Source organism: Psychrobacter sp. NZS113 (genome assembly GCF_015864825.1).
In the GTDB taxonomy this organism is placed as follows: domain Bacteria; phylum Pseudomonadota; class Gammaproteobacteria; order Pseudomonadales; family Moraxellaceae; genus Psychrobacter.
Genome location: NZ_JADYWL010000003.1, coordinates 57,672 through 173,014, shown reverse-complemented (window position 1 = coordinate 173,014; position 115,343 = coordinate 57,672). Strand labels below are relative to the sequence as shown.

The following is a 115,343-nucleotide window of genomic DNA, read 5'->3' as shown; positions in this document are numbered from 1 at the left end:
CCGTTAGCCGTCATGTCAATAAAGTTACGCGATTGGCGCAAGGTGTACCGATGGGCGGCGAACTTGAGTATCTTGATAGTATGACGCTTGGTCAAGCCATACAAAATCGCTCATTTTTATAATATCTCTCTAGCCGTCAAGTCTTGCTCATTTGATTTTATGGTACTGTTATAATTGATGGTACTGTTATAATTGTTTTATTATTTCATTTTATTAAAACGTGGTTTAGCGTTTTATTTTCTCTTATTTATGCAGGTATCTGCCCGTGTCTAACCATGTTTCGAACGCTTCTACCCATTCAAACACTCAAGAAGACGCTTGTGTTGCTAATGATATATCCAGTCAATCACTTGACACCAATGTCGATTCAGCAGTATTACCACCACAACCAGATATCGATGCATTACTAGACATCGCTGATGACGCTGCTGTCACGTGGGTACGTGAGCAAAGCGGTCTGGCTCAAGTCATCAATGCATTGGCTACTTGTGGCCGCGTTGCATTAGATACCGAATTTATCAAGCGTGATACCTACTATCCAAGATTGGCACTGGTTCAGCTGAATACGGGTGACCATATTTATTTGCTAGATGCGCCGCAGTTGCAACTGGCTGAACTGTGGCAGGCGCTAAGTAAAGTGGATGTAGCGATTTGGCATGCATGCGGTGAAGATTTAGGCATTTTTTATCTGCTGTCTGGCTGTCCGCCATTGACCAATATATTTGACACGCAAATTGCGTTGTCTTATTTAACGGGTCAGCTGCAGATGGGTTATCAGCAAGCGCTTGATGATCAGTTAGATATGCATATTGATAAGGAACAAAGCCAGTCTGATTGGCTGCAACGTCCGCTATCGGATGAGCAAGAGCAATATGCGATTGATGACGTGCGGTTTTTACCAGCGTTGTATTTGAACCTTGAATACGAGCTAAAAAAACAAGGTCTGTACGACTATGTATGGGCAGATTGCCAGCTTTATGCCAGTGATTTGTATAATACGCAGCACGTTGAAGATGATGCAATGTATTTAACGATGGCAGATTATCGCTATAACTCGCAGCAGATGGCAATACTCAAAGGAATTGCTACGTGGCGAGAAGAGCTGGCGCGTGCGACCAATCAACCCCGTACATTTGTGATAAAAAAACAAGCAGTGCGTGAAATTATCACTGAAAAGCCTAATAGTATGCGAGAGCTAGCGCATAAAACAACGATGCATCGCAGTATGTTGCGACTGTATGGTGAAGAGTTGCTGAAGGTCATCAAAGACGCAAAGAGTTTGCCACCTGCTGAGCATCCCGATTGTCTATTACCGCCTTATCGTTCAAAAAATAAAGTCCTATCAAAGGCGGTGCAACAAGCGATAGATAATGAAGCGCAGAAAATTGGTGTGCCTGCTAATGTGCTGATGCGCAAAAAATGGCTTGCTCAACTGTATGAAGTTGTGGCTTTCAACAAAGGCATCAGCGAGTTACCACAAGGGCTAAAAGGTTGGCGTAATCATTGGATAGTGCATACCTTGATTCCAGTTATCGAGAAGCATAAAACTGAATTACAGCAAGGCATGGGTGTTCATGCTTAATAAGCATGAATGTCTGTTGGAGTTTGAGCATTGTTAATTGTTAACTATCAAAATCTCATAACGATCAGCGTTTAAATTGTCCATTTTGTAAAAAATATATTGCTTGTTTCGCAACGGATTTGTCGACTAGCATACCCGTATGTGAGACAGGCATCACGATATGATCGGCAGCAGCTTCAATCTTAGTTTCTTGTATATATACTGTGCCGTCATGCATTAGATGTTCTGCTGATGGCGCATTATCTGTCTTACGCAATTTTCGATTATGATAGGCTAGGATAGGTTGCCCTAAACCTTGCGCTTTATTGCCAGCTATGACGCCAAGTTCAATAGCTTTTGGCAAAGGGGCAACCGTGCCATCCAAAGCTTGCTCGTATGATTTACCGACAATCGCAGGAGCGAGTCGCCAAATATAATCGCCACTAATGCTGCCATTATGTGGCGTGCCTAGAGTCACACAGCGTCCAATTTTCCACTGAGGGTAGTGCGCTATAAAATCACGAATAATTAGCCCGCCTAAGCTGTGACCAATGAGATCGATGGGCTTGGCAGGATTGTGATTGCTCTCAAGCCAAGCGTTTAAACGTTGACTGTTAGTCTTGATTCCATCACGCATACTACGGTAGCCGTATTGATGAGTCTCAAAACCTGCTGTTTGTAAGCGTTTGGCCAGTGGTCGCATAATCCATGCCGTTTGATGCAGGCCATGAATAAGAATGACGCGATTTTTCTGTTGCATGTCTGCTCCAACACTATAAAAGTTATTTTATTATATCGATAAATACTATCATCATTCTCTGATGTTATTTAATAGTGTACACACAAAATAAAACCTCCAAGCCAGCTACTGACTTGGAGGTTTTTTATAAAAATCTACTTATGGTTGATCAAAGACTACGATTACAAATAGTTTTCGATACTTGGGCAAGAACACATGAGGTTCTTATCGCCATAAGCGTCATCGACACGTGCTACGCTCGGCCAGAACTTATGAGCGCGGATATAAGGAAGCGGGAATGCAGCTGTGTCACGGCTGTATGGATGCGTCCATTCGCCGCTAGTCACCATCGCAGCAGTATGCGGTGCGTTGACCAATGGGTTGTCTTCTAGCGTCCAACCATTTTCGCCAGCTTTGGCTTGTAACGCTTCAGCTTTGATAGACTTGAGCGCGCTGATAAAGCGGTCTAGCTCTTCTTTTGACTCAGACTCTGTCGGCTCAATCATCAAAGTGCCAGCAACTGGGAAGCTCATCGTTGGTGAGTGGAAACCATAATCCATCAAGCGCTTAGCGATATCGCTTTCACTGATGCCAGTCTCTTCTTTTAACGGACGAATATCGATGATACATTCGTGAGCAACGTGGCCGTTTTTACCTGTATATAGCACAGGGTAGTGGTCTTTTAGTTCAGCGGCCACATAGTTAGCATTTAATAGTGCCATCTCAGTCGCTTTTAGCAAACCATCACGGCCCATCATGGCGATGTACATCCATGAAATTGGTAAGATACTCGCTGAACCATAAGGCGCTGCTGATACTGCTGAGCAGTCTTTTTGCGCGTTGTGTACAGGGCTTAGCGTATGGTTGGCCATAAATGGTGCTAAGTGCGCCTTCATACCGATAGGACCCATACCTGGACCACCGCCGCCATGTGGAATACAGAAAGTTTTATGCAAGTTCATGTGTAGCACATCTGCGCCGACATCTGCAGGCTGCATCATGCCTACCTGAGCATTCATGTTGGCACCATCCATATAGACCTGACCACCATGCTTATGAATCAAATCACAAATATGACGAATACCTTCTTCGAACACACCATGCGTTGATGGGTAAGTGATCATCAAAGCACCTAGACGCGCGCTATGTTCTTCACATTTAGCGGTTAGATCATCGATATCCACGTTACCATTGTCATCAGTTTTGACCACGACCACTTTCATGCCCATCATCATAGCAGTCGCTGGGTTGGTACCATGCGCTGACATTGGAATCAAGCAAACATCACGGTCAGTCTCACCCAATGATTCGTGATAGCGACGGATTGCAAGCAGACCCGCATACTCACCAGAAGCACCAGAGTTTGGCTGCATAGACACATCATCGAAACCAGTAATGGCTTTGAGTTGGTCTTGTAAGCTATCAATCATGGCGATATAGCCAGTGACTTGATCACGCGGTGCAAAAGGATGCACATTGGCAAATTCAGGCCAAGTGATCGGTAGCATTTCACTGGTCGCATTCAATTTCATGGTACAGCTACCAAGTGAAATCATGCTACGGTTCATCGCCAAATCTTTGTCTTCAAGCGACTTCAAATAACGCAGCATTTCATGCTCGGTATGATGCGAGTTGAATACTGGATGCGTCAAGATATCATCGGTACGTAAGTGTGCACTATCAAGCGATACACTGGCAGCTTCAGGTAAGTCATGTGCTTTACTAACAAACAATTGCGTTAAGACATTAAAGTCTGTTTGATCACTGATTTCACTGAATGAAACGGCTAGTTTGGTATCGCCCAGACGCCATAAGTTATAACCAACATTGTCCGCATTTTCAAAAATCTGAGTGGCCAGACTTTCTGAACCACAATCAACCACAACGGTATCGAAGAACTGATCATGTACTACGTTTAAGTTGCTGTCATTAGCACCTTTAATTACATCTGCAAAGGCAGTAGCAAATGCATGGATACGAGTGGCAATACGTTTAACACCCGTTGGACCGTGATAAACAGCATACATACCTGCCAAGTTGGCAAGTAATACTTGTGACGTACAGATGTTTGAGTTGGCTTTTTCGCGGCGGATATGCTGCTCACGAGTCTGTAAAGCCATACGTAGCGCAGTATTGCCTTGCGAATCTTTTGATACACCAATGATACGGCCAGGTGCTGAGCGTTTGGCTTTGTCAGAGAAAGCGAAGTAAGCCGCATGTGGACCACCGAAGCCCATTGGAATACCGAAGCGCTGTGTGCTACCCAAAGCCACGTCTGCGCCCATATCAGCTGGTGATTTTAGTAGCACCAAGCTCATGATGTCACTAACCACACTGACGTACGTTTTATTTTCTTTAACAGCTGCGATGACGTCTGTTAAGTCTTTTACATCACCTTCAACACCAACGTATTGGAATAGCGCACCGAAATAATCGCCTGATTTAGCCGTTTCAAAATCACCAACGACCACGTCCCAACCAAAGTATTTGGCGCGGGTGTTGATAACATCTAATGTTTGTGGATAGACACGGTCATCAACAAAAAACTGCATCGATTTGCTTTTGCTCACACGTTTTGACATCGCCATGGCTTCAGCAGCTGCGGTTGCTTCGTCAAGTAATGAGGCACCAGCAAGTTCAAGACCTGTTAGATCGATACAAACTTGTTGAAAGTTAAGCAAGGCTTCTAAACGACCTTGAGCAATTTCAGCTTGATAAGGGGTGTAAGCAGTGTACCAACCTGGATTTTCAAGAACGTTACGCTGAATGACAGCAGGCATACGCACAGGCGAGTAACCTTGACCGATATAGCTTTTTTTAACAGTGATGTCATCTGCCATCGTACGCAGTTTCGCTAATGCTGCATGCTCGCTCATCGCAACTGGCAAGTCTAACTCTTTGTGCAAACGTACTGGCTCAGGCACGGTGTCATTAATAAAGCTTGCCATATCTTGATAACCAACAGCACTCAGCAAGTCAGCTTGTTTGGTGTCATTTGAACCTAAATGACGGTAGACAAATTCAGCTTCGTTGAATAGTCCTTGAAAAGTATCAAACGTCGGGTTTTGAGAGATAGTCATGATAGTCCTTGATTAAGGGAGTAATAAAGTAGTAAAGAGATTAACTAAAAATAACGGCGTAGTGCATTAGACGTAGTGCACAAACTGATCTTGATCAAAGCGGTACTGGGTGTCGTAGACACCATTATCAGCACGCTCGCCAGCACCAATCATCATAATGATATGTTGATCGCTGTTTAAACCTAATAGTCGCTTCATGGCAGGCTCATCGAAGCCGCCCATCGCACAGCTGTCAAAACCGTGTGCTCTGAGTGCTAGCATCAGGTTCTCAGCAGCGAGCGAGGTGTTGTTGGTTGCCCAATTTTTGGTGTCTTCAAAGGTATAGTAAGGCGATTTAATCGGACCTTTTAAGCGTCTGACCACTTGAGTTGCGCCCCATTTAGCCGCTGATACCACATTAACTGGACCCCGTAAAAAGTCCAGTGCGACGACTTTGGTATAGTAGTCTTTGACCTTTTTTGGTACAGGCTTGTCAGGGTATTCACGTAGGATTTGCTGAGCATGACTTTGCCAGATATCAGTACGAGCCACGACCGCGATCAGGCGTGCTGATGTTTTTGCCGCGTTTTGATTCATGCAGTTCTTTACCGCACGTTTGCGATTATCAGCATCATCGATGACATAGAATTCCCACGGCTGTAGATTGCTAGAGTTCGGCGCTAACATGGCCAAACGCAAACAGTCTGCTAATACATCATTAGGTATGGGCGTGTCCGTAAAACGACGAACAGAACGGCGTGATTCAACCACGTCGCGAAACGCCTGTAGCTGCGGTGTATGAGTAGGCGTTGCCATATTGTCTTTAAGGTCAGTGTTGGTGCTCATATTAGGATCCATGCTGGGGATTGAGTGATCAACTTGAGTCATTATTGAGTGCACTTCTTCAATATCATCTGACAAGTGATTGATACGAATAAATCAAATAGCGGTTGGAAGTAATAAACGGTATGCAGGTTTTGAGAATAAAGCGTACAGATACCAGCTGCTGCCAGTATCTGCCATCATTCGAGTTTTCGACGTAATAAGATTTGATAAATAGTGACCTCTAACCCTAGCGCTGCTAGTAGATTAGAGTGTCAGGCTGATATTACAGCTCGTTTTCGTACTCATCAGCAGTCAGTAATGCTTCGTAGTCAGCGATGTTGTCAGGCTTCATTCTAAAGAACCAACCTTCACCATATGGGTCAGAGTTGATGATTTCAGGATCATCTTCTAGTGCTTCGTTGATTTCCACAACTTCACCTGAGATAGGGGCATAAACGTCAGAAGCAGCTTTTACTGATTCAACCACTGAGATTTCGTCATCAACAGCGATGATGTCGCCGACGTCTGGTAATTCAACAAATACCACGTCACCCAGTAGGTCTTGAGCGTGGTCAGTGATACCAACAGTGATAGTGCCGTCGTCTTCTAAGCGTAACCATTCGTGGCTGGCAATGTATTTTAGTTCTGCTGGGATGTTGCTCATGGTCTCTCTCCTACGTGATAGAGGTTAATTAACAAGAATAGTAAAGCTAAATCTAATAGAGGCTAATAATAGAATTTATAAAGCCTATGAGTCAAACTGCTGCTTGCCATTACGGACAAACGGTAGTTTAAGAACGCGTACATCAACGAATTTACCTTTGCCGCGCAGATCAACTTGGACGTTGTCATCGTCTGATATGCTGGCAGGAATACGGGCAATCGCGATTGAGTTTTTGAGGCTAGGGGAGAATGTACCACTGGTAATGATACCAGTCTGCTCATTGTCTGTGCCTTGATTGATGGTCACTGTCATGCCTTCACGCAATACGCCGCGAGTCGTTAGTAGTAGACCCACTTGCTTCATTGCAGTGTTGTCACCTTTTGACTGCTTGCGTTTGCTAACCATGGCAGTGCGGCCGACGAAGTCACGCTCGTCTTTTAATGCCAGTGTCCAGCCCATGTTGCATTCATAAGGGCTGATGGAGTCGTCCATATCATGGCCATATAGGTTCATGCCGGCTTCCATGCGTAAGGTATCACGCGCACCGAGGCCTGCAGGTCTGATGCCATTGGCTTTTAATTGCTCAAAGAATGCGGGTGCATCATCACCATGCATAATGACTTCGACACCATCTTCACCTGTGTAACCCGTACGCGCGACGAACCAATCTGTGCCTTCGATATCTGTTAAGTCTGCACCAACGAAAGGCTTGAGTCCTGCTAAGGTATCTGCCCAGCTAGGTTTGGCTTGTGCCAGTTTTTCTACTGCGTTTGGACCTTGAACAGCAATCATCGCAAGCTCAGGGCGCTCAGTGATAGTAATGTCAAAGCTTTCGGCGACTTTATGGAACTGTGCCATATCTTTATCGCGAGTGGCAGCATTAGAGACGATACGGTATTCAGTGGCTTCTTCATTCATCAAGTAGACGATCAAATCATCGATGACACCACCTTGCTCATTTAACATACCAGAGTAGAGGGCTTTACCAACGGTTTTTAGCTTCTCAACATCATTGGCCAGCAGTTTCTGTAGCCATGCTTTTGCATCGCTGCCTTTGATATCAGCCACGACCATATGTGAGACGTCAAACATACCTGCATCAGTACGAACGGCTTCATGCTCTTCTATTTGTGAGCCATAATGAATCGGTAATTCCCAACCAGAGAAATCCACCAGTTTGCCGTCGCTGTCGACGTGAGACTGATATAGAGGAGTGCGTTGAGGCGCTTGATTTTGAGCTTGGTTATCTTGAGTATCGGTCATAACAAATCCTTATGTGTACATCAGTCATACTCAAAAAGTATAGAAACGGATGCGCATTATCATAGTAGTGAGAAGCAACACTGCAAGGCGCAAGTATTACATCAAAGGGTGGCACAAAAAATAAATAGAAAACCGTAGACCAAACAGACGCTGAACGTCGGTTTAAGCAATAGCCCTATCTGTCCTGTGACCTGAGATTTTCAACACGAATCATCATTATGTGGTTTTCAATCTAAACCTGCTATTGATGATAGCGTATTTTCTCCCCTTCGGTGGGTAAAACGTCGTCCGCTTTACCGCTCTCCAGATTTGTTATGCCTAATGTTTGAGTTATACACGCTTGATGGCGTTTAACTAAACAATAATGACATGTGTTTTTCAGTCCTTTTACCTGAGCGATTGGCAGGGTAGATGCGCCTTCGGTGGTCGTATAGCAATTATATACATCGTATGACCAATGCGGTTTGATACGAGGTGGATGCTTACAGACTCTCTCCTGAAAAACGCTTTTATTATGAAAGGTTAATACTATTTTTACAAGACATGAACCGCATTAAAGTGGATAATTTTGGCAAAAATGGCTTTTTGAGAGGGCAATCAGTACAAGTATCAATAAATAGACGGTTTTTACGTCTGTGAAATTGCAGTGAATGTGGGGCGATTACCGAGACCAAAACATAAAGCGACTACTGATAATCGCCCAAAATATGCTAACCTATGGCGATAGTTTCTGATAGGTTGTTTTTATGCATTGCGATATTTATAAATTTCCAAAACATGACGATATGTACGTCTATATTGCTCGCCCTGATTATCCAGATGATACCGATGAGATTAGGGATTGGTTGGGCGTCTTGCCCAAAGATTTCCGTGCAGGCTTAGGCCGTAGTAAGTTTGTTATGCATTTAGATTTGGCAGCTACGCCAACGCTAGCCCGTGTTGATAAAGCAGAAGTATTGGCAAAACTAGAGTCACAAGGCTATTTTGTGCAGATGCCGCCGCAAGATGTCATGCGCCGCCAAGCTGAGCTACGTGCCCGTGAAGCGCAAGATAATATTTACGACTAGTGTCCTTATTTTAAGGAAATGGTTGCAAGGTAATTTTAGATGAATCCTTGAGACGAGTTCCTTAGAAAGCAATTAATAAAACGTTTAGTAAACATTTGGTCACATGCATTTTGGTAGAGAGTCGTGATAAACTAGCGACCTATCAAGTGTGCATGTCGATGATGTATTCGTTGTTACTGATTATAGTAAGGCAGTATCTACTGTCTGCCTGCAAAAACGAAAAGACGCACAATTTATAAACGCAAATAGTGAAACGCGTATGGACTGGTTAAAAAATATCGTACATCTCTTACCGTTAGAAGCCATCAGTGATATTCTCGGTGAGGTTGCTATTTGGTGGGGGCAGATGGTCAAAGACGTGCCGCCTGCCGATTTACCAATGTATGCTTACCTTGGCGGTGTCGTTATCGTATTGGTATTATGGTTGTTGGTCGCTCGTATGCTACCGAAACCGCTGGGCGGTATGAGTTGGATGGCACTGTTTGCTGTTTTATTAGCACCTGGTACTGCCCTAAACGATCCTAGTGTATTGGCACCAGCCAGCATCAATGTGGTTTATGCTTTTATGATGAAAGACTTTGCTGGTGCGATAGCTAATATGGTACCGATATTAGTGGTATTAGTGGCAGGCTTGTTCGTTGGTTTTATCTGGCAACTCATTCGTGGTGCTTTTGAGTCAAGTCTAGACAAAGCACGTAGAAGCAGTGCAGAAGATACGCAAGCGACGATGCAGCTGACAACAGGCAGTTATTTGGCAGGAAGTACTACGTTGACTGAACAGCATGATGACACGCTACAGTCTAGTAAAACGCCTTTAGCCGCTAAGGTCGAAACAGATGTCAGCCTAAAGAAAGACAGTAGCTTAACTAAAAGTTCCAAGACGGATAAATAGGATAAGTTATAAAGCGGTTGTTAATAGTAAGTGCTTTATAAATAATTCAAACCGCTGGAGTAGTAAAATAAGACTTTATAAAAAAGACACCTTGCGTGTCTTTTTTTTTGAGATTTTTATGTGAGATGCTCTACCTATAACGAGAAAGTTATACTATGTTTGTTAATCAAGAATTTTATTGATCAATAACTTTAATAATTACGAAGTTTAGCAATCGCGAACGCATGAGTATTTTGGCAATGAACAAGGCTGTGCTAATCTAAATGATTGCTTATTTTCCATCGATTAGTTTTAATAATTTGATGGCTCTTATTTGATAGCCCCTAACAGCCTTAATGTATAACAATAACTGAGACTCGATTATGACCACGACTGACAACACTAAGAAAAGCTTTACCGGTACCAGTAGTTATATTGCTACTGATGATTTACAGCTGGCGGTAAATGCAGCGATGACGCTACAAAAGCCGCTACTGATCAAAGGTGAGCCGGGTACAGGTAAGACGCTACTGGCCGAAGAGGTGGCAGAGAGTTTAGGTATGCCGCTTATTACTTGGCATGTCAAATCGACTACCAAAGCTGAGCAAGGGTTGTACGAGTATGATGCGGTATCGCGCCTGCGAGACTCACAACTGGGTGACGATAAGGTCTATGACATTGCCAACTATATCAAGCCAGGCAAACTGTGGGATGCATTCACCAGCACAGAGCGCAGTGTGCTGCTGATCGATGAGATTGACAAAGCCGATATCGAGTTCCCAAATGATTTGCTGCATGAGCTGGATAAGATGTCATTTTATGTTTATGAGACGGGCGAAACCATTACCGCAGCGCAGCGCCCAGTAGTGATTATTACATCGAACAATGAAAAAGAGTTGCCAGATGCATTTTTGCGTCGTTGCTTCTTCCATTATATTGATTTCCCTGAAGAAGAAACCATGCGCCAAATTATCGAAGTGCATTTTCCTGATATTCAAGAAAAACTGGTCAATGATGCGCTCGATATCTTCTATAAGCTGCGTAATATTCAGGGTCTTAAAAAGCCACCATCAACGTCTGAATTGGTCGATTGGCTAACGCTATTGCTTGCTGATGATATGGCACAAGCAGAGTTAGAAGAAAACTTGCGTGGTGAAAAGTCCATTCCGCCACTATATGGTGCACTGCTTAAAAACGAGGCCGATGTGAGTCTATTACAACGCTTTGCCAATATGATGCGCCGTTAAATATGAGCATGGGCGTTGTAGCTATGATAAAAAGTAGTCACGATAAACATGAGAGCCAATGCCAAATCATAACCATATCAGCCAATAAGTGATGCGTATCCTATGTTCATAAAACTATTTTACACCTTACGTACTTATGGCGTGCCAGTCAGTACGCGTGAGCTGCTAGACCTCAATGCTGCGCTTGAGCAGGGGCTGATGATGCAGCCGCATCCCGAAGATTCAACACTGACTACTTTTGCCAGTCGCGAAGACATGTATCGCTTGATTCGGCTTTGCATGGTCAAAGACGAGCGCCACTTTGATAAATTCGATCGGGCAATGGCGGATTATTTCGAAGGTGCTGACAGTTTAGATCTGGATGAGCTATTGGCCAAGCTGACGGACGTTCCTAAGGAGTGGTTGGATTTAAAACTAGACCCCAAAAACTTAACGGAAGAGCAACGTCGACTACTCAAAAAATATGGCTCGCTAGAGGAGCTGATGAAGGCCTTAGAAGAGCGTCTGAAAGAACAAAAAGAACGTCATCAAGGTGGCAGTAAATGGGTCGGCACAGGTGGCACATCGCCATTCGGTGCCTATGGCGATCATCCAGAAGGCGTGCGGGTTGGTGGCGAGTCACGTAAGCGCAGCGCGGCGAAAGTCTGGGAGCAGCGTAAATATCGCAATCTAGACGACGATAGTCAGCTTGGTACACGTCAAATCCAGATGGCGCTACGTAATCTGCGCCAGTTTGCCCGTACTGGCAGTGCTGATGAGCTTGATATCAAAGAGACCATCAGGCGAACCGCAAAAAAAGGCGTGCTTGATATTCATCTGCAGGCTGAACGCCGAAACCGTGTCAAAGTACTGATGTTGTTTGATGTAGGTGGTAGCATGGATGTCCATGTCGAAGCGCTTGAAAAATTATTTTCTGCGGCAAAAAACGAGTTTAAAACCTTAGAGTTTTTTTATTTTCACAACTGTCTTTACGACTATGTGTGGAAAGACAATAACCGTCGCCATAGCGCACCAATGCCAACCTATGAGCTGCTGAATAAGTATGGGCGCGAGTATCGAGTTATATTCGTTGGTGATGCGTCTATGTCACCCTATGAGTTGATGACGGTAGGCGGTAGCGTTGAGTATATGAATAACGAGGCGGGTATCGTATGGCTAAAAAGGGTACTGGATCATTTTGATAAAGTGGCTTGGCTCAATCCAGAAAATCCGACGTATTGGCAATATACTCAAACCATCGTTGAAATCAAAAAGCTCGTGGATAACAAGATGTATCCCATGACCTTGCATGGTGTGGAAGAGATGACCGGTTACTTAGCACGATAGTTTTGATATCTACCCTAATTTATAAAATCTATTAGTTCTGATTGAATTCTTATGATAGCAGCCGTTATGACAACATAATGGCTGCTTTTTTTTGTTTATAAATAAGCAATATGACAATTCGGCATTGGTATGCTGAGTAAAACATGATAAAATTCATTTAAAATGAATCTTATAAGTATTCTTATTTAAGATATTTACTTAAAGATTCTTATCTCCTGTTTTTTAATATATCCATTCGACCACACACTGAGAAACAACATGGCTTCACCAAAAACACTAGAAATCGTCACAGCAACCGTTCCTGTACTTGAAGAGCATGGCGTCGCGATTACCACCGTATTTTATAAAAATATGTTTAATGAGCATCCTGAGCTATTAGATATTTTTAATGAGACTAATCAAAAATTGGGACGTCAGCAGACCGCTCTGGCTACAACAGTATTAGCTGCTGCTAAGCATTTGGATAAATTGGCTACGCTATTGCCTCAGGTGACCCAGATTAGCCATAAACATAGAGCGTTACAGATATTGCCTGAGCATTATCCTATCGTCGGTAAGCATTTGATCGGTGCGATAAAAGAAGTGCTAGGAGAGGCAGCCACTGACGACATCATTACCGCTTGGACAGAAGCTTATGATGAGATCGCTTCGATATTTATTCAAATTGAACATGGCATGTATGAGCAAGCGATGTGGCAAGGCTTCGCGCCTTTTATAGTGACCGAAAAGGTAGCAACTGCTAAGGATATCGCAGCCTTTACGGTAGTGCTAGTGAACGATAATGAAGATAGTAATCAAGATATTGACCTGAGTAAATTGAAGTTAACTGCTGGTCAATATATTACGGTGAAAACAGATCCGGCAGACAGCGATCATATTGCGCTGCGTCATTACTCTTTATACTCTGCCAGTAGTGATGTAGGCATTCAGTTTGCTGTTAGACGTGATAACCGCAATGAGCATCATGGCTTAGTCTCTAACTATATGCATGACGAATTAGAAGTGGGTGACACGGTATTGCTGTCAGCACCAGCTGGTGATTTCGCGCTTAATCAAGATTTGGTACAGCAGAATGAGATTGCGTTGGTATTGATGAGTGCCGGTGTCGGGGTTACACCTGTACTGTCTATGTTAGAGGCACAAGTAATGGCCAATCCCAAGCGACCTATTATCTGGGTTTATGCGTGCCAAAATGCCACACATCATGCTTTTTCTACTCAGGTAGAGGCATTACTCGCGAAGGCTGAAAACGTAGAAAAGCATATTTTTTACTTTGAGTCTGGGCAGTTATTAGATGCTGCATGGCTTGAAACATTGCCTAAGCCTGCCGATATCTATGTATGTGGATCAATGCCGTTTATGGAAAGTATGATTGATGGGTTAGTGGAATTAGATCACGGTGTGGATAGCGTTCACTATGAACCGTTTGGCCCTAAAATGAGCTTGGGTGGTTAAGTTTTTAACATATAGTCGGTGAACTACTAAACCGCTATGGCGTTACCCTCCTTAGATATACTATTTGTACAATCTGCAGTCGGCTGCCTTGTACCCATTTTAGCGTTCTTTGATTATAATATTCAAAATAAACGTTTATAAAAAAGCACTTAGAGTGAAATAATCATGCTAAGTGCTTTTTTAATCTTAGTTGACAATAAAGAGTATCAGGGCACATTACTCTTTATTTTCAACCACACCAATCATGACGCCCATCTCTTTTTTATCATGCTTATCTATACTAGGCGCGTATAATGCCGATGCAATTCCACCATCTAAAAATAGTGCATTTGGGCAGATTAAGTTGTCTTTAAATAGGGATGCAAACTGATAAAACGTGACTGGTTCATCGCTATTGACGAACTGTATCGTGCCGTCATCACACACGCCTGCACCATTACGAATCTTGAGTGAGGTGCTATCAGGTTTGAACTGTGGATGTATCTCGTTATTGATAACCAGCATTGGGCCAGATTGAGTGGCATACCAAGGCTGCGCTTTATCCTCTGTAAGCAACTCATTTAACGCATTACTTTCTGTGATTTGCACTGTGCCAGCTTTGCCCCACCACATGACACCATTGGGCAGCAGATGGAAATTACCGCCACCTTCTTTTAAATTTAATGACTTGATCTCTTTGCCTTCAATAACCGTATAGCCAATCGGTGCATAGTCTTTATTATACATACCCGCATTCATGGCAAAGCTAAGCGATTGATTGCTTGGTAATGTCGACATCAAATTATCAAAAGTTAGCAAGGGTTGCGCACTCTCAGACTGTTGCCAAAATAACTTTAATGAGTAACGGCCATCAGTCAATGCTTCCGCTCTAATACGACAAGCACTATAAGAAAATGGGGCATCCTGAGACTGGCATGACCAGTTTTCTGTGTCGCTGCTACTGGCATCAATGCTTGTTGGTTGGCAAGCACTGATGCTAAGCGAGAGCAGGGTAATGGTCCATAAAGGTAAGGTATGAGCAAAAATTGGCATTGATTATAGATCTTTTATAATGAAAAAATATCAGTGGTCTTGGCCTATATAAAGTTAATCATTCATAGGGTTAATCACTAGCTTTTAGTCACTGCTAGGTGGGAAATCGCGAAAGGTATTATTAACATTGCCCATCATGATACCAGTAGTATTATTGTTTACTTTATCGTCCGTTGCTTGATCACCTGCTTTTAAAGTTGGCGCTTCGGTTTGTTTGCCTGTATCACGCGAGTCTTTATTGTAGGCAATCAGCGCATCATTATCGGCAAGGAAACTATCCGCTGTCGACATTACCCACATCTGATTGAACACGTCTGCACGGGCACTTTGATCAAGTAATGCGCCTCTATCGGTGAAATAAAAGAACTTCGACAGCAGTTTGATTTGCCCATCGTCTAAGCGGCGTGCAATGTGATAAGGCTGTAATTGACTTGGGTGTTGCAGGCCTACGGCACCAACAATGCTGGCTAGTGATTTTAGTGTGTTTTTATGGAAGCTTGCGACGCGCTCCGCTTTACTTGGGACATCAAGCGCCTTCTGACGATAAGGGTCTTGGGTAGCGACACCTGTCGGGCAAGTATTGGTATGACATGAGCGAGATTGGATGCAACCGACGGCAAACATGAAGCCACGTGCCGAGTTGCACCAGTCTGCACCTAAGGCAATCATACGAGCGATATCAAAACCAGAGACGATTTTTCCACTCACACCCAGTCTCACTTTGTCACGAATGCCTGCACCAACCAATGTGTTATGAACCAATAGAAATCCATCAACCATCGGCATGCCGACATTGTCCATGAATTCGACAGGTGCGGCACCAGTACCACCCTCAGCGCCATCAATGACGATAAAATCAGGATAGTTGTCCATCTCAATCATGGCTTTGACAATCGCCATAAACTGCCACGGCTGCCCAATACAAAGTTTGAAGCCAACAGGCTTGCCACCTGATAATTCACGTAACTGCTGCCAAAACGCCACGAGCTCGCGCGGGGTGCTAAACGCTGTATGTGAAGAAGGTGAGATGCAATCTTGACCAAGTGGTACTTGACGCGTGTCAGCAATCTCTTGGGTGATTTTCTCCGCTGGTAGCACGCCGCCTTTACCTGGCTTAGCGCCTTGAGACAGTTTGATTTCGATCATTTTTACTTGTGGATCAACGGCTTTTTCAGCAAAAGACTTTGCATCGAAATCACCATTGGCATCGCGGCAACCGAAGTAACCCGTACCCAATTCCCAAATCAAATCGCCACCGAACTTGCGATGATGAGGACTGATCGCACCTTCGCCTGTGTCGTGAGTGAAGCCACCTAATTTTGCGCCTTGATTCAGCGCCATAATAGCATTGGCAGACAAGCTACCAAAGCTCATCGCTGAGATATTGAATACCGACATCTCATGCGGCTGCTGACAACGTTCACCACCAACCATGATTTTAAAATCTTTATTCTCTAGAGGTTGGCTCACTGCTGATTGCAAAAACCACTCTTTACCATGCGCATATAGGTCATCTAGCGTACCAAAGGCGTTGGTATCACTGACGTTTTTAGCACGTTGATAGACCAAGGCACGCTGCTGGCGCGAAAAAGGTACTTGTTCTTTGTCATCCTCGAGCAAGTATTGACGAATCTCAGGGCGAAAGTCTTCTAGCACGTAGCGGACATGACCCGCGATAGGGTAGTTATTTAGGATGGCATGCTTGGATTGAATGACATCGTAAATGCCCAAAGCTACCCCAAAGCCACCAATAAGAATCAGCCACCAGTTCAGCAACAATAACCCTGCTAAAAACAGAAAAACGGCTGCACCAAAGGTGCTATAGCGCAACAGTACACCGGTCAAATAGGGCGAGTTACTTTTTGGTTCAGGGTTTAGATTGGTACGAGATTGGGGCATAGCGAGGCTCGGTAATAAAACATGGAAATTAAAAAACGCGGTAATTATATATAACAGATAAAAATAATATGTCTCAAGCATCAATACGTATGATGTTGACGACAGATAATATTTATCTTAACTTATAATTAACGCGCATATTGTACGGTTATGATATCACGGCTTAGCGGTAATTGAGTAAGGTATGCTTGTGCCATGACTTTCTCAACAAATCACTCGCACCAAAGTTTTCTGATCACCAATGGCCTCAAACTTAATGTCAACGGGCAAAAACTGCTTAATCAGCCACGCTTGGGTTTCGGTATGCTGGCTGATAATCCGTGCCGTAAATTCGCCACCACCGGATAATGCCAGTGGCAACAACAATTGATCGGTAAGATATTCATCGACCAGCGCATCGGTTTTGAATAGATAGCGCTTAACCAGCCCTGCTAAGCGATAGCCTATCTTTTCCGCTGACGTACGCTTTTCACCCAGTAGTGTAAATATTTCGTGATGTAGATGATCGCCACATTCATGAGTAACCTGTGCATAGCACGTATTGCCTTCACCGATACCGTCTAGTTTATTGGCTTGGGTAGTTATAAGTGTGTCATCCATTCCAGTTTCGAGCAGTACGGCTTTAGCGCTAGTAAGCTCACGTTTGCCAATGTCATATTCTAAATTTAGGACACTGGCTACTAATGCGATATTTGTAAGCGCTCCACGTTCGGTTAGGTGTAGTGGCTTGGAATCAGCACGGCGCATGAATGGTGTAATGGTCGTCTTAATCAGGCCGCCACCGATGGGCGCAAAGCCCGCTTGCACGCACTCAATATCAACTTGTATGCCTAATTTCGCCAATGCAGGGACGAATGCCTGCTGCAAAAAGTCCGTGGTTGGCGCTAATGGATTATGCGTACCGCCTTTTATCGTTACGGTTGAATGAGCGCTTTGATCTGTATTGGCGAAAAATAGGGCAGGAAGTAGCGTTTGTAAGACCAAGCTGGTACTACCAGCCGAACCAATACCGAAATGATAATCACCTGATTTGATGGTACTCGGCACAAAGTGAAATGATGAGCTGCCTAACACTGCGCCTGATACGCTAGCGTTCGATATCTGTTGTGACGCTTGCACACACATCAGGTGCTGCCGCATCAACCCAGGTTTGGCTCGCCCAGCGCGGATATTAAAAATTTCGATGGGTATGCCTGTCAGCATCGATAATGAGAGAGCGGTACGAATGATTTGTCCGCCACCTTCGCCAGTGCTGCCATCTATTTTTAGGGTCACGCTCTTGGTGCTCGCAGTATAGGCGTTGGCATTATTGGCGCTTTGTTTGGACATAAAGCTCATTGGTACACTCTCAAATTTTGATGTTTTGTAAAGCGGGATATGATTATTCTATCGTGCGTGCTTAGTTCACTATCAATTATTATCAAATAAAAGAGCCTAAAAAATACGTTATGACGCATATTTTTTAGGCCCTGTTGATCAATCTATCTATCTATCTATCTATCTATCAAAGTTTAGCTTTAGGTATCAACGATTAGCTGTTGAATTTTTTCGCTAATAACTCTTTGATAAATGTCACGACGGCTGCGCTGTGCTCAGAGTTTTTGATTTCATCTAATAGCTCAGCTTTTGACATGCTTTGATATCTCTGTATGTCTTCGCTGCTGATGTTTTTTGCGCTGTCGATCAAGCCTGATAGGCCATTCTCATCGTTATCACCGCCTGTTACAGCGCCTAAAATATCGTTCATATTTAACATCGGTATTTCCTCATATAAAAGTAATTATCAAATGCTTCAATGTGAAAGTGCTTATAAATCTGTGCTGTGGTCACATACCACGCACATCTTAGTCTACCGTATCTATATTCGTTTAGGGGTATTAAAGTCGCCCTTTTTAAATAACGATTATGCGTCGGGAATACGAGTTTTAACCAAAATTTTCACATGGCTTATGATCAATGGCTTTAAAAATAAGATTGAAACCGACTGTCAGTGTCTGGTGATAAGGTCTAAATAGTGCGGTGTAACAAGTGACGAATAGGGGCATGAATAGTAAAAAAGACGTTTGCCCGCAACGTCAAGTAGCCACTGCAGTATTTGTTCAACCCCCTGTTGCGGAGTGCGGGGTCTTAACACTCGCCCAGTCGGTTCCAAAAGGGTGTTCTATAGTCATTTCACTATAAAAGTAGTGATTTAAAAGTAGTGATTTAAAAGAAACTATTCTGCTAAATCTATTTGCCAGTTATTGGCCTGAATCACAATATTGATTTGACGCAGTTTCATCGCAATATCGTCCGCTTGCTTCTGTAAACCAGCCACTGACACCATGACATTATATTTAATCTCACGATGGCTATAACGGTCTGTTTCGGTATGCGTGGCAGCTATGGCATCGATCAATAGTTTATGGCGCATCTCTAAGGTATCGCGCTCTACCAACAGCGTTAGCATCGATTGACCGTTATCCGCTTGAGCAATTGCATTGGTACGGTGAATACGTTCAATCAGGTTTGACAATTCATTGATGATTTGGCTGGTATCAATCATCAATGCGTTTGGATCCTCAGATGGTGTATCGCCTTCTTGTACTTTGATATTGGCGTTGATACGGCCCTTTAGTTGAGCCAGCTTCTTTTGCATATCGCTACGGATAAGTAGAGCTTCTGCGAGTTTCATTTTGGTTCTCTCTTATTTTTTATAGTCGTAATAAATACATTCTATAAAGGCAAAGTTGTCGTTGTTATAGTTATTAACGTAAATGATTTTTTCCTCTTCTGGAGGCTCGTAAGACATATACCCTTGAGCAATATGCGTATCTACCTGATAACCCTCATTCACTAAATCCTTGATAATTTGTAAAATCCATTTAGTGTTGGAGACATTCATGTCATCGGGTTCTTCTTCATACCATTTTTGTAGTTGTGAAAAGCTTAAGTCTTTTGCTGTTTCGTATTCAAAGGTACGGAAGAAACAACTGCAACATTCTGGATCACCTGTGGCTAAACGATATTTGTATTCATACTTTACGTTGTCTTCATTTCGATTGTCAGTAATTGGTTCAAAAAATGCTGTTGAGGAATTATATGTTGCTAGGTCGTTTGGTGAGTCTGTACTAAAGCTCAGTTCGTAACACATGGTTTTGTCCTTACTTTCAATTGTAGCGAAGAAATAGTGGGTTAGTGGTGCTATCCCCATACCTTCGACAAATCCTGCCTCACTATAAAAGAAATAAATATCTATACCCTGTACGAACTTAAATTCAGCACATGCTTGTCCCCAATGTAATTCATAGTATTCTGCACATAAATACTCTTCCTTTTTACGGGGACGAAGAATTGGAGTAGTTCTTTTTTCGTATTTATTTTTCATAAAAACTCTCTGATTAAGCTGCACTAATCTGAGACGCCTAAATGTATGAATACAGAACCATTTTTGCCTTTAAAAGCAAAATCATGCCAATAAGCCTCATACCATTCGTCAGTTTCAATAGTTATTGAAATAACCTCTATAACTTCTAAAGCGTCTTCTAAATCATTGCAGAAACTATTTATAAAATCTTCTCTTGAAGTAGAATCGAATAAGGTGAAACTACTATTAATCTCTTGCAACTTATCATCAGAGTGTGAAGAGTTTTTATTAGTTAGAACATACTCAAACAGCCACTCTTGTAGTGTTTCAGAAAATCCATCACGCCAGTTTTCTATAGGTTTTGAATGAACAGTAGCTTTGGGATACCAATGTTTTAAATGACTTGTAGCTAAATTTTTGAGGTCACCGTTACCTGTTAAGATTTCAATAGTAAAATCATACCCATGATTCGTTTTACTATTAACCCATTCAAACGCCTTCAATATACCGTTTAATTTACCAATTTTATAATCATAGTTATTCATGTCTTTATCCTTAACCCTTAACACAAACTACCTGCCGCAAAGTATGTACCACTTCTACCAAATCACTTTGCGCTTGCATCACGTCATCAATATTTTTATAAGCCGCTGGGATCTCATCAATCACATCCGCATCCTTTCGGCATTCTACGCCCGCAGTCTGCGCGATTTGATCGGCGACCGTAAATACCTTTTTGGCCTCGGTACGTGACATGATACGACCTGCGCCATGCGAGCAAGAGCAAAACGATTCTTCGTTCCCTTTACCGCGCACGATGAATGATTTGGCACCCATTGATCCCGGAATGATTCCGTATTCACCAACGCGAGCACGGACAGCGCCTTTACGGGTCACAAATACTTCTTCGCCATAATGTTGCTCTTTTTCTACATAGTTGTGATGACAGTTCACTGCTTTTACGGCTGCATCAAACGGCTTAGGTATGATTTGGCGTAGCGCTTTGATAGCTTTTTCCATCATGATTTCGCGGTTTTTAAAGGCAAAGCGCTGCGCCCAACCAACCGCAAACCAATAGTCATCGAAATGTTCTGTACCCTCGGCAAAGTAGGCTAAATCTTTATCTGGCAAGTTGATAAACCACTTGCGCATGTCCTCACGTGCCAGCTCAATAAAGTAGCGTCCGATGGCATTACCCACACCGCGTGAGCCTGAGTGCAGCATGATCCAAACTTGGTTGGTCTCATCAAGGCATACCTCGACGAAATGGTTCCCCGTACCCAGCGTACCCAAATGGTTAAGGTTGTTGGTATTTTTAAGCTTAGGGTGCTTTTGGGTTATATAGTTAAAGTCATCAACCAGCGTACCCCAACCATTCATTACGGTGTCGTCAGGGTTCGCCCACGCGCCAACATCACGGCGTGATCCGCGACCACGCGTTTTACTACGACCATGTGGAATGGCTTTTTCCAATTCGGTACGCAGACCAAGCAAACTGTCTGGCAAGTCGTTCGCGGTTAGCGTGGTTTGCACTGCCATCATCCCGCAGCCGATATCGACGCCAACGGCAGCCGGAATAATCGCTTCTTTGGTTGGCAATACCGTACCGATAGTCGCGCCAATACCGACATGCACATCGGGCATCACCGCAAGCCATTTATATACAAACGGCATTTTTGATGCTTTGATCAATTGGTCATGTGCTTTTGGATCGACGGGCACGCCTTTAGTCCAAAGTCTAATCGGCGTTCCACCGTCTTGAATGATGTTATGAGTAGTTGGTTGCATGTCGTATTCCTTAGCATTGCAAAGTTTGTTTATTATTGAAGATGATGCTTACTTTATACAATGCTAAGGGCGTGCCAAGTTTTTAAAGTATTTGAAATTTATTTATAAGTATTTGATAAAAAACGTTTTAATTTAAAGATAAAAGTAACTATTAATATAAGCTATAATCAAACCAATTTCTAAAAATATGATATTTTATAAAAATATAGAAAGTTAACTATAAAAGGTCGTCGTATATGGATAAGAGATACCAAGTATTTGTGAGTTCTACATTTGCAGACTTACAAGATGAGCGAAGTAATGTCATTCAAACGCTTATGGAAATGGACTGTATACCCGCTGGGATGGAGCTATTCCCTGCTCTAGATGAAGAGCAGTTTGAATTCATAAAGAAAGTTATTGATGACAGTGATTACTACTTACTTATTGTAGGCGGTCGATATGGTAGTCTGTCCGATGAGGGTGTTAGCTACACAGAAATGGAATACGACTATGCTATCAGTCAAGGAGTAAAGGTCATAGCGTTAGTCCATGGTAGTCCTGAAAAGCTATCGGTTGAGAAGGTAGAGATGAATCCTGAAGCTCAAGATAAATTAGAAAGATTTAGGAATAAAGTGACAACAGGGCGTTTGGTAAAGTTTTGGAGTGACGCAAGAGAGTTGCCAGGTCTAGTTGCGCTTAGTTTGCCCAAAACGATTAAAACTTATCCAGCCGTTGGTTGGGTAAGAGGCAATCAAGCAACGGATAATACTGAACTATTACAGCAGTTGAATGATCTTAGACAAGAGAATAATAGGCTCGAAAAACAGATTCAGGAATTACGAAAGAATAAAGGTGAGATATTAAATTTAGCACAGGGTGATGATGAACTTTTAATATCTCTGAAGTGTGAGGTAATAAATAATAGACAGATAGAAAAAAAGTCGTGGCAACAAGAAGTAACTTGGAATAATTTATTCAAATGTATTGGTCCAAAAATTCTGAATGGAGAGAATGAGAATCTTATTTTTAATATTTTAAGTGAGTATATAGCTTCTAGAAAATATGGAAATTTCCTTTATCCAGAAATAGACCTTACTGACTTTGAGCAAATAAAAGTTCAGTTTTTATCTTTAGGTTATATTAGTTTTGATAGCATAGGTACTAATGGCTATTGGGAAATCACATCTGAAGGTGAAAAGTATCTATTAGAAACCATGTCAATTAAGCGTGAAGCTGTGGAAGCTAACAATGAATAAAACCGCCGTCATCGGCTTCCTCGGCACTACTTTAGACAGTGGCTTTAATGATAAGCGTTGGCAACGTTGGCGCCCAACCGTCAGTTTGGGTCTGCATGACGAGCTACTGGTCGATGAGCTGCATATCTTATATAGCAAGCGCGATAAGCGCCTGTTTAAAATAATTGTCGATGACGTGGCACAAGTTAGCCCGGACACTACCGTTATTGGTCATCATGTGGCGTTGATTAGTCCGTGGGATTTTGCCGATGTTTATGCTGAGCTGTATGACTTTGCAGCAGGGTTTGATTTTCAGGACAATACTGACTATTTACTGCATCTGACCACGGGTACGCATGTGGCACAGATTTGCTGGTTCTTGTTGGTAGAGGCAGGATTTATTCCTGCTGATTTGATTCAGACCTCTCCTTGCCCAAGACCCGACCAAGCTGATCCGCAAGGGCGCTATCAAGTGATTGATTTGGACGTCTCGCGCTATGATGGATTACGGGAAAGATTTGAAGCAGAAAAACAACAACATTGGCAAACCTTACAAGCCAATCTAGTCACCCAAAATGCTGCTTATCAAAAGCTCATCTCTGATATCGAAAAGGTAGCCACTCGCTCAACTGCACCAATACTATTGATGGGCGCAACAGGGGCGGGCAAGTCGCAACTGGCAGGCCAAATCTACGCGCTTAAAAAAGCCAAAGCCAGCAGTACGCAAGGCAAAAACACGCTTGAACAATTCGTCGAGGTAAACTGCGCCACGCTGCGTGGTGACACCGCCATGAGTTTGTTATTCGGTCATGTCAAAGGGGCATTTACGGGCGCTGCGACGAGTCGAGATGGGCTGCTAAAATCAGCTGATGGCGGATTGTTATTTTTAGATGAAATCGGTGAGTTGGGGCTTGATGAGCAAGCGATGCTATTGACCGCACTGGAGGAGCAGCGCTTTTATCCGCTGGGCAGTGATACACCGATTAGCGTGTCGTTTCAACTAATGGCAGGGACGAATAAAGACTTGCGGCAAGCGGTCGCTAATGGCGAGTTTCGAGCGGATTTGTTTGCGCGTCTTAATACATGGACGTTCTTTTTACCATCGTTGAAAGACCGTCTGGAAGACTTACCTGCCAATATCGACTATGAGCTAGCGCGCTTGGGTAGCGAGCAGCAGCAGCAATATCGATTTACCCCAGAGGCTAGGCAGCTGTATGAAAGCTTTGCAATGAGTCAGGATGCGACATGGCAAGGGAACTTTCGTGATTTGACCGCCAGTATGATTCGCCTGACCACGCTGGCTGAAAGTAAAGTCATTCGCAATGATGATGTGCAAGCGGAGATTGAGCGATTGACGCATCTTTGGGAATTGCCTGATCGTTTAAATGGTTCGAATAGTTTAAGTAAGAAAAGTGCTAATTTAGATAGCGAAACCATCGAGCAGGGTAGCCATAATATTTTAAGAAAATATCTAGATGAGGAAACTCTTGCGACTATTGATCCATTTGATGCAGTGCAATTGGCATACGTGATTGAGGTTTGTATTAACCATAAAAACCAAGCGGCTGCTGGGCGCTATCTGTATGTCAACTCACGCGATAAGCTAAAAAGCCCAAATGATAGCGATAGATTGCGTAAGTATCTAATGAAATTTAGGCTTAGGTTTGATGAGTTGGGGTAGATATTGTATTTAACCAACAAACGTAAATCAGTCAAATAAAGTATATTATTCAGTATGATTAAAAAGATAAGGCAGTATCATGAAGACTAAACCAACTTATGCACCGTATGGTTTTATACTGAGCGCATGTACGCTAATGGCAATGGTATCTCCAGCATGGGCGAGTAATGGTGATACGGTTGACTGTGAAAAGGCCTATTCTACCTATGCGATGGAGTATTGTGCCGCGCAAGAGAGAGAAGATGCTACTAAAATTATGCGTCGATATCTGATTGCCAGTTATTCTCAATACAATGAAAACCCTGAGATTGTTGAGGCCATCAAAGCCTCTCAAAAAGCTTGGGAAAAATATAAATATAGTAATTGCGATGCGGTCTATACGTCATGGACGACAGGTTCAATTCGTGGCTTAATGTCTATTAACTGTAGTACCCGAATAACCAAACAACGCATGCATGAGTTGTGGCTGAATTACTTAACTTATATGGATAGTACGCCGCCGGTTTTGCCTGAGCCTTTATTGAATTAAATGAAATAGGTAGTAATTATTATTAGATGTTTTGGCATTATATTTCTTATGATGGCTTAGAACGTTTATTCTTTACAGTTGTAGCATTTTCTATGTTACTACACGTCGGACGGTTCCAAAAGTGAGATTTTATTATAAATGTTTGTTCGTTCTCACTATCAGGGAAGGTAGCATCTAAATATTTGGCATGATAAATGTCAATATCTTTGTCACAGCGTGTCAGGAGTAGGCAAGTAACAATGAGGCTATAAAGGTGTTTTGGTATAGAGCGTTCTTGAAAATCATTAGTTCGCATTGTAATCAAAATATTTTAAACAAAGACCTCTTTCTAATGGCGTAACGATAGTTTTGTTATTGGGATATACTTCTATTTGAAACTTACAGTAAGGTTTCTTATTTGAAGGCTTAGTAATACTAGAAAAACTTACACCTTTTAAGCTATTAAGCTCATAATCTGTGACAACATCTGATCTATAAAAGAAACTTATACCCATATATACTCTACTTTTAAACCAATTCATTTTATATGTTTTAAGGTCTATAGACTCTTCTGGTTGAATAACATCTCTTGACTCGAAACCCTCCATTTCCTCAGCAGTAGGCTCAAAACCAGTTATTTCGTATTGAAAGTTTTTTATACTAATCGGAGTTTCTGTATGATTAGTAACTATAAAAGATCCTGTAATATTTGATTTTACTAAAATGTAAAAATTTAAAAGTATTATAGAAGTGATGAAGACTATTTTTTTTAGCTTAAAAGTCATAGCCTTTAACCGCCGGCGTGTCTGTCGAGAAGTCGATTTGGTAATTGTGGGTAGCATCTTTCTCATCAATAGCACCATTGCCGTCACTGTCGGACTGGGTGATAAAGTAGTAGCGTGAGACTTGCGGCATCCATTTGGTCTGCTGTATATACTCATTATCAGCATGCAGTTTAGTCAGCTGCTTACCCATGTTGTCACTCATGTATAACGCTTGTTGACGCATGATATTTTTATCTTCTTCGTCAGGTTGGTTAGGCGTCTCAGAGACATGGTAAATGAAATGGTTGAAAGGGGTGTTGATAGTCACTTTTTCGGTATCTCTAGGGGCATCTTGCTCTGCATAATAATTAGCTTCATGATCTATATCAGCTGATATTTCATTGTCATATGCGAGTGCTTCCTCTTGTGAGATATCTTTAGCTGCAAAGAGTTTGTATTGCGTGGTATATGGTAGAAATATCTGATCGATGATGAAGTTGTCATTGGGCATCAGTTTTTGCGTGTTGCCTATCGCTATATCTTCAAAAATAAAGTTATTGACATGAGTCGCATATTGATAAGTACCCTGTTGCTCAAATATAGGATAATACATTTCTCCTTTTCTAGATTTGATACTGCTTAAGCCTGTTTCTTGGTTTTCTATATCAATCGGTGTAATAGGGTGCAATAGTGCGGGAGTACCATTGATATATTGTGGAAACTGTATGCTAGTAGGAACCTGCACAGTTGTGTCTGTCGCTGCGTTTGCTACCCCACCTGTTTGGCTGGCATTATCGGCTTGATTATTCGCAGCGTTACTATTGTCAGCCTGCTGGCAAGCGCTAAGCATTAGTGCACACAGTAAGCCAATGCTTATATTAATTCCCAGTTTTGAACTCAAACCAAAACCTAAATAAGAGGTTTGTCTATTCTGACTTTTATTATGATGTCTCATCAGTAATCCCAATTAACTTTTGTTTTGTAATCAGTCTTTATCATATACAGATATACTGAATTTTCAATCAAGTTAAATGGAAAGTACGTGGAATAGTCTGATGTTTGTTATCCGTTATGATACTTTCAAAAATGATGTCATTACTGAATGATTTCCTATGCACCTACTTACGTCAACGATTTGTATTTCTCTAGCCGTCTTATTGACTGCTTGTAAACCATTAGATCGAGGTGATAGAACAGTCGTAGATAATTCGACTGCCACAATAGGTATCACCGGAAGGGCGACATTCGAATTATTAATAGTGACTTTAGAACAGCGTCCGAACGCAGATCTGAATTGTTTACAGTTTCTCCCTGAGAGCAACAATGACGACGCGATAGCGACAACTTGGGAGTTTGCCGCTATGGAAATTCACGATGAAATCTGCGGTGGCGATCCTTACGTTGTTCATGTTCGTAATCGCTATAAGGTTAGTGCAGACGATTTGGTGATGATCTATGATCCTATAGACACTGAATACAAACCGTTTTAACTTCCACCCCCAATCCGCTCAGCCAATGCCTGCAATTTTGGCACTATCATCGCCGCATAGTCATCCGCTTCCCAGTTGGCACTTGGCACACTAGCATTCAGCGAATACGCGTATTGTCCAGTGGCGACATCATATACCCCAACTGCGACAGCCAATATGTCAGCAGAGAACTCCCCATCAGACACGGTATATCCATATCTATCATAATGTTCTACCGCGCTGGCTAGGGCAGTTTGTACATCGTTATATTCTTCAATAGATAAATTCTCTTGGAGATTGCTAATGATGACAGCCTGTCTCGCTTGCGTACTTGCCGCATAAAAGGCCCGTCCAATAGCAGTGCGTGCGACAGGTACAGCGGAGCCAATCTGCAAGTTGACTGATAGTCGAGCAGGACTACGGCAGCAGGCGTGATAGCGCATTTCTCCTTCGACTTCGGTCGCCAAATTCACCGATACTTCATTTTCACTAGCGAACTGCCTTAATAATGGCTCAGCTGCTGCCACCATATCGTGACGACTCCATGCGGTCGCACTTAGACGTACAGCACTACTGCCCAGTTGATACTGTCCATACTCAGTGACACGTAAAAAACCAAGCGTGGTTAAAGTATGAATCAGGCGAGTAATGGTTGCTTTTGGTAGTTCGGTCATCTGACATAGCTGCTGATGGGTGAGCCGCTCATGATGCTCAAAAGCTGCCAGTATGATCAGTCCCCGTCCCAATGCCGTCACAAACTGTCGGTCATTCTCTTCCTTATTTTGACTCATCGTTGCATGCATACGTTCGAGTAGCGGAGTAGCTGTTGATAAGGGTTTCGTCATTTTATACTCATCTTTTTTTGATAAAGGTTTACAGCGCAGCGAAAGTTTGCTTAAATGGTTTTAAATTATGAAACTAAGTTTCGCACAGCGGAATAACGAAGTCAACGACTTGTTAGACCAAATGATGTATCAAACACTATTCATCAGTCAGGATGACTGATACCAAGGAGATCCACATGGCAACATCTACTAGCCCACGTTTTGATTGGGAAGATCCTTTTTTATTACGTGACCAACTTACTGAAGAAGAACGCATGGTCACCGACAGCGCCCGTCAGTTTTTTCAAAAAGAGCTGATGCCTGGCATTATCGAGGCCAATCGCAATGAGAATTTCGATCGTAATATCATGCGTCAAATGGGTGAAATGGGTCTTCTAGGTGTAACAATTGAAGGTTATGGCTGTGCAGGTCTATCAAGTGTTGCTTATGGTCTGATTGCTAAGGAAGTGGAAGCTGTTGATTCGGGCTACCGTTCAGCGATGAGCGTACAGTCAAGCTTGGTTATGCATCCTATTTGGGCGTATGGTACTGAAGAGCAGAGAGAGCGTTATTTGCCTAAGCTAGCTTCGGGTGAATATGTTGGCTGCTTTGGTTTGACTGAGCCAGACTCTGGGTCAGATCCTTCATCAATGTCTACTCGTGCGCGCGCTGTGGATGGCGGTTATGAGTTGACGGGCAATAAGATGTGGATCACCAATAGTCCTATCGCTGACGTGTTTGTCGTGTGGGCCAAAGATGATGCTGGCGAGATTCGAGGTTTTGTTTTAGACAAAGGCATGAAAGGGTTATCAGCACCGAAAATCGAAGGCAAATTCTCACTACGTGCATCAGTCACAGGTGAGATTGTCATGGACAAAGTATTCGTCCCTGAAGCCAATGCTTTCCCAGATATCCGTGGTCTAAAAGGACCATTTGGCTGCTTGAACAAAGCCCGTTATGGTATCGCTTGGGGTTCGATGGGTGCGGCTGAATTCTGCTGGAAAGCCGCCCGTCAGTACACGCTTGATCGTAAGCAGTTTGGTCGTCCGCTAGCGGCAACGCAGCTCGTGCAGTTGAAGCTTGCCAATATGCAGACTGAAATCACGTTAGGTCTACAAGCGGCGCTACGCGTGGGTCGTCTGATGGATGAAGACAACGCAGCGCCTGAGATGATTTCACTTATTAAACGTAATAACTGTGGCAAGGCACTGGATATCGCTCGTATCGCTCGTGATATGCATGGCGGTAATGGTATCTCTGACGAATTCCATATCATCCGTCACGTGATGAACTTGGAAGCCGTCAACACTTACGAGGGTACACATGATATTCATGCGCTTATCCTAGGACGTGCACAGACTGGCATTCAAGCATTCTTTTAAACTGATTTTAAGTTAAATATTCAGATTTGGAACATGCCCTAACGTACGTTGCTGCTTAGCTTTTTGATAAAAAGAGCATTAACAGTAGCGTACGTTTTTCAGTTGTTCTTCATGATTTAACGGTTAGATGGCTGCATGATGAAGAACAATTTTATGATTAAAAAATCAAAAAATACGCGACACAATAAGGGATTATTATGATTGATATGGCTAATATGCCAAAGGGCGCATTGCATGGTATCAAGGTGCTCGATTTATCGAGAGTGCTGGCTGGCCCTTCTTGTACACAAGTACTTGCTGATCTGGGTGCCGAAGTTATCAAGGTTGAACGTCCTCATATCGGTGATGAGACTCGTCATTGGGCACCGCCAACATTCAGCGATGACACCTCCGCTTATTACGCTACGATTAACCGCAATAAAAAATCACTGACGGTAGATATCACTACGCCAGCAGGACAAACCATTATTAAACAGCTAATCGCTGAGAGTGATATCTTGGTCGAAAACTTTAAAGTCGGTGGTTTGAGAAAATACGGTTTAGATTATGACAGTCTAAAGCAAGACAATCCGCGTCTGGTTTATGCGTCATTGACAGGTTTTGGTCAGACTGGTCCCGATGCCGCGCGCCCCGGTTATGATTATATTATTCAAGGTCTGTCAGGGCTGATGAGCATCACGGGTCCTAGTGATGGCGAACCGCACAAAGTTGGCGTCGCAGTGGTTGATTTGTTTGCAGGTTTGCAGCTGACGATTGGTATTCAAGCGGCACTGCTGGCGCGCCAAAATACTGGACTTGGACAACACGTCGATGTGGCATTGCTTGATAGTGCACTCGCCATGCTGGCCAATGTCGGCATGAATCATTTGGCATCGGACAAAGTGCCACCCAGATTAGGTAATCAGCATCCTAATATTGTGCCGTATCAAGTGTTTGCTGGCGAGGGCGAGCAGCACTTTATCTTAGCCTGTGGTAATGACAGTCAGTTTGCCAAACTTTGCACCGTGCTCGCAGTCGATTGGCATCAAGACTCTCGTTTTGCGACCAATCCAGCACGTGTGACCAATCGAGAATTGTTGTGCAGCGATCTGACTAAGCATTTTGCCAAGCAACCACGTACTTATTGGCTAGAGGTTTTAGATCAAGCAGGTATCCCATGCGGTGCGATTCATAACGTGGCTGAGGCATTGGCCATGCCGCAAGCACAAGCCCGTGAGATGATCGTTGACTTCACTGAGCAAGGCAGTCCGGTAAGAGCACTCGGCAACCCTATTAAATTGTCCGCATCACCGGTCACTTATCGTACGCCACCACCACAATTGAGCGAGCATACTGACAGTACGTTGGCAAATTTAGGCTATGATAAGGCTACGATAGCCAAGCTAAAAGCCGATGGGATTGTTTAATCTATTTCTCGCATTATTAATATCAGTAACGCTAAACCCTAAAAATAAAATAGAATATCTCAAACATGTTGGTGTCCAACAAAGGAGTGTTAAATATGAAGATCTATAGTCATAAAAATTTAAGCCTGCATAGACCGCTCCCTTATTTTTCTTACGGAAAGATGCATGAGCCGTTAGAGATACCAGAACGTATGGTTGAGTTTTTAAAAGCACCAGCGGCGTTAGGTTTAGAAGTGACTACAGCGACTGACATTGGCATCGGGCCAATATTAGCGGTACATGACTTCGGTTATGTTGAATTTCTTAAGCATGGCTATGATGAATGGATAGCAGTAGAGGAAGACTTGGGCGCGCAGGTGCAGACGGGGATTTTTGTGCCTTATGACAATCCCGGTATTGGCATCATGGCAAAAGCGGCGAAGTATCAAGCAGATGACAGTGCGCCAATCAGTGAGCATTCTTGGACGTCTATCTATTGGTCGGCACAGACCGCGCTCAACGCTGCTGAAGCCCTGTTAAATGATAAGGCATCAGACATCGAGCGTGCCGACAGTCATATACAGCTTTGTTTTTCACGGCCACCTGGACATCATGCACGTAAGAGTGCGGCTGGCGGGTTCTGTTATCTTAATAACGCTGCCATCATCGCTGAACATTTACGCCAAAAATATAAAAAAATCGCCATTATCGATACGGATATGCACCATGGACAGGGTATCCAAGAAATATTTTATGATCGCAAAGACGTGCTATATACATCGGTACATGGTGATCCTGTTAATTTCTACCCAGCAGTGACAGGGCACGCGTTTGAAAAAGGTATAGGCGAAGGTGAGGGTTACAACATCAATTTCCCGATGCCGCATGGCACCGATGAAGCTGGGTTTTTTGAGTATGTTGATAAATCTATCGAAGCGATGATGCTATTTGATCCTGACGTTATCGTTCATGTATTGGGCTTTGATGTTTATGAGAACGACCCAGAAGCGAAATGTGCCGTGAGTACGGAAGGCTTTAAAATATTGGCACAAAAGATGAAAGCACTAAATACGCCATTGATTGTCTTAGTCGAGGGTGGTTATTACATTCAAAAGCTCAATGACAATTTGCAAGCATTTTTATCAGGGCTTATCTCAGAAGACAACAGTAATAGCCAGCTGACATAATCAATCTAACTTAAAGCTCAGTAGCATCAGAGAGCAAGGAAATTGGTTGCAGGGTTCGTCGTAACAGACCCTGCATCTACTGCTTATGAATGAGTAATTAACCCCAAACGCTGTTCAATTTGCTCAGCCAATTCAATCAATACCGCACTTACTTCCTCGCGTCTAATCTCATACTCTCCCTGCAAAAAACTTACCGCCATACCAGCGATGGCAATGCCTGATGCATTACGAATGTAGGTGCCCAAGCAGTACATGCCGTCACGTAGTTGCCCATCGTCCAGTGAGATGCGACTCTCATGAATATCGTTAAGCTCATCAGCCAAATGCTCAAAGTTATCGACCCCATTTTGAGTGATTGGCGTAGGAAATACTCCTTCGTACAACGAATGAATACTGTCCATCGTCAAGGTAGATAGCATGGCTTTGCCCGTGGCAGAAAACACCGCAGGCACACGAACACCTGCACGGAAAGTAAAACCGAGCGGGGCAGGTGATTCATGACATGCTAAAAATACCACTTCTCCCAAATCCAGCTTTGATAAGGTAACCGTATGTTGGAGTAGCACAGGATACTGCACGATAAGGTCTTTGAATAACTGTATGACCCCTTGTTGCTGCTCATACTTACCAGCCCAGTACATGAGATATGAGCCCAGATGAAAGCGACTATCGGCATCTTTATAAATGACGTGTTTGCTTAATAGGCTTTGCAAAATATTGTGGGTAGAGCTGCGAGGCAGTTCAAGCTGCTTAGCAATATGAGCAGCAGTTAGTGGTTGAGGGCTGTCAGTAATTAAATCTAGAATCTGAAACGTTTTGTCCAAGGCTGGAACGGCAGTTGTGCTCATAAAGTGACCAAAAAAGTAAAGTGAGGAAGACGTAATTAGGATAATAGCAAAAATTTCAATTAAAAAAGGAATAAGGGTTGCAAAGTGTCTCGTATCATTCCTATAATGATGTCTCACATATGGAATTGTTGTACAGTATATTGAACAATAGGTAGTTTATCAATAACTGTTTTACTCCTCTATCAAGTGGTCATCTTATTAAAAGTTATAAATTGGCAATGAGCTTGCCGACAAGGAGCATTACTATGACAAAGCCCACAGCAAATATAAAATTATCCAATCCAGATCTACTCAAACAACAATGCTTAGTTAAAGATGGTTGGCATGGTGCTAGTGATCAAGAAACCCTCGACGTGAATAATCCATTTAATGGTGACATCATTGGCACAGTACCAAGCCTTACCACCCAAGACGTTAATGGCGCTGTTGCTTATTCTCATGAAGCGCAAATTGCGTGGGCAGCCAAGACTGCAAAAGAGCGTTCAGAGCTGTTGCAAAAATGGGCAGACCTCATCGATGCCAATAAAGAAGATCTCGCTATCATTATGACGGCTGAGCAAGGTAAGCCTTTGACTGAATCACGCGGCGAAATTGGCTATGCTAATAGCTTCATTCGCTGGTTTGCAGAAGAAGGTAAGCGTGTCTATGGCGACGTGATTCTTGCCAATAGCACGCAGTTACGTCACGTCGTGCTCAAACAGCCAGTCGGCGTTTGTGCCGCTATTACCCCTTGGAACTTTCCAGCAGCAATGATTACTCGTAAAGCTGCTCCTGCATTGGCAGCTGGCTGTACGATTATTATCAAACCTGCGACTGAAACGCCATTCTCTGCCTTGGCACTGGGTGCATTAGCAGAAGAAGCTGGTATTCCAGCAGGCGTTATACAGGTAGTGACTGGAAAATCTTCGGTAATTGGTGAAATCTTAACGGGTGATGCACGTATTCATAAGCTGTCATTTACAGGTTCTACAGAAGTGGGTCGTACGTTGATGGCTCAGTGTGCACCAACTATCAAAAAACTGTCGTTAGAGCTAGGTGGTAATGCGCCATTTATCGTCTTTGATGATGCGGATCTTGAAAAAGCAGCGACAGGTCTTATTGCGTCTAAATATCGTAATGCTGGTCAAACTTGTGTTTGTGCCAATCGTGTCTATGTCCAAGACAGCATCAAAGATGAGTTTTTAGACATCTTTGTCAAAAAAGTCGCTGCGCTAAACGTCGGTAACGGCATGGATGAAGGCGTCGACATTGGACCTCTCATTAATAAAAAAGCCCTAGATAAAGTACAAGCGCTACTTAAAGATGCATTAGATAAAGGTGCAAATCTTATCACTGGCGGTAGCACTAACGGTGCCTCAGAGCTGGCATACAATCCGACCGTTATTACGGATATCAGTAGTGATATGGATATCGCTTCTGAGGAAATTTTTGGCCCTATCGCTACTATCTTTACTTTCAAAGACGAAGCGGAAGTTATCCGTGCTGCTAACGATACTATCTATGGCTTGGCGGCTTACTTCTACAGTAGCGACTATGCACGTTCATGGCGTGTGACGGAAGGCTTGGAGTACGGCATCATCGGCCACAACACTGGTCTGATTTCTACCGAAGTGGCTCCATTTGGTGGCGTGAAGCAGTCAGGATTTGGCCGTGAAGGCTCAAAATACGGCATAGAAGATTACGTCGTAACCAAATATTGGTGTTCTGATATCAGCTAATTTCATGATGGCTGGCATGACAACCTCAATCGTAATAACACAGATAGCAATAAATTTAATATAACTTATGTCAAGATAAAAAAGGATATTCTGATGACCACGAACAATCAACAAAGCAACACCACTAACGAAGAGTTACTAGCACGCCGCAAAGCAGTATTGCCTACTGGGCTTGGTGTAGCGTTTCCTATTTTTGCCGCTAAAGCAAAAAACTCGGAAGTTTGGGATGTTGAAGGCAAACGTTATATTGACTTTGTTGGTGGTATCTCGGTATTGAATACCGGCCATAGCCATCCAAAAATCACCCAGCGTGTGCATGAGCAAATTGACAAATTTACGCATACCGCAGCGCAAATGATTAACTATGAAATCTATGTTGATCTAGCAGAGAAACTGTGTGAAAAAGCGCCTATTACTGGCCCGACAAAAGCATTTTTCTTAACCACAGGTGCTGAAGCAGTAGAGAACACCATCAAAATTGCCCGTGCAAAGACAGGTCGCCCTGGTGTGATTTCTTTTGTGGGTGGTTGGCATGGTCGCACGCTTATGTGTATGAGCCTGACCGGTAAAGTACTACCGTACAAAAAGAATTTTGGACCAATGCCTGGTCCTGTATTCCATGCATTGTTCCCGGCTGAAGAGTTAAATGTAACTGAAGCACAAGCACTGCATAGCCTTGACATGATTTTTCAAGCCGATATTGATCCAAGTGAAGTGGCCGCAATTATCATAGAGCCGATACAAGGAGAAGGTGGATTCCATCAAGTGACACCATCATTCGCCAAGTCATTACGCGATATCTGTGATGAGCACGGTATTGTCTTGATTTTTGATGAAGTACAGTGCGGATTTGCCAGAACAGGTACTTTGTTTGCTGGTGAGCAGTTAGGTGTAGAGCCTGATTTGATGACTACCGCTAAGAGTTTGGCTGGTGGTTATCCTATCTCGGCAGTGGTTGGTCGTGCTGATATTATGGATGCGCCACAGGTAGGTGGCTTGGGTGGTACGTATGCAGGTAGCCCTATTGCTGTTGCGGCAGCACTGGCTGTCATAGAAGTGATTGAAGAAGAAAACTTGCTTGAGCGTAGTGTCGTGATTGGCGATACCATTGCTGAATTTTTAAAAGGCTTAAATTTAAGCAGCATTGGCAACATTCGCTATAAAGGTGCCATGCTAGCATTTGATTTGGTTGATAGCGAAGGCAAGCCAGATACTGCCGCAACTGCCAACCTGAAACAGAAATCTTTTGAGCAAGGCCTGTTATTAGCGTCTTGTGGTATGTATGGCAATGCGATCCGCGTAATGGTGCCATTGACGGTTGAAGATGAAATCTTACAAGAAGGCCTTGATATAATTGGCGGCATATTAACTGCTTAATTTGAACAGCGATATTTTAAAGGCAGTGATTTAAAAGCAATGGCAAGGCTGCCCTTAGAGTATCCACTCTGAGTTTTTAATAAGTAACAGCGCCTTGCACGACAAGACGCTGTTATTTTTTTGCCTACTGTTTTTTATCTTCTATTTTTACGGTTATTTATATCCTTATTAAGGAGTGGTGCTAACACAGTAATTCAATAAAGCGATTTAACCCCATTCATAGGTATGCCCTATGAGAGGGTAAGTACGGAAAATAACGACAATGGGCTATGCCCGAATACACTAAAGCCAGATTAACTTTGACGAGTTAATCTGGGTGACACATAGACAAGGAGTAAGTTATGTCTGGACTAAAAAAATCGCTGGGGATGTTTGATATTATAGCCTTAGCATTTGGTGCTATGGTAGGTTGGGGTTGGGTAGTATTGGCTGGCGGCTGGATTTTATCTGCTGGTACGTGGGGCGCGATGTTAGCGTTCTTTTTGGGTGGTTTGGCAGTGATACTGATTGGTGTTACTTATGCTGAGCTCGCTTCATCAATGCCTATCACGGGCGGTGAGCATACTTATACCCACCGAGCGTTAGGGGTAAATGTCTCATTTATCTGCTCATGGAGTATTCTATTTGGTTATTTCTCTGTCGTCGCATTTGAGGCAGTCGCATTGCCGACGGTCGTTGAGTATTTTATTCCCAACTATAACCAAGGTTATCTCTGGACGATCGCAGGCTGGGATGTCTATGCCACTTGGGTAGGTGTGGGGATGCTGGGTTCAGTGATTGTGACATGGCTGAATATACGAGGCATGGAAGTCAGTGCATGGTTCCAAAAAACAGCAGTTGTAGGGATCTTGTTTGTCGGTATATTACTATTCATTGGTGCAGCATTATATAATCCTGCGACATCGACTGCGATACAAGCCCCAGCGTTTATCGGTGGTGCTGCTGGTGTGATGGCAGTTATCGTGATGGTTCCCTTTATGTTCGTCGGCTTTGATGTGATTCCACAAGCAGCTGAAGAGATTGATTTAACCCGTCCTAATATCGGCAAATTCCTAATCGTATCAATAACGATTGCAGTACTTTGGTACATCGCAGTTGCGTGGAGTGTCGGTACCACATTGCCATTGATTCAAGCAGAAAACTCTACCTTGGCGACCGCTGATGCAATGACCAATGCGTGGCATGGTAAATGGGCCGGTATCCTACTGGTTATTGGCGGCGTATTGGGTATTTTATCAAGCTGGAATGCGTTCTTGATTGGTGGTAGTCGTCTACTGTATGCGATGTCAAAAGCGCATATGTTGCCAGCATTCTTAAGCAAATTACATCCAAAATATAACACACCTGTTAATGCGATTTTATTGATTGGTGGTTTAGCCACGCTCGCGCCATTATTTGGTCGCAAGATGTTGGTTTGGATTGTTGATGCTGGTGGTTTTGGTATCGTCATTGCTTATACTTGTGTCGCTATCTCTTTCTTAGTACTGCGCTACCGTGAGCCTGATATGGTACGTCCATTCAAGATACCTGCAGGTAAGCTTGTGGGTATGATCACGATCGCACTAAGCTTTGGCTTATTGGCACTATACATGCCAGGTATGCCATCTGCGCTTACCGCTATCGAATGGTGGATTTTCTTTGGTTGGACGGTGTTAGGTGTGGCACTATATGGTTATGCAACCATTAAGTACCCTGGCAAAAGTGAAGCCATCATGGCAGAAGAGTTGCGCGAATTAAAAATCGTGAATCAGCTGTGGTTGAAAGACAACCCACCAAAGAGTTAACTCTATTTTAAATATCCATTAAAAAAGCCTAACATCAATGTTAGGCTTTTTCTGTTTTAGGACAGGAGTAGAGTGTTTAGATTAATACATTTATTCTATGCGCCAGCTTTATTACGAATCAGCTTATAGTTTAAGAACTCAGTGATACCAAGGGTACCAAGTTCGCGGCCAAAGCCTGAGCGTTTAACACCGCCGAATGGCGTATTAGCTTCGCTACCAGATGGAGAGTTGATAGTCACCATGCCCACTTCTAATTTCTCAGCGATTTCTGCGGCCAGTTCTGGACTTTGCGTTTGGATAGAAGCACCAAGACCAAATGGCACATCGTTAGCGATTTGAATGGCATGATCGACGTCACGAGCTTTATAGATGACGGCGACAGGGCCAAATAGCTCTTGACGATAGACATCCATTGACTCAGTTACATCCGTTAGCACAGCTGGGGCAAACCAAGCACCTGGCTTATCTTTTACTACGCCGCCTTCTACTAAAACCGTAGCACCTGCTTGAATGGCACTATCTAGCTGCTTTTGGAGACCATCAGCAGCCGCTTTAGAAGACATTGGTCCCATAAACGTTTGCTCATCTAATGGGTCTGCCAATGTCATAGCACGTACGTTATCGGTGAATTCTTGAACGAATTGATCATAAACGTCATCGACGATAATCAAGCGTTTAGCCGCATTACAGGCTTGTCCAACATTACCAAAACGACCTGAGATGGCTCCCTGAACGGCTTTTTTGATATCTGCATCAGCAGTAACGATAAAGGCATCCGAACCACCAAGCTCTAAGACAACTTTTTTGAGTGCGCCGCCAGCTTCTTTTGCAACCGCTTGACCTGCACGCTCAGAACCCGTCAATGAAACACCTTGTACACGGGTGTCATTGATAATGGTCGCTGATTGCTCATTGGTCGCAAAGATATTGTTATAAACCCCATCAGGCATGCCTGCGTCTTTCATGATATTGACGATAATTTCGGCTGTCTTAGGGCATTGCGGTGCATGCTTTAGAATAATAGTGTTACCCGCCATGGCGTTTGGCGCGACGAAGCGTGCTACTTGGTAATGTGGATAGTTCCAAGGCATGATGCCTAGCAGTGCGCCTACAGGGCGTTTCTCTACAGAAGCCGTTCCTGTATCAACGTCGATGGTGTTAGGCGCTAATAGCTGCTCAGCGTTGTCTGCGTAGTAGCGATAGATGTCAGCGACCAGACCAATCTCACCTTTTGCTTGAGCGACTGGTTTACCCATCTCGTTGGCGACGATACGTGCTAGCTCTTCTTGACGGTCAAGATAGATATCAGCGACTTTATGGAGTAGCGCACTGCGCTCACTTAGCGGAACGTGACGCCAGCTTTGATAAGCTGTATCTGCTTGCTCAATCACTTGTTGGATATCTTGTTCGGTTGCCGTAGGGTAGGTAGCTTCGAGTTCGCCTGTGGCTGGGTTGTTTACTTGATAATCGCTCATAAAAAGTCCTTTTGTTTACATTTTATTTTTGGTTATGTTTAAAAGCTTGTATTTAAAAAGCTACGTATAAAATATATAAATCTCGTTATTGCGCGTTGGCGATTGGCTGCTGCTGAGTAATACAGTGGATATTGCCGCCGCCAAACACAATCTCTTTCGTCCGTACTCCAACTACCTGATGCTGAGGGAAGATTTTTTCAAGCTGCTCAATCGCTAAACTGTCATTAATATCATCATACTGCGGCACAATGACACCGCCGTTACAAATAAGAAAGTTAGCATAAGAGGCGATACAAATATCATCTGTATTACGAGACTTAGCATCTTCAGACTGAGTAATATCAGCATTGTCAGGCAGGGTGACAGAATGCTTGGTACAGCACAGTTTATGCACTTTTAACTGCCGGCCTTTGGCATCAGTCATCTCTGAAAGCTGCTGATACGCCTTTTGAGTGGCTTTATAAAATGGATGCTCAGTATCATCAGTAAATAAGCATACCACTTCGCCAGGTCGCGCAAAGCAAGCAATATCATCAATGTGCCCAGTAGTTTCATCGGGATCGATACCATCATCAACCCACAGCACTTTTTCGACATTGAGGTGCGACTTTAGCATGTCTTCGATTTGCGCTTCATTTAAGTGAGGGTTGCGCCCAGGGCTAAGCAAGCACATGCGTGTGGTCAGTACCGTACCTTCGCCATCGACATGAAAGGCACCGCCTTCTAGTACGAAACCGTCTGTACGATAGCGCTCAATATCTAAGTGCTCGCAAAGTCTCTCGGCGAGCTTGTCATCATCATCCCAAGGCGTATATAAACCATCATAATCGCCGCCCCATGCATTAAATGTCCAATCGCACGCACGCATATTGCCAGCATCATCGATTAAGAATGTCGGAACGGTATCACGCGCCCACGCATCATTGCTTGGCATGGCTATCACATCGATATTATCAGGCAGTTGCGTACGACAAGCATCAAAGTCATTAGCATTGACCAAAACGCCAACCTCACTGAACTGTCTGATGGCAGTAGCAACATCTGCATATGCTGCTTGTGCAGGGACGGCTTTCTGTCGCCAATTATCTTCTCGATACGGCCATACCATCCAGACTTTTTGCATCGGTGCAAATTCTGCAGGCATATAAAAGCCGTCTTGTTTGGGGGTCGAACCTGTCAGTAATGTGGACATAAAGTCACCTTATCGCACTCAAGTGGTTATAAAAGTATAGGAAGTGGGTTAGCCGTGCGTGAGCAATGTGCCATACATTGATGGGCGACGGTCACGGAACACGCCCCATTGACGACGCTGTTCTGCCAGTGCATCCAGATCAAAGGTGGCCATGATAAATTCGCTTTTATCGGTTGAGGCTTCTTGTATAATCTCGCCGCGTCCATCAGTGATAAACGAGCTGCCATAAAACTGCATCGTGCTGTCAGTACCATTTTGGCTGATGGTTTCTTCACCAATACGGTTGGAGGCAATAACTGGCATGAGGTTAGCCGCAGAGTGTCCTTGCATACAGCGCTGCCAGTGGCCAGTTGAGTTGATATTTAGGGTTGGCTCATCACCAATGGCGGTTGGATATAGCAGTATCTCTGCACCCATCAATGCCATGCTGCGCGCGCATTCTGGGAACCATTGATCCCAGCAAATACCAACGCCGATTTTGCCGTACTCAGTGTTCCAAACTTTAAACCCAGTATCACTAGGCGTGAAGTAGAATTTTTCGGCGTAAGGGATACCATCTGGAATGTGCGTCTTACGGTAGGTACCTAGTATCTCGCCATCGGCATCAATAATGGTCACGCTATTAAACATTGAATTGCCTGACTTTTCATAAAAGCTAATAGGCAGTACCACTTCAAGCGACTTGGCCAGTTCTTTGAAATGATTAATGGCTGTATTGTGCTCGACTTCGGTAGCCAAGTTGAAATATTCAAAATCATGCACTTGGCAAAAATAAGGGGTCTCAAATAACTCTTGTAGCAAGATGATATTGGCACCAGCTTTCGCAGCTTCAGTAACCAATGCGGTTGCTTTATCGATGTTGTCTTGTTTGTCCCAAGTGCAAGCGATTTGAGTGCTGGCGACAGTAACGGATCGCATGATGTAGCTCCTTTGAGTAACATTAGATTTTCAGGTAATAAAATTGATAAAAGTAGTTTCTTGTCATACTAACGGTTTAAATAGTGATGTATTTAAACCGTATTGTGGTTAAGAAGTTATTTAGCAGTGAGAGTAGCAGTAGCAGTTTCTTTACTCACTATCTAGTGTTAAGCCATCATAAAACCTAATCCTAAGAAGGTAGCAACCGACAGCACAGCACCAAGCATCGCGTAAGGGAACTGTGTGAACGCATGCTGCATGGGTGAGCAACCAGCACCTTGTGCAGCTAGTAATGATGAATCACTAAAGAAGCAAGCATGGCTACCAAATGATGACGCTGATAACAAAGCACCGATGACCAATGGCGTGCTAACACCTAGCGCTGCTGCTACTGGAAATACAATCGGCATGGCAAGGACATATAGACCCCAGCTTGATGAGGTCGCAAAGGTTAAGAAAGCCATAACAGCGAAAATAACAGCAGGGAAGATAATAATCGTCATGTGCGGTGAGATAGCGTCAATCACATACATGGTCATACCAAGCTCGTCGTTAATGGCTTTCAAAAAGAAACCACCAATAACGGTCGATAATGGATATAACATGACTTTAAAGCCTGTAAAAATCGATTCTACTTGCGTCTCAAAACTTAAAAGACCTTGTGCCCAATAGACCATCACGGTCACAAAACAGGTGAGCAATGCGCCTCTTAATAAATCCACTTCAAAGTAAATAGTCGAGACGATCAGCAATATCATTGGGAATGCAAAGTTAAAAATATTGGCTTTGAATGATAACGTACGTTTGGCTTTCACATTTGAAACCAACTGCTCATCGATAAAGTCTTCTGGAACAGGGCTGCCTTCTTTCGCACGTTTCTCTGCACGTTTCATTGGGCCCCAATCGCCTATGATACCGTAGGCCACCAAGAACACAATAAGCAGCGCAAACCAAGCGTAAGCCATGAATGGAATAGAGCTGATGTAGAGTGACATGCCAGCGCCGTCTGCTGCCACGCCGTTTTCTTCTAACAGGCCTGAAAAGTAGACCGCCCATGTAGAGATAGGAACGATCACACACATTGGTGCAGCGGTAGAATCGACGATATAGGCAAGCTTTTCACGCGATACACCATAAGTATCTGTGAGTTTTTTGACTGAAGTAGAAACCGCCAAACAGTTTAGGTAATCATCAATGAATACCACAACACCCAACGCAAAGGTCGCGAGTAATGATTGTCGGCGTGATTTAATGATTCTTTTGAGCCATTCACTAAAGCCATCTAAACAACCACTAACTTCAAGCAATTGGATAAGACCACCCATGAGGCCACAAACCAGAACAATCCAAATAATGGTTTCGTTACCGAGTACGGCTGAGATATTGTCTGCAAATGGAGAGACTAAATCGAATGGATTGAGCATCACGAGGCCAGCAACACAGCCTGCCATCATTGACTCAAAGGGGCGTCTAGAAATAATAGCAATGATGAGTACTAGCATGGTGGGTAGTAGGGATAGTATGCCCCAAGACTCTGAGGCATCGCGGCTGGATGATAACCAGACAAAGGCAAGATATATGGCTATTCCCACTACGACAGTGAGAAAAACTCGCTTGTTATGATACTGTCCTTCAACGGCATCATTGAGTTTCATGTTCATGGTTACACTCCTAATGTGACATTATGGCTTATATAGAAAAGATCCTGTTTTTAGGGTAATGATCGATAGGAAATGCGAGTGGACTTCCTATCGAGATAGTAATAACAATCCAATACATTAATGGCTTCGTTGTACTGCATAATCCTGCAGTGCGTCGAAGCCATTATTAGTACTTATAAGCCAGTCGTGTCTTTTAGCGCGTACCACCATGATCCCATCATAGAGTAGGGCACTCGTAGTGCGCGACCACCAGGGAAAGGAATCCATGGGATTTTCGCAAACGTGTCAAACTCTTTGGTGTTGCCGTTGATGGCATCGGCCAATATCTGTCCAAACAGATGCGAGCCTGTCACACCATGACCACTATAACCATGGGCGAAATACACTCGATCATGTAGCTTACCCATCTGCGGTACGCGTGAAAAAGACAAGGCAAAGTTGCCACTCCATGCATAGTCGATTTTTACATCACGCAGTTCTGGAAAAATCTTATTCATGTTGGGTCTGATTTTGGCAGTGATATCAGAGGGGTCTTGACCACCATAGACCGTACCACCACCGAACAACATGCGCTTATCTGCTGACAGGCGGTAGTAATCAAGGATATAGCGGACATCTTCTACACAGACGTCAGTTGGGAGCAGCTTATCTGCTAAGTCACCTAATGGTTCGGTAGCGATAATTTGTGTCGATACTGGCATGACACGGTCGGTCAATTTTGGAATGACTTTATTTAGGTACGCATTACCGCACATAACGGCTTGTTTACAAGTGACTGTACCGAACTCAGTGATGACCTTGATATGGTCGTCAGCATATTCAACATCAACGACTAAGGTGTTTTCATAAATAGTACCACCACGTGATTCAATGGCAGCGGCTTCACCAAGCGCAAGATTTAGTGGATGAAAATGTCCACCTGAGTGATCGATAACCCCGCCTACATATGCCTCTGACTTGATATGCTCTTGCATGCCATATTTGTCTAGCATTTCGCGATCGTGCATGCCGTGTCTTTCCCACAGCGCATGCGTTTTTTGTAGATCTCTTAACTGCCCATTATTTAAGGCAGCAAAGATATTTTTTTCTTTGAGGTCGCAGCTGATGTCATAGTCTTGGATTAATCGACGAATAATTTTGCCACCGCGTGTTACTAGCTGACCGACAAAATCAGCATTTTGTTGACCATAAGAGCTTTTGATTTTTTCTAAGCTGGCATTTAGACCGTTGACAATCTGACCACCATTGCGACCTGAAGCACCCCAGCCAATCTGTGCGCCTTCAAGTACCACCACTTCATGATCTGTCTCCATGAGATGCAGCGCCGTAGATAGACCGCTATAGCCACCACCGACCACGCAAATCTCAACCTGAATGTCATTTTCTAATTTTGGTCTATCAGGTTTGGGGTTACGACTAGCAGCATAGTAGCTATCAGGATACTGTCCTTTATCTGAGTAGTGCGGGATATTGCGCATGTTATTAGACGGTTTGCTATTTGACATATTAAACGTCCTGTAAATAAGTAAGGTATTCAAGATTGGTGACTTGCTGAGCAAAGCGCTTGGCTTCTTGCTTTTTGACGGCAATCAGAAGTTCAATCATCTCGCTTGGGAATAATGCATCGATGACATCACTGCTTTCAAACTTCCGGATGGCTGAGAGCCAATCTAACGGTAAAGTTTTCAGCTCTTCTTCATTATAAGTAATGCTATTGATTGGATCTGGCGCTTCTAGTTTGTTTTCGATGCCATATAACATACCTGCCAGTACCGCACTGCAGACGAGATAAGGGTTGGCATCAGCGCCAGAGACGCGATGCTCAATACGGCGTGCTTTTGGATCGCCACCTGGAATACGTACCGCTGCTGTACGGTTTTCATAACCCCATGACACATTGTTTGGTGCCAAGGTGCCTGGTGCAAAGCGGCGATAAGAGTTGACATGTGGTGCAAATAATAGGGTGCAATCTGACATTGTTTTCAATAGGCCAGCGACGGCATGACGTAGCATATCTGAGCCTTCATCTGAGCCATCGTCAAAGACATTATTGCCATCTTTATCCAATAAGCTGCAATGTACATGAAAGCCATTACCTGACTGTAGACCAAATGGTTTTGCCATAAAGGTAGCCGTGAGCTTGCGACGAGCAGCGACCGCTTTGACAACTTGTTTAAATAGTATTGCATCATCAGCGGCTTTTAACGGATCATCGACATGTAGTAGGTTAATCTCAAACTGACCACAGCCATTCTCTGCCAATGCAGCATCAACAGGAATATCGAGTTTCTCACACTGTTCATATACTTCGTCTAAAAACTCATCAAACTGTAATAAATCATTGATGCTTAGAATAGAGGTTTTATTTAATCTCAAACCATTTTTTGGACGAATAGGCGGTTTTGGCGTTTCACCTTCTGTGTAGTCAACCAAATAAAACTCAAGTTCCGTGGCCATTACTGGCGTCAAGCCAAGCGCTTTGAATTTTTTGCTGATAAAGTCTAAAACGTGTCTGGCGTCACCGTAATAGGGCTCATTGTCTTCGGTATAGAGCCAGATAGGTAGGAGTGAGGAAGGTGCGCTGGTGTTCAGAAGAGGGTAAGCGGCACGACCGGTAGGGCGAGCAATGGCATCGATATCACCATTACACTGAGAGGATTCGATGACATCAGCCCCCCAAATATCGACACCTAAAATAGATAAAGGTAGTCGGATGCCACCAGCTTGTGCTTTTTCCATTTGGTTAAATGGGATACGTTTACCGCGAAGCAAGCCGTTTATATCACCTGCTGCAACATAGACATACTCGGTACTATTTGTGGCCGCGCTTATAGTGTCACTATTCGTTGTCATCTCTTCTATCCCTGTCAGTCTTTAAACGATTTGGTTGGTTTTTAAACTTTAACTAACAATATTAGATACTTAGCATTAAGTACTTGACGAATTTTAGAATGCTGTCTATGAACTTGCTCAATGTATAAAATTTGTTTTCTGTCATGAAGATGCCTTTTAATATATGGATGAAGTTTATAGTTGTCAATATTTATTTATAATTATTAAAAAGTAATTTATATAACCCATATAAACCAATTTAATCGACAATGAAGTTTATAGTTTACATTTACTAGGCAGTTATGATAAATTTTAGTCAAGTTAAATACCGCAGTATCTGGACATCTAGGTACAGATATCACATTTAGGGAAAATCACATGCCTACCTCTAGACCTATCATCGCTATCGTCTCGTGTCACAAAATGGTGGACGGCCAGCCAGCCCAAGCGGTATATCAAAAATACATCGATGCTATCCAGCATTATGGTGGCAATCCGATACTGCTTCCCTATACGGCTGCTGACAGCGAGAACTTTGATGCATTGGTCGCGCTGGCAGATGGTATTGTATTGACAGGGAGTTATAGTAATGTCGCGCCGATACGTTATGGCGCATCTCATGTAGAAGAAAAGCAGGATTTAAATCGTGACGAGCTGAGCTTTAAACTACTGGCTTATTCAGCCGAATCTGGCACACCTTTACTAGCAGTATGTCGAGGTTTGCAAGAGATGAATGTGCATTTCAATGGGACGCTACACCCAGATTGGCGTGAAGTAGAAGGGTTCTATGAGCAGCATTTAGAAGACAATACCCAACCGCTGGAAGTGCAATATCAGCCAGTACATGATGTCATTATCCAGCTTAAGGGGAAGCTTGCAGCATTTGGTGACGAGTGGCACGTCAACTCATTACACAAGCAAGCCATCAATAAAGTGGGTGAGGGTTTGTTCGTAGAAGCGCTAGCACGTGATGGATTGGTAGAGGCGATTAGCTTAATAGAACATCCGTTTATGATTGGTGTACAATGGCATCCTGAGCTGAATTATGCACAAGATGGTTTTTCCAAATTTTTATTTACGGAATTTATTCACTATGCCAGTCAAAAAAAATCCTGATAACGATATCCCAGACAATGATGAGGTAACCTCTGTTGAAGAGCAGGAGGTGTCTGAATCGGTTGAAAAGCCAGAAGAGAATATCGGTAAAAAAATCAATCAACTGCGCCTTACCAAAGGGTTCTCACAGCGTAAACTGGCGAGACTGGCAGGACTGACCAATACCTCAATCAGTGCTATCGAGCGTAATAAGGTTAGCCCTGCTGTCAACACGCTAAAAGCGATCCTGCAGGTGCTAGACTCTGACCTCAATACCTTTTTTAGTGACGAGTGGAAGGAGCGTAAGGACAGAGTCGTCGTTACACCAAAAGACCTTATAGAGATCAGTGAGCCAAACAGTCGGGTCTCCATCAAACAAGTATTCAATGGCAGTCCGATAAAGAATCTAGGGTTTTTGATTGAGGTGTATCAGCCGAACAGTTCGACTGAAGATAGGATTTCTCATGAAGGTGAGGAGATTGGTACAGTTATCGAAGGCAAGATTATCATTCGTATCGATGACACAACCTACTTGTTAAATGAAGGCGATAGCTACGTGATTAAAACCTGCCATCCACATACTTTTATCAATCCAAGCAATGCTATCACGCGCATTGTCAGCGCGCATACCCCAGCGACGTATTAATTGAAAGGGTGGGGGCTGGTACGAACGGGCATGGAACTATCTACAAGCGCACAGTCAGTAGATAGCTGAGCATTTATAATAGGCTTTCTTAGGTATCGGTCTCTTTTGAGAGGTTGGGTGCTTCAGAAAGCCTTTTTTTATTAGGTTCTGTATTGGCAAGCGAATCGTTCTGCTTTGCTCTAGCATCATAAATCTTGGCTTTATTATTTGTATTATTGGGAATAGGTTTCAAATACTTCTTAATTCTTCTTACCGCTGCTGCATCGGCTTCAGCTTGCTCTTCTGCCAGCGCCATATCACTTAGATTTTGATAAACATTGAGGGTTTCCTCAATCATCTCACGCATCGTGAACTTGTTCGTCATCTCCGGACGAGTCACGCTTTCTAACTGGTTTCTAACCGCTTTACAGAGAGACGTCGCATTGTATTTTTTGACCAGACCTTGCGGATAGAGCGGTTGTAGAATTTCGCTGAAAGCCGCTTGATCCCAGCCAATAACAGGAGTGCCTAAGTGAATCGCTTGCAGCGCATTGATACCGATAGACTCAGGCTCATTGGCCAGTGCCATAACGATATTTGCTGCTGACAACCATTCACGCATGTCATTGCGTTTGCTACCCACATAAGTGATGCGCTCCGCCAGACCTAAGGTATTGGTACGTTGGCGAAAGTCTTCATGAGCCACGTCACCATCTTTATAGTCATCATCCATAATGATGACGTGGATATTGGGGAACTGCTCTTGTAGATTCCCCAAAATATCGATCAACCATTCTTGACCATATTCATTGCCAATAATAGTTGGAAATATCAGCCACTTTTTATGTTCAAGCTCTGGATATTCTGCAAAGGTGTGGCGTAGCCAATAGACTGAGGGATTGTGCCGATAGGGGTAGCGGCGAGTATCGATGCCGCGATAGATACGCTTAATGATTTTTGGTGCGGTATCCTCACGGCGTAGTCGGTGTTTTAGATAGTTTGTGACACTGTCAGAGACGGTAATAAGCGTGTCAACATTGAGTAGCGCTTGTGAATATCTATTAATAGGGTAAAAGCCATACATGGTCGAGACCAGTTTAGGCATGCGTTTGACACGTGCACGGCGTAAGGCTAAATGGACGATCCATGCGGGGGTACGCGAGTGCGCATGAATCACATCAGGTTCGTACTTTTCAATCAAATGGCGCAATGGCGCAACTTGGAGTAATGATAGCCAAGACTTTTTATTCATTTGCAACTGGTGATAGTTATTGCCGTCGCGTTTGAGGCGTCTGACCAAATCATTGTCTTCATCGGCGCTTGAGACGATGATAGAGGTATGTCCATTTTTGACCAATGCACGCCCAAGATGAAAAATACCGCGCTCGGATTCATCATGCTTCAAAGACGACAGTAAGCGCATAACTTTCATAATAGCGTCGATCACAGGTTAGTAATATCAAGTTGCTATTGTCAGTTAAAAGCGGTAAAAACTCAACCATCAAGGTAAAGTTAAAGCGTTTGTTTTTTAGAGCGAGGAGTAAGTCTGCCATAGATACAACGCTGACAACGCTTATCGACGTTTTTGTAGATGCTCAGCGTTAGGCAATACTTGTTTTTCGCTCAAATACTTCCAATAGCGCTGCGGCAAGTACTGCTTGTGCAAGCGTGGGTTTTTACGCTCCTTGATATTGACATTGGTAAAATAGCCTTGCCAAAACTTCTGGTAACGCTGCTCGTCCTCGCTATGAATACTGGCAGGGTTACGCAATACCGCATCATCAAGGTCCGTAATGGTTTGCAGTGTGGCAGGGCGTGATGGCGTGCTTTGGCTCTTGTCATAATAAATGCCAAATCCGCGACTGATATCATAAATGGCCCAGTGTTGGTCTTGATAGCGCTGACGGAAGTGCTCACCAATCAATGGCAATACATTAAAATCAGGCTCCACCCGCGCAAAATATATATCGTCAGTGGTATGCTCAAAACGTACAAACGCTTCCATGCGGTGCTTTTCACGACCCACAGATTTGACCGTCTGCACCAATTCAAGGACGTCTAAATTACCCAAATCTTGCATAACAGAACGGCTAGGGTAATCGATAGCGTATTTGACTACTTGAAATAGAGTGGTGCCGATATTGTCTTTTTCTGATAAAAATCCCCAAAGCATATTGCGCATACCTGAGCGCCCCAATAACTTATTCAGTTTTGTGAGGACACGCTCGGCTTTGTCTTCATCAGTTGTCACGCTAGTCGCTTGAGCAATTAATGAGGGGACATAGCAATCTTGCGCTATGAGTTGTAATGCGGAATCGTGTTGTAGTTTATACTCATAGGCGTGATAGACCGCACTAAGCCAACCTTCAAAACTTGGCTCATAAAGCACAATGCTAGGCGTTAGTTGACCGACAGAGTAAGTTTTGTTTTGAGTTAGTGCTGACATTATCTGCCCTCAGAAAACAGTTGACGTGTAGTGGCTTATTTTAAAAATGAATTATTACGAATAAACTTTATTCTTACACTTAAAATAAGGCCAGCTGCCCGCTACGCTGATCTTTAAACTTGGTCTGCGTCTGTGCCAGTACATATTGACGGAAGTTATCGCGGGTCAAATGAGCAAGGTGCTCGTTTTTACCCGTCGTTGCGATGAAGTACTTTGCGCGATTGACGGCTGCTCCCATCTTTTTGAGATGATATAAGGTCAGCTGATTAAATTTGCGCGCTTTCACTATCTTTTTAGCCGTTTTGGTACCGATACCAGGTATACGAACAATCATCTCGTAGGTTGCAGTTTGAATATTGACAGGGAAGTGCTCACGATGGCGTATCGCCCACGCCAGTTTTGGGTCACAGTCCAAATCTAAAAATGGCGAGTCCGGCTCAACGATTTCATGTGCACCAAACCCATAAAAACGCATTAACCAATCTGCCTGATAAAGGCGGTTTTCACGAACCATAGGCACAGGCGTACCAATCGCTGGCAAGCGACTGTCAGATAGCATGGGTACGTAGCCAGAGTAGTAGACACGCTTAAGATCATACGTTTTATAGAAGTGGCTCGATAGCTGAATAACCTGCAAATCGGTCTCATTACTGGCGCCTACGATCATTTGGCTGGTCTGACCGGCTGGCGTGAATTTCGGCGCTTTTTTATGGGTTTTACGGCTCTCACGGATGGTGATAATCTCTTCTTTTACCGTCTCCATCGGCGCTTTTAATTGCTCATGTGACTTTTCTGGCGCAAGCAATGCCAGCCCTGACTTGGTCGGAATCTCAATATTAACGCTCAAGCGATCAGCATATAGTCCAGCTTCTAGCAGTAGTTCCTTTGACGCACCTGGGATGGTCTTTAGATGAATATACCCATTGAATCGCTCACGTGTGCGCAGTAGTTTGGCGACCTCGACCAATCGCTCCATCGTGTAGTCGCCACTTTTGAAGATACCAGAGCTAAGAAACAGCCCTTCGATATAATTACGGCGATAAAACTGCATGGTCAAATCGACGACTTCTTCGACACTAAAGGCAGCACGTGGGGTGTCATTGCTTTTGCGTGAGGTACAGTAAGCACAATCATAAATACAATGATTGGTCAGCAGGATTTTGAGTAAACTGACACAGCGCCCATCTTCGGTATAGCTGTGACAGATACCCGTTGCTGAGGCATCACCGAGACCGCCGCCTTGGTTCTTGCGTGTACCAGCAGAGGAAGAGCAGGAAACATCATACTTAGCAGCGTCCGCTAAGATGTTTAGTTTGCCCTGTAGTCGTTCATAATTGATGGTTGCCATAAGCGGTATTTACCAATGCATTAATGAAAGACTATTTTACCAAAATTAGCGTTAAGTCGTTGTAATTATAGCTAAAATAAAGAAATTAAACGACAGCCGTTGTCGCCTGTGATTCTCAAACTCATGTGTTTTTAGGGTTAACGAGAAGTACAAGGATTAGGCAACGTTTGAACCACTTCTTCTGAGAAGTATTCTTTGACAATAAGATGTCCTTTTTTATCAAACTCGACGTTGTACTTGGGGTAAGCTGCAAAAGCTTCAGGGTCATAGGTCGAAGCAAAATCGATTTCTTTATCTGAAAAAAATCGGCTAGCCGTCCATAATTGTTTATCATTATTATATCCAACGCTACACCGACTGTTTAGGTCAAAGGTGAAATAACGGCCAAAGTATTGCTCCTTGCCGCCACGACCAAATAGCATATTAGCACCGCACGGGTTGCCACAGCCGATATAGACATGATAAGTATCTTTATCGATTTTTTTGAGCGAAGTATGGTTCCAGCCGTAATGACCTATTCCATCCATAAGCACGGTTTCTATTACTTCGCCATTATTTAATATTTCACTTTTAAGAATATAACCATCATCGCAATATTCATGACCGTCTTTACTCATATATGCAGTACAAATTTTCGACATATAAAAGCGATCGTCAAATTTTGATTCGGCGGATTTAGCCCAAGATGTAGCGCTTAAAATACAGCCGAAAATAACGAAAGCCAATGAATAGAGAGAGGTGAAGTTGTACATGCTGGTAATAACCAAATATTTGTTTTGAATTAAAGGCACTATAGCAAAAGGTTGGTTATTAAGAAATGATAAAGGTGAGTGCAAGCATGGCGAGTACTAAGCTGAGAGAGTTTGACAATGTACCTACTATATATGAGCCAGTTAAGGTTTATACAAAAAATTGCTCAGCCAATAACCCAGCCACCAAGCTACCTACAATACCCAAAATACCAAGCAGTAGAAGAGGAATAGCCAGTATCGTTATGATCTGTGATTGGCTTTCTTTAACCTCGATAGAATAGAGGCTTAAATCAATATCTGCCAAAGGTATGGCATTTCCTAAAATTGCTTGCAGTCTTGAGGTGCTTGACCCTGATACTAGCTTCAACTCGTAATGGCCAGCTTCCGCCCGAAAGGTAAATAGCTCCATTCTACCAGTGGCCAAATTATTTGAGCGTGGAGATAGTATTGAGGAATTAAGCTTAATCTTTTTGCCAGTAGTTGTACTTGAGATATGAGGTTGAAACTGAGCCAGTGGCGTTTTTTTAAACACAGGGCCTTTGTGCCAAATGGCATAAATACCGGATTTGGAGATAGTGAGATTACCAACGCTATCATGGTAGGGCAGCGCTAATAATATGTCACCATTGAATGCGTTTCTCAGCATTTTTATCGCTTTGAATACTGTAAATATACCCACCGAAACAATGAAGAATAAGAGTATTCTGATGGACAGCACGCTCATTATTTATGTTCCTCAATGATTGAAAACTTGGCAATTTAAAATAAGGTCTTGCCGGCTAAAGATTTAGCCCACAAGACCTCATAAAATTTATTAAACAACCACGCCCTAGTTTTTATTGCACCTTAGCGCGTATCACTACAGTCTGGGTTGCACTGGCATCTAGATTGACCAAGTCCCATTTAAGACCAGAGTAGCTCACTTGCGTCGCGGCCGTATTACTCATTGGTTGAATCACTTGATAGCTGTTGCCATCCGTGGTTGCAAGAGTCGGCAATAGACTGTTCAGCGATACCAATTGAATGCCACTTGGTAATGACACCATCGCATTGATACCGTTCACTGGTTGAGCAGTGGTATTGGTATAAGTGGTGTGGTACTCAATAATATCACCTTGAGCAATATGATTGGCAGGTACGGCTATCTCACGGCCTTCTTTATTCTTTAATATTTTCATGACCTTAGTTTGTGCATTGACGATATCAGGCTTACTAAAGCTTGGGGTCAGTTGTAGGGTCTCTAAAGAGACCGTATTAGCTGTTTGATCGGTAAAGGTTGGGCTAATCGCTGATTGGTTAAGCATCGATGAGCTGGTCATGACTTGAATGGCAGTTGATGCATTCATCACTGGCAATTGAGTAGCAGACGCGACAGGCAGTACTTGTTTTACGTTATTAAGTGGTGTGGTGATAACGTTCACTTTGGTGACGGCGTTAGTCCCCTGATTGGTCACAGGCACACTAGTGACGGTGGTGCTGGCTTGAGAAATGATAGTATCGTTAGCACTCTGACGAACAACATAGCTTGGGGTCGTTGTCACTTGAGTCACAGCGTAAGGCATTCCGTCCTGCATGGTGATGCCATTAGGTGTTGCAGTGATAGTCGAGGTATTGCCATCAGAGTACTGCTCAACCACAGTTGTGCTGCCGCTAGCTGATTGATTAATGGTTATTTCAGGCGCAGCATGGGCTGAAGTTGCGGCAAGTAAAGTGCCTGCGACAATCGAAGAGATAGCAGTGGCTATTGATATTTTTTGAACCGCTATTTTTTTGGTGATAAGCATTGATGCTGCAAAATCCATATTCATAAAAGACTCCTTTAAAGTAATAGTAAGTGAAGCAGTAGATAACGCGCAAACAAAAAAACCTCGTTAAATGACACTATAGCGCATGTCAAATAACGAGGGTATCAGTATTTATAATAGCCACGGTCAATCATTTAGCCATCATTGTTTTTCGTAAGATGTTAGGCCAAATGATGGAGCGATACTAGTTGTATATGACTTTCATGATTTCATATTCGACCACGCCTTTTGGCGTTTCAATACGGGCTTCATCGCCTTCTGATTTACCGATAAGACCACGAGCGATTGGTGAGTTGACAGAGATTTTACCCGCTTTAAAGTCCGCTTCATCATCCCCAACGATTTGGTATTGTTTTTCTTCTTCGGTGTCCATGTTTTCGATGATAACGCTTACACCAAATACCACGCGACCTTCTTGTGGTAGTGTCGAAGGATCGATGACTTGCGCGCCGCCAAGCTTGGCTTCGATATCACGGATACGTGCTTCACAAAAACCTTGCTGCTCACGTGCTGCATGATATTCAGCGTTTTCTTTCAAATCGCCATGTTCGCGAGCTTCAGCAATAGAAGCTGTGATGCGTGGACGGTCGATACTTTTTAACTGTTTTAATTCGGCTTCTAAAGCCTCATGTCCTTGCGGAGTCATGGGATAACGTTGCATGTTTTTTCCTTAAACCAATAACACCACACCACCTCATGATGAGATGGTGTTGGGATTATTACAATGGGTATAAAATATAAAAATAGAGTGGTTTAGGCTGCATAACTGGCATACGAGTGGTCATGTATGAGCGTATTTATGCTCCACTAATGCACACTTAACCTTACGTAATAAAAAGCATAGTCGCAGTTTAGCCACTATGCTTTTTGGGTCTGTCTTTTCAAAGGTATTGTTTGATTAAAGCATTACTGTCATATAAAAACCAATTTTGCATGAGCTTTTACATAAGCCTGACTGTTATGCTTAATCTACTGAAATTATTCAGCCAAGTCAATAGAGCTAAGCAATAGTCTTTGCTTGTTCATGTAAATCTTGTAGCTTATAAACTTCAAATGGCAAGTCAATCGAATAAGATTTGCAAATAGCATCTGCAGCGCCCAACGTCGTGACATAGAATACTTTACCTTGCAGCGCGCTGCGGCGGATAGAGAATGAATCCTCTTGTGCCTGCTTGCCCTCAGTTGTATTAATGATAAGGTCGATTTTGCCATTTTTCAATGCATCGACGATATGTGGACGGCCTTCGGTCACTTTGTTGATTTGCTTACATTCGATACCAGCGTCGCTCAGTATTTTTTGTGTACCAGTGGTAGATACAATATTAAAGCCAAAGTCTGCAAGCTGGCGCGCGATTGGAGCGATTTGCGCTTTATCACTGTCACGTACTGATATAAAGACGGTCTTGGTTTCGCCTTCAGTCGGTAGACCTGGCAGACGCTCATTACTACCGATGATAGCTTTGTAGAACGCTTCACCAAAGGTTTTACCCACGCCCATGACTTCACCTGTTGATTTCATCTCAGGGCTCAAGATTGGATCGACACCAGGGAACTTAGCAAATGGGAAGACGGCTTCTTTAACGGCATAGAATGCAGGAACAATCTCTTTGGTAAATCCTTGGTCTTTAAGCGAGGTGCCAGCCATACAGCGAGCAGCGATTTGTGCCAATGATGTACCAATGCATTTAGAGACAAATGGTACGGTACGCGCAGCACGTGGATTGACCTCAAGAATATAAATAGTTTCACCTTTTACGGCAAACTGTACGTTCATCAGACCGATAACGCCCAACTCTTTAGCCATAGCAATAGTCTGTGCGCGCATCACATCGCATAACTCTTTAGATAGTGAGTAAGGCGGTAACGAACAGGCTGAGTCACCAGAGTGAACACCCGCTTGTTCGATATGCTGCATGATGCCGCCAATCACGACGTCAGTACCATCACAGACACAGTCAACATCGACTTCGATGGCATCATCTAAGAAGCGGTCTAGCAATACTGGTGCTTCGTTTGATGCTTGTACCGCAGTGCGTAGATAATGTCTTAGCTCATCTTCGTTATAAACGATTTCCATCGCGCGGCCACCTAGTACATAAGAGGGGCGTACAACCAATGGATAGCCAACGTCTTTTGCTTTAACCAATCCATCTTCTAAGCTAGTCGCTAAGGCATTGGTTGGTTGGACAAGATTCAATTGTTGAATCATATGCTGGAAGCGTTCGCGGTCTTCAGCGCGGTCAATCGCATCAGGGCTAGTACCGATGATTTTCACACCAGCGGCTTCGAGGGCGCGAGCCAGTTTCAATGGTGTTTGACCACCGAACTGTACAATGACGCCATCAGGATTTTCGATACGGACGATTTCTAGTACGTCCTCTAACGTGATTGGCTCAAAGTAGAGACGGTCTGAGGTGTCATAGTCAGTTGAAACCGTTTCTGGATTACAGTTGACCATGATGGTCTCATAGCCATCTGCACGCATCGCAAGAGCAGCGTGTACACAGCAATAGTCAAACTCGATACCTTGACCGATGCGGTTAGGACCACCACCGATAACCATGATTTTTTTGTTATTAGTTGGGTTGGCTTCACACTCGCTGTCATACGTTGAGTACATATAAGCGGTACTGGTAGAGAATTCTGCCGCACAAGTATCCACGCGCTTATAAACTGGATACACGTTTAAATCCCAACGCTTTTTGCGCAGTTGCTTTTGCGAGACGCCAAGTAATTTGGCAAGACGTAAATCTGATAAACCTTTACGTTTAAAGCGACGCAAGTTGTCTTCAGTTAAACCGCCAAAACCTAAAGTTTTAACTTGTGCTTCAGCCTTAACGATATCTTCGATTTGTACCAAGAACCATGGATCGATTTTGGTAAGATTAAAGACCTCATCGACGCTCATACCGATGCGGAAGGCATCTGCAATATAGTAAATGCGTTCAGGCGTTGGAATGGTTAAGCGATTATGAATCTCGCTACGGGCTTTGTCAGTACTAAGGCTGCCGTCTTTGATAGCGGCAAAGTCAATCTGCTCATCAAAACCATCATTGCCCGTTTCCATACCGCGTAATGCTTTTTGCATAGATTCTTGGAAGTTACGGCCAATTGCCATGACTTCACCGACTGATTTCATCTGCGTTGACAAAACACTATCGGCTTGCGGGAATTTTTCAAAGTTAAAACGAGGTATCTTGGTCACAACATAATCAAGCGCAGGCTCAAAGCTTGCTGGTGTTTTGCCGCCAGTGATATCGTTTTGCAATTCATCTAGGGTATAACCAATCGCCAGTTTTGCTGCGATTTTAGCAATCGGGAAACCAGTTGCTTTTGATGCCAATGCTGATGAACGCGATACGCGTGGGTTCATCTCGATAACGACCATGCGACCTGTATCAGGGTTGATACCGAACTGTACGTTTGAGCCGCCAGTTTCTACACCAATCTCACGTAGTACTGCTAATGACGCATTACGCATGATTTGGTATTCTTTATCCGTCAAAGTCTGTGCAGGTGCAACCGTAATAGAGTCGCCCGTGTGTACGCCCATTGGATCAAAGTTTTCGATGGCACAAATGATGATGCAGTTGTCGTTTTTGTCACGAACCACTTCCATCTCATATTCTTTCCAACCGATTAATGATTCATCGATAAGTAATTGATGGTTTGGAGATAAGTCAAAACCGCGCTCACAGATTTCAATGAACTCATCACGGTTATACGCGATACCGCCGCCTGAACCACCCATGGTGAATGAAGGACGAATGATACATGGATAACCCATTTTTTCTTGGGTGGCAAAGGCTTCTTCCATGGTTTCGGCAGTTTCGGCGCGTGGGCATTCAAGGCCGATACGCTTCATCGCTTTATCAAATAAGTTGCGATCTTCTGCCATCTCGATTGAGTCTTTAGTCGCCCCAATCAGTTCGCAATCATACTTGGTCAATATGCCATGCTTATCTAAATCTAATGCACAGTTTAGCGCTGTCTGTCCGCCCATCGTTGGCAGGATAGCATCAGGACGTTCCTTGGCAATGATTTGCTCCACAGTCTGCCAAGTAATTGGCTCGATGTAGGTCGCGTCAGCCATGACAGGATCGGTCATGATGGTCGCAGGGTTTGAGTTGACCAAGATGACGCGGTAACCTTCTTCTTTTAGTGCTTTACACGCCTGCGCGCCTGAGTAGTCAAACTCACATGCTTGGCCGATGACGATAGGGCCTGCGCCAATGATAAGAATGCTTTTTATGTCGGTACGTTTTGGCATAGTTAGGGCTACCTTCGTTTGGGTTATATTTTGATTAATCTATATTTTGAATAAAACTGACAGTATTCTGGTTGATACAACTTGAACCACCATCAGTGATTCAAGCTTAACATTTATTATGCATTACCAATGTTGATGCATTAAGCTTTGGCTGCTGCCATCATTTCCGCAAACTTATCAAACAATGGCGCGCAGTCATGTGGGCCAGGGCTGGCTTCTGGGTGACCTTGGAAGCTAAATACTGGCTTGTTGGTCAGCTCAATCCCTTGGTTGGTACCATCGAATAATGAGCGATGGGTAGATTTAACGTTGTCAGGTAGCGTGTCTTCATCAACGGCGAAACCATGGTTCTGGCTGGTAATCATCACCGTGCCAGCTGCCACATCTTGTACTGGATGGTTAGCACCATGATGGCCTGTTTTCATTTTGATGGTGTTTGCACCGCTGGCCAGACCGACTAGCTGATGGCCTAAACAGATACCAAAGGTTGGCACGTCAGTTTGCTCAATAATGTGACGCACGCTGTCAATAGCGTAGCCACAAGCGGCAGGGTCACCAGGGCCATTCGATAAGAAGATACCGTCTGGATTCATCGCTAGCACGTCAGCGATAGGCGTTTGTGCTGGTACGACCGTTACATGGCAGCCGCGATCGACGAGCATGCGCAAGATGTTGGTTTTGGTACCAAAGTCATAGGCGACTACATTAAATTTGTGCTCAACGTGGGTACCTAGTTGCTTAAAAAAACCGCCAGTACCGCTATCATGACTACCAACGGCATCACGGTTAAGTAGAGTGTCTGATAAATCCCACGTACCTGCTGTCCATTCGAACGTCTCTTTGGTACAGCATTCTTTTGCTAGATCCATGCCTTCAATACCAGCGAACTCTTGCGCCAATTTGATGGCTTGTTGCTCGTCATCACTGCTAATGGTCTTGCCATTAGAGGCTGTCATGATACAACCATTTTGAGCGCCTTTATCACGTAATAGGCGAGTCAATTGACGGGTGTCAATCTCAGCGATTGCGACGGTATCATGGTTTTGTAAGTAGTCACTCAGTGATTCTGAGTTACGGAAGTTTGAGGTAACCATGGTGGCATCACGAATGATGAGACCGTCTGCCCAGACTTGATGACCATTACCAGATTCTGTATCTTCAGCGTTAGTGCCTGTATTGCCGATGTGTGGGTAGGTTAGGGTCACTAGCTGACGTGCATAGCTTGGGTCAGTTAGGATTTCTTGATACCCTGTCATGGCCGTATTAAACACCACCTCACCGACACGATGACCGAGACTGCCGATACTCACACCGCGAAAAATCGTACCGTCTGCTAATGCCAAAATTGCTTGTATTTCTGCCGATGAATTCAAGGTTTGCCTCCGCTGTTATTGGTGAGTGCCATAATTCTCATGATTAAATTTTGGATTTAAAGCAGCTTTTTATATCTTGATAATCACTGTTAATTAAGAATAAAAAACAACTAAACCCAAAATTTTTCCACAAAAAAGCGAGAAGACATTATTGATGGAAACTACAAAACCCACTAGATAGTGAATAGGTAACTTGCATCATGTCCGCTCGCTTAGGCACAGATTTTGCGCATTATATACAATATACACGCAGATAGCCAGTCGATTTCCTAACTTAACGGGCACGGATTTCTCATCTACCGTAAATATACAATATACTATCTATTAAATAATTGTTTATAAAAGATTTCTGAAAAAAGAATATATGAAAAACAGCATATGATAATTAGCACTCTAATTGCGATGAATGTTTTTCTTTATTCTTACGGTATAAAAGATGATTTGTTCTAAGTGATGACTTATTTTAAGTAAATAGCTACAACGGTGATAATAGCCTAAGTAAACTTAGGTGTTTCTCACTGTGACTGGTACAACCATCATATTGGGGTGAATAGCACTAGATTTTGATAGAAGGCTTTGCCACAATAGAGGGCATTATTGACTGATATAGATAGCTATCTATTATTAGGTTAGTATAAAAAACAATAACAAGGAGTGGTTATGATTTATCAATATTTAGATAAGGTGCCTAAATTTGCTGTGCCTTTTAACGGTTGGGTAGCCGATTCTGCGCAAGTCATCGGCGATGTGTATTTGGGACATCAAGCCAATATTTGGTTTGGTGCGGTACTCCGCGGTGACAATGAACTGATTCATATCGGTGACTATAGCAACGTGCAAGAAAACAGTGTGATTCACACTGACGCAGGTATTGAGGTGAAAATCGGCAATTACGTCACCATCGGGCATTTAGCAATGCTACATGGCTGCGAAGTCGGTGATAATAGTTTGATTGGTATTGGTGCAGTAGTATTAAATAATGCCAAAATCGGCAAAAACTGTATCATTGGTGCTAAAGCACTGGTCACGGAAGGTAAGGTTATTCCGGATAACTCATTGGTGATGGGCGCACCAGCAAAAGTAGTGAAAACGTTAACAGATGAGCAAGCTTCGATGCTGAAATTGTCAGCGATGCATTATGCAGAGCGTTGTCAGAAGTTTAAAACAGGCTTAAAAGAAATCGCAATGCCTGATTAATTAGTAAGGAGCGAGCGATCAGTAGTGGATAAAAATAAAAGGATGGTAGTATATTGCTCCATCCTTTTTATATTCTTATAATATGATGCCAGTGGTTATGCCATGAGCATCATAGCCAGCCAAATAACGGCAAAGATGACAATACCTACAATGAGTCCACGAAAAATATCATGGCGTATAGAATAGTCATTGAGGTACGCATTAGGGTTGGTCGTTTGATCGACATTCAATGCGTTGACGCTCTCAGCGCCTGCATTTTTGCCAACGATGAATCCTATCATTACGCCAAGTACGAGCATGAAAGGGGTGAATAGCCAAAAAATTTCACCATTCCCAAGACCAGCTACTGAGCGAATAACAACAATGGCAAGATCGATAAGTAAGCCGCCAAATCCATACATTAAGCCATTCAAGAGCGCATAAAACATACGGTCTAGAGGTGATTGATAAGCATCCCCTAACTGACGTTGTCTAATCTCTCTAATAGAGCGAGCTGGGCGGTGCGGTCTATTAGGTAAGCTGGTTTTGTTATGATACGCTTTCATAAGGTTCTCTGGGTTGCTTATTAAGTTCGTTGAAAGTCTTATAAAATGAGTTGAATAAACAATTTAGCACAATATTGTCTGGCAAACAGTAGTGTTCTCACAAATTTACCGAGCAAACGTTATATCCATAAAACCGACTATATTCAAGGCTTCAAAGCAAATATGGTTTATAAAGCGCATCAGTATAGTTAAGATTATTCATCATCCACTTTAAAAAAATAATAAGGCTGCATTATGCAAGCATCTCACACACAAAATACTCAAAAAGAACTGGCACTGTTTGATTTAGATCATACGTTGCTCGATGTCGATAGTGACTATCTATGGGGTGAATATATCGTTAATAATGGTCTGGTCGATGAAGCGCAGTATCGCACAGCCAATCAAGAATTTTATGAGCAATATATAGCAGGCACGCTCGATGCCACCGAGTACAACGAATTTGTCGCCCAGTTTTTGACCACATTACCCTTGGCGCGTTTGCATGAGTTGCGTGAAGATTATATCAAACGCGAAATCGAACCGCATATTCGTCCAAAAGCGATGGAAGTGTTGTGTCAACATATTGAGAAGGGCCATGACGTGGTGATTATCTCTGCCACCAATGATTTTGTGGTGTCTGCCATTGCCAAACGTTTCGGTATAGAAGCGGCCAACGTGTTATCAACACCGCTCGAGATAAAAGATGAGCGTTATACGGGTAAGTTAGCGGACAAGCCCAATTTTAAAGAAGGTAAGATATATCATCTAGACAAATGGGTGAATAAGCAGCAGTTGGCTGGGGTTACCTTTGAAAAGACGTATGCATATTCAGATTCTAAAAACGATATTCCGTTGCTTGAGTGGGCGGATGTGGCCGTTTGCGTGTCACCTGATGATGCACTGCATGCGCATGCTTTGGCACATCGCTGGGCGGTAGAGGATTGGTCGATTTAGGTTATTTAACGCTATTTAATATATAGGCGGTAATAATTAGCCAACTATTTAACATCAATCTCATTTAAAATGACGGCATATCCGTTAGATATTTATTTAAAAAAACAGGAACATTTATGGAAATCAATCCGTATCAAGAACAAATCAAAGATTTATCTGAGCGTGGGCAGGATTTACGGAGGTATCTTTGACTTCGATGGTAAGCAAGAGCGCTTAGAAGAAGTCAATTTAGAGTTGGAAAACCCCGAGCTGTGGAACGATCCAGAGCGTGCGACCAAGATTAATAAAGAAAAAAGCCATCTTGACGGTGTCATCGATGTAGTGGTGTCGCTTGAAACCACATTAGAAGATGCATCCGCCATGCTAGAGCTGGCGGTAGAAGAAGACGATGAATCACTGCTCGCTGATGTGCAGACCGAGCTGGATAATGCTGAAAAACGTGTGGCTGACTTAGAGTTCCGCCGGATGTTCAGTGGTGAGATGGATCCAAATAACTGCTACTTGGATATTCAATCAGGTAGTGGTGGTACCGAAGCGCAAGATTGGGCTGAGATGCTGCTGCGTATGTATACACGCTGGGCAGAGGCGCATAATTTCAAGGTTGATGTGATTGAAGTGTCATCTGGTAGTGTCGCGGGTATTAAGTCGGCAACGATTGAGATTAAGGGCGATTATGCCTTTGGTTGGTTGCGTACCGAAATTGGTGTCCACCGTCTAGTACGTAAATCACCATTCGATAGCAATAATGGCCGTCATACCTCGTTTGCTGCGGTGTTTGTCTCACCTGAAATCGATGACAATGTTGAGATTGATATCAATCCAGCGGACTTGCGTATCGATACCTATCGCTCCTCTGGCGCGGGTGGTCAGCATGTGAACACGACAGATTCTGCGGTACGTATTACCCATGAGCCAAGCGGTGTGGTCGTCACTTGTCAGAACGAGCGTAGTCAACATGGTAACAAAGCCACTGCGATGAAAATGCTACGTGCTAAGCTGTATGAGCTGGAAATGCAGAAGCGTATGGAATCACAGCAAGCAGTTGAAGACGGTAAGTCTGACGTCGGCTGGGGCAGTCAAATTCGCTCGTACGTACTTGATGACTCACGTATCAAAGACTTGCGTACCGGTGTTGAAACCTTTAATACTGGTGCTGTGCTAGATGGTGACCTCGATCAGTTTATCGAAGCGAGTTTAAAAGCAGGATTGTAAGCAGCCGTTTTAAACAAGCAGCCGTTTTAAAATAGCAACTAACATTTAATTAAGGAAAATTATGCCAAGCGTTAATAATTATTTTGATGATAAAGTGACTTCTATCGCCTTTCAGACAGCGACTAAGCCTGCTACTGTCGGCGTTATGGAAGTTGGTGAGTATGAGTTTGGTACTAGCGAATTTGAAACCATGAGCGTGGTAAGTGGTGCATTGACCGTTAAATTGCCAGAAAGTAGCGAATGGCAGACCTTTAATGCTGGCGAGCAATTTACCGTTGAAGCCAATCAAAAGTTCCAAGTAAAAGTAGCAGTAGAAACAGCCTATCTATGTGTGTACGGTAAATAATGTCTAAGCTGCTTTAACCTAAAGCCGTATTGATAAGAAAGCGCCAAGTGTTTAACATTTGGCGTTTTTTATTTGCTTATTCATTGTAAATCATAATGCAAGTAGTACAAATCATAGGTTCTTACGATACTGCACCATATCTGTTTGAGTAGCAATGGTGTCGTATAGAGTGCGTGCCGTTGTGTTGCCTTCTTGCGTCGTCCAATATACACGGTTGCAGTTTTTCTGGCGTGCAAAGTCATATACTTGCTCGATCAATGCGCGTCCAACACCTTGCCCGCGAACAGACTCACTCACATACAAATCTTCTAAATAACAACATTCTGTGGTATCCCAGGTATTGGGATGCAACACCACATGAGTGATGCCTACCAATGTACCATCCTGCCATGCCCCAAACCCATAAATAGCCACGTTGCTATCTAGTAAGTTGCGCCATGTTGCATCAGTCGTGCTCATGGGCAAACTGGTCTCATAAAATGTCAAATACCGTTGCCATAAGTCTAACCAACTATCGTAGTCAGTATTAGATAATGGAGTCATTTTTATAGAAGGGTTTTTCATTGTGTGTTATTCAACTTAAGTTTTGATAGTCATTAAATTATGCCCTAAAATTCAATAGTTGAGAACCCTGCCATCCGCTTAGTTTTACACAGGATTACACTTTGCCCGTGGCAAGTAAACAGTAAAAATAGCCGTCATTAATTATGCTAAAACGACTATTTTATAAGACGGATATTTTTATGGCTAAGCCAAATAATCAGATAGATTCAGCAGTAGATGTACGCCATAACTACGAACATCTAGCTCGTTTGGCGAATTTGCGCTATGTGAGTGATGATGAGCCTGGTTATGAGCGCCGCCGCTGGGGTCGTGGTTTTACTTATAAGGATGCCACTGGTAAAACGGTCAAAGATAAAGCATTGCGCAAGCGTTTTGATGCGTTGGTGATACCACCGATGTGGTCGAACGTTTGGATATGCCAAGATGAAACAGGGCATCTACAGTCGACAGGACGTGATGACAAAGCGCGCAAGCAATATTTGTATCATCCAGAGTGGGATCGTGTACGTGATCGAGCGAAGTTTGATGCCATGATTGGCTTTGCAGAGGCGCTACCGAATCTCCGTGCTCAGGTTGAGTTAGACCTAGATGCCAAGCCCTTGTCACGAGCTAATGTACTCGCTGCGGTGGTCAAACTGTTAGAGACTACTCTAATTCGTATTGGCAATAGCCGCTATGCGAAGCTGAATAAAAGCTATGGCCTAAGCACGCTACGCAGCAAGCATGTGAATGAAACGGACAAGGGACTGGCGTTTGATTTTGTCGGAAAAAGTGCAAAAGAGCATCATATCGAATTGCAGGATGAGCGCTTGATTGACATTGTACAGGCCTGTTCTGAATTACCTGGCTATCAGATATTTAAATACTTAGATGATAGCGGTGTTAAGCAAATCGTCGACAGCGCCGATATCAATGATTATATACGCACCCATACTGGCTGTGGTGATGGCACTGGCAATATGTATAGCGCCAAGGATTTCCGGACTTGGATGGCCAGTGTCCTCGCAGCCAGTCATTTATATGATGAGCTACAAACAGCACATGGAAACACAATATTAGCCAGTGAGCCTAAAAGCGCTGAGCGCCAACAACTGGTCGTTGATATGGTCAAAAGTGTGGCAGCAGAGCTAGGTAATACGCCGACTGTATGCCGCGCGTCGTATATTCACCCCATCATTATTGAGCGGTTTTTGGCAGGACAGTTTTTTGAGACTTACAAGCAAGCGCGCCGCGGACGTACGAAAAAATACCAAAGCTGTGAAGAGAAAGCATTGTTAGGGTTTTTAAGAGCTGATGTTTAAGTATATGGTTTTAAGCAGTAATATTGGAGTTCATGTATTTTAATAGAAATTCGAAAACATGCGACAGCGTCTTAGCTGTTGTAGGTGCCATCGATGACTTATAACGAATTAATGATAATTAGTTATAGATTGTTTCCATTTCTATAAAATAAAAATGATACGTTATGTATTGAAATAAATATAAAAATGCGTTACTAATAGGACATGATAAATATGAAGATATTGAACGGTCTATAGGATGTGACCGTTTTACAATCATAACCACCATTTTACTAGTTATCTGTTATTGCTAAAGGATTAGCTTATGAACACCGCTTTTCAAACTGCTACGATCGTTGATGTAGACGCTACCACCACACCAAAAAACTATACCGATTATTATAATAACTTCGATATGAATGCGCTGCTGTCAGAAATCTTTGGCACGCAGGTAGACGATCGGTTAAATGCTTATATGGCGTGCTGTGGTCGTCATGTACGTGACGGTCGCGGCGATAACATTGCGCTAGTGCATGAAGACACGTCCGGCAATGTGACTCGTATGAGCTTTGCTGAGCTAGATGCGGCGAGTGCGCAAGTCGCTAATTTATTACTGTCTTACGGCGTGCAAATCGGTGACCAAGTCGCGACCATGCTACCGCGTACGCCTGAATTACTCACCGTTGTACTAGCAACTTGGCGTATTGGGGCAGTGTATCAGCCGTTATTCACCGCTTTTGGTTACGATTCGATTAAGTATCGAATGGACAAAGCCAATACCAAAGTTGTTTTTACCAATCAAGAAAACCGTGGCAAATTTGAAGATTTGGCTGAGCAAACCAAAATGGTCATGGTAGGTAGCGTCGTGGATGCTCAAACTTGGGTTGATGATCACTATGCCGAGGTAATGGCAGCGCAGCCGCAAACTATAGCACCTGTATCGCTTGATACTGATGCACCATTTTTGCAAATGTTTACCTCAGGTACCGTGGGCAAATCAAAAGGCGTGAGTGTACCACTAAGCGCATTATCGGCTTTCTATCTCTATATGCGCTATGCGATTGATTTGCGCGACGATGATAGTTATTGGAATATGGCCGATCCTGGTTGGGCATATGGATTGTACTATGCCATTACGGGGCCTTTATTGTTAGGTATCACTACTTATTTCAACGAAGCAGGCTTTGATGCTACCCATACACGTGACTTTATGGTGCGTCATCAGATTACCAATTTGGCCTCTTCACCAACTGCTTTTCGTATGATGAAGTCTAGTGGTGTATTTGAGCATTCACATAGTGATGCCAATGCCAAGCTATCTCTACGCTGTGCGAACTCGGCAGGAGAAACACTCAATACCGAAGTCGTCAGCTGGCTAGAAACCTATCTGGGCTGCCAAGTAAAAGACCAGTATGGACAGACAGAGACAGGCATGACTTGCTGCGCACATCATGCACTGGTACATGAGAGCCCAGTTGGCTCGATGGGTATGGCACTACCGGGGCATACATTGGTGGTATTAAATGATGACATGCAAGTGTTGCCTGATGGTGAGCAAGGACAGCTGGCCGTTGTGGTCAGCCAATCCCCTGCATTTTATTTCCGTGGCTATAGCTGGAACGAAAAACAAGCCTTTGTAGATGATTATTATCTGACAGGCGATGTGGTCGAGCGCCACAGTGATGGCAGCTATTGGTTCTCAGGACGTGATGATGACATCATTATTACTGCAGGTTACCGCGTGGGGCCGACCGATGTTGAAAACACGGTACTCGAACACGACGCAGTTGCAGAATCAGCAGCGGTAGGCGTGCCAGACGAAGTACGTGGCCATACCATCAAGTCTTATGTGGTGCTAAAAGACGGCATCGAAGGCAGTGAGCAAATTGCCAAAGAAATCCAAGAGCTCGTACGCAAACGTCTATCAACCCATGCGTATCCGCGCGAGGTTGAGTTTGTAGCAGCATTACCGAAGACGCCAAGTGGTAAAATTCAGCGATTTTTGCTACGTAGCCTGTCATTGGCTTAGCGATAACGGTGTTCACGATGGCTTTTGCCGATTGGATTGAAGATTAAATATCAATGCGTCAATTTATTAAAAAAATGAGTGGTGTATCAAAAAGTATGCTGATTAAAATCTGAACAATTTTTGAAGCTTTGCAACCCCTATAGAATCAGAGAACTTAGCATAGATTCCTTATTAATTTTTATCGCCAGCATACTTTCTAGAATACCAGCCATAATACTATTTATACTTTTGGAGTCGCTGCATATCATCAATGAATAAAGATTTATATAAGCTTACTACTGTCGCCTATTAAGGTAAAGTGGTTCGTATTTATAAACTGGAAGATAAATGAAAAAAACTCATCTACTAATACTGGTTTTATTATCGAGTTTTATAGTAGCTTGCTATCCCTATAGCACCAATGTAGAACCACAGACGCTTGGAATTAACGCGTTAGCTAAGAATGATATATACACTCTTGATGTCACTGTAGAAAGATCGGGATCTTACGACCTATCACTTTTGGTGTATTCTCCAAAACGTAGACAGTCTAAAGTGAGCCAAGAAAAATTCTATGACTACTTTAAAGATGATGTCGATTTACCGTCGACATTTAAGATTACCACTGTCAATAGCGACACGGGGGAAAAAGTTACGGAAACAGTGAGCACCCATCCATTTAGCGGCGGCTCTTACTATGGTAGAAGAGCTTATATACAGAAATACGGGTATAGCGGAGGGCTTCAACAAGGCCGCTATACCATAACCATTGAGTGCCTTGAAACAGATCCTTATCTAAATAATTTTGGTTTAGAATTCATTTTTAGTAAACAGCATGTAGGTAAATAATTATGACACAAGTGATTATGGCTTTGTTCCTATCGAATCAGGAATACCTATCGGATTAAGCAAGTAATATTCCAACGATACTACTCATTATGATACATCGCATTATGATACATCAAGCACTAGAACGTATGAGATTTCTCAAGATCAGTATGATGCTATGCAAAATTTTGGGATGGCTGCAGAAAACGTTCAATAAAAATACTAATTAAAGGAATAATTATGCAAATTGAAAAACACAGCTTTTTAGTTACTGGTGGTGCGTCAGGTTTAGGTGAATCAGTAGTTCGCGCTATCGTAGAGCACGGTGGCAATGTCGTCATCGCTGACCTAAACGAATCAGCAGGACAAGCGTTAGTGGCTGAATTGGGTGACCAAACTCGTTTTGTACGTTGTGATGTTACCAGTGGCGATGAGGTACAAGCAGCTGTGGATATGGCTGTAAAGGAATTTGGCGGCTTGCAGGGTTCTATCAACTGTGCAGGTATCGCTGTCGTACAAAAACTACTGGATCGTGAGAACAATCCGGCAGACCTTGAGTCGTTCAGCCGCGGTGTTAACATCAATCTGGTCGGTTCGTTTAACGTTGCACGCTTGGTTGCTGCCAGTATTGCCAAGCGCGTGGCTAATGACAGCAGCGCAGGCAAACATGGAGAAAATAATGCAGATCAAGGCATTATTATTAATACCGCGTCTATCGCTGCTTTCGATGGGCAAGTTGGACAAGCCAGTTATTCATCATCTAAAGCGGGCGTGGTCGGTTTGACCTTACCGTTAGCACGTGAGTTGGCTCGTCATGGTATTCGCGTGATGACTATCGCACCTGGTGTGTTTGCCACACCGATGATGGACACTATTCCTGAAAAGGCACGCGAACAGCTAGAGGCAGGTGTCCCTTATCCTAAGCGTTTAGGCGCGCCAAATGAGTTTGCTAAATTGGCTGTCCATATCATTGATAATGCCTACCTAAATGGAGAAGTCATTCGCTTAGATGGTGCGATTCGTATGGTGTAGTTATCTGTTTTGAATGACTGAGTGAATGACAGGATGATAATCATTTTCCATATTATTTACACAGTAGCAGGCGCCATGCTTTGATAGATTATGATTAACTGTATGTAACGTTATCAATATCACAAAGGGTAATCTCATGGCATTCTTGCATAATCGTACCCATCGTCTATTCCTTATCTTGATTGGCCTTGGAGTGATTACGGTTATTAGCAGCAGCGTTTTTAATTACATGACACGCGCGTCTGCTAATAGTAGTACCTTGGAAGAGGTCAACAACCGGCATATTGCTGACGTGGTGATTGATAAAGTGTTCGTCGATAAATCCGAACGTCGTTTGCAGTTATTGAGTGGCGACGACGTCATTCGTACGTATCGCATTGCTTTGGGTGACAGTCCCATAGGTCACAAACAGCAAGAGGGTGATCAGCGTACCCCAGTTGGCACTTATACATTAGATTATAAAAACGAGAACTCTATTGCCCATCGCTCTATCCATATCAGCTATCCGAATGCGGCTGATAAAGCACACGCTCAGCAATTGGGTGTCAGTCCGGGCGGAGATATTATGATTCATGGACAGATGAATGGCTTTGGTCATTTGGCTGCTATCAACCAAAAATATGATTGGACCGATGGCTGTATCGCCGTTACCGATGGCGAGATGGATGAGATTATGGCGGCAGTAACGCTTGGTACTTCTATCGAAATTGTAGAGTAGGGCTATTCACTGTGTTCTGATACAGTCAATCCTGTATAAATCAGAGAGCATGTCAGGAACACTCTATTTACTGTCTGCATTGCTTTCACTCTTTAATGATTTCGTTCTTTAATACTGCTACTCACTTCCACTCATTCTCCTTATATCCGTATTACCTTCAACTGACTAGCTAATCTTAAAGCAACTACCCATCATTCATATTTACTCTTGTACTAATAATGCTTTTGCATGGTTAAGCTGTGTCTATTTATATCTATTTAATGATGTATCTACTCTAAACAATTTTTAAATTTATATTAATAATATAATTAAATTATATTAATTAGTAAGTGGTATGATATATCATCATTAATAGTAAGGTTTTATTTGATAATTGGCTTGAAATACTTATGTATATACCTTATATAAATGACAGATAACAGTAGTCGCTAGACTATAAAGCACCTGCTGTAAATACTAATTATAAAAGGATGTGAATATGAGATTTGAGAAGTTTACCCAAAAACTGCAATCCGCCATTCAAGAAGCACAGAGCCTAGCATTAGGCCGCGATCATACGGGTATCGATCCTGTGCATTTGCTTGCTGTATTGCTACAAGATGAGTCTAACTTATCTATCTGTCAACAAGCGGGCGCCTCAATTCCTGCTCTAAAAAATGGCGTAGCAAAGGCGCTCGACGGTCAAGCAACGATTTCGGAGCCAACAGGTGATGTCAATCTAAATCCAAACTCAGTCAAGATTTTAAACTTGGCAGATCGCCAAGCACAGAAAGAAGGCGATGATTTTATTGCCACTGAATGGGTCATGTTGGCACTGTCTGAGCAAGGCGAAACCAAAAAGATATTTGAAAGTGCTGGCGTGACGGCTAGCAAATTAAAAGTGGTCATCGAGCAGTTGCGCGGTGATGACACCGTCAATAATCAAAACGCTGAAGATCAACGTGATGCACTCAATAAATATACGATCAATCTGACTGAACAAGCAGAGCTTGGCAAGCTGGATCCAGTGATTGGTCGTGACGAAGAGATTCGCCGTACCATTCAGGTGCTCTCACGTCGTACTAAAAATAATCCTGTGCTCATTGGTGAACCGGGTGTAGGTAAAACTGCTATCGTTGAAGGCTTGGCACAAAAAATAATTAATGGTGATGTACCAGAAGGTCTGCGCCGTAAAGAAGTGCTGTCATTAGACTTGGGCGCTTTGATTGCAGGGGCAAAATTCCGCGGTGAGTTTGAAGAGCGACTCAAAAGTGTATTGAGCGACTTGGCCAAGCAAGAAGGCAACGTCATCTTATTTATCGATGAGCTACATACCATGGTTGGTGCTGGCAAATCAGAAGGCGCGATGGATGCTGGCAATATGCTAAAACCTGCATTGGCACGTGGTGAGTTACACTGCGTTGGTGCAACGACATTGGATGAGTATCGCAAATACATTGAAAAAGATGCGGCGCTTGAGCGTCGTTTTCAAAAAGTGTTGGTCGATGAGCCAACGGTTGAAGACACCATTGCGATTTTGCGAGGCCTAAAAGAGCGCTATGAGCTGCATCATGGGGTCGATATCCAAGACAGCGCCATCATTGCTGCGGCACGCATGAGCCATCGTTATATTACTGATCGCAAGTTGCCGGATAAGGCGATTGATTTGATTGATGAAGCGGCCAGTCGCTTGCGTATGGAGATGGACAGTAAGCCTGAAGCACTGGGTAAGCTTGACAGTCGCTTAATTCAGTTAAAAATGCAGCGTGAAGTACTCAAGAACGAAGAAGACGCTGGCGCACAGGCAGAGCGTAAAGTGCTAAATGCACAAATTGAAGAGCTAGAAAAAGAGTACGCGGATCTAAACGAGATTTGGCAAGCGGAAAAAGCGCTAGTCAAAGGCAGTCAGCAGCTAAAAGACGAGCTAGATAAAGCTCGTATTGCTTATGACAAAGCCAGTCGTGAAGGCGATTATGAGACTATGAGCAAGCTGCAATATGAAACCATCCCGCAGCTAGAGCGCCGTATCACTGAGTCTGACTTGGCCGAACAAAAAGAGCAAACAGGCGAAGGTAGTGGTGTTAAATTGCTACGTAACAAAGTCACAGACAACGAGATTGCGGAAGTGGTTGCAGCTGCCACAGGTATTCCAGTCAATAAAATGATGCAGGGCGAGCGTGAAAAAATGCTGGCAATGGAAGAAAAACTCCATGAGCGCGTGATTGGTCAAGATGAAGCAGTCGAATCGGTAGCAAATGCGGTACGCCGTAGCCGAGCGGGCTTGTCTGATCCTAACCGTCCTTCTGGCTCGTTCTTATTCCTTGGGCCTACAGGGGTCGGTAAAACTGAGCTGACCAAGTCATTGGCGAACTTTTTGTTTGATAGTGAAGATTCGATAGTGCGCATCGACATGAGTGAGTACATGGAAAAACACAGTGTCAGTCGCTTGGTTGGTGCGCCTCCAGGTTATGTTGGCTACGAAGAAGGCGGTGCGTTGACTGAGGCTGTTCGCCGTAAGCCTTATAGTGTGATTTTGTTTGATGAAGTTGAGAAAGCGCATCCTGACGTATTCAATATATTATTACAAGTATTGGATGATGGGCGTTTGACTGACTCACAAGGTCGTGTGGTTGATTTCAAGAACACGGTGATTATTATGACCAGTAACTTGGGTTCGCATAAGATTCAAGAAATGGTCGGTGAAAGCTACGAGGATATCAAAGCTGAGGTGATGGATTCTGTTGGTCAGCATTTCCGCCCAGAGTTCGTCAACCGTATCGATGAGATTGTGGTCTTCCATCCACTTGGTATGTCACAAATGGCAGGAATTGCTTCTATCCAGTTAGATCGTTTGCGTCAACGCTTGCATGATCGTGAGATGGATATCGAGCTATCAGCGGATGCGATGAACAAGTTGGTCGCGGTCGGTTATGATCCTGTGTATGGTGCGCGCCCGCTCAAACGTGCCATTCAGCAAGAGATTGAAAACCCATTGTCATTGAAGCTATTGTCGGGTGATTTTGTAGCAGGTGATATCATCAAAGTCGATGTTGGCTCTGATGACAAACTAAGCTTCAATAAACTCAGAATGAGCTAATATCTAAGACAAACGGACTGTTTTCTTGATAAAACCAGCCCCTTATTTGCCTATATAAAATATAGGTAAATAAGGGGTTTTTATGTTGTGGGCTATTATTATTTACCGTTTTCATACTTTTACTATGTTATAAATAACCTAAGCACTCATAAGACGAATGTAAAATACATGGAGATGACAACATGGCGATAATCAATCAAAAATATCTAAGTGCACCGTTAACTTTACCGATTATAGTAGCGACATTGCTGATGAGCACGTCTGCTTGCTCCAATCAGTCAGTAGTCAATACCAATGAGGATCTGGCAGAATACAAAGACGCCAAAACCTCGGATGCTAATTCTTCTATGAGTGCTGATAAACCAGAATTTACCACTGAAATCATCGCTACATTTGATGAACCTTGGGCGATGACGGCGTTACCCAAAGCGGATAATTCACCACAAAAAATCTTGGTGACACAAAGGACAGGTGAGTTATTTATAGTTGATACCACAACAGGTGCGAAGACAGCAGTGACTGGCGTACCAACAGTCGCTTATGGCGGGCAAGGTGGACTGGGTGATGTCATCATTGCACCAGATTTTGCTAGTACCAATAACATATATGTTAGCTATGTTGAAGCAGGGGAAGGTGCTGATAGTAATAAATTTGGTGCAAAAGTCATCAAAGCAACATTGTCAGGATTGGATACCAGTACGCCAAGTTTGCAAGCCATTATGCCAATCTGGGAGCAATCGCCAAAAGTAAAAGGGCAAGGACATTACAGTCATCGTTTGCTGTTTTCGCCTGATGGGCAATATTTATACATTAGTTCAGGCGAGCGTCAAGAAAAAACTCCAGCGCAAGATATGAGTGTCAATCTAGGTAAAATTATACGTCTAAATGCTGACGGATCTATCCCAGTAGACAACCCATTTTCGAATGATACAAATGACATCGCCAAGCAGTTTTGGACGATAGGTCATCGCAATATATTGGGTATGGCATTCGATGACAGCGGACAGTTATGGGCGCACGAGATGGGCCCAAGAGGCGGTGATGAGTTTAATCTGATTAAAAAAGGTAAAAACTATGGCTGGCCGCTCGTGTCTAATGGCCGAAATTATTCGGGGGTTGATATCCCTGATCATGATACTCAGCCTGAGTTTGAAGCACCTGAGATTACATGGACCCCAGTCATATCACCTTCATCGATGAGTGTTTACTCTGCGGGTACAGTGGATGACTTTCCAGAGTGGCAAGGCAATATGCTGATTAGTGGCTTATCCTCCAAAGCGCTTATTGTAGTTGGTATCAACGATGACAACACGGCTTCTGAACGTTACCGCTATGATATGGGTGAACGTGTTCGTAACGTACTGGCGGTAGATGGTAGCGTTTGGGTATTAGAAGATGGTAACGAGAGTGGTTTACTACAATTGTCACCGCAATAAAAATAGCGAAAACTTGCTTTGTTTATTGGAATGAACTCACGAATGTCCAGTGTGAGTAAAAATGGAAATCGCTATTAAACAGTCTTAGATTGAACTAAATGACAACTAGGAATTACACGTATTCAGGATTGTGTCAGTCAATACTGAACGAGTAAGTAATTGAATTAAATTTGATAGTTATCCGCTAAATTGTTAAGGTTAGCTTTCTAAAAGTGAGAGGTTAATATACAAATGGATCATGTGAAAGTTGGCAGGTTAGGCCCTTTCCCGCGGGTAAGTAAACCTGTTTTTATTATTTCAGCATTACTTATTATTACATTTATTGTTCTGGGCGTTTTTTTTACTGAAGCTGCCGGTACGTTGTTCAGTTTTTTACAAGGCTTTATTACCGATAAATTTGGTTGGTTTTTCATTATTCTCGTTAATGTGGCCTTAGGACTTTGTGTTTATTTGTCTATGAGCCGTTATGGCGATATTCGCCTTGGTGCTCAAACTGAGACCCCACAGTACAGTCTATTCTCGTGGATCGGCATGCTGTTCTCTGCTGGTATCGGTATTGGACTTGTCTACTGGGGTACAGCAGAGCCGTTATATCACTTTATGGCACCACCACTCGGTGAAAAGGAGACGATAGAAGCCGCCAAGCAGGCGATGAATATTACCTTCTTACATTGGGGTTTACATGCTTGGGCACTGTACGCGATTGTGGGATTATCTTTAGCCTATTTCCACTTTCGCCGTGGCTTACCACTATCGATTCGCTCAACGCTTTATCCTATATTGGGTAAAAAAATATATGGCTCGTGGGGTCATGCCGTTGATATCTTAGCTGTATTCGGTACGATGTTTGGTGTGGTGACGTCACTCGGTCTTGGGGTTATGCAAATTAATTCAGGGCTCGAGAAATTATTTGGTATTCCTAATAATCTCACAATACAAATCGCTCTGATTGCTTTTGTTACTGCTTTAGCCGCATGTTCTGTCATGATGGGCTTGGATAAAGGTATCAAGCGTCTAAGCGATGTGAACATCGGTTTAACGGCTATTCTGCTTAGTTTTATGGTCGTCTTAGGGCCGACGCTTTTCATTTTTGATAGCTTCCTAGAAAATATCGGCAACTATCTTTCAGTGGTTGTACCATTAGGTCTGTGGGGTGAGTCTTATGAAGGTGAGGCAAACTGGCAGTCAGCATGGACGATATTTTATTGGGCATGGTGGGTAAGTTGGGCACCATTTGTCGGCGTGTTTATTGCTCGTATCAGCCGTGGTCGTACGATTAGAGAGTTCGTACTTGGGGTATTACTTATCCCTATGACCATATTGTTCTTTTGGTTTTCAACTTTCGGCGGCGTTGCTATTCATATGGAGCTTCTCGCTGCTATTGATCCAGCGTTGGTTAGTCCTGGACTGGTCGAGGCGGTACAAACAGACTTTGGTAGTGCAATTTTCAAATTGGTTGAGTACTATCCATTGGCCCAACCCATCACATTCATGATTGTGATTATGATTGTATTGTGGTTTGTGACCTCATCAGATTCAGCAAGTTTTGTCATCGATATGTTGACCGCAGGTGGTGATACCAATCCACCAAAGATTCAACGTTTATTTTGGGCAAGCACTGAAGGCGTCATTGCTGCTGTTTTGTTAGCTGCTGGTGGATTGAGCGCGTTACAAGCAGCAGCTATCGTAGCAGGATTGCCATTTGCCTTGGTTATATTTGCCATGATGTATGCGCTACTGCGTGGTTTGAGTCGCGATCGACTGATACTATATAGAGCGCAGCAGCATTATATTACTGAAGAGTCAGCAGATCACAACTCGGCAGATGAATTTGCTGATGAGCATCTACTCAAAGGACCTCCTAAGATTGTTAAAGGTGACTGATAGTCGAAGATAATTAATAATTATTGCAGCATTTATTATTGATTACCTTGCACTAATCGTTAGTGACGTTCGAAAAAACCCTAAGATACGAAGGTATCTTAGGGTTTTTTATATTTCCAATTGTAATGAGCATCTGCTTAGATTTGATAGTTTGTGCATATCTTGTTAAGGTAGCCACCCCAAAAAATTGAGATTACGACATGGATCATGTGAAAGTTGGTCGATTAGGCCCTTTTCCGCGGGTAAGTAAACCCGTGTTTTTAACTTCAGCGTTGTTAATTCTTGCGTTTATTATCTTCGGCGCGCTCTTTAGCGAGCAAGCAGAGCTGGTCTTTGGCCACGCAAAAGCCTTTGTGTCTTTACGCTTTGGCTGGTTTTTTATTGTGGTTGTCAACTTAACGTTGGTAATGAGCATCTATATGATATTTAGTCGTTATGGCGATATCAGGCTTGGGCATCAAAATGAAAAACCAGAATACAACCTAGTGTCTTGGATTGGTATGCTGTTTTCAGCCGGTATTGGTATCGGGCTGCTTTATTGGGGAACAGCTGAACCGTTGTACCATTTTATGGCGCCGCCATTAGGAGAAGCTGAAACGGTTGCTGCCGCCAAACAGGCGATGAATATATCGTTTCTACATTACGGCTTACATGTGTGGGCGCTCTACGGTATGGTCGCTTTGTCCTTGGCTTACTTCCATTACCGAGTGGGTTTGCCATTAGCCATCCGCTCAACCCTATACCCTATATTGGGCAAAAAAATATATGGTGGCTGGGGTCATACGGTAGACACGCTAGCCGTGTTCGGTACGATGTTTGGTGTCGTGACGACGCTTGGCTTAGGTGTATTACAGATCAACTCAGGTCTTGAGACTTTATTTGGTATTCCTAATAACACGACCGTTCAGGTTATTCTCATTGGCTTGATTACGGTATTATCAGCATTGTCACTGTTTATGGGACTGGATAAAGGTATCAAGCGTTTAAGCGATATCAATATTTTGTTCACCGTCGTGCTACTGAGCTTTGTGATTATCTTAGGCCCTACGCAGTTTATTTTTAATAGCTTTGTCGAAAACATCGGCAACTATTTACATCAAATTGTGCCGTTAGGTCTATGGACAGAGTCTTATAGAGGTGAAGAAAACTGGCAGTCTTCATGGACGATATTCTATTGGGCATGGTGGATAAGCTGGTCACCATTCGTTGGTGTATTCGTTGCTCGTATTTCTCGCGGCCGTACTATTCGTGAGTTTATATTAGGGGTGTTATTGATCCCTATTACCATTTTGTTCTTATGGTTTACCGCTTTCGGTGGTTCTGCGGTGCATATGGAGCTAATGGCAGCAGCTGATCCTAGTATGGTGAGTCCTGGTCTTATCGAAGCAGTACAAACCGATACTGGCAGCGCTATCTTCAAGCTGATGGAATCTTATCCATTGACCTCAGCTGTGAACTTACTCATTGTTGTGATGATTGTATTGTGGTTTGTGACGTCGTCAGATTCGGCAAGTTTCGTCATTGATATGCTGACCTCTGGTGGCGATGCCAATCCACCAAAGATTCAGCGTCTATTTTGGGCGGGTACGGAGGGTGTTATTGCAGCCGTACTGTTGACAGCAGGTGGTCTGAGTGCGTTGCAAGCAGCCTCTATCGTTTCAGGTTTCCCTTTTGCTATCGTCATCGTTGTTATGATGTACTCGCTAATACGAGGCTTGAGTCGAGATCGCCTAATACTATATCGTAATCAGCAATGGTTCGTCACCGAAGAGTCAGCAGAGCACAACTCAGCCAACGAGTTCCGTGACGAGGATTTGCTAACAGGCCCGCTTGATCTTGAAGACTCTAAAAATTAAGTGGTACGTTAATCGAAAGTGATATTTAAAAGCCCCCACTTATGATTGAGTGGGGGCTTTTTATATGATTCAGCTATTTTTATTTTAATATAGATTATCTATAGTCGATTCAATATAACTTGAATACAAGTAAATCGAGTGCAAATGCTACTAATAGTAGGCTAAGCGAGGTTAACGCTGTCACTTTTTTATAGAGGACTGACTATATATGCAAGGTTATGAGCATTGTCCTTTCATATAGCCTAATGCCGTCGTTGTACCGCATGCTGAGCATGAGTTGCCCGCAGTACGATAGTTAAATCCTGAATCAGTTTTCACTTTGACACAGACAGGATCATATTGAGCGGTACACATCGTTTGCTCAGGATTATAGGGCGGGCATTTGGTAAAAGGATTGTCGCTAGACATCGGTTGATGATGTTCAGTGCTATGAATAGGGTATGTGGATGTATCAGGCGTATCAATGCTTTGGATATTGCTACAGCCAGTTAACGCGACTGCTGCGGATAAGCCTAATAATGATATGCATGATCGCCATGATTTGAATAAGTGGTTCATAATAATATGTCCTTATAGAAGATAAAGTTCGATAAATCCCTGTTATCGATAGTCAGCTTCAACCATGTTATGAATCAAGTGGTTTCAATCCATAGTAGCCTATTTATGAGCAGTCATCTACTAAATCATGATGAACAAAAAACCCAAGCTTAATCATAAGCTTGGGTTCAATTCTTATTACTGTAATAGTTTTTATAGCTTCGTAAAATTTAGCGAAACGCTACTGTACTATTTAGCAGCTTTGTCATCTTGATTAAGCTGAACATATTTATCAAAGTTCTGCGCATAATCCGTTAGGTTGTCGCTTAGCATTTGGCGATATTGCTTCACATAGAACTCAACGATATCATCTTTTTCTTTGGCAAAATCATCGCCTTTGACAAACCCGATAGAAGCGACTGACGCGCTATAACGGGCGGCTGCATACAATAAAGAAGCGCCTACTTGTCCTGAATGTGCTTCAGGGCCTAGCTGGCTGTTTGCGATACCAATGATGGCATCAGCACGTTGGTAAAATGCCTGCATTTCAGGGGTAATCTCAACGTTGGTATCAACTTCGTTGCCTTGAGTCGTGTCTTGAGACATGAGCTGCTCCTAATAAGTATCAGTAAATGAATTTTCTAAAAACGGTTTGTAAATAAGTTAAAGCAAGGATTTTATAAACCAGCATCTGCTTTCAAGATTTCAGCTTTGTCTGTTTTTTCCCATGTAAAGGCAGTTTCTGAACCTTGACGACCAAAATGGCCGAAGGTTGCAGTTTGCTGATACATTGGCTGTAATAAGTTCAGCATGCGGGTAATACCATAAGGACGCAAATCAAAATGCGTACGAATCAGACGAATGATTTCATCGTTACTGATTTTGCTAGTACCAAACGTATTGACAGAGATAGAAGTCGGTTCAGCGACACCAATCGCGTAGCTGACTTGTACTTCACAGCGATCAGCAAGGCCGGCTGCAACGATATTTTTTGCCACATAACGTACCGCGTAAGCCGCACTGCGATCTACTTTTGAAGGATCTTTGCCACTGAAAGCACCACCGCCATGACGAGCCATACCGCCGTAAGTATCAACAATGATTTTACGACCAGTCAGGCCAGCATCACCAACAGGGCCGCCAATCACAAACTTACCAGTTGGATTGATATGATAGCGCGTACCGGCATGTAGAAGCTCAGCTGGCAATACCTGTTTGATGATAGATTCCATGACCGCTTCTTGAAGATCAGCTTGTGAAATACTAGGATCATGTTGCGTTGATAATACCACTGCATCAATCGCTACAGGTTTATTACCATCGTATTTTAGCGTAACTTGTGCTTTGGCATCTGGGCGTAACCAAGGAAGATCTCCTGCGCGGCGTAGCTCAGACTGACGCTCCATCAAACGATGAGCATACTCGATAGGGGCTGGCATCAACACTTCGGTTTCATTACTGGCATATCCGAACATCAAACCTTGATCGCCTGCACCTTGCTCTTCAGGATCGCTACGATCGACACCTTGAGCAATCTCAGGAGATTGTTTGCCGAGCATGTTAATCACTGCGCAAGTCTCGCCATCAAACCCTAGATCTGAATGGTGATAGCCAATGCCATTTACGGTGTCACGAACGAGACGCTCTAAATCAATATTTGCCGTCGTGGTGATTTCACCTGCAAGGATTACTGCGCCCGTCTTAACTAAGGTTTCGCAGGCTACGCGTGCATGTAAATCTTCACGTAAGATAGCATCAAGAATAGCGTCTGATATTTGATCAGCCATTTTATCAGGATGGCCTTCGCTCACAGATTCTGAGGTAAATAAGTTGTATTCGCGCATAATAGGGTCGCTTAATTGCAGGGACTGTAGTTGACGAACTCAGTCATTATTAAATGTATAGAAAAATAAAAGATGAAAACGAATCAAAAAAATTAGCATATTTTACCGTGTATCGAGGTAAAACTCTAGCAATGGATGGTGTTATGAGGTAACTGGTGATGGATTAAGGGCGGTAAAAGTCATCAACATGGCTATTTTCTTGCCAACGAAATTCAGTATGTTGCGCGACTTGGTGGGCTCTATCGACGCCATGTCTATCAGCGATGAAACCAAGTGCCATATCCATGCCTGCGCTAACCCCTGACGAAGTATAAAACTTACCATCGATGACCCAGCGTGCTTGTTTGACCCAATCAACTTGATCCGACTGAGAAATCACCCATTGCCATGCCAGTTTATTAGAGGTGGCACGCTTGCCGTTTAATACACCGCTTTTCGCCAATAAGGCGCTACCAGTACAGACGCTAAGTACCCAGTCAGCCTCATCAGTGAGGGCTATTAGCGTTTGCAAAAAGGAGGGGTTGTAGACTAGCTGCCGCGTACCAAGTCCGCCTGGTACTAAGACAATATCAGTCTGATGAGCTAACTCGCTGACAGCGATTGTTTGCATAAGCACGCCATGCTTACTGCGGATGATGCCACCAGCCATCGAGGTAAATTGAATACGATAATGCTCAGGTAAGCTTCCAAACATCTCAATAGGTCCGAATAAATCTAAGGTTTCAAAATCATCAAACACTAGCGCGGTAATCGTATGCATGTGGCACCCTTATTTGAAAGTATCTTTTATAAAGAAAAGACATCATGTCATCACAGCATCAACATTCTATCTGTCCATAAAAGTAAAACACATATTGATCAAACGGCAAACAATCAATGGTCATTATAATTCTAAAAATGTGGCTTTGTCTTTGAACATGCACTCTTCATAGACAGGGCAAGCACCGCATTTGGGTGTGCGTGCTTGACAGGTATAACGCCCATGTAAAATAAGATAATGATGGGCATCGACTATGAAATCATCGGGTATGCGTTCAACCAATTTATTTTCAACGATTAGCACGTTTTTACCAGTGGCGAGACCAGTGCGATTTCCCACTCGAAAGATATGAGTATCGACTGCCATGGTTGGTTGACCAAAAGCAGTATTCAACACCACATTGGCGGTTTTACGCCCAACGCCCGCTAGTGATTCTAAATCTTTGCGATTATCAGGAACGGTGCTATTAAATTTCTCAATCAAATCACTACACGTTTTGATGACGTTTTTAGCTTTGGCATTATATAAGCCAATATTTTTGATATAAGATTTTAGACCGTCTTCACCTAACGCCAATATTGCTTCAGGCGTGTTCGCTACCGGATACAACTGCTGGGTAGCAATATTGACACTCACATCCGTTGCCTGTGCGGACAATATCACCGCAATCAGCAACTCAAAGTTACTGTCATAATTGAGTTCGGTGACGGGTTCGTCAATGGTCGCTGCCAGCTTCTCAAAAAATGGGCGCACGTCACGATTGGGCATTCGTCTTGATGGCGGCGTATCGGCGGTTTTATGTTTGACGGTTTTACTCATGGTATCTTTACTACTATTTTGGCGGTCAGTTATTCAAACTGTTGGCTATCAAATTATCCAAGTGGTATTGGTTGTGTTCGCACACTTACTCATTGCATGAAATGTCTATGGTTTCATTAAAGCTGTGACAGTTCCGCTTGTAGCGCTTCAAGGTCAGCTTGCTTTTGAGCATTTGCACGGACGCTTAATTGTTTTTCGAGCTTTTTGATTTTACTGCGTAGCTTGGCTGCTGCAATGGTATTTTTGGCTTGCGCTTCGCTGATATCTAAAGACTGACTGGCGGCATTGTTTAGCTTTGCTTCGACCATACTGACCACGGGTCTACTGTTGCTACTATCAGCAAGCTGTTCGGTGACGCGTCTTAAGTGAGTGTGATATCGCTGTCTTAGATCTTCTTGCTCTGCTATTCGTTCAGGCTCAGAGATGTCACGTTCAACAGTGACTAAATCGATGCAGTCGACAGGGCAAGGAGCGATACACAGCTCGCAGCCGGTGCACAAGTCAGTAAAGATAGTATGCATGTGCTTGCCAGTACCGACGATGGCATCCACTGGGCAAGCAGGGATGCATTTGGTACAGCCAATACAGTCATCTTCCCGGATAACAGCACGTACCTCTGTTGGGCGTTCAGAGGTGGCGTCTATTGGCCACTGAGAAGGCGCCGCTATCAGTTTCGCTTCATGACTATTGATATCGATATCGATATCGATATCGATAATTTGCGCGATTGCATCAGTAACGGGTTGACCGCCAGGCACGCATTTATTATACGACTCACCCTCTAGCACGATAGCAGCGGCATATGGCAAGCAACCATCTGGATGCTCGCAAAGCCCACATTGTGTTTGCGGTAGACAAGCATCAATATGCGAGATTTGTGCTTGTATATCCGCCGGTAGTGTTTCTAAACTCAATGTATCAAACAATATGGGTAAATTGACTAAGCGGATGGTAGTACTACTTTGCATTGAATTAATGACCTTGCTATCAGTGATAAGTGCTGACATTATACCAAACCCAAAACTCAGCCGTATCAAACTCGTTTGGTCTACAATGTGTATGTAGTACCTGCATGCGTTTTCTTTGCTAATTTGAGTTTTGTGGAGAGTATTAGAATAGATACAGTCAAAGCACTTGTAAATGGTTACGGTGTAAACGGCTTCGACTGTAGTCAGCGTTAAAGAGTAAAAAGTTAAAGTGGCATACCTTGTTCGCACATAATTTGCGCAATGAGCTCATGGGCAATACTGCCTTTTGGCGGTATTCTAGGCAGGTTGGATACATCAAAAAAGTCAGCATGTGCCAGCTCTTCTTCTTGAATGATGATATCACCACTGGCATAAGATGCCCGAAAACCTAGCATTAAGTTAGAAGGAAACGGCCATGGCTGGCTACTCACATAGCAAATATCTGACACGCCGATATTCACTTCTTCTGCAACTTCGCGTACCACCGCATGTTCAAGGCTCTCTCCAACCTCCACAAAACCTGCAATTAAACCATACATAGGCGCCATAGTTGGCTGACCATGACGGTGATGGTGCGCGAGTAAAATTTGCATTTCACCAGTCGCAGGATTGGGTCGGGTAATAGCAGTAATGACGCAAGGTTGCACACGAGGATACTGACGTAATCGACATACTGGGCAGACCATGGCACGTTCGCCTTGATCAGCATGTACGGTAGGACTTGCGCAGCGACTACAAAACTGTGTATCTGCTTGCCAGCTTAATAGCTGTATCGCTTGGCTAATTTGATCTGATAAAGCAACTGGCAGATGAGTCATTAGCTGACGATAAGGAACAAAGGCATTACCGCTACTTTCATCGCTTTCATCAATAATAGGCATTGCAATATTATATGCCACAGCATAATCATAAGTAATCGCACTGGCCGCTTGTGCAGTAAAAGTATGTTTATTCTCTATTTCGGAATTGACCAAACTCTCGGCGCTTTTACTGGTATTTTCTTGAGGGCTTTTATAAGTATTTTCATGAGTACCTTCAGAGCCACTGGAATGAGCCGTTGATTGCCAATGACTTGGTGCTAGGCTTGGGACTAGGGTTACACGACCCACTTGATAGGCTTGCTGATAGTCATTGCTTGCTGCATTTTCATTGTTGAATGGTGGTAATTGAAGCTGTAAAGGCCACCAACCATTAGGGGTCTGACGGCATAAAATGGCATCATCATTAAATACAAAAGCGTTGGTCATATAGAATTCCAAACAGTTCGATACCAGTACGTATCCATATAGATACACACTGGCTTACAGTAAGAGATATAAATGAGGATTTGTAGCCGCAAAGAAGCGGCTACAAAGGTATCGATTTAATTATTAAAGAGTTGCATGGCTAAGCTAAGCTGCGAGTAGATGGCTCAAGCTTTGCTGACCCACATCAAGTGCTTGCTTGCTAACAGGACGATTGTTTTCAAAACCATCCAAATGATGATCGACTGCCATCATCACATCCGCGATACATGCTAGCGTATTGTCTTCTATACGCTGTCCGTACTCGATACGTTGCTCTAGATAATTGGCTAGTTGGCTTAGCATGCTTGCAGGGGTTGGCAGTTGTAAAAAGCGCACCGCTCCTGAGACTTGACGCATCATTTCAGGGATGTTTTGAATATTAAGTATATCGCGCTCTGGCTCAGCCAAATAATCATTGATGGCTTGTTCGGCACTGGCAATTGCGCTACGACTCTCTTGTATCAATGTGTCATGTGCGGTATTGAGCTGATGCAATGAGATATGAGGGTTGTTAAGTGGCAAATAAATTGCCCCTGGTGTATGCATTTCTGCCATCGCAATAGTAGCATTTTCAGCATGCATCAATGCCAGTAGCAAATGATCGAAATCGTCAGGCGACGGTGCTTGCCACTTGTCTACAGCAGCAGCTGCTGTGCTGAGACTATCGGCTGCATTTGATAGGCCAAGTAAGCACAGTGCGGAGCTCAATGTTGTGAGATCTTCAATAATTTGTGCTGTCTGCATATCGATCGGATTGATGGAATCGCCACGCGTATAGCTGTCGACATTTTCTTTAATGGTATTAATTTGGGTTTGAATGATGTTGTTTAACGTATCGGTCAGCTCACGATTAGGGCCGAATAAAAAGCGCTTCATTTGCTCAAGCTGAGGGGCTTCTAACTGGTTTTTAGCATACTGCTCACGCAACTGTTGTGCGGCTTCATTATCACGCTGGCATGCAAAACTGACCAAATAAGCAAAGCGTGTATCCATCACCGGTAAGTAGCTTTGAAATTGCTGCTCCAAGTAAATAAGCGTGTGCTTTTGGTTCAGGTCCAGCGGTAATATTGTGGCGATATCCGTAACCGCTGCATTGGCTGCTTGCCAGAATAGGCTACTGGTGTTTGCCGCTATCAAGGCACAAGCTGCACTCATACCATCAAGTTTTTGCTGATCATCTGGGCCAATATTGCCATCTTGATTAAGCAATGCAACACCAAGGCCACTGCGATAAGCGTAAGTTAATAACTCACTGTCTAGGTTAAGCTCGTTTAGTGGTTGAAAGTTTTTTTCAGGATTGGCGATAACGACACTGCTGCTACCGAAAGCAGAGAAGTAGTCTGCTGTAATAGGTGTCTGTTGCCCATGAGCATTAAGCTTGTTAATAATATCCAATAATAAGGTCGGCTCGACCGACTCTGTCAAGAGGACAAACTCTATGTAGCGCTCTAGCGTCATGATAGCTTCTGACAAATCCATAATCAGATCAGTATCGTTATTATCGCCATTATCATATAGTCGCTGTAAACTGTTGACGATAGAGGTGTTCAGTGCCTCTGCACCAACCAAAGAGATAAGCTCAAAAATACAAGACAGCTGTTTTAGTACAATGATAGAGTCTAATAACAGAGGCGCCTGACTACTATCATCATTAAATTCACTCAGATGAATCTCAGTATCTTTAAGAGTTACGATGATTTCATCATGCAATAGATGCAGTGACGGTAGGTTGAAATCAGTGACACTAAGTGTTGGGGCGGTTAATTTCATTTGCGCAGACTGATCCATAAGGAGTTTCCATATTGTACTGATGAGAATAGCAATGGTTTGGATGACGATTAAAAAAGCATTTATTGATAATTTTTTGACGCTTTATATAACAATAATCAAGACTATATTGTACAAATGTCGATATCGCAAGTCATTTAAATGACGACTACATATAGGTTTTGAGTGCAGGGTAGTCTTCTGATAGCGATGCATACCAGTTTTGGTTGGTATTTTCATCGCTGGGTGAGGCTAGTAATAAAGACGCTAGATTGGCAAGGTTAGCATGAGCTGTCTGTCCGCCGTCTGTTTGTGTGTCTTCTTCGATAGCAAGCGTGACCTGTCCACCTGTCATCGCCAAATAAACTTCTGCTAAAATCTCTGAATCTAGTAAGGCCCCGTGAAAAGTACGGTCCTGCTTACCAACATTTAGGCGGCGTACAAGCGCATCTAGTGTGTTTTTCTGTCCAGGGTATTGCTGCTTTGCCATGAATAGGGAGTCGGTTACTTGGACTCGTTCGGCAAAGTCAGTCATACCGACTTTCGCAAATTCCATATTCAAGAAGTTCATATCGAACGAGGCATTGTGAGCGATGATTTCGGCACCGTCCATAAAGTCATATAGTGACTGAGCCACTTGATCAAAAGTAGGCTTGTCTGTTAAGAACGCCTCAGAGATACCATGAATACGAATAACTTCATCATCCATACCGCGCTGTGGGTTGATATAGACGTGCAGTTTTTCGCCCGTGAATTTACGACCAATCATCTCAACGATACCGACTTCAATGATTCGATCGCCTTTTAGCGGATCAAGCCCGGTGGTTTCGGTATCCATAATAAGCTGGCGATCAGATTCGTGGCGATTTATCGGTTTGGGTAGCAGCGGCTTAAAATGTGGATTGGCACGGCTGGTATCACCATCAAATTTTGGGGCATCAGCGTCTATACGCATGTCTACATCTGTATCTGGCATATCTGTATTACTCATCGGTTTGCTAGCATTATCATCATGGTCATTCGTGTCTATAGTGGCATCTTGGTTGATCATATGATCATCATGTTTTTTATCGTTATGACTATCTAGTGGTTCTTCGTCGAGGTTGTTGTCATCTATGAACTCTTCATCTATAAGGTCTTCGTCATCCATTATATCTAAACCTAATGGGTCGAAACTTAGCCAGTCATCATTAGACGGTTTTTGTGTGTTACCAGTCATTATTTGAGTTTTTTTTTAGCCATATCTTGTAGGTCTGTATCCGATATGTCTGCACTGCGGGAGGTGACACCTAAGTTTGCTAGTTCATCTGCTTTTTCATTACCGGCATGTCCAGCATGGCCTTTTACCCAGTGCCAGTCAACTTCTCGCTGTTGGCATAGGTTATCCAGTTGCTGCCAGAGGTCTTGGTTGGCGACTGGTTTTTTGCTGGCCGTTTTCCAACCTCTTTTTTTCCAGCCTTCAATCCATTCAGTGATGCCTTTTTTGACATAACTGGAGTCTGTCCAAATCTCAAGGTTGTGTCCATGCGGGCTATGGGTCAGGGCTTGTATCGCACCCATCAGCTCCATACGATTATTGGTCGTCTCTTTATCGCCGCCATATAAGTCTTGCGTGCTGCCATCACTAAAAATAAGATGTGCGCCCCAGCCGCCAGCACCTGGATTGCCTTTGCAGGCACCATCTGTATAGGCAACCGTCGTGTTCGGTTTGGCAGCTAATGGATCCATCGCGTTACTGGTATTGAATGAGGGTACTGAAGTGCGGTTGTCTGACATAAAAAATTATTAACCTAATAAGTGATGAGTGTAAAGCACAGAGATTTTGCAAACGTTTTGTTCTGGCTACCACTCCATATGCTGAGGTTGAGTATAACAAATCTATCATTAAGATGGGCAGTCGTCACGCACAAAATCGCAAAGCCACATATCATAATAGTAACCTTTACATTTTCTGTTAAAATAGGCTGGCTAGCGGTAAGGTATCGGGTATCCAGCTGAATAAATACTTGCTTACTAGAGCATGTCCTAAATTTAAACGACATTCATCTAATTGGGCTAAAAATTGCTAAATTTTGCCAAACATCGTCAAATAGCTGGTTAATATCTCGATATTATCTACACTATTTTTCTCGTTTGACGGCAATTTATCTCATTTTTATCTCCATTTTTGAAATGAGGACACACCCTAACATCGCTACGTGACGCTAAAACTTTTTCAACAGCAGTTCAAGCTATCAGTTATCACTGTTTAACGGTAATTTTTTCATAAAAGTCTAATGCATAAATGCAGGATAATCCTATTATGTCCTTACGCTCAAACGTTTTTTATAAAAGTCTGACAAACCTAACGGTTGGTATCGCTGTGAGCAGTACTCTATTTTTGACTGCCTGTAATGATGGTGGGTCGCAACTCGATAAGGAAGTAGCTGCGCCAGTAGACCTCTCTGTATTTGAAGGGTGTTATACAGTTAGTAGTGAAGAGCCTGCACAGATCAGAGTTAGTCAACAGGATGGCGCATGGGTCATGCAAATGAAAGAGCCTGCAAATGCGAAGCGCGTTTGGGACGATGCAGAGCCGTTAGAGTTGATAGAAAACAGCGAGATACCGAAATTTTTCTCTATTGATCCTGATAATGTCGATGCTGTCCTTGGTCGTCCTGACAGAGTATTAGTGCTGGCTCATGTCAAACCTGTTTATGCCAATATCGATCCGCTACTAGACAGTGAGTATTTGTCCTATATTTATCGAGGAGCCAATACCATCTATCGTGTGGAGTGTGATGAGGTGAATACGGATATCTTAGCCAATCCACATGCCAATATTATTATTGATAATGTCAATGAGAGCAGCTAGACAAGTCTATCAATGCTCCTCTCTCAATACTCCTTTATTGCCTTGTGGTAAAAGCGATAACAAGTCATTTTTTATAAACAGTTAGATCATCCATATGATCAGAGTCAGGCAATATGAATTTTTTTAGTTATGTGGTGTTGGGCGGGTTTTCTTATGCGGCCGGTTGGGCGATAAGAGCATATATACTCGATAAAAAGCCTGAACCTGAGCAGCCTTATAATCTCAAGCATCCAGCCATCTTGGCATATCTTGGCGGATTTTTTATTATCATGCTGATTATATCATGGCTGATTGGTCGCTATGCATTGGGACATGCTGCCATAGATTTTCCTTTTATTATTATAAATAGTTTGGTTGCCACCTTTGTTTGTTCGTTCGGTCTCAATCCTGAAAAAGCCAATTATGAAGTGCCTGATTAAATTATAGTATTGAATGAACTGGAAATAACAAAAGCCACGACCGAAACATTAATTCGCGGTCGTGGCTTTTTTGATGCTGCGCTTTTGTTAACCTTCTAGGGTATTAACATTCACGAAGCTTTCTTAAGACTAGTACCAGTCTCGTCGTTATCTTTCTCATCAGGACTGGTCTTGTCGTCATCAGTGTTGTTCTTATCTTCTAACTTATTATTTTTAGTATTCGATTGTTCTTGCTTCCACTCTTTGTATTTTTGCAGATCTTTTTTGGCCTGTTTTAAACAAAATTTAAGTACCAGCGCATCATCGATATGGCCGATAAATGGAATAGAGTCAGGGATGAGGTCAATTGGATTTAATACATAAAGCGCACCAATAACGCCAGCTGAGATAGTTTTAAAAGGAATCTTGCGGTAGTCACCTTTGTAATAGTCTTTGATAAGACTCATAAATAACATTAGATCATCACTAAAAGGCTCAAGATAGCCGCTGTCCTCCAGTTTTTCTTTGAGTTTGCTTTCTTTGCTAAGTAAGTATTCCAAATTAGAGTCGAGTGCTTTGTTTTTATCCGTTTTTTTGTCAAACATAATTATTACCTTTTTCCTTTGCGATGAATTTGTATTTACAGTAACAAATCTGATCGACCCGTATTGTGTGTCTCAGTAGCGAAAAAGTAAATATCGGTAAAGATTGGGCAACCATCAACGTTAAAAAAGCGTCTACAATATGCTGCCACAAGGTTTAAGAAAACAAATCATAAAAATAAAAGTGATAAGGTAGCAGCGAGATATGGGTGCCAAAATACAGGCTTTAACAGATGATAAAAATAAAAATGGTCATAAAGCGATTGAAACGAAATCTGGATTGAATCGTCGCCAGTTTTTACGTCAAGTTGGTATGAGTGCCGGGGCAGGATTGTTAGCGACGCATAGTATCACTCAGGCGCTGGCCTCTAATGCTATGGATCCAAGCAGCACGCAACTGACCAAAGATGATCTGCCAACTGCGCTGATGGATGATCGCTCATTAGCACAAATGTCACAGGTGTCATTAACGCAGACCAGCTGTATTGCGCCTACGATTGAGACACGACTTTTTGCCAGCTCTAATGTTGGTGGTAGTGACGACCGCACCCAATTGGCATTAGATCGTGTAGCGTGTGCAGGTTTTAAAGTAAATAATCCTACGATTACCAATAGGCAGTATTTACGCTTTGCTGGTACAGACTCTCAGCGTGCTAGTGATTTTCAAAATATTGCTACTGGTGCGATAGCTGCGCCACAGTTGCTGCTAGGTGTACGCGGTGGCTATGGCGCTATGCGGATATTGCCTAAGGTTGACTGGTCGACGTTAGGGCGGATTATGAAAGAGCGTGGCACGATACTCGCAGGTTTTAGTGATGTGACCGCTATTCAGTGCGCATTGCTGGCAAAGGGAGGTATGAGTTCGCTTGCGGCACCGATGCTTTATAGTGAATTTGGCAAGACCAAACCTGATGAGATCAGCTGTCGACAATTTGCTGAAGCACTCACCAATCCTAATCTGGTTATTGATATATCAGACGCTACCTTAACCAGTCCTAATTTGCCTAGTATTTTGACCAGTGCTGAGCCCAAAACTATAACTGGCACTATGTGGGGCGGCAATCTGAGCGTGGTGTCAGCGCTGGCAGGTAGTGAGTATTTACCGCGTATTGATGGCGGCATTGTATTCTTAGAAGACGTCGGCGAGCAAGCCTATCGTATTGAACGCATGCTGTATGATTTGTACTTAGCGCGCGTGTTCAAAGGGCAGCAAGCGATTGTGTTTGGGGCATTATCTGGTGCAGGTGAGGACAGCTATGACAAGCGCTATGATGTCGCTACTGTGATTCGTCAGCTGCATGAGTTGACTGGATTACCCATTTATAGTGGTATGCCTTTTGGCCATATCGGCAAAAAATATAGCTTTCCACTGGGAGTAACTTGCCAGCTGAGTCCTAATACAGGGGGAGGCTATCAGTTAGCATTTACCGATTATCCAACCATTAAGGCTGATGCTATCCAAGTAGAAGGCTTGTGGCAGAATGCTTAACTGCTAATCCCTAACTGCTATTCACTGCCATGACTAAATAGCCAACCTCGAAAACTTGTCTTGATATTCTTTTGGCGTCAGTTCTGTTGCGCGCTTAAAGAGACGTGTGAATGAAGAAATATCATCATAGCCAACTTGCTCGGCAAGCGATTTTATCGTTACATCTCCCAATTCTAGCAGGCGCTTTGCCTGCTCAATTCTAACGGCTTGAATATACTCAATCGGCCGCATCGCTACAGAGGACTGAAAGCGTCTATTTAAAGTACGCGGGGTGATATTTATCATAGCAGCCAGAGCACTGACCTGTAGTGGCTGGTGGAAATTTTCTTCGATATAGTCTTGAACTTGTTTGATCAAATGGTCTGAATGCGGTTTGTGCAACGTCACATTGGTATAACTGTTCTGATTACCTCTTTTACTATCGATGATTTGGGTTTTGGCTACTTGAGTAGAAATCTCACGTCCGCAATAGCGCTCTATTAATAACAATCCCAAATCATAAAATGCACTACCGCCCGCCGCACAAAATATATTGCCCAATTGGTTTGTTGAGTTGCTTTTTGAATGAGTAACAAACTGGTTTTCTTGTAAGTCCACCAGTGGAAAGTCTGCCTTAAACTTACTGGCGTAACCCCAGTGCGTGGTGGCGATTTTATGATCTAGCAGTCCTGCTTTTGCCAAAAAGAAAGCCCCGCTACAGTTGCTGGCAATATCTGACTTGGTGTCTGCCAATCGCTTTAAATGTGGTATTAATTCCGCATTTCGGCTCAATACTTTATCGATTGAATCACCAATAGTCGGAATCAATAGCAAGTCGCATTCTGTCACTTCCTGAATATCGCAATGCGCTTGCATGATTAAGCGGTTGCTACATCTGATATCCACGCCACCAACGCTTGCTATCTGCACGTTGAACCTAGGCTCTACTGGCTCATCTAAAAATCGTTGCCAACTGACACCAGTGAATGAGAATAAATCTAACGCACCTGTCAATGCACTGCCGAGCACACCATCGAATCCAATAACAATGACTTTAAACGGTTTGAAATAGGGCATGGGTATCTATTCTCCTTTTACTTGGCTGACCAAAAATATCAATTCTTTATCTGAATGTTCTGATTATAAGTACTATTTATGTCGTATTTGACCATAATTATGTCATAAATGACAATACGGTAAGGCGTTAAATTAGCTTAATATCGATTGATAACCAAATTTAATCAGTTAACGAGAATACTATGGCAGCAGATACGCTTATCAATGACTTTGAGTTACCGTTCCAATTATATGATGTATTGGGCACTGAAAATTTAACCGAGCATGCTAAGTTTGCAGAGCATAGCCGCGAAACGTTTGATGCTGTATTGGATACGGCCAATAAAATTGCGACCCAATTGTTTTTGCCGCATAACCATGTAGCGGATAAAAATGAACCACAGTTTGATGGCAAAAAAGTCAGCATGATAAGCGATGTAAAAGTCGCTTTTGATGCATTCCGTGAGTCAGGATTTATCGCTGGTCGTTATAGTTTTGAAGACGGCGGCATGCAGTTGCCTGAAACAGTGATGACAGCAGTGGCAGGCTACTTTATGGCTGCCAATCCATCAACGACTGCCTATCCATTTTTGACCACTGCTGCGATTAATGTGATTTCACATTTTGCCAGTGATGAGATTAAAGCCGCCTTTATGCCACGAATGCTAACAGGTGAATTCACTGGAACCATGGCATTAACAGAGCCACATGCAGGTTCATCACTTGCTGACATCAAAACCACTGCGGTAAAACAAGACGATGGTTCTTACCGCGTCAAAGGCAGCAAAATTTATATCTCAGGCGGCGATCACGAACTGTCTGACAATATCGTCCATCTCGTATTGGCCAAAGTGCCAGGTGGTCCAGGTGGCGTGAAAGGCATTTCTTTATTTGCTGTGCCCAAGTATCGCTTAAATGAGGATGCATCGGTCGGCGAGCGCAACGATGTGCATTTGACAGGGCTCATTCATAAACTGGGCTATAGAGGCACGACGTCTACGGCATTGAGCTTCGGCGATGAGGGCGAGTGCCATGGTTATCTCATCGGTGAAGAGCATTTCGGCCTGCGCTATATGTTCAAAATGATGAATGAGGCGCGTATCGCTGTCGGTTTTGGTGCATCGATGGTCGGCTATCGCGGTTATCAGTATTCACTTGATTATGCCAAAGACAGAACGCAAGGCAGAATCGCCCCGAACAACAAACCTGAAGATGCGGCAACCGCTATCATCAATCATGGTGACGTAAAGCGCATGCTATTGGCGCAAAAAGCCTACTCTGAAGGTGGTATTTCATTATGTCTATATGGTTCAAACCTGATTGATCGTATCAACACTTGTGAAGACGAGACCCTAAAAAATGAGCTAACAGAATTACTAGACCTTCTCACCCCAGTATTAAAAGCATGGCCATCCGAATATGGGCCAAAAGCCAATGATTTGGGTATTCAAGTATTGGGCGGTGCAGGTTATACACGTGAGTATCAAGCCGAGCAGTTCTGGCGTGACAATCGCCTGAATCCTATCCATGAAGGTACAAATGGTGTGCAAGCATTGGATTTGTCATTTCGTAAGTTATGGCAAAAAAGTGGTCTGGGCATTCAAATTCTAAAACGTGAAATCACACAGGATCTAGAAAATATCACTACACCTGAGAGCGCCCAATTGGCAGGTAAATTGATGCCTTACATGGGTCACTTGCATGAAGTATTGGTGCATCTCAGCAAAGTGTTACAAACCGAAGAAGCCGTCACATTGACGGGCAACGCACAAGCATTGATGAATATATTTGCCTCAATTGTGCTGAGCTGGATTTGGATCCGTCAAGCGAGTAAGGCTGAGCAGCTATTAAGCACCACGCAAGATGCTGAGCAGCAGAACTTCTACAAAGGCAAGATACAAGCAGCAAAATATTTTATCGATTGGGAACTACCATTAGTTAAACGCGACATCGAATTATTAACCAACACCAACTCTGTTTGCACTGATATGCAAACAGAATGGTTCTAAGGACAACTCTAAGGACAGAGACATGACAAAAATGAACAAACAGTGGCGATTAAAAGCAAGACCGGTAGGCGAGCCTAGTGCCGAGACTTGGGATTATACCGAGACAGAAATCCCGACGATCACCGATGGTCAGCTGCTGATTAAGGTTGAATATATCTCTATCGATCCGGCGATGCGTGGTTGGTTGAACGATGCCAAATCTTATATTACACCAGTTCAGATTGGTGACGTCATGCGCGCTGGTACTGTGGGCGAAGTGATTGAAAGTAAGCATGAGAAATTTGCTGTTGGTGACTATGTCGCAGGTCACGATGGCGTGCAGTCCTATGCCGTCAGTGATGGTGCCAATCTGTATAAAGTTGATCCAAAACTGGCGCCATTGTCTTATTATTTGGGCGTGCTCGGTATGCCCGGTATGACAGGGTATTTTGGTCTGCTAAAAACAGGTCAGCCAAAAGCGGGCGAGACTGTGGTCGTCTCTGGTGCAGCTGGTGCCGTTGGTAGCTTGGTTGGTCAGATTGCCAAGATCAAAGGCTGCCGCGTCGTTGGTATCGCGGGCGGCGCTGAGAAATGCAAATTTTTAGTTGATGAGCTTGGGTTCGATGCGACCATTGATTACAAAAATGAAGATGTGAAAAAAGCACTGAAGAAAACCTGTCCAGATGGCGTCGATGTGTACTTTGACAATGTAGGCGGTGATATCTTGAATGACGTCCTCACACAAATAAATCTGCATGCGCGTATCGTTATTTGCGGGGCCATTAGTCAGTATAACAACACCACAGAAGTCAAAGGCCCATCGAACTATTTATCATTATTGGTCAATCGTGCCCGCATGGAAGGTATCGTTGTCTTTGACAATATCAAAGAATATCCAGTCGCCATGAAAGATATCGCTGGCTGGATTCAGTCAGGTGATATGAAAGTGAAAGACCATGTCGTTGAGGGTATTGAGACGTTCCCAGATACTTTGATGATGCTTTTTAAAGGTGAAAACTTCGGCAAACTAGTACTTAAGGTAGAGGGATAGATCATGACACTGAATACAAACGGAATTGCATCAGATGTAACGGGTAAACGAATTTTAATCACGGGCGGTGCGTCAGGCATCGGCGCCGCAAGCGCGTTATTGCTGGCCAGTCGCGGCGCAAAAGTCGTCATTGGTGATATGGCAGAAGAAATGGGCGAAGCAGTTGCTAAACAAGGTCAAGATGCTGGCAACAGTATCGTCTTCAAAAAAGTAGACGTGACAAGCGGTGATGAAGTACGCGCGTTGTTCGACTTTGCAGTAGAAACGCTTGGTGGCTTAGATGTTGTGGTAAACAACGCTGGTATCGACCACAAGCCTTCGCCAATGCACGAGCTAAGCGATGACGACTTTGATCGTAATATCGCAGTGAATTTAAAAGGTGTTTGGCACTGTATGCGTGCCGCCGTCAACTGTATGATACCTAATGGTGGCGGTCATGTGATTAATGTCGCATCTATCGCTGGTCTACGCTCAGCGCCTATGATTTCAGCTTATAGCGCTGCTAAACATGGGGTTATGGGTCTGACCAAATCTGCTGCCCATGAGTATGCCCGCGCCAATATTCGTTTTAACGCTGTATGCCCAAGCTTCATTGATACGCCAATGGTACGTAATACCATGGCAACGATGGACGAACGTACGCAGCAAGCAACGATTAAGGCCAGTCCACTGCGCCGTCTAGGAGATGTGAATGAAATCTCTAGTGCGATTGCATGGCTAGCCAGCGATGAAAGCACCTTTATGAATGGCCATGCCTTTACACTCGATGGTGGTATGCTAGCGTAACTGTGGCAATTGAGCGCTCATTATTTATTTACTAGTGCTCGATAATCGCTGTTAGATATGACAGCGATTATCTGCGTTTAGTTATCTGATTTTAGATACACGTTTTAGATATATGAATTCAGCGCTCAGGAATAGTTGTTTAAAAATAGACATTTTATAAAAATATAAGGAATAATGATGAAAGATTTATTTGATTTAACCGGTAAGGTCGCTTTGGTTACGGGCGCTAGCCGCGGTATTGGCGAATCTATTGCCCGTTTACTGGCATCACGAGGCGCACATGTGATTGTCTCTAGTCGTAAGATTGATGCCTGCCAAGCAGTCGCTGATAGCATCGTCGCTGATGGTCACAAAGCCAGCGCTTTTGCTTGCCACGTGGGCGAGATGGCGCAGATTGATGCGATTTTTGAGCATATCAAAAGCGAGTTTGGCCAAATCGATATTTTAGTTAATAACGCAGCAGCCAACCCTTACTATGGCCATATCTTAGATACAGATTTAGCGGCTTTTGATAAGACCGTTGAAGTCAATATCCGCGGTTACTTCTTTATGTCGACGGCAGCTGGCAAGATGATGAAAGAGCAGGGTGGCGGTGTCATCCTGAATACAGCTTCGGTCAATGGCTTAGTAGCCGGTGACAAGCAAGGTATCTACTCAATTACCAAAGCTGCTGTCATTAGCATGACCAAAGCTTTTGCTAAAGAATGTGGCCCACTTAATATCCGCGTCAACGCATTATTGCCAGGTTTAACCGATACCAAGTTTGCCTCTGCCTTAACAACCAATGATAAAGTCTTAAAAATGGCACTACATTCGATTCCACTAGGGCGTGTCGCGAACCCTGATGAAATGGCTGGCACGGTATTGTATCTAGTGTCGGATGCATCAAGTTATACCACAGGCGCAACGATCGTTGTCGATGGCGGTATGCTGGCTTAACTAGCCGATCAGAAAACTTGGAATATAAATTCAAGAAAAGTTACTTAAAAACCGCATGAGATTAATTTTCATGCGGTTTTTTTGATTTGGTTTTTTGATGGAGTGTCTGAGTAATCTTGGTTTTGTACTAACGAATAAATTGCTAATTTTAAATGAGCATCAGCTGTATAGTGGCATAATAAAGCTGCTAACCGCTACTTGGACAATATAATGGAGTCACGCATGGATTCAGTTATCAAAAATAAAATAAATACGATTTCTCAAAATAAAACATGGCTATTCGTGCCAGCGACTCGTATCGATAGAATAGCCAAAGCCTTTGCTAGTGGCGCGGGTGCGGTCATTGTCGATTTAGAGGATGCAGTGGCTCTAGAAGATAAAGCATCCGGACGCGAAGCATTACAACAATATCATGACAGTAAAGATTATCAGCCGATTTGGCTACGTATTAATAAGGCAGGTAGCGAAGAGTTTTTCAAAGACATAGTGCTCTGTCAGAAAATGCCTAATTTGGCTGGCGTGTTACTGGCTAAGGCTGAGCAAGCATCAGATATTGAAAAAGCCCATCAGGGCACTGGTTTACTTATCATTGCACTGATAGAAAGTGCTGTTGGTTTGTATCAAATCGATAGTATGGCAAAAGCAGTCGGGTTGGCCGCGTTTAGTTATGGTTTTTTAGATCTGTGCAATGATTTGCGAGTACAAGTAGGTACGCCTGCCGCAGATATCGTTGCCAACCAGATTCGCTATCAACTCATCCTGACGTCAAAAGTAAATGAGTTAGCGCCGCCCATTGATACGGTTTATCCTGATTTCAATGATGAAGTAGGGTTAAGCGAGCGAGTACAGTTATGGTCACAAATGGGCATGTCAGGAATGCTGTGTATTCATCCTAATCAAGTAGCAGTCGTGCAACAAGCATTGCAACCAACAGACGAAGCATTGTCATTTGCTCAGCGTGTGGTCGAGGAGTATGAGCGAAGCGGACAGGCAGTTTTTGAGATAGATGGTCAAATGGTAGACGCACCAGTGATTGAGCGCAGCCGTCAACTATTAGGTAATACTATCTAGCCGATGAATCCACAGGTAATCTAGATACGACAACGGCTGCTGAAGTGTTCAAGCTGTGTCGCAAAGTCAACCGTGAGCGTGATGTGTTGTTGGTTCCCCATGATCCACGTCTATCAGCATCCTGTGATGGGACTATCAATCTGATAGATGGTCTTATCGAAAGTGATTCTCTAAATGTTAATATATCTGAATCCTAATATCTCAAAGTAACGCTATATCACAAAGTAGCGCTACAAAAACTTTGCAAATATATCATCAATATACTTTTCTACTGCATTTGTATCATTCGTTACTTGCGAATAGGTTCTCAAGCCGATCATTTGAATTTGAAAATAACGAGCGAGTTCAGCGGCACTTTCATCTGTGTTAATTTCACCATCATCAATAGCTTGCTGAAAAACTTTAACAAAAGACGCTTCGACATTTTCTAGAATATTGGTCGCATGAGTCAGCAAGTCTGGACTGTCATTTTGTGTCAGCTCACTGATTGTTTTGACAATCATACACATGCCACTCGGGGTAGTACTTTTATTGCAAACAGTCACGCTGTGAATGAAGCGTTTTAGACCATCAAGCTTGGTTTTTTCTTGTGCAATACTATTAGCAAGGTTTGTAGCGCCTTGCTCAGCATAGCGATTTAATGCCTCTTTAAACAGGCTGTCTTTATTGCCGAAAGCAGCATAAATACTACCAGGACGCATATCAACCACATCTTGCAGATTTCTCATCGATGTAGCGTGATAGCCTTTTTCCCAATAGAGGTCTTTGGCTTTTTCGATTACGTCATCACGATTAAACTTCGCATGTGCACTCATAATTTTCACCTTAAAAGCGGTTGTCTTAGAACTATAGGCAAAGAAGTCTAAAATGGATACAAGGCATCCGACCGCAGATTGTACAAGTAGTACATCTAGGGAGGGTAACGCTGTAGCCATTTAGTGATTCTCTGACTATATAGCTTTATTAATTAGAAAACCAAGTAACACTATTATCGTTTGCATTGATAATGATGTCACTTGGTTTTTATGTGTTATCTGTATTCAAACTGATGTTTTAGTCAGAACAGACAGTTGTCAAAACAAATATTTATAGTCAATTCCCTATTTTAGACTAAATTGACTATGGTCAGAATAGATTTGGTAAGAAAATCTACTCTGGTTTTAGTGCTAATACATTATCAATATCTTGGGCGCTGTGACGATTCTCTAGTTGTTCCCATGTTTCGCCCCAAGTGCGGTTGACGATGCGGCCACGTTGTACGGCTGGTCTCGCTAACATCGCATTTGCCCAGCGCTGCACATTAGGGTATTCATTAACCTGCAAAAACTCTTGCGCATCGTACTGAGTACCCACGACTAGATTGCCATACCAAGGCCAAGTGGCAATATCAGCAATGCTGTATTCATCACCAGCGATAAACTCATTTTTTGCCAATTGTTTATCTAGTACATCCAACTGACGCTTGGTTTCCATCGTAAAGCGATTAATCGCATATTCGAATTTTTCAGGCGCATAAGCATAAAAGTGACCAAAACCACCACCCAAATATGGTGCAGAACCGTGTAACCAAAATAACCAGTTAAAAACTTTGGTACGTTCGCTACCTTTTTTAGGCAGCAACACGTCAAACTTCTCAGCAAGATAAACCAGAATAGAGGCAGATTCAAATACAGCTTCAGAATCTTCACCACTTTGATCAACCAAAGCTGGAATTTTCGAGTTAGGGTTAACGTCTACAAACCCTGATCCGAACTGGTCACCTTCGCCAATCTGAATCATATGGGCATCATATTCTGCCGCTTTGCCTAGTGCCAATAACTCTTCTAGCATAATCGTTACTTTTTGGCCATTAGGAGTAGCGATAGAATACAGTTGTAGCGCATGCTCGCCTACTGGTAGCGCTTGCTCATGAGTAGCGCCTGAAACGGGACGATTGACACTGGCCCATTTGCCGCCACTCTCTGCGTCATGTGTCCAGACTTTTGGTGGTACGTATTGATCTGTCATTTTTATAACCCCTAGCGCTATTCTGCGTCTTTTGCGAAGTTTTGTGGGTATAGTGCACGTGCAGCGACTTCATCAAAATCTGACTTAAACTCAACACCTTTAGCGATATTTCGTGCTTTTTCTACCGCAGGGCGAGCGTTAATGCTAGCAAACCAGCGCTTGAGGTTAGGATAATTATCTAAGCCAGATTCGCCTAATATAAACGCGGCCTTATCAACCCAGCCCCATGCTGAAATATCAGCGATAGAGTAGTCATCACCTACCAAATACTCACGACCTTCCATGTGCTTGTCTAGCACTTCATAATGACGCTCTGCTTCGCGAAGATAGCGATTGATGGCATAAGGAATTTTTTCTGGCGCTTTATGACTAAAGTGTACTGATTGACCAGAAAAAGGACCCAGACCCGTTGCTAAAAACATCAGCCATGACAACATCTCACCGCGGTCTTCTGGCGCGCCTGCTAACTGGCCTGTTTTTTCAGCCAAATACATCAAAATAGCCGTTGAATCAAAGACACGTTTGCCATCATCTTCGAGAGCGGGCGTTTTACCATTAGGATTGATGGCGCGGTATTCAGGCGTATGTTGTTCACCTTTCATCGTATCTATTGGTACTAACTCATATGGTAAGCCTGTCTCCATAAGATATAGAGCGACTTTCAGAGGGTTAGGGGTCTGGTGAAAATAGAATTTAAGCATTATCTTATCCTTATGATATTGAAGTAGGGGTTATAGGTCTAAACGGGTTTAAGTTATATAAATATCGTTTTGTCAGAGCCACTATAAACAAAAATGAACGACCGTTCAAGTTTATTTGTAGTAGTTCGTTATCTCACGATTCAGAGTAAGAGCAAAAAGGGTTTTCGTTAAGCTGATTTTTGTGGACGTAACAAAAGGGAAAGTCCAAGCGCGACAAAAGCCGCGATACCAGACACCATATAACTGATGCTAAAGTCCCCAGTAACTTCTGCGAGATAGCCTGCTGCCACTGGCCCGAGAGCCTGTCCACCTGAAAAGGCAAAAGTCAGTGCCGCAAGTGCACTTGCTGCCGCTGCAGGACCGAAATAGTCGCCCGCCGAGGCAGCCATAATGACAGGTATACTCCACACCACTAAGCCAAACAGGATAATTGACAAATACAGTCCTGAATGCCAATCAGTTAGCCCGACCAAGAGATAAGCAATCGCAAGGAAAACAAAGGCTAAGGCGAGACCAAGGCGTCTGCCAATGTGGTCAGAAATCCAGCCAAACAACATACCTGAGAAGATGCTAAGCAGTCCAATCCATGCCCAAATACCGCCCGCAGTCGCTTCACTCAATTGGTAGGAGCCAACCATGCTGGTGACGATAAAGGTCACGTAAACCATATAAGTAGCACCATAAATGGCGAAGATGATACCTAGATGCACGAGCAATTTAATGTTGCTGCGTTCTAGCTTTTTCTTGTTTTTCACAGGCAGAGTAGGTGCGCGCCCAAAAGGGTTTTGACTGACATCGTCTGGATGATTTCGAATCAACGTAAAAGTAAGACAAGCCACCACAATGTTGATAACGGCAAAAATTAGCCAACCAGTCTGCCAAGACAGTAAATTAGAGAAGGGTAAAAGTTTGGGTACGACAAAGCCTGATAGAATAATGCCAAACCCAGGACCAGCCATGACCAGTCCTAAAGCAAGCCCACGGTGCGAAGGGAAAAACCAATGCGACATGACGCTCATCATCGGTAAGACCACGCCGCCGCTACCGATACCCGTCAGCACATAGAGTGCGCAGAGTATAGGAAAACTGGTGGTAAAAGCCATACCGAGCATCGAGACAGCGATCAAGAACAGACTGCCTGTCGCCGTAGCTCGAGTACCAAAACGAGGTAGAATGAACGGACTTAAAAGCACTGCAACGAGATAGCCTATCAGGTTGGTGAATCCCAATATGCCACTTTGAGTGTAATTTAATCCCAAAGAAGATGACATGGATGGTAGCAACATGCCAAATGCGAATCGTCCTAACCCAAGTCCACAGAACATTGCCACAGAGCCTGTCGCAGCGACTATCCAAGCATAATGTAACTTGTCCAGCTTAAGAGGCGCGGTGCTATCCTGATTTTCTTGATCTTGATCTTGATCTTGATCTTGATCTTGATTGTCTTGTTGAATCATTCCATCAGCCATCACGAACCTCCAACAAGTCGAAAGTTCTTAATAGCCATCGTAGCTGTATTTAGACCGAAGGCAACGACTTCCTTGTGTTTAATATTATTCATTTCACACGCATCCTTTTGTGCTTAATCCCTGTCAGTATTTCATTGACTATGTTTATGGCCTAACCATATTGATAGTCTAAGCATACTTATGTCCAATAAAAATCAGTATAGCCTCACCTGAACGTTCGTTCAATGGATGTTTAAGTAAATAGCTAAAATGATTCTGTAGTTAACATTAAAGAAAATGCCAGCTCACTTACGTGGCTGGCATTTTGACTACTATTTTTAACATCGTCTTTTAGTTAGCCGAGTCTTCTGCTCAATTCAGGAAAGCGCTTAATCATAAATAACATCAGTAGCAGTGCTACAACGGCAATAGCTGCACCGACGTATCCAACACTTGATAGTGAAATATGGGTTACGGCATAACCACCGAATAGCGCACCAGTGCCAATACCCAAATTGATAATGCCGGAAAACATCGACATCAGCATGTCTTGCGCATTGACATCGACCATAATGACTTTGGCTTGCATTGAGATAATGAGCAGCATAAGTGCCGCGCCCCAAAGTAAAGCAATAAAGCTGAGCGCCCATACGGATGTCACTGCTAGCAATAGCGTAAGCATAGACACGAGCATCAGTATCGTCGATATCAGCATCAGTCTGGTATTGAACCTATTGCCCCAACGACTAAATATCACGCTGCCTATAATCCCCGCTATACCAAATAGCAGTAATACAAGCGTTGCGGAGTTTTCACTGATTGAGCCAACGTGGCGCATGAAAGGTTCGATATAAGAGTAAGCTGTATAGTGTGCGGTAAAAACAAGCAGAATAAGCAAGTATAAGCAGACCAATAATGGGTTTTTGAGCAGCTCTGGAATCTTTCTAAAAGACCCTTCAAACATGCTAGGTAGTGTTGGTAATAGTCTCGCTTGTAGTACAAATACGATAAAAGCAACCACGCCAATACCGCCAAACGTCGCACGCCAACCAAACCATTGACCAATTAATCGCCCTAAAGGCACACCTAGTACCATCGCCAATGAGGTGCCCGTCGCAAGCACGCTAAGTGCCAGAGCTTTCCTACCTTCAGGCGCGACACGTATAGCGATCGCTGCCGTGATTGACCAAAATATCGCATGGGATAAAGCAATCCCGACTCGGCTGATGAGCAGTACATCAAAACTCCATGCAAACACGGATAGCACGTGACTGGCAATGAACACCGCAAAAAGCCCCAAGAGCAAACGTTTACGCTCAAAACGACTGGTCAGCAGCATCAGTGGCAATGACATGGCCGCGACAATCCAAGCATAGAGTGTCAGCATCCAGCCAGTCTCTGCTGTAGTGATAGAGAAGTCTTGGGCAATGTCGCTCAATAGGGCGACGGGGACGAATTCTGTGGTATTCATAATAAAGGCACTGACGCCCATCAAAAATACTTGGAAATACTGAGTCCGGCGAGCATCAGAGCTCGCCTCAATGTTGTGTTTCATAAGATCCAATACAAAGAAGGTGCTAATGCAAAATGATTAGCCAATAGTAGAGTAAAAATTCTGGTAACAGAAGAATAGCGAGGCAAGATACCAAGTCAAAAGCATTAGTTAAAGGGCTTTTTTGATAAGGATTGTTAATTAGCTGTTCATTCGAAGGGTTTGAAGCACATGATATGAATCTTTATATTCCGTCTGTAAGTAAGACTTGAGTCTATGGCTGGTTAGATTAACGCTTGCTGATAGACGGTCTGAAGCTCACTAAAATTGGCTGCTTGTTGTAAGTGCTCTAGAGTGGTGAGCTTCATTGAGTTTTTGAAATCACGCAAGGGTACATTATCAATCTTATCTCTTATGGTTAGAGGCTTGCCTAGCTTAAATAAGTAGTATAATTTCGTATCATTAGCGCTGCTCTTACCAGCTTGTTCAGCAGTTATCACCCTTCTAGGGACAAGAGTAACATTCGCAATTGGCCATAATTTGCTTATTTGTTTACTCGTTGGCTGAGCATCATTGGTCGTAGCAATGGCTAAATAGCGTATTTCATTGACGATATGTTGTTTGTATTTATCTAAAAATGTAGTTTGAGGTAAGTGATACCACTGAGCGGTACTGTGTTCAAAACCATCAATATACTCTTTATGACGTCCTGCTTTTGGCGCTAGCGCAATGGTCAAGGTCAAATCTGGATAGAGTATTTGCTCCATACCTGAATATGGTATACGTGCGGCTTCTTGCAAATACAAACGTTCTTCGAGCTGATGATTATGCTTAGTAACTTTATCAACCTGATAGTTATTAGCTTGATAAGCGACAGCCTTGCTGTTCACCTCGTTCTTTCTTAACTTATTATTTATCAACTCGATAGTGGTTGATTGGGTATTATTAGATTGAGTGCTGATGCCTGTACCAATCTGTTGGCGAAGAAAATCTAATAGCCAATAATGTCCATTGCTGATTTTTGAGTCCAGCTGTAGGGGGCTTGGTAATAGAGCAAATGCACCGATACTGACTTCGTCAATGGAGTTTAGATAAGGGTTATTGGTATTTACTTGATCAAAATAACCTGGGTATAGCGCAAATGCACCAAATATTGGACGGCTTTTTTGAGTTCTAGCTGTTTCTTTATTGGTGACTTCTTCATTAAGAGCATTTTTATCTCGTTCAATACGAATCAGCGCATCACGATAACGGTGCATTTGATTAATAGCATCATCCGGCACAAAATCCATAGTATCAATATTTTGTTCAAGGTCATCATAGCGACTTTTAAGTGTCTTAATACGGTATTTGGCATCGAATAACCAAATAAAGCGTTTGTTGTTTGGCAGAATAACTTCTAAGACAATATCAGGCTTTTGGCTAACCGAGTAAGTCCGAATGTCTTTGGTGGTTTTATTAAATGGTGGTTCGTGTGCTAGCCTTGCTGTAATACCATCATTACGCTCAAACTCAAATGCACCAGCGAAGCCATCTTGGAGCTGATATTCAAAAAAGTCTTTAAGCTTTAACGCTTGCTTACTGGTAGCTACTTCTTTAAAGCCCAACTCATCTATCAAGATATTTCTGAGGGTTAAAAAGCACCAGACTTCATAGATTTCTGCGACAGACTTCATAGAGATGCTAGATTGGTTGTCAAAGACATCTAGGTAAAGCTTTAAATCTTGCCAAATGCGATATACAGAGCTGTAGCCGACTTTTTGCTGCAATACCAATGATTCACGGTTGCGACCATTATAATCACCCACATCAGTCATAAAGCTTTGTTTCAACGTTTTTTGTAGCGGTTGTTGCCATTGATGCAGCTCATCTAAGAATGTATCAGATAGCCGTTGCTTATCTGGCACTGCATTGCTTTGCCTAAGTTTATATTCAAAGTCAGCCAGTCGTTTCTTAGCGGTAGAGACCACCATTTTAATAAAGCGGTTCTCTGGCGTATCGACACTTAGCTGCTTTTTGGTGACCTGATAACGCTGCTTATGAAGACCATTCGCAAAGTCTTCTTTTATTTTTGCTCCCAGTCGTGCAGGTAGTTTGCCTTTTAGCCGTGCTGCTTTGTTATAAGAAGTATGAGATTGCAAGCGGCTATGCGGTGTTTGACTAATGACTTTTAGTGCATGGGTCAGTTGGTTACGTAAATGACTAAAATTAGCGAGCCAAAGTAGGGGGAACTGATGGCGTTGTTTGGTTTGTGCGCTATCTTGTTCAGTTTTTTCGACCAGACTAAAGCGCCATAGCGGAAATACGGTATCAATCGCTTGATACATCGCTGGCAAGTCATCGTGTAGACTCATCTTAGTGGGCAAAACTTCAAAGGCGATGTTGCTTTTATAGGTTTGGTTTGATTTGTCGTAATTGAGGGGCAGGCGCAACCAACCGACATTATTTGCGGTATTGATAGTGCCTGTCAGATGCGCAGGCATTCGAGAGCGAGACTGACTAAATCGAAAGCTCTCATTAATTAAATGGCTACGATGGGTTAGATAAGCTTGCTCAACGTCACTAATATTATTGTTACTGTCCGTAGCTTGGCTTCCAATTGCTTGATTAGACTCATCTACGCCAGTTTCATCAAGGCGCTTATTATTCAAAAAAATCCATTCAAAGTGGTATTGGATATTTTCAAAGAAAATAAAATCACCCAACTCAAGCGCTTCTACCAATCCAGAATGAGTGAAGATACCTTTTATTTCTATGGGCTGATCCATAAAGGTAGCTTCAGTAATGGCTAAGGGCGGAGAGAAACGTATGATAGGTTGCCCAGCACTATGATTGCTGATAGCTCGGCGTTTAGCCAAAGTCGCCTCATAAGTCGCTTGGCGTTTGCTGACATCGTTACACCAAATCGACAGCTCAAAATCAGCGGTTTGTATCCTTAATAGATCTGGCATTACCACTCCATTCGTTCAGCTATGTCTATTTTTAAGGCCAAAAACTGGTGAAACCTGAACGCTCTAGGCGCTGCTGCATCCAAGCCAATTTAGCCTTGCTACGACAATTGATAGACAAAATGCTACCATCTGCATTTTTGCGATATAAGTCAGGACGCTGTTTATTCGTATCATTCGTGGTAGACCAAATATCAGATAGCGCTTGCTGTAAGATAACAGCTAATTCTGTGAGTAATGATTCCTCATTGCTAACAGTGGCTTCATTTATAAGCGCTAACTTGTCGTAATCGCCTTCAATACGAGGCAATACCTTACACATCATAAAGTCATCCCAAACCGCTTGTAGCTGCAGCTCATCCGTAGGTCGGGCGCTAATAACAGCTAGTAGTAGCTCGTTGAGCGCTCTAAAAGCCAGTTTAAATGGGGTATTGTCCAATACTTTATTGATTGATTTTAGAAAATTAACGCTCTTACTGCCATTACTATCTATATCTATTGCTGATAAGTTCTCGATAGTGGCTTGAGAGTCAATAGGGTAGCTCAAGGCGTTATGAGTGACTTTCGGTTCAAAGAAGTCATCAAATTCATTGGGGAAAAAATCTCCAAAGTCAAAACTCAAAGCACGGTCAATGACCTTACGTGAGAATCCATGGGTGGTTTCATCCATATTAACCGTACCTGCAACGATTAAGTTAAACGGCAGACTTAAACCATGCTTACAGAATAACTCCCACTCTCTGTCGTATTTACCATCTTCAAAACCTAATGCATTACGCAACTCGTTTTTATTTTTGTCTTTTAGCTGGTCAATAGTCGCTGACTTCAAAAGAGGGTCGCAGCGATAATCAAAACTGTCATTATCATGCCATTGCCACTCACGAGTTTCTAAAATGGATAGATAATCAGCAAAGTACTGCTCGACAGGGGCTAAGTTCATTTCATCCAAACATAGCCAGTAAGGTCGCACTTTATTAAGCTCGTCTTTGTTGCCAGTTACGGTGAGTCGACAGTCATCATTAACTGTTAGCTTAAGATCTGCATCGATAATTGCTCGCCATGCTTTGGCAATGAATTGCAGCACATCAGTGGTGATGTATTCGGCGTTACCATCTCTACCTAAGCGTGATATATAACCAAGTATGTCACTAGGTTCATGCCAGTCAGGACGTACGGAAGTGAGGCAGTAAGTATCATTAAGGCTACCTGTGGCTTTGGCTTGCTCACGGACAAAACGAGTTTTACCAGTACCGGAGATACCAGCTAATAGTAGGAAAGGTTTGGATAGGGGTGTCACATCGTTAGGAAGAGATTTTTGCTCTTCTTGTGATACTTGGATTAGTACATAACATTCGTTCTCTTTAAGGATTTTATAATCATCATATAGCTCATTAAATATGGTAACTAATGTCTGTATATCTAATCGAGAGTCAGTGCCATCTGTCCACTGATTAGATAGATAGTATAAATCTGTTCCTACTTTGATAGGTTCGGCAAAGAAACGTAATTTATCTCCTCGCTTTAGCTCGTTTTCAGGGATAGGTTCATCTGATCTTTTAAAAATGGATGTTAGTCGCTGACCATTGAGCTCAATATTATAGCTTCTTGAGTTTGGGTTTTTTTCTATTAAGTATTGGAAGAGAGATGATTCAAGTTGATTGTTAGTCAAAAATACTAGTAGTTCAAAGACAAATTTTCCGATTGTTTTTTCCGAGAAAACTGATGTAGTATTATTAGCTGAGATCAATGAGTGAGCATACGTTTCATCACTTACATCAATTAGCTCACCTAGTGGATGAATTTCACCATCCATCCACTGTAATACTTTATTTCTAGAATTATTCCGACCTTGATTAGGCTTCATATATCCTACATGAGGCAGGCTTGCTATTACTGTCTCAATGATGGTTCTATCATTACCACTAGATCGTAATACAGTATCTACATGAATAGGATTCCCATCTTTTAATCTGTTTATTACAGACTCAATGCGGTCCCACTTTATTGTGATCCTACCTTCATCTCTTGCTACATTAATTCTACCGCCATCAGCCCAGTCAATACTTTCAATAATGACAGTTTTAGATCTAGAGATATAATTAAGCTCTTTACCTATTAAATTATCTAACCATTGCTTTATTTGGCCTTTTTCTATTTCTGACAGCATGATTTATTCATCCAAATAATCTTTTATAGTTGAGGCGATACCATATGAAAATAAGAAGGGTACACCATTACCTATAGTCTTAAACATAGCGCTAAGAGTCATAGTTTGGGGTAGTTCAAACTCTTTGGGTAAAGATTGAATTGATAAAGCTTCTGCTGCTGATAGCCTTCTTGCTTTAAAAGGATGTAAATGAACTTCGTTATTTCCGTACGCTGCTGTTGGTGAGTATCTGAATCTGTGCAAGCGTTTGTAAGATTTTTTTGAAGTATCACCTTCGTCTATAACTAAGAATTTAGCTAGGCCAGCTCTAGGAGTAAAATGTGCTTCTGCATTTGGATGATTTGGTACATCATTCTTATCAAACCAATGTTGTACTGTTAGTTCTTTTGGAACTCCTGCCGGTATAGTAGGTTGGTTTTCGAATGGATTTCTATCAGGCCAATCGTAACTTGATATATCTTCTTTAGAATATTTCATATGGCTTTCCCATGGAAAAGCGCTTTTGTTTTTAACAAGATCAGCCTTACAGCCAAAAAGGATTATTCGATCTCTATCTTGTGCTACGCCGTACTCTAGAGAGTTAATGAGCCTATCTTGTAAGACATAACCTTCAGCTAAGAGTTCTGTTTTTAAGCCGTCATAAAACTCTCTATGTTTTTTAGTACGCCATAAGCCTTTTACGTTTTCAAAAACGAACCAATCCGGTTGGAATTTTTTTATACAATCTATATACGATTTTGATAGTTTACCGTTTTCACCGTCTTTTCCTTTATTTTTACCGCCTACTGAAAAATCAGGGCATGGAGGCCCGCCAATAAAGCCAACTAGCTTGCCTGTCTTTTTCTCTTTATTCACACTTTCTTTCAGTAAATGCTCACCATTATCATGTAAGAACTCATCAATAGACTCTACATGATAGCCGTATCTGGGCTGTGGAATTTCCATAATATTACGGCTATGCTTATAAGCAGATATGAAAGACTTGTCGATTTCGTTAACAAAAACAACTTCAAAACCAGCCTTTTCAAAACCCAAATCTAAAAACCCAGCACCGGAAAAAAACGAAAACACCACACTATTCAAGATAACCACCTACAATTATTAGTATTGAAAATTAAGTAAAATATAAAAACAAACTGTGGGGATCCATTGATATTACTAGACTTCTCATATTATTTGCTAATTGCCTAGCATTGGATAACCGTCTGATAATTTCTTGAGACTAAGACCCCATTTCTGAGCGATATTATATAGTATCTAAACGCTTAACTATGAGCTATCTAGTCACATTATTTTTTTAGCTAATCACTGTGATTTTTTACGGTTTGTGCTGGGCTAAAGCATCAGTTTAAGGACTAACCGCTTATGGCATAGACTTCTGCTAAAGTAGAGAAAATAGCTATAAGCGACATCAGCTGTCGTATTATATCAACATCCATCTATACAGACAGTATCACCCTTGCTACTATATAAGCACATCGTGGGTTTAACGCTACTTCCAGCACGATGAAAAACAACCACTGGTAAAACGCACAACACCTTATTACTCTGCAACTTTCAGCAAAGTAACTGCGCTTTTACCTTTATAAGTACAGTTAAATTAGCCAGAGTATAAGGACACCTCTCATGACTCATTCTAGTCAATATACAAACACATTGCAGGCTTTAATCCTACAGCGCATTGAGCAAAAAAACTTATCATACGCTCAAATTTTCCAGTCTATGAGCTATCAGAAGATGGTTAAAACCCAAACTAAAGCTATAAAGCGTCTAGAGCATGTCTTATTGTCGACAGAATTAGGCCTGACCAAAACCAGTTATGATTTTAAATACTCATCTGCTGAGTTTATTCATGCTTTGTGCGAAGTGTTGGATATTGATAAAAGTGAGTATTTGGCACACGTACAACAATTGGAGCGATACGCTCACAAGGTGCTCAGTGTTACTATGCCAATCGTCTATGCGGATGTAATTTTTAGTGATGATTTCTACCCTTCATTTATGAGTATGATGGCGGTTTCTAAGTTTACGAGAATAGGATTGGACGATAAGGTGCGCCTACTGGATAGATGCCAACAGCGACAAGTGATTGACCAGTTGATTAGAGCGCATTATACGACTATGACAGGGAATATCCCATTTGATGGGATTATCAATGGCTATCGAGTGTCGTTTAACAATGATGATGGTCAGCAGGAGTACCTTTATATTCTCGCTGATTTTGCTTAGCGGCTCTCACGGTAGACACGCATAAGCTCGGAGCATGGTGAGTAACTATTAAGCGAAGCCAGGCGATATCAGTTGTCGCAAACGATAGCAAAACCCTTTATTTTTAGATAGGTTTATACTATAGTTATTGAGTCAGGCAAAAATAACAGGGCAAACAGTTAATCCTCGGGGCGCAACGCTTCACTTCTTAACTGAGTTGTCTTTAACACAATATTTTAGTTATGTTATTTTCGTTAAATTCTATGCTTCTTCGCCTGCACAAACCCAAAAACCATATTTATTAATAAACAAAAAACCTAGCAGAAAAAAGCTCGTTGGCGTTGCAAAAAAATTGGCAATGCGACAATGAAAAGCTGTGACTAAAAAATATAAATACATAAAAATTGCTACTTTACCAAGCCTATTCACTCTCTTAACTTTGTAGGTAATGACGTCATTTAAACAAAATGGCGAACAAACTCGGCTGGCTTAAAATTGGTATTCAGAATGTAGTAAACAAGAAAAATAATGCGACAAGCAAACCAAAATTAAAACAATAAGGAGATGACAATGACCAAGTTAACGTATCAATTTGAGCAAAAACGTATGGATGATTTTCAATGGTCAAGTGGCTCAAAACTTTCTGGGACAACGGCGCTAGCGAGTGATGAGAAAGATCGAGTGCGAAAAATGCCATTGTTTTATCTCGAAACGGTTGCTATAGACAGTTATGAAGATGATGTTTACTTCGTTAATAATACCGAGGAGACGCTTAGATGGGTAGCGCCATTCAAACCGTATCGAAGCATAGAGGAAGCAAAGGCCACGTTGGGCGATGGCAGTGATGAAAATTTGAATAATGTGAAGCTTTATAGTGGTGACATCGATAGTTTATACACGGACATACTTCCCAAGCAGGGCGTGCGTATTGGCAGTGTTGATATTATGTATGACAGTGATGCGCTAATGCAGTGGTTCATGCATGTGCCTTATAAGGGGCCAAATACTCAGTATGCGATTTGGCGTTTTAATGTGGTAGAGAAGGGTGGTATTAAGGGATCCTATCCATTGTTGTGGGAGGATTTTAGCAAGCCCTCACACATGGTTAGTGCTGATTGTTTATTTGAGCGAGCTGATATGCCAATTGAGGCCAGTGTATATAAAGAACGCTGTGAGCTGTTAGAGAGCTTTATTGGTTCATTTGGTGTCTCAAATGCCATATTCGTATTGGCCATTAATGATGTGCTCTATCGTTATGCTGTGGGTTGGAGTGCGCCCTATAGCGAGTCGGATATACAGGCACAAGACATTGCGATGAAACTAAAAGAACAGGTGCCAAAAGATGCAGAAGCGGTGAGAACCATCGTTCAATCGGTTTATGATTTTTGGTTTGGTAAAGGTTTTGCGAAAAATATCTCAGTGCAAGCTTGTGGGGAGATTTTAAGCTTGTACCAAGCGCAGGTTGCCAATCAAAGCACACTCTAAATCACAAATAAGCCAGTAGAGTAAAACTAAACAATAATTAAAAAAGGAGAACCTTATGATGTTTCCTATCGAAAATAACGACACATTTTTACTATTTTTTCACGGCCTTGATTCAAGCAATGAGACCTGTAAATATACCTGTATCATGCGTGAGCCAAAATGCTGTCAAACGGTAAATTATCGAGAGAATTTTGCAGAAATATTTGAGATTTATGATGTATTGATTCGCGAGAAAATGAAACATTATCCACGAGTGGTATTGGCAGGGCATTCGCTTGGCGGCTGGTTTGCCAATCATTTTGCTCATAAATATAACTTGCGGGTATTATTGATTGCGCCCTGTATCTATCCTATTGAGGTCTTAGCCGATCGTATTCCAGTAGTGGCTGATATGAAGCTGTCGTTCCCCACATCTAACACTGAGATGGTGCGGGTTATGGTAGAAGTAGATGATGAAAGTCTTGATGTGGCAGTCGCTAGACGAACCTTAGTGAATCTACCTGACAGCTGGGAAGTCGATTATTTCGAAGGAGGCCATCATTGTATCGCCCGTAGCAGTGATATCTGGTATCACTTAACTCATTTGTGCGAAGATCCCATCGTTTGGATGGATGAGCCAACATATCATGGTGAGGACTGATCTGACAGCAAGGACAGTCAAAAAAATTAGAGCGGCTAATGGACAAATAAACCGCTAAAAATAATTTATTGACATTAAAGACGATCGGTCATAATATCTATGCATGACAATGATTAAGCCAAAAGCCCGTCGAGGGCGTCCACCTAATATTGAACGAGAGTTTACGGATACCCGTGAAGCTCTTTTGAGATCTGGGATGGAAATGCTAACAGAGCAAGGTTTTGCGACTACTGGTATCGATGCCATACTCAAACGTATCAATGTACCTAAAGGTTCCTTCTACAATTATTTCAAAAACAAAGAAGCATTTGGACAGGAAGTGTTGCAGCAATATGCATTATATTTTGCTCGCAAGCTAGATTATTGTCTTTTGAATGATCAAGTATCTCCTATGAGGCGCATCAGTGACTTCGTTGAGGATGCTAAATCGGGAATGATCAAGCACGAATTTCGACGTGGCTGCTTGGTAGGTAACTTAGGCCAAGAGATTGTCGTGTTGCCTGAGAGTTTTCGTTGTGAGTTAGACAACATATTGCTTGATTGGCAGGAGCGTTTAGCGGTTTGCTTGCGTCTTGCGGTACAACAAGGACAAATACCTTCTAATAGTGATTGTGATGAGCTTGCTGCTTTCTTTTGGATTGGTTGGGAAGGTGCGGTTTTGCGTGCCAAGTTGGTACAAGACGTCAGTCCATTAGATACCTTTTTCCGAGGATTTGCAGCAGGGATACAGAAGTAATTTTTTTATCTATATTTTTAGACGACCGGTCTAAATTATTTTTTACTCATTTATAGACGATTGGTCTAAATAGGAGCTACTATGTTTAAAGCAATATTAATTGAAAAAAATGATGATGTTTATCAGTCTAGTCTGACTGAGATACAGGACACGCAGTTGCCTGAGGGTGATGTCACGGTTCGTGTGGCATTTAGCACGCTCAATTACAAGGACGGACTAGCCATCACTGGTCGTAGTCCTGTGGTACGTCAATTTCCAATGGTTCCAGGTATAGATTTAGCGGGTACCGTCGAAGTGAGCAACCATCCTCGCTATACAGCT

General features: G+C 43.0%; 97 protein-coding genes, 2 pseudogenes and 2 riboswitches (2 of these 101 cut by a window edge). Of the genes and pseudogenes, 46 read left to right on the top strand and 53 right to left on the bottom strand.

Going from position 1 to position 115,343, the window contains the following annotated elements; genetic code table 11:
• Both recR and I6E61_RS05725 read left to right on the top strand, forming a co-directional pair.
• Positions 1-122, top strand: the final stretch of a protein-coding gene (gene recR / locus I6E61_RS05730) for a recombination mediator RecR (RefSeq protein WP_197131285.1). Its footprint begins 472 nt before the window's first position; only the last 122 of its 594 coding nucleotides appear in the window; the start codon falls outside the window, past its left edge; its stop codon occupies positions 120-122.
• Between the two features lie 143 nt (positions 123-265).
• Positions 266-1,582 carry a ribonuclease D gene (locus tag I6E61_RS05725; RefSeq protein ID WP_197131282.1) on the top strand — a complete coding sequence of 439 codons (1,317 nt, stop codon included), beginning with the start codon at positions 266-268 and terminating at the stop codon, positions 1,580-1,582.
• 64 nt (positions 1,583-1,646) lie between these two features.
• On the opposite strand, the gene I6E61_RS05720 is transcribed toward I6E61_RS05725, so the two are convergent.
• From I6E61_RS05720 to gcvT, 5 genes are all read right to left on the bottom strand, one after another.
• On the bottom strand, positions 1,647-2,321 hold the full coding sequence (locus tag I6E61_RS05720) for an alpha/beta fold hydrolase (RefSeq protein ID WP_197131264.1): 675 nt from the start codon (positions 2,319-2,321) through the stop codon (positions 1,647-1,649).
• 161 nt (positions 2,322-2,482) lie between these two features.
• The gene (gene gcvP, locus I6E61_RS05715) at positions 2,483-5,380 is read right to left on the bottom strand and encodes an aminomethyl-transferring glycine dehydrogenase (RefSeq protein WP_197131261.1); all 2,898 of its coding nucleotides are present in this window, start codon (positions 5,378-5,380) and stop codon (positions 2,483-2,485) included.
• Positions 5,381-5,446: 66 nt separating this feature from the next.
• A complete protein-coding gene (locus tag I6E61_RS05710) occupies positions 5,447-6,205 on the bottom strand; it encodes a nitroreductase family protein (RefSeq protein WP_197131258.1) in 759 nt (252 codons plus the stop codon).
• 262 nt (positions 6,206-6,467) lie between these two features.
• Positions 6,468-6,848 (bottom strand): glycine cleavage system protein GcvH, encoded by a 381-nt coding sequence (gcvH, locus tag I6E61_RS05705; protein ID WP_110922708.1) that lies wholly within the window; start codon positions 6,846-6,848, stop codon positions 6,468-6,470.
• An 84-nt stretch (positions 6,849-6,932) separates the two neighbouring features.
• Positions 6,933-8,111, bottom strand: a complete 1,179-nt coding sequence (gcvT, locus tag I6E61_RS05700; RefSeq protein ID WP_197131254.1) for a glycine cleavage system aminomethyltransferase GcvT — start codon at positions 8,109-8,111, stop codon at positions 6,933-6,935.
• Positions 8,112-8,280: 169 nt separating this feature from the next.
• A riboswitch (glycine riboswitch) is annotated at positions 8,281-8,428 on the bottom strand.
• 52 nt (positions 8,429-8,480) lie between these two features.
• Positions 8,481-8,620: riboswitch (glycine riboswitch) on the bottom strand.
• A gap of 237 nt (positions 8,621-8,857) precedes the next feature.
• On the opposite strand from gcvT, the gene I6E61_RS05695 reads away from it, so the two are divergent.
• The 5 genes from I6E61_RS05695 (at position 8,858) to I6E61_RS05675 (ending at position 14,077) form a co-directional block, all read left to right on the top strand.
• The gene (locus I6E61_RS05695) at positions 8,858-9,178 is read left to right on the top strand and encodes a YcgL domain-containing protein (protein WP_110922710.1); all 321 of its coding nucleotides are present in this window, start codon (positions 8,858-8,860) and stop codon (positions 9,176-9,178) included.
• A 259-nt stretch (positions 9,179-9,437) separates the two neighbouring features.
• On the top strand, positions 9,438-10,070 hold the full coding sequence (locus tag I6E61_RS05690) for a hypothetical protein (RefSeq protein ID WP_197131252.1): 633 nt from the start codon (positions 9,438-9,440) through the stop codon (positions 10,068-10,070).
• Between the two features lie 362 nt (positions 10,071-10,432).
• Positions 10,433-11,296, top strand: coding sequence for a MoxR family ATPase (locus tag I6E61_RS05685; protein WP_197131249.1), 864 nt, complete (start codon positions 10,433-10,435; stop codon positions 11,294-11,296).
• Between the two features lie 102 nt (positions 11,297-11,398).
• Positions 11,399-12,622, top strand: coding sequence for a VWA domain-containing protein (locus I6E61_RS05680; protein WP_197131246.1), 1,224 nt, complete (start codon positions 11,399-11,401; stop codon positions 12,620-12,622).
• A gap of 258 nt (positions 12,623-12,880) precedes the next feature.
• Positions 12,881-14,077, top strand: coding sequence for a globin domain-containing protein (locus tag I6E61_RS05675; protein ID WP_197131243.1), 1,197 nt, complete (start codon positions 12,881-12,883; stop codon positions 14,075-14,077).
• 216 nt (positions 14,078-14,293) lie between these two features.
• Here I6E61_RS05675 and I6E61_RS05670 read toward each other — a convergent pair whose 3' ends face one another.
• The 8 genes from I6E61_RS05670 to I6E61_RS05635 all read right to left on the bottom strand — a co-directional run bounded on the left by I6E61_RS05670 (position 14,294) and on the right by I6E61_RS05635 (position 22,142).
• Positions 14,294-15,109: a phosphodiester glycosidase family protein gene (locus I6E61_RS05670; RefSeq protein ID WP_197131226.1), complete on the bottom strand. Its 816-nt coding sequence runs from the start codon at positions 15,107-15,109 to the stop codon at positions 14,294-14,296.
• 84 nt (positions 15,110-15,193) lie between these two features.
• Positions 15,194-17,008, bottom strand: coding sequence for an FMN-binding glutamate synthase family protein (locus I6E61_RS05665; protein ID WP_197131223.1), 1,815 nt, complete (start codon positions 17,006-17,008; stop codon positions 15,194-15,196).
• A gap of 204 nt (positions 17,009-17,212) precedes the next feature.
• Positions 17,213-18,337: an RNA 3'-terminal phosphate cyclase gene (gene rtcA, locus I6E61_RS05660; RefSeq protein WP_197131221.1), complete on the bottom strand. Its 1,125-nt coding sequence runs from the start codon at positions 18,335-18,337 to the stop codon at positions 17,213-17,215.
• 202 nt (positions 18,338-18,539) lie between these two features.
• On the bottom strand, positions 18,540-18,764 hold the full coding sequence (locus I6E61_RS05655) for a hypothetical protein (protein WP_197131218.1): 225 nt from the start codon (positions 18,762-18,764) through the stop codon (positions 18,540-18,542).
• Between the two features lie 459 nt (positions 18,765-19,223).
• Entirely contained in the window at positions 19,224-19,682 is a 459-nt protein-coding gene (locus I6E61_RS05650; protein WP_197131203.1) for a DIP1984 family protein, read from the bottom strand.
• Between the two features lie 12 nt (positions 19,683-19,694).
• Entirely contained in the window at positions 19,695-20,375 is a 681-nt protein-coding gene (locus tag I6E61_RS05645; RefSeq protein ID WP_197131200.1) for a hypothetical protein, read from the bottom strand.
• 23 nt (positions 20,376-20,398) lie between these two features.
• The gene (locus I6E61_RS05640) at positions 20,399-20,899 is read right to left on the bottom strand and encodes a hypothetical protein (protein ID WP_197131197.1); all 501 of its coding nucleotides are present in this window, start codon (positions 20,897-20,899) and stop codon (positions 20,399-20,401) included.
• Between the two features lie 10 nt (positions 20,900-20,909).
• Positions 20,910-22,142 carry an RtcB family protein gene (locus I6E61_RS05635; protein WP_197131194.1) on the bottom strand — a complete coding sequence of 411 codons (1,233 nt, stop codon included), beginning with the start codon at positions 22,140-22,142 and terminating at the stop codon, positions 20,910-20,912.
• A gap of 236 nt (positions 22,143-22,378) precedes the next feature.
• On the opposite strand from I6E61_RS05635, the gene I6E61_RS05630 reads away from it, so the two are divergent.
• The 3 genes from I6E61_RS05630 to I6E61_RS05620 all read left to right on the top strand — a co-directional run bounded on the left by I6E61_RS05630 (position 22,379) and on the right by I6E61_RS05620 (position 25,569).
• Positions 22,379-23,380 (top strand): DUF4062 domain-containing protein, encoded by a 1,002-nt coding sequence (locus I6E61_RS05630; protein WP_197131191.1) that lies wholly within the window; start codon positions 22,379-22,381, stop codon positions 23,378-23,380.
• Positions 23,373-25,040, top strand: a complete 1,668-nt coding sequence (rtcR, locus tag I6E61_RS05625) for an RNA repair transcriptional activator RtcR (protein ID WP_197131188.1) — start codon at positions 23,373-23,375, stop codon at positions 25,038-25,040. Before I6E61_RS05630 ends, rtcR begins: the two co-directional genes overlap by 8 nt.
• A gap of 79 nt (positions 25,041-25,119) precedes the next feature.
• Positions 25,120-25,569 carry a lysozyme inhibitor LprI family protein gene (locus tag I6E61_RS05620; RefSeq protein ID WP_197131185.1) on the top strand — a complete coding sequence of 150 codons (450 nt, stop codon included), beginning with the start codon at positions 25,120-25,122 and terminating at the stop codon, positions 25,567-25,569.
• Positions 25,570-25,853: 284 nt separating this feature from the next.
• Here I6E61_RS05620 and I6E61_RS05615 read toward each other — a convergent pair whose 3' ends face one another.
• Together I6E61_RS05615 and I6E61_RS05610 are read right to left on the bottom strand one after the other, a co-directional pair.
• Positions 25,854-26,333, bottom strand: coding sequence for a hypothetical protein (locus I6E61_RS05615; RefSeq protein ID WP_197131182.1), 480 nt, complete (start codon positions 26,331-26,333; stop codon positions 25,854-25,856).
• The gene (locus I6E61_RS05610) at positions 26,323-27,267 is read right to left on the bottom strand and encodes a hypothetical protein (RefSeq protein WP_197131179.1); all 945 of its coding nucleotides are present in this window, start codon (positions 27,265-27,267) and stop codon (positions 26,323-26,325) included. Before I6E61_RS05610 ends, I6E61_RS05615 begins: the two co-directional genes overlap by 11 nt.
• Before the next feature lie 157 nt (positions 27,268-27,424).
• Between I6E61_RS05610 and I6E61_RS05605 the strand changes: the two genes are divergently transcribed.
• Positions 27,425-27,802 (top strand): hypothetical protein, encoded by a 378-nt coding sequence (locus I6E61_RS05605; protein WP_197131177.1) that lies wholly within the window; start codon positions 27,425-27,427, stop codon positions 27,800-27,802.
• Here I6E61_RS05605 and I6E61_RS05600 read toward each other — a convergent pair.
• Entirely contained in the window at positions 27,799-28,626 is an 828-nt protein-coding gene (locus I6E61_RS05600; protein ID WP_197131174.1) for an IclR family transcriptional regulator, read from the bottom strand. The two genes, I6E61_RS05605 and I6E61_RS05600, sit on opposite strands and share 4 nt — an antisense overlap.
• A gap of 176 nt (positions 28,627-28,802) precedes the next feature.
• Between I6E61_RS05600 and I6E61_RS05595 the strand changes: the two genes are divergently transcribed.
• The 3 genes from I6E61_RS05595 (at position 28,803) to I6E61_RS05585 (ending at position 32,559) form a co-directional block, all read left to right on the top strand.
• Positions 28,803-29,987, top strand: coding sequence for an acyl-CoA dehydrogenase (locus I6E61_RS05595; RefSeq protein WP_191113865.1), 1,185 nt, complete (start codon positions 28,803-28,805; stop codon positions 29,985-29,987).
• Positions 29,988-30,184: 197 nt separating this feature from the next.
• Positions 30,185-31,393, top strand: coding sequence for a CaiB/BaiF CoA-transferase family protein (locus I6E61_RS05590; protein WP_197131171.1), 1,209 nt, complete (start codon positions 30,185-30,187; stop codon positions 31,391-31,393).
• Between the two features lie 95 nt (positions 31,394-31,488).
• On the top strand, positions 31,489-32,559 hold the full coding sequence (locus tag I6E61_RS05585; RefSeq protein ID WP_197131167.1) for a histone deacetylase family protein: 1,071 nt from the start codon (positions 31,489-31,491) through the stop codon (positions 32,557-32,559).
• Between the two features lie 83 nt (positions 32,560-32,642).
• Here the strand turns inward: I6E61_RS05585 and I6E61_RS05580 are convergent, their stop codons facing one another.
• The gene (locus tag I6E61_RS05580; protein WP_197131164.1) at positions 32,643-33,407 is read right to left on the bottom strand and encodes an IclR family transcriptional regulator; all 765 of its coding nucleotides are present in this window, start codon (positions 33,405-33,407) and stop codon (positions 32,643-32,645) included.
• 218 nt (positions 33,408-33,625) lie between these two features.
• Here I6E61_RS05580 and I6E61_RS05575 point away from each other — a divergent pair, with 218 nt between their 5' ends.
• The 3 genes from I6E61_RS05575 (at position 33,626) to I6E61_RS05565 (ending at position 38,286) form a co-directional block, all read left to right on the top strand.
• The gene (locus I6E61_RS05575; protein WP_227685717.1) at positions 33,626-35,125 is read left to right on the top strand and encodes an NAD-dependent succinate-semialdehyde dehydrogenase; all 1,500 of its coding nucleotides are present in this window, start codon (positions 33,626-33,628) and stop codon (positions 35,123-35,125) included.
• Positions 35,126-35,218: 93 nt separating this feature from the next.
• On the top strand, positions 35,219-36,502 hold the full coding sequence (gene gabT / locus I6E61_RS05570; RefSeq protein WP_197131161.1) for a 4-aminobutyrate--2-oxoglutarate transaminase: 1,284 nt from the start codon (positions 35,219-35,221) through the stop codon (positions 36,500-36,502).
• Positions 36,503-36,843: 341 nt separating this feature from the next.
• Positions 36,844-38,286 (top strand): APC family permease, encoded by a 1,443-nt coding sequence (locus I6E61_RS05565; RefSeq protein WP_197131158.1) that lies wholly within the window; start codon positions 36,844-36,846, stop codon positions 38,284-38,286.
• Between the two features lie 95 nt (positions 38,287-38,381).
• Here the strand turns inward: I6E61_RS05565 and I6E61_RS05560 are convergent, their stop codons facing one another.
• The 6 genes from I6E61_RS05560 to I6E61_RS05535 all read right to left on the bottom strand — a co-directional run bounded on the left by I6E61_RS05560 (position 38,382) and on the right by I6E61_RS05535 (position 46,385).
• On the bottom strand, positions 38,382-39,761 hold the full coding sequence (locus I6E61_RS05560; RefSeq protein ID WP_197131155.1) for an NAD-dependent succinate-semialdehyde dehydrogenase: 1,380 nt from the start codon (positions 39,759-39,761) through the stop codon (positions 38,382-38,384).
• Positions 39,762-39,846: 85 nt separating this feature from the next.
• Complete coding sequence (gene aguA / locus I6E61_RS05555) at positions 39,847-40,953, bottom strand: agmatine deiminase (RefSeq protein WP_197131153.1); 1,107 nt, start codon at positions 40,951-40,953, stop codon at positions 39,847-39,849.
• 48 nt (positions 40,954-41,001) lie between these two features.
• Positions 41,002-41,874, bottom strand: coding sequence for an N-carbamoylputrescine amidase (gene aguB / locus I6E61_RS05550; protein WP_197132015.1), 873 nt, complete (start codon positions 41,872-41,874; stop codon positions 41,002-41,004).
• Positions 41,875-42,038: 164 nt separating this feature from the next.
• Positions 42,039-43,532 carry a Na+/H+ antiporter NhaC family protein gene (locus tag I6E61_RS05545; RefSeq protein WP_197131149.1) on the bottom strand — a complete coding sequence of 498 codons (1,494 nt, stop codon included), beginning with the start codon at positions 43,530-43,532 and terminating at the stop codon, positions 42,039-42,041.
• Positions 43,533-43,705: 173 nt separating this feature from the next.
• A complete protein-coding gene (locus tag I6E61_RS05540; RefSeq protein ID WP_227685699.1) occupies positions 43,706-45,037 on the bottom strand; it encodes an FAD-binding oxidoreductase in 1,332 nt (443 codons plus the stop codon).
• A 1-nt stretch (position 45,038) separates the two neighbouring features.
• Entirely contained in the window at positions 45,039-46,385 is a 1,347-nt protein-coding gene (locus I6E61_RS05535) for a glutamine synthetase family protein (protein ID WP_197131146.1), read from the bottom strand.
• 357 nt (positions 46,386-46,742) lie between these two features.
• Between I6E61_RS05535 and I6E61_RS05530 the strand changes: the two genes are divergently transcribed.
• Both I6E61_RS05530 and I6E61_RS05525 read left to right on the top strand, forming a co-directional pair.
• Positions 46,743-47,480: a gamma-glutamyl-gamma-aminobutyrate hydrolase family protein gene (locus I6E61_RS05530; RefSeq protein WP_197131143.1), complete on the top strand. Its 738-nt coding sequence runs from the start codon at positions 46,743-46,745 to the stop codon at positions 47,478-47,480.
• Entirely contained in the window at positions 47,458-48,105 is a 648-nt protein-coding gene (locus I6E61_RS05525; protein ID WP_227685698.1) for a cupin domain-containing protein, read from the top strand. The genes I6E61_RS05530 and I6E61_RS05525 overlap by 23 nt, the downstream gene beginning before the upstream one ends.
• Before the next feature lie 88 nt (positions 48,106-48,193).
• Here the strand turns inward: I6E61_RS05525 and I6E61_RS05520 are convergent, their stop codons facing one another.
• The 9 genes from I6E61_RS05520 to carA all read right to left on the bottom strand — a co-directional run bounded on the left by I6E61_RS05520 (position 48,194) and on the right by carA (position 60,078).
• Entirely contained in the window at positions 48,194-49,516 is a 1,323-nt protein-coding gene (locus I6E61_RS05520) for a glycosyltransferase (RefSeq protein ID WP_227685697.1), read from the bottom strand.
• A gap of 141 nt (positions 49,517-49,657) precedes the next feature.
• On the bottom strand, positions 49,658-50,530 hold the full coding sequence (locus tag I6E61_RS05515; protein ID WP_197131137.1) for a TIGR03915 family putative DNA repair protein: 873 nt from the start codon (positions 50,528-50,530) through the stop codon (positions 49,658-49,660).
• Between the two features lie 79 nt (positions 50,531-50,609).
• A complete protein-coding gene (locus I6E61_RS05510; protein ID WP_197131134.1) occupies positions 50,610-51,878 on the bottom strand; it encodes a putative DNA modification/repair radical SAM protein in 1,269 nt (422 codons plus the stop codon).
• Between the two features lie 137 nt (positions 51,879-52,015).
• The gene (locus I6E61_RS05505; RefSeq protein ID WP_197131131.1) at positions 52,016-52,630 is read right to left on the bottom strand and encodes a hypothetical protein; all 615 of its coding nucleotides are present in this window, start codon (positions 52,628-52,630) and stop codon (positions 52,016-52,018) included.
• A gap of 148 nt (positions 52,631-52,778) precedes the next feature.
• Positions 52,779-53,276: a hypothetical protein gene (locus I6E61_RS05500; RefSeq protein ID WP_197131128.1), complete on the bottom strand. Its 498-nt coding sequence runs from the start codon at positions 53,274-53,276 to the stop codon at positions 52,779-52,781.
• 190 nt (positions 53,277-53,466) lie between these two features.
• Positions 53,467-54,438 (bottom strand): hypothetical protein, encoded by a 972-nt coding sequence (locus tag I6E61_RS05495; RefSeq protein ID WP_227685696.1) that lies wholly within the window; start codon positions 54,436-54,438, stop codon positions 53,467-53,469.
• A gap of 181 nt (positions 54,439-54,619) precedes the next feature.
• The gene (gene greA / locus I6E61_RS05490) at positions 54,620-55,096 is read right to left on the bottom strand and encodes a transcription elongation factor GreA (protein WP_110922744.1); all 477 of its coding nucleotides are present in this window, start codon (positions 55,094-55,096) and stop codon (positions 54,620-54,622) included.
• Positions 55,097-55,435: 339 nt separating this feature from the next.
• Positions 55,436-58,705 (bottom strand): carbamoyl-phosphate synthase large subunit, encoded by a 3,270-nt coding sequence (gene carB / locus I6E61_RS05485; protein WP_197131125.1) that lies wholly within the window; start codon positions 58,703-58,705, stop codon positions 55,436-55,438.
• Between the two features lie 140 nt (positions 58,706-58,845).
• Positions 58,846-60,078 carry a glutamine-hydrolyzing carbamoyl-phosphate synthase small subunit gene (gene carA, locus I6E61_RS05480; RefSeq protein WP_197131108.1) on the bottom strand — a complete coding sequence of 411 codons (1,233 nt, stop codon included), beginning with the start codon at positions 60,076-60,078 and terminating at the stop codon, positions 58,846-58,848.
• Between the two features lie 660 nt (positions 60,079-60,738).
• Here carA and I6E61_RS05475 point away from each other — a divergent pair.
• Positions 60,739-61,275 carry a gamma carbonic anhydrase family protein gene (locus I6E61_RS05475; RefSeq protein ID WP_110922748.1) on the top strand — a complete coding sequence of 179 codons (537 nt, stop codon included), beginning with the start codon at positions 60,739-60,741 and terminating at the stop codon, positions 61,273-61,275.
• A 95-nt stretch (positions 61,276-61,370) separates the two neighbouring features.
• Here the strand turns inward: I6E61_RS05475 and I6E61_RS05470 are convergent, their stop codons facing one another.
• Positions 61,371-61,820: a hypothetical protein gene (locus I6E61_RS05470; RefSeq protein WP_197131095.1), complete on the bottom strand. Its 450-nt coding sequence runs from the start codon at positions 61,818-61,820 to the stop codon at positions 61,371-61,373.
• A 234-nt stretch (positions 61,821-62,054) separates the two neighbouring features.
• On the opposite strand from I6E61_RS05470, the gene I6E61_RS05465 reads away from it, so the two are divergent.
• From I6E61_RS05465 to I6E61_RS05455, 3 genes are all read left to right on the top strand, one after another.
• Positions 62,055-62,756, top strand: coding sequence for an HAD family phosphatase (locus I6E61_RS05465; protein ID WP_197131093.1), 702 nt, complete (start codon positions 62,055-62,057; stop codon positions 62,754-62,756).
• Positions 62,757-62,872: 116 nt separating this feature from the next.
• Positions 62,873-63,968 (top strand): peptide chain release factor 2 gene (gene prfB / locus I6E61_RS05460; protein ID WP_110922751.1). Its coding sequence is split into 2 segments (ribosomal slippage): positions 62,873-62,944 and positions 62,946-63,968, totalling 1,095 coding nucleotides; the frame shifts between segments, so codons are not numbered across the junction.
• Between the two features lie 61 nt (positions 63,969-64,029).
• Positions 64,030-64,314, top strand: coding sequence for a pyrimidine/purine nucleoside phosphorylase (locus tag I6E61_RS05455; protein ID WP_197131089.1), 285 nt, complete (start codon positions 64,030-64,032; stop codon positions 64,312-64,314).
• A gap of 111 nt (positions 64,315-64,425) precedes the next feature.
• Here I6E61_RS05455 and I6E61_RS05450 read toward each other — a convergent pair whose 3' ends face one another.
• A complete protein-coding gene (locus I6E61_RS05450; RefSeq protein ID WP_369074423.1) occupies positions 64,426-64,857 on the bottom strand; it encodes a GNAT family N-acetyltransferase in 432 nt (143 codons plus the stop codon).
• 200 nt (positions 64,858-65,057) lie between these two features.
• Here I6E61_RS05450 and I6E61_RS05445 point away from each other — a divergent pair, with 200 nt between their 5' ends.
• The 9 genes from I6E61_RS05445 (at position 65,058) to I6E61_RS05405 (ending at position 78,996) form a co-directional block, all read left to right on the top strand.
• Positions 65,058-66,179 carry a DNA topoisomerase IB gene (locus I6E61_RS05445; RefSeq protein ID WP_197131084.1) on the top strand — a complete coding sequence of 374 codons (1,122 nt, stop codon included), beginning with the start codon at positions 65,058-65,060 and terminating at the stop codon, positions 66,177-66,179.
• Between the two features lie 304 nt (positions 66,180-66,483).
• Positions 66,484-68,187, top strand: coding sequence for an AMP-binding protein (locus tag I6E61_RS05440; protein ID WP_197131082.1), 1,704 nt, complete (start codon positions 66,484-66,486; stop codon positions 68,185-68,187).
• Between the two features lie 327 nt (positions 68,188-68,514).
• Entirely contained in the window at positions 68,515-69,015 is a 501-nt protein-coding gene (locus I6E61_RS05435) for a DUF5625 family protein (RefSeq protein ID WP_197131080.1), read from the top strand.
• Between the two features lie 219 nt (positions 69,016-69,234).
• Positions 69,235-70,026, top strand: a complete 792-nt coding sequence (locus I6E61_RS05430; RefSeq protein WP_197131078.1) for an SDR family NAD(P)-dependent oxidoreductase — start codon at positions 69,235-69,237, stop codon at positions 70,024-70,026.
• Positions 70,027-70,162: 136 nt separating this feature from the next.
• Entirely contained in the window at positions 70,163-70,744 is a 582-nt protein-coding gene (locus tag I6E61_RS05425; RefSeq protein WP_197131076.1) for a murein L,D-transpeptidase family protein, read from the top strand.
• A gap of 478 nt (positions 70,745-71,222) precedes the next feature.
• A complete protein-coding gene (clpB, locus tag I6E61_RS05420; RefSeq protein ID WP_197131074.1) occupies positions 71,223-73,820 on the top strand; it encodes an ATP-dependent chaperone ClpB in 2,598 nt (865 codons plus the stop codon).
• 182 nt (positions 73,821-74,002) lie between these two features.
• Positions 74,003-75,256, top strand: coding sequence for a PQQ-dependent sugar dehydrogenase (locus I6E61_RS05415; RefSeq protein WP_197131071.1), 1,254 nt, complete (start codon positions 74,003-74,005; stop codon positions 75,254-75,256).
• Positions 75,257-75,487: 231 nt separating this feature from the next.
• Positions 75,488-77,140: a BCCT family transporter gene (locus I6E61_RS05410; protein ID WP_197131068.1), complete on the top strand. Its 1,653-nt coding sequence runs from the start codon at positions 75,488-75,490 to the stop codon at positions 77,138-77,140.
• A 200-nt stretch (positions 77,141-77,340) separates the two neighbouring features.
• Entirely contained in the window at positions 77,341-78,996 is a 1,656-nt protein-coding gene (locus I6E61_RS05405) for a BCCT family transporter (RefSeq protein WP_197131065.1), read from the top strand.
• A 216-nt stretch (positions 78,997-79,212) separates the two neighbouring features.
• Here the strand turns inward: I6E61_RS05405 and I6E61_RS05400 are convergent, their stop codons facing one another.
• The 9 genes and pseudogenes from I6E61_RS05400 to dnaQ form a co-directional block, all read right to left on the bottom strand.
• On the bottom strand, positions 79,213-79,554 hold the full coding sequence (locus tag I6E61_RS05400) for a hypothetical protein (RefSeq protein WP_197131062.1): 342 nt from the start codon (positions 79,552-79,554) through the stop codon (positions 79,213-79,215).
• A gap of 228 nt (positions 79,555-79,782) precedes the next feature.
• Positions 79,783-80,139, bottom strand: coding sequence for a DUF3144 domain-containing protein (locus tag I6E61_RS05395; RefSeq protein ID WP_110922764.1), 357 nt, complete (start codon positions 80,137-80,139; stop codon positions 79,783-79,785).
• 71 nt (positions 80,140-80,210) lie between these two features.
• Positions 80,211-81,377, bottom strand: a complete 1,167-nt coding sequence (metK, locus tag I6E61_RS05390; RefSeq protein ID WP_110922765.1) for a methionine adenosyltransferase — start codon at positions 81,375-81,377, stop codon at positions 80,211-80,213.
• Positions 81,378-81,540: 163 nt separating this feature from the next.
• Positions 81,541-82,137, bottom strand: coding sequence for a DJ-1/PfpI family protein (locus I6E61_RS05385; RefSeq protein ID WP_197131059.1), 597 nt, complete (start codon positions 82,135-82,137; stop codon positions 81,541-81,543).
• A gap of 123 nt (positions 82,138-82,260) precedes the next feature.
• Complete coding sequence (nth, locus tag I6E61_RS05380; protein WP_197131057.1) at positions 82,261-82,956, bottom strand: endonuclease III; 696 nt, start codon at positions 82,954-82,956, stop codon at positions 82,261-82,263.
• A gap of 116 nt (positions 82,957-83,072) precedes the next feature.
• Entirely contained in the window at positions 83,073-83,924 is an 852-nt protein-coding gene (locus I6E61_RS05375) for an RnfABCDGE type electron transport complex subunit B (protein WP_197132003.1), read from the bottom strand.
• A gap of 224 nt (positions 83,925-84,148) precedes the next feature.
• A complete protein-coding gene (nudC, locus tag I6E61_RS05370) occupies positions 84,149-85,171 on the bottom strand; it encodes an NAD(+) diphosphatase (protein WP_197131052.1) in 1,023 nt (340 codons plus the stop codon).
• 144 nt (positions 85,172-85,315) lie between these two features.
• Positions 85,316-86,998 (bottom strand): hypothetical protein, encoded by a 1,683-nt coding sequence (locus I6E61_RS05365; RefSeq protein ID WP_197131049.1) that lies wholly within the window; start codon positions 86,996-86,998, stop codon positions 85,316-85,318.
• 148 nt (positions 86,999-87,146) lie between these two features.
• A pseudogene (dnaQ, locus tag I6E61_RS05360) lies at positions 87,147-88,705 on the bottom strand (DNA polymerase III subunit epsilon).
• A gap of 574 nt (positions 88,706-89,279) precedes the next feature.
• On the opposite strand from dnaQ, the gene I6E61_RS05355 reads away from it, so the two are divergent.
• Together I6E61_RS05355 and I6E61_RS05350 are read left to right on the top strand one after the other, a co-directional pair.
• Positions 89,280-89,831, top strand: a complete 552-nt coding sequence (locus I6E61_RS05355; RefSeq protein ID WP_227685694.1) for a hypothetical protein — start codon at positions 89,280-89,282, stop codon at positions 89,829-89,831.
• A 113-nt stretch (positions 89,832-89,944) separates the two neighbouring features.
• Complete coding sequence (locus I6E61_RS05350; protein WP_197131046.1) at positions 89,945-90,250, top strand: hypothetical protein; 306 nt, start codon at positions 89,945-89,947, stop codon at positions 90,248-90,250.
• Positions 90,251-90,360: 110 nt separating this feature from the next.
• Here I6E61_RS05350 and I6E61_RS05345 read toward each other — a convergent pair whose 3' ends face one another.
• Positions 90,361-90,834, bottom strand: a complete 474-nt coding sequence (locus tag I6E61_RS05345; RefSeq protein ID WP_197131043.1) for a YkvA family protein — start codon at positions 90,832-90,834, stop codon at positions 90,361-90,363.
• Positions 90,835-91,144: 310 nt separating this feature from the next.
• Here I6E61_RS05345 and I6E61_RS05340 point away from each other — a divergent pair, with 310 nt between their 5' ends.
• A complete protein-coding gene (locus I6E61_RS05340) occupies positions 91,145-92,320 on the top strand; it encodes an LD-carboxypeptidase (RefSeq protein ID WP_227685716.1) in 1,176 nt (391 codons plus the stop codon).
• Positions 92,321-92,353: 33 nt separating this feature from the next.
• Here I6E61_RS05340 and I6E61_RS05335 read toward each other — a convergent pair whose 3' ends face one another.
• A complete protein-coding gene (locus I6E61_RS05335) occupies positions 92,354-93,376 on the bottom strand; it encodes a GlxA family transcriptional regulator (protein ID WP_197131023.1) in 1,023 nt (340 codons plus the stop codon).
• A 182-nt stretch (positions 93,377-93,558) separates the two neighbouring features.
• On the opposite strand from I6E61_RS05335, the gene I6E61_RS05330 reads away from it, so the two are divergent.
• The 6 genes and pseudogenes from I6E61_RS05330 to I6E61_RS14180 all read left to right on the top strand — a co-directional run.
• Positions 93,559-95,364, top strand: a complete 1,806-nt coding sequence (locus I6E61_RS05330; RefSeq protein WP_197131020.1) for an acyl-CoA dehydrogenase — start codon at positions 93,559-93,561, stop codon at positions 95,362-95,364.
• 22 nt (positions 95,365-95,386) lie between these two features.
• Entirely contained in the window at positions 95,387-96,394 is a 1,008-nt protein-coding gene (locus tag I6E61_RS05325) for an NADP-dependent oxidoreductase (protein WP_197131018.1), read from the top strand.
• A gap of 3 nt (positions 96,395-96,397) precedes the next feature.
• Positions 96,398-97,180, top strand: coding sequence for an SDR family NAD(P)-dependent oxidoreductase (locus I6E61_RS05320; protein ID WP_194364061.1), 783 nt, complete (start codon positions 96,398-96,400; stop codon positions 97,178-97,180).
• Between the two features lie 174 nt (positions 97,181-97,354).
• On the top strand, positions 97,355-98,119 hold the full coding sequence (locus I6E61_RS05315; RefSeq protein ID WP_265087568.1) for an SDR family oxidoreductase: 765 nt from the start codon (positions 97,355-97,357) through the stop codon (positions 98,117-98,119).
• Positions 98,120-98,341: 222 nt separating this feature from the next.
• Positions 98,342-99,190 (top strand): CoA ester lyase, encoded by an 849-nt coding sequence (locus tag I6E61_RS05310; protein WP_197131002.1) that lies wholly within the window; start codon positions 98,342-98,344, stop codon positions 99,188-99,190.
• Positions 99,187-99,387: pseudogene (locus I6E61_RS14180) on the top strand (ABC transporter ATP-binding protein); the annotation flags it as partial. The gene I6E61_RS05310 and the pseudogene I6E61_RS14180, both read left to right, overlap by 4 nt.
• Positions 99,388-99,420: 33 nt before the next feature.
• On the opposite strand, the gene I6E61_RS05305 reads toward I6E61_RS14180, so the two are convergent.
• The 8 genes from I6E61_RS05305 to I6E61_RS05270 all read right to left on the bottom strand — a co-directional run bounded on the left by I6E61_RS05305 (position 99,421) and on the right by I6E61_RS05270 (position 111,027).
• Positions 99,421-100,005: a TetR/AcrR family transcriptional regulator gene (locus tag I6E61_RS05305; RefSeq protein WP_197130999.1), complete on the bottom strand. Its 585-nt coding sequence runs from the start codon at positions 100,003-100,005 to the stop codon at positions 99,421-99,423.
• A 334-nt stretch (positions 100,006-100,339) separates the two neighbouring features.
• The gene (gene yghU, locus I6E61_RS05300) at positions 100,340-101,197 is read right to left on the bottom strand and encodes a glutathione-dependent disulfide-bond oxidoreductase (protein WP_197130996.1); all 858 of its coding nucleotides are present in this window, start codon (positions 101,195-101,197) and stop codon (positions 100,340-100,342) included.
• A 17-nt stretch (positions 101,198-101,214) separates the two neighbouring features.
• Complete coding sequence (locus tag I6E61_RS05295; RefSeq protein WP_197130993.1) at positions 101,215-101,898, bottom strand: glutathione S-transferase family protein; 684 nt, start codon at positions 101,896-101,898, stop codon at positions 101,215-101,217.
• Positions 101,899-102,065: 167 nt separating this feature from the next.
• Positions 102,066-103,367, bottom strand: coding sequence for a YbfB/YjiJ family MFS transporter (locus I6E61_RS05290; RefSeq protein ID WP_197130990.1), 1,302 nt, complete (start codon positions 103,365-103,367; stop codon positions 102,066-102,068).
• Positions 103,368-103,701: 334 nt separating this feature from the next.
• Positions 103,702-104,901: a sugar transporter gene (locus I6E61_RS05285; RefSeq protein WP_227685693.1), complete on the bottom strand. Its 1,200-nt coding sequence runs from the start codon at positions 104,899-104,901 to the stop codon at positions 103,702-103,704.
• Positions 104,902-105,122: 221 nt separating this feature from the next.
• Positions 105,123-107,789 (bottom strand): DUF2357 domain-containing protein, encoded by a 2,667-nt coding sequence (locus tag I6E61_RS05280; RefSeq protein WP_197130987.1) that lies wholly within the window; start codon positions 107,787-107,789, stop codon positions 105,123-105,125.
• 31 nt (positions 107,790-107,820) lie between these two features.
• Positions 107,821-109,650, bottom strand: a complete 1,830-nt coding sequence (locus I6E61_RS05275; RefSeq protein WP_197130984.1) for an McrB family protein — start codon at positions 109,648-109,650, stop codon at positions 107,821-107,823.
• 306 nt (positions 109,651-109,956) lie between these two features.
• The gene (locus I6E61_RS05270) at positions 109,957-111,027 is read right to left on the bottom strand and encodes a DNA cytosine methyltransferase (RefSeq protein ID WP_320158573.1); all 1,071 of its coding nucleotides are present in this window, start codon (positions 111,025-111,027) and stop codon (positions 109,957-109,959) included.
• A 552-nt stretch (positions 111,028-111,579) separates the two neighbouring features.
• Here I6E61_RS05270 and I6E61_RS05265 point away from each other — a divergent pair.
• The 5 genes from I6E61_RS05265 to I6E61_RS05245 all read left to right on the top strand — a co-directional run.
• The gene (locus tag I6E61_RS05265) at positions 111,580-112,182 is read left to right on the top strand and encodes a hypothetical protein (RefSeq protein WP_197130978.1); all 603 of its coding nucleotides are present in this window, start codon (positions 111,580-111,582) and stop codon (positions 112,180-112,182) included.
• 549 nt (positions 112,183-112,731) lie between these two features.
• Positions 112,732-113,646 (top strand): hypothetical protein, encoded by a 915-nt coding sequence (locus tag I6E61_RS05260; RefSeq protein ID WP_197130976.1) that lies wholly within the window; start codon positions 112,732-112,734, stop codon positions 113,644-113,646.
• A 55-nt stretch (positions 113,647-113,701) separates the two neighbouring features.
• Positions 113,702-114,286: an alpha/beta hydrolase gene (locus tag I6E61_RS05255; protein WP_197130973.1), complete on the top strand. Its 585-nt coding sequence runs from the start codon at positions 113,702-113,704 to the stop codon at positions 114,284-114,286.
• A 109-nt stretch (positions 114,287-114,395) separates the two neighbouring features.
• Positions 114,396-115,022: a TetR/AcrR family transcriptional regulator gene (locus tag I6E61_RS05250; RefSeq protein ID WP_265091283.1), complete on the top strand. Its 627-nt coding sequence runs from the start codon at positions 114,396-114,398 to the stop codon at positions 115,020-115,022.
• Between the two features lie 81 nt (positions 115,023-115,103).
• A protein-coding gene (locus I6E61_RS05245; RefSeq protein WP_197130967.1) for an MDR family oxidoreductase crosses the window boundary here: on the top strand, positions 115,104-115,343 show its 5' end (the start). The gene runs 744 nt beyond the window's last position; 240 of the gene's 984 nt are visible here — the first part of the coding sequence; its start codon is at positions 115,104-115,106; its stop codon lies off the right edge, out of view.

Coding starts and splice junctions, on each gene's coding strand:
- I6E61_RS05720 (WP_197131264.1), bottom strand. CDS start 2,321: ATGCAACAGAAAAATCGCGTCATTCTTATTCATGGCCTGCATCAAACG.
- gcvP (WP_197131261.1), bottom strand. CDS start 5,380: ATGACTATCTCTCAAAACCCGACGTTTGATACTTTTCAAGGACTATTC.
- I6E61_RS05710 (WP_197131258.1), bottom strand. CDS start 6,205: ATGAGCACCAACACTGACCTTAAAGACAATATGGCAACGCCTACTCAT.
- gcvH (WP_110922708.1), bottom strand. CDS start 6,848: ATGAGCAACATCCCAGCAGAACTAAAATACATTGCCAGCCACGAATGG.
- gcvT (WP_197131254.1), bottom strand. CDS start 8,111: ATGACCGATACTCAAGATAACCAAGCTCAAAATCAAGCGCCTCAACGC.
- I6E61_RS05695 (WP_110922710.1), top strand. CDS start 8,858: ATGCATTGCGATATTTATAAATTTCCAAAACATGACGATATGTACGTC.
- I6E61_RS05690 (WP_197131252.1), top strand. CDS start 9,438: ATGGACTGGTTAAAAAATATCGTACATCTCTTACCGTTAGAAGCCATC.
- I6E61_RS05685 (WP_197131249.1), top strand. CDS start 10,433: ATGACCACGACTGACAACACTAAGAAAAGCTTTACCGGTACCAGTAGT.
- I6E61_RS05680 (WP_197131246.1), top strand. CDS start 11,399: ATGTTCATAAAACTATTTTACACCTTACGTACTTATGGCGTGCCAGTC.
- I6E61_RS05675 (WP_197131243.1), top strand. CDS start 12,881: ATGGCTTCACCAAAAACACTAGAAATCGTCACAGCAACCGTTCCTGTA.
- I6E61_RS05670 (WP_197131226.1), bottom strand. CDS start 15,109: ATGCCAATTTTTGCTCATACCTTACCTTTATGGACCATTACCCTGCTC.
- I6E61_RS05665 (WP_197131223.1), bottom strand. CDS start 17,008: ATGCCCCAATCTCGTACCAATCTAAACCCTGAACCAAAAAGTAACTCG.
- rtcA (WP_197131221.1), bottom strand. CDS start 18,337: ATGTCCAAACAAAGCGCCAATAATGCCAACGCCTATACTGCGAGCACC.
- I6E61_RS05655 (WP_197131218.1), bottom strand. CDS start 18,764: ATGTTAAATATGAACGATATTTTAGGCGCTGTAACAGGCGGTGATAAC.
- I6E61_RS05650 (WP_197131203.1), bottom strand. CDS start 19,682: ATGAAACTCGCAGAAGCTCTACTTATCCGTAGCGATATGCAAAAGAAG.
- I6E61_RS05645 (WP_197131200.1), bottom strand. CDS start 20,375: ATGAAAAATAAATACGAAAAAAGAACTACTCCAATTCTTCGTCCCCGT.
- I6E61_RS05640 (WP_197131197.1), bottom strand. CDS start 20,899: ATGAATAACTATGATTATAAAATTGGTAAATTAAACGGTATATTGAAG.
- I6E61_RS05635 (WP_197131194.1), bottom strand. CDS start 22,142: ATGCAACCAACTACTCATAACATCATTCAAGACGGTGGAACGCCGATT.
- I6E61_RS05630 (WP_197131191.1), top strand. CDS start 22,379: ATGGATAAGAGATACCAAGTATTTGTGAGTTCTACATTTGCAGACTTA.
- rtcR (WP_197131188.1), top strand. CDS start 23,373: ATGAATAAAACCGCCGTCATCGGCTTCCTCGGCACTACTTTAGACAGT.
- I6E61_RS05620 (WP_197131185.1), top strand. CDS start 25,120: ATGAAGACTAAACCAACTTATGCACCGTATGGTTTTATACTGAGCGCA.
- I6E61_RS05615 (WP_197131182.1), bottom strand. CDS start 26,333: ATGACTTTTAAGCTAAAAAAAATAGTCTTCATCACTTCTATAATACTT.
- I6E61_RS05610 (WP_197131179.1), bottom strand. CDS start 27,267: ATGAGACATCATAATAAAAGTCAGAATAGACAAACCTCTTATTTAGGT.
- I6E61_RS05605 (WP_197131177.1), top strand. CDS start 27,425: ATGCACCTACTTACGTCAACGATTTGTATTTCTCTAGCCGTCTTATTG.
- I6E61_RS05600 (WP_197131174.1), bottom strand. CDS start 28,626: ATGACGAAACCCTTATCAACAGCTACTCCGCTACTCGAACGTATGCAT.
- I6E61_RS05595 (WP_191113865.1), top strand. CDS start 28,803: ATGGCAACATCTACTAGCCCACGTTTTGATTGGGAAGATCCTTTTTTA.
- I6E61_RS05590 (WP_197131171.1), top strand. CDS start 30,185: ATGATTGATATGGCTAATATGCCAAAGGGCGCATTGCATGGTATCAAG.
- I6E61_RS05585 (WP_197131167.1), top strand. CDS start 31,489: ATGAAGATCTATAGTCATAAAAATTTAAGCCTGCATAGACCGCTCCCT.
- I6E61_RS05580 (WP_197131164.1), bottom strand. CDS start 33,407: ATGAGCACAACTGCCGTTCCAGCCTTGGACAAAACGTTTCAGATTCTA.
- I6E61_RS05575 (WP_227685717.1), top strand. CDS start 33,626: ATGAGCTTGCCGACAAGGAGCATTACTATGACAAAGCCCACAGCAAAT.
- gabT (WP_197131161.1), top strand. CDS start 35,219: ATGACCACGAACAATCAACAAAGCAACACCACTAACGAAGAGTTACTA.
- I6E61_RS05565 (WP_197131158.1), top strand. CDS start 36,844: ATGTCTGGACTAAAAAAATCGCTGGGGATGTTTGATATTATAGCCTTA.
- I6E61_RS05560 (WP_197131155.1), bottom strand. CDS start 39,761: ATGAGCGATTATCAAGTAAACAACCCAGCCACAGGCGAACTCGAAGCT.
- aguA (WP_197131153.1), bottom strand. CDS start 40,953: ATGTCCACATTACTGACAGGTTCGACCCCCAAACAAGACGGCTTTTAT.
- I6E61_RS05545 (WP_197131149.1), bottom strand. CDS start 43,532: ATGAACATGAAACTCAATGATGCCGTTGAAGGACAGTATCATAACAAG.
- I6E61_RS05540 (WP_227685699.1), bottom strand. CDS start 45,037: ATGTCAAATAGCAAACCGTCTAATAACATGCGCAATATCCCGCACTAC.
- I6E61_RS05535 (WP_197131146.1), bottom strand. CDS start 46,385: ATGACAACGAATAGTGACACTATAAGCGCGGCCACAAATAGTACCGAG.
- I6E61_RS05530 (WP_197131143.1), top strand. CDS start 46,743: ATGCCTACCTCTAGACCTATCATCGCTATCGTCTCGTGTCACAAAATG.
- I6E61_RS05525 (WP_227685698.1), top strand. CDS start 47,458: ATGCCAGTCAAAAAAAATCCTGATAACGATATCCCAGACAATGATGAG.
- I6E61_RS05520 (WP_227685697.1), bottom strand. CDS start 49,516: ATGAAAGTTATGCGCTTACTGTCGTCTTTGAAGCATGATGAATCCGAG.
- I6E61_RS05515 (WP_197131137.1), bottom strand. CDS start 50,530: ATGTCAGCACTAACTCAAAACAAAACTTACTCTGTCGGTCAACTAACG.
- I6E61_RS05510 (WP_197131134.1), bottom strand. CDS start 51,878: ATGGCAACCATCAATTATGAACGACTACAGGGCAAACTAAACATCTTA.
- I6E61_RS05505 (WP_197131131.1), bottom strand. CDS start 52,630: ATGTACAACTTCACCTCTCTCTATTCATTGGCTTTCGTTATTTTCGGC.
- I6E61_RS05500 (WP_197131128.1), bottom strand. CDS start 53,276: ATGCTGAGAAACGCATTCAATGGTGACATATTATTAGCGCTGCCCTAC.
- I6E61_RS05495 (WP_227685696.1), bottom strand. CDS start 54,438: ATGAATATGGATTTTGCAGCATCAATGCTTATCACCAAAAAAATAGCG.
- greA (WP_110922744.1), bottom strand. CDS start 55,096: ATGCAACGTTATCCCATGACTCCGCAAGGACATGAGGCTTTAGAAGCC.
- carB (WP_197131125.1), bottom strand. CDS start 58,705: ATGCCAAAACGTACCGACATAAAAAGCATTCTTATCATTGGCGCAGGC.
- I6E61_RS05475 (WP_110922748.1), top strand. CDS start 60,739: ATGATTTATCAATATTTAGATAAGGTGCCTAAATTTGCTGTGCCTTTT.
- I6E61_RS05470 (WP_197131095.1), bottom strand. CDS start 61,820: ATGAAAGCGTATCATAACAAAACCAGCTTACCTAATAGACCGCACCGC.
- I6E61_RS05465 (WP_197131093.1), top strand. CDS start 62,055: ATGCAAGCATCTCACACACAAAATACTCAAAAAGAACTGGCACTGTTT.
- I6E61_RS05455 (WP_197131089.1), top strand. CDS start 64,030: ATGCCAAGCGTTAATAATTATTTTGATGATAAAGTGACTTCTATCGCC.
- I6E61_RS05450 (WP_369074423.1), bottom strand. CDS start 64,857: ATGACTCCATTATCTAATACTGACTACGATAGTTGGTTAGACTTATGG.
- I6E61_RS05445 (WP_197131084.1), top strand. CDS start 65,058: ATGGCTAAGCCAAATAATCAGATAGATTCAGCAGTAGATGTACGCCAT.
- I6E61_RS05440 (WP_197131082.1), top strand. CDS start 66,484: ATGAACACCGCTTTTCAAACTGCTACGATCGTTGATGTAGACGCTACC.
- I6E61_RS05435 (WP_197131080.1), top strand. CDS start 68,515: ATGAAAAAAACTCATCTACTAATACTGGTTTTATTATCGAGTTTTATA.
- I6E61_RS05430 (WP_197131078.1), top strand. CDS start 69,235: ATGCAAATTGAAAAACACAGCTTTTTAGTTACTGGTGGTGCGTCAGGT.
- I6E61_RS05425 (WP_197131076.1), top strand. CDS start 70,163: ATGGCATTCTTGCATAATCGTACCCATCGTCTATTCCTTATCTTGATT.
- clpB (WP_197131074.1), top strand. CDS start 71,223: ATGAGATTTGAGAAGTTTACCCAAAAACTGCAATCCGCCATTCAAGAA.
- I6E61_RS05415 (WP_197131071.1), top strand. CDS start 74,003: ATGGCGATAATCAATCAAAAATATCTAAGTGCACCGTTAACTTTACCG.
- I6E61_RS05410 (WP_197131068.1), top strand. CDS start 75,488: ATGGATCATGTGAAAGTTGGCAGGTTAGGCCCTTTCCCGCGGGTAAGT.
- I6E61_RS05405 (WP_197131065.1), top strand. CDS start 77,341: ATGGATCATGTGAAAGTTGGTCGATTAGGCCCTTTTCCGCGGGTAAGT.
- I6E61_RS05400 (WP_197131062.1), bottom strand. CDS start 79,554: ATGAACCACTTATTCAAATCATGGCGATCATGCATATCATTATTAGGC.
- I6E61_RS05395 (WP_110922764.1), bottom strand. CDS start 80,139: ATGTCTCAAGACACGACTCAAGGCAACGAAGTTGATACCAACGTTGAG.
- metK (WP_110922765.1), bottom strand. CDS start 81,377: ATGCGCGAATACAACTTATTTACCTCAGAATCTGTGAGCGAAGGCCAT.
- I6E61_RS05385 (WP_197131059.1), bottom strand. CDS start 82,137: ATGCATACGATTACCGCGCTAGTGTTTGATGATTTTGAAACCTTAGAT.
- nth (WP_197131057.1), bottom strand. CDS start 82,956: ATGAGTAAAACCGTCAAACATAAAACCGCCGATACGCCGCCATCAAGA.
- I6E61_RS05375 (WP_197132003.1), bottom strand. CDS start 83,924: ATGCAAAGTAGTACTACCATCCGCTTAGTCAATTTACCCATATTGTTT.
- nudC (WP_197131052.1), bottom strand. CDS start 85,171: ATGACCAACGCTTTTGTATTTAATGATGATGCCATTTTATGCCGTCAG.
- I6E61_RS05365 (WP_197131049.1), bottom strand. CDS start 86,998: ATGGATCAGTCTGCGCAAATGAAATTAACCGCCCCAACACTTAGTGTC.
- I6E61_RS05355 (WP_227685694.1), top strand. CDS start 89,280: ATGTCCTTACGCTCAAACGTTTTTTATAAAAGTCTGACAAACCTAACG.
- I6E61_RS05350 (WP_197131046.1), top strand. CDS start 89,945: ATGAATTTTTTTAGTTATGTGGTGTTGGGCGGGTTTTCTTATGCGGCC.
- I6E61_RS05345 (WP_197131043.1), bottom strand. CDS start 90,834: ATGTTTGACAAAAAAACGGATAAAAACAAAGCACTCGACTCTAATTTG.
- I6E61_RS05340 (WP_227685716.1), top strand. CDS start 91,145: ATGAGTGCCGGGGCAGGATTGTTAGCGACGCATAGTATCACTCAGGCG.
- I6E61_RS05335 (WP_197131023.1), bottom strand. CDS start 93,376: ATGCCCTATTTCAAACCGTTTAAAGTCATTGTTATTGGATTCGATGGT.
- I6E61_RS05330 (WP_197131020.1), top strand. CDS start 93,559: ATGGCAGCAGATACGCTTATCAATGACTTTGAGTTACCGTTCCAATTA.
- I6E61_RS05325 (WP_197131018.1), top strand. CDS start 95,387: ATGACAAAAATGAACAAACAGTGGCGATTAAAAGCAAGACCGGTAGGC.
- I6E61_RS05320 (WP_194364061.1), top strand. CDS start 96,398: ATGACACTGAATACAAACGGAATTGCATCAGATGTAACGGGTAAACGA.
- I6E61_RS05315 (WP_265087568.1), top strand. CDS start 97,355: ATGATGAAAGATTTATTTGATTTAACCGGTAAGGTCGCTTTGGTTACG.
- I6E61_RS05310 (WP_197131002.1), top strand. CDS start 98,342: ATGGATTCAGTTATCAAAAATAAAATAAATACGATTTCTCAAAATAAA.
- I6E61_RS05305 (WP_197130999.1), bottom strand. CDS start 100,005: ATGAGTGCACATGCGAAGTTTAATCGTGATGACGTAATCGAAAAAGCC.
- yghU (WP_197130996.1), bottom strand. CDS start 101,197: ATGACAGATCAATACGTACCACCAAAAGTCTGGACACATGACGCAGAG.
- I6E61_RS05295 (WP_197130993.1), bottom strand. CDS start 101,898: ATGCTTAAATTCTATTTTCACCAGACCCCTAACCCTCTGAAAGTCGCT.
- I6E61_RS05290 (WP_197130990.1), bottom strand. CDS start 103,367: ATGGCTGATGGAATGATTCAACAAGACAATCAAGATCAAGATCAAGAT.
- I6E61_RS05285 (WP_227685693.1), bottom strand. CDS start 104,901: ATGAAACACAACATTGAGGCGAGCTCTGATGCTCGCCGGACTCAGTAT.
- I6E61_RS05280 (WP_197130987.1), bottom strand. CDS start 107,789: ATGCCAGATCTATTAAGGATACAAACCGCTGATTTTGAGCTGTCGATT.
- I6E61_RS05275 (WP_197130984.1), bottom strand. CDS start 109,650: ATGAAGCCTAATCAAGGTCGGAATAATTCTAGAAATAAAGTATTACAG.
- I6E61_RS05265 (WP_197130978.1), top strand. CDS start 111,580: ATGACTCATTCTAGTCAATATACAAACACATTGCAGGCTTTAATCCTA.
- I6E61_RS05260 (WP_197130976.1), top strand. CDS start 112,732: ATGACCAAGTTAACGTATCAATTTGAGCAAAAACGTATGGATGATTTT.
- I6E61_RS05255 (WP_197130973.1), top strand. CDS start 113,702: ATGATGTTTCCTATCGAAAATAACGACACATTTTTACTATTTTTTCAC.
- I6E61_RS05250 (WP_265091283.1), top strand. CDS start 114,396: ATGATTAAGCCAAAAGCCCGTCGAGGGCGTCCACCTAATATTGAACGA.